The 113,158-nt window shown below is 72.3% G+C and carries 110 protein-coding genes, 1 other RNA gene and 1 pseudogene (2 of these 112 only partly in view); 43 read left to right on the plus strand and 69 right to left on the minus strand.

Annotated elements, in window-relative coordinates:
- A protein-coding gene (gene hppD / locus LQ940_RS16925; protein WP_231244752.1) for a 4-hydroxyphenylpyruvate dioxygenase crosses the window boundary here: on the minus strand, positions 1-78 show its 5' portion. The gene continues 1,116 nt to the left of window position 1, outside the view; the window shows 78 of its 1,194 coding nt (coding positions 1-78); its start codon is at positions 76-78; its stop codon lies off the left edge, out of view.
- An 82-nt stretch (positions 79-160) separates the two neighbouring features.
- On the opposite strand from hppD, the gene LQ940_RS16930 reads away from it, so the two are divergent.
- Positions 161-628: an Lrp/AsnC family transcriptional regulator gene (locus tag LQ940_RS16930; RefSeq protein ID WP_231244751.1), complete on the plus strand. Its 468-nt coding sequence runs from the start codon at positions 161-163 to the stop codon at positions 626-628.
- Positions 629-638: 10 nt separating this feature from the next.
- Here LQ940_RS16930 and LQ940_RS16935 read toward each other — a convergent pair whose 3' ends face one another.
- From LQ940_RS16935 to LQ940_RS16955, 5 genes are all read right to left on the minus strand, one after another.
- Positions 639-1,274, minus strand: coding sequence for an IclR family transcriptional regulator (locus LQ940_RS16935; protein WP_231244750.1), 636 nt, complete (start codon positions 1,272-1,274; stop codon positions 639-641).
- A gap of 39 nt (positions 1,275-1,313) precedes the next feature.
- Positions 1,314-3,104, minus strand: coding sequence for a DEAD/DEAH box helicase (locus LQ940_RS16940; protein WP_269217216.1), 1,791 nt, complete (start codon positions 3,102-3,104; stop codon positions 1,314-1,316).
- On the minus strand, positions 3,101-3,349 hold the full coding sequence (locus tag LQ940_RS16945; protein WP_231244788.1) for a DUF3039 domain-containing protein: 249 nt from the start codon (positions 3,347-3,349) through the stop codon (positions 3,101-3,103). The genes LQ940_RS16940 and LQ940_RS16945 overlap by 4 nt, the downstream gene beginning before the upstream one ends.
- Before the next feature lie 63 nt (positions 3,350-3,412).
- Complete coding sequence (locus tag LQ940_RS16950) at positions 3,413-3,985, minus strand: M23 family metallopeptidase (RefSeq protein WP_231244749.1); 573 nt, start codon at positions 3,983-3,985, stop codon at positions 3,413-3,415.
- A gap of 218 nt (positions 3,986-4,203) precedes the next feature.
- Positions 4,204-4,761 carry a YqgE/AlgH family protein gene (locus LQ940_RS16955; RefSeq protein ID WP_231244748.1) on the minus strand — a complete coding sequence of 186 codons (558 nt, stop codon included), beginning with the start codon at positions 4,759-4,761 and terminating at the stop codon, positions 4,204-4,206.
- Positions 4,762-4,869: 108 nt separating this feature from the next.
- On the opposite strand from LQ940_RS16955, the gene LQ940_RS16960 reads away from it, so the two are divergent.
- Positions 4,870-5,532 (plus strand): TetR/AcrR family transcriptional regulator, encoded by a 663-nt coding sequence (locus LQ940_RS16960; protein WP_231365041.1) that lies wholly within the window; start codon positions 4,870-4,872, stop codon positions 5,530-5,532.
- 4 nt (positions 5,533-5,536) lie between these two features.
- Here LQ940_RS16960 and LQ940_RS16965 read toward each other — a convergent pair whose 3' ends face one another.
- The 3 genes from LQ940_RS16965 to LQ940_RS16975 form a co-directional block, all read right to left on the minus strand.
- Positions 5,537-6,544: a DUF3048 domain-containing protein gene (locus tag LQ940_RS16965; RefSeq protein WP_231244746.1), complete on the minus strand. Its 1,008-nt coding sequence runs from the start codon at positions 6,542-6,544 to the stop codon at positions 5,537-5,539.
- Between the two features lie 87 nt (positions 6,545-6,631).
- A complete protein-coding gene (locus LQ940_RS16970) occupies positions 6,632-7,399 on the minus strand; it encodes an SDR family NAD(P)-dependent oxidoreductase (protein ID WP_231244745.1) in 768 nt (255 codons plus the stop codon).
- A 37-nt stretch (positions 7,400-7,436) separates the two neighbouring features.
- Positions 7,437-7,859 carry an HIT family protein gene (locus tag LQ940_RS16975; protein WP_331275730.1) on the minus strand — a complete coding sequence of 141 codons (423 nt, stop codon included), beginning with the start codon at positions 7,857-7,859 and terminating at the stop codon, positions 7,437-7,439.
- A 75-nt stretch (positions 7,860-7,934) separates the two neighbouring features.
- On the opposite strand from LQ940_RS16975, the gene LQ940_RS16980 reads away from it, so the two are divergent.
- Positions 7,935-9,182: an MFS transporter gene (locus tag LQ940_RS16980; protein ID WP_231244743.1), complete on the plus strand. Its 1,248-nt coding sequence runs from the start codon at positions 7,935-7,937 to the stop codon at positions 9,180-9,182.
- Here LQ940_RS16980 and LQ940_RS16985 read toward each other — a convergent pair.
- The gene (locus LQ940_RS16985; protein WP_231244742.1) at positions 9,155-10,939 is read right to left on the minus strand and encodes an ABC transporter ATP-binding protein; all 1,785 of its coding nucleotides are present in this window, start codon (positions 10,937-10,939) and stop codon (positions 9,155-9,157) included. The genes LQ940_RS16980 and LQ940_RS16985 overlap by 28 nt on opposite strands.
- Positions 10,940-10,973: 34 nt before the next feature.
- A complete protein-coding gene (locus LQ940_RS16990; protein ID WP_231244741.1) occupies positions 10,974-12,356 on the minus strand; it encodes a M15 family metallopeptidase in 1,383 nt (460 codons plus the stop codon).
- A gap of 156 nt (positions 12,357-12,512) precedes the next feature.
- On the opposite strand from LQ940_RS16990, the gene LQ940_RS16995 reads away from it, so the two are divergent.
- On the plus strand, positions 12,513-13,829 hold the full coding sequence (locus LQ940_RS16995) for a phage tail protein (protein ID WP_231244740.1): 1,317 nt from the start codon (positions 12,513-12,515) through the stop codon (positions 13,827-13,829).
- A gap of 49 nt (positions 13,830-13,878) precedes the next feature.
- Here the strand turns inward: LQ940_RS16995 and LQ940_RS17000 are convergent, their stop codons facing one another.
- The 6 genes and pseudogenes from LQ940_RS17000 to LQ940_RS17020 all read right to left on the minus strand — a co-directional run bounded on the left by LQ940_RS17000 (position 13,879) and on the right by LQ940_RS17020 (position 19,202).
- Positions 13,879-14,205 (minus strand): hypothetical protein, encoded by a 327-nt coding sequence (locus tag LQ940_RS17000; protein ID WP_231244739.1) that lies wholly within the window; start codon positions 14,203-14,205, stop codon positions 13,879-13,881.
- 124 nt (positions 14,206-14,329) lie between these two features.
- Positions 14,330-14,575 (minus strand): annotated as a pseudogene (locus LQ940_RS21895) (hypothetical protein); the annotation flags it as partial.
- A complete protein-coding gene (locus LQ940_RS17005; RefSeq protein ID WP_231244738.1) occupies positions 14,535-14,927 on the minus strand; it encodes a VOC family protein in 393 nt (130 codons plus the stop codon). The gene LQ940_RS17005 and the pseudogene LQ940_RS21895, both read right to left, overlap by 41 nt.
- A 364-nt stretch (positions 14,928-15,291) precedes the next feature.
- Complete coding sequence (locus tag LQ940_RS17010) at positions 15,292-16,977, minus strand: ribonuclease J (RefSeq protein ID WP_231244737.1); 1,686 nt, start codon at positions 16,975-16,977, stop codon at positions 15,292-15,294.
- A 40-nt stretch (positions 16,978-17,017) separates the two neighbouring features.
- Positions 17,018-18,592: a peptide chain release factor 3 gene (locus LQ940_RS17015; protein ID WP_231244736.1), complete on the minus strand. Its 1,575-nt coding sequence runs from the start codon at positions 18,590-18,592 to the stop codon at positions 17,018-17,020.
- Positions 18,593-18,641: 49 nt separating this feature from the next.
- Positions 18,642-19,202 carry a protein-L-isoaspartate O-methyltransferase family protein gene (locus tag LQ940_RS17020; RefSeq protein ID WP_231244735.1) on the minus strand — a complete coding sequence of 187 codons (561 nt, stop codon included), beginning with the start codon at positions 19,200-19,202 and terminating at the stop codon, positions 18,642-18,644.
- A gap of 101 nt (positions 19,203-19,303) precedes the next feature.
- On the opposite strand from LQ940_RS17020, the gene LQ940_RS17025 reads away from it, so the two are divergent.
- Both LQ940_RS17025 and LQ940_RS17030 read left to right on the plus strand, forming a co-directional pair.
- Positions 19,304-20,293, plus strand: coding sequence for a hypothetical protein (locus tag LQ940_RS17025; protein WP_231244734.1), 990 nt, complete (start codon positions 19,304-19,306; stop codon positions 20,291-20,293).
- A 58-nt stretch (positions 20,294-20,351) separates the two neighbouring features.
- A complete protein-coding gene (locus LQ940_RS17030) occupies positions 20,352-21,140 on the plus strand; it encodes a DUF5995 family protein (RefSeq protein ID WP_231244733.1) in 789 nt (262 codons plus the stop codon).
- Between the two features lie 9 nt (positions 21,141-21,149).
- Here the strand turns inward: LQ940_RS17030 and LQ940_RS17035 are convergent, their stop codons facing one another.
- Positions 21,150-21,509 carry an ArsR/SmtB family transcription factor gene (locus tag LQ940_RS17035; RefSeq protein ID WP_231244732.1) on the minus strand — a complete coding sequence of 120 codons (360 nt, stop codon included), beginning with the start codon at positions 21,507-21,509 and terminating at the stop codon, positions 21,150-21,152.
- A 92-nt stretch (positions 21,510-21,601) separates the two neighbouring features.
- Here LQ940_RS17035 and arsM point away from each other — a divergent pair, with 92 nt between their 5' ends.
- Positions 21,602-22,429 (plus strand): arsenite methyltransferase, encoded by an 828-nt coding sequence (gene arsM / locus LQ940_RS17040; RefSeq protein ID WP_231244731.1) that lies wholly within the window; start codon positions 21,602-21,604, stop codon positions 22,427-22,429.
- A 62-nt stretch (positions 22,430-22,491) separates the two neighbouring features.
- On the opposite strand, the gene LQ940_RS17045 is transcribed toward arsM, so the two are convergent.
- The 12 genes from LQ940_RS17045 to ftsE all read right to left on the minus strand — a co-directional run bounded on the left by LQ940_RS17045 (position 22,492) and on the right by ftsE (position 33,055).
- A complete protein-coding gene (locus LQ940_RS17045; protein WP_231244730.1) occupies positions 22,492-23,526 on the minus strand; it encodes a hypothetical protein in 1,035 nt (344 codons plus the stop codon).
- A 111-nt stretch (positions 23,527-23,637) separates the two neighbouring features.
- Entirely contained in the window at positions 23,638-24,720 is a 1,083-nt protein-coding gene (locus tag LQ940_RS17050; RefSeq protein WP_231244729.1) for an ABC transporter permease, read from the minus strand.
- Between the two features lie 194 nt (positions 24,721-24,914).
- Entirely contained in the window at positions 24,915-25,379 is a 465-nt protein-coding gene (locus tag LQ940_RS17055; protein WP_231244728.1) for a GNAT family N-acetyltransferase, read from the minus strand.
- An 87-nt stretch (positions 25,380-25,466) separates the two neighbouring features.
- Positions 25,467-25,688 (minus strand): hypothetical protein, encoded by a 222-nt coding sequence (locus tag LQ940_RS17060; protein WP_231244727.1) that lies wholly within the window; start codon positions 25,686-25,688, stop codon positions 25,467-25,469.
- A gap of 181 nt (positions 25,689-25,869) precedes the next feature.
- Positions 25,870-26,240: a transfer-messenger RNA gene (ssrA, locus tag LQ940_RS17065) on the minus strand.
- A gap of 62 nt (positions 26,241-26,302) precedes the next feature.
- Entirely contained in the window at positions 26,303-26,809 is a 507-nt protein-coding gene (locus LQ940_RS17070; RefSeq protein WP_231244726.1) for a hypothetical protein, read from the minus strand.
- Positions 26,810-26,891: 82 nt separating this feature from the next.
- Positions 26,892-28,118: an HNH endonuclease signature motif containing protein gene (locus LQ940_RS17075; protein ID WP_231244725.1), complete on the minus strand. Its 1,227-nt coding sequence runs from the start codon at positions 28,116-28,118 to the stop codon at positions 26,892-26,894.
- Between the two features lie 579 nt (positions 28,119-28,697).
- Positions 28,698-29,591 (minus strand): amidohydrolase family protein, encoded by an 894-nt coding sequence (locus LQ940_RS17080; RefSeq protein ID WP_231244724.1) that lies wholly within the window; start codon positions 29,589-29,591, stop codon positions 28,698-28,700.
- 16 nt (positions 29,592-29,607) lie between these two features.
- On the minus strand, positions 29,608-30,087 hold the full coding sequence (smpB, locus tag LQ940_RS17085; protein WP_231244723.1) for an SsrA-binding protein SmpB: 480 nt from the start codon (positions 30,085-30,087) through the stop codon (positions 29,608-29,610).
- Between the two features lie 37 nt (positions 30,088-30,124).
- On the minus strand, positions 30,125-31,393 hold the full coding sequence (locus tag LQ940_RS17090; protein ID WP_231244722.1) for a peptidoglycan DD-metalloendopeptidase family protein: 1,269 nt from the start codon (positions 31,391-31,393) through the stop codon (positions 30,125-30,127).
- A 55-nt stretch (positions 31,394-31,448) separates the two neighbouring features.
- A complete protein-coding gene (gene ftsX / locus LQ940_RS17095) occupies positions 31,449-32,360 on the minus strand; it encodes a permease-like cell division protein FtsX (RefSeq protein ID WP_231244721.1) in 912 nt (303 codons plus the stop codon).
- Positions 32,361-32,362: 2 nt separating this feature from the next.
- Positions 32,363-33,055: a cell division ATP-binding protein FtsE gene (gene ftsE, locus LQ940_RS17100; protein ID WP_231244720.1), complete on the minus strand. Its 693-nt coding sequence runs from the start codon at positions 33,053-33,055 to the stop codon at positions 32,363-32,365.
- A gap of 114 nt (positions 33,056-33,169) precedes the next feature.
- On the opposite strand from ftsE, the gene LQ940_RS17105 reads away from it, so the two are divergent.
- Positions 33,170-33,802 (plus strand): hypothetical protein, encoded by a 633-nt coding sequence (locus LQ940_RS17105; protein ID WP_231244719.1) that lies wholly within the window; start codon positions 33,170-33,172, stop codon positions 33,800-33,802.
- Here the strand turns inward: LQ940_RS17105 and prfB are convergent.
- Complete coding sequence (prfB, locus tag LQ940_RS17110) at positions 33,799-34,917, minus strand: peptide chain release factor 2 (protein WP_231244718.1); 1,119 nt, start codon at positions 34,915-34,917, stop codon at positions 33,799-33,801. The genes LQ940_RS17105 and prfB overlap by 4 nt on opposite strands.
- A gap of 139 nt (positions 34,918-35,056) precedes the next feature.
- Between prfB and LQ940_RS17115 the strand changes: the two genes are divergently transcribed.
- The 4 genes from LQ940_RS17115 to LQ940_RS17130 all read left to right on the plus strand — a co-directional run bounded on the left by LQ940_RS17115 (position 35,057) and on the right by LQ940_RS17130 (position 41,544).
- Complete coding sequence (locus LQ940_RS17115) at positions 35,057-38,443, plus strand: pyruvate carboxylase (protein ID WP_231244717.1); 3,387 nt, start codon at positions 35,057-35,059, stop codon at positions 38,441-38,443.
- A 72-nt stretch (positions 38,444-38,515) separates the two neighbouring features.
- Positions 38,516-38,956 carry a hypothetical protein gene (locus LQ940_RS17120; protein WP_231244716.1) on the plus strand — a complete coding sequence of 147 codons (441 nt, stop codon included), beginning with the start codon at positions 38,516-38,518 and terminating at the stop codon, positions 38,954-38,956.
- 40 nt (positions 38,957-38,996) lie between these two features.
- The gene (locus LQ940_RS17125; RefSeq protein ID WP_231244715.1) at positions 38,997-39,944 is read left to right on the plus strand and encodes a hypothetical protein; all 948 of its coding nucleotides are present in this window, start codon (positions 38,997-38,999) and stop codon (positions 39,942-39,944) included.
- Between the two features lie 49 nt (positions 39,945-39,993).
- A complete protein-coding gene (locus tag LQ940_RS17130) occupies positions 39,994-41,544 on the plus strand; it encodes a hypothetical protein (protein WP_231244714.1) in 1,551 nt (516 codons plus the stop codon).
- Between the two features lie 15 nt (positions 41,545-41,559).
- Here the strand turns inward: LQ940_RS17130 and LQ940_RS17135 are convergent, their stop codons facing one another.
- On the minus strand, positions 41,560-42,738 hold the full coding sequence (locus LQ940_RS17135; RefSeq protein WP_231244713.1) for a SpoIID/LytB domain-containing protein: 1,179 nt from the start codon (positions 42,736-42,738) through the stop codon (positions 41,560-41,562).
- 121 nt (positions 42,739-42,859) lie between these two features.
- Positions 42,860-44,044 (minus strand): SpoIID/LytB domain-containing protein, encoded by a 1,185-nt coding sequence (locus LQ940_RS17140; protein WP_231244712.1) that lies wholly within the window; start codon positions 44,042-44,044, stop codon positions 42,860-42,862.
- A 54-nt stretch (positions 44,045-44,098) separates the two neighbouring features.
- Between LQ940_RS17140 and LQ940_RS17145 the strand changes: the two genes are divergently transcribed.
- Entirely contained in the window at positions 44,099-44,770 is a 672-nt protein-coding gene (locus LQ940_RS17145; protein ID WP_231244711.1) for a hypothetical protein, read from the plus strand.
- On the opposite strand, the gene LQ940_RS17150 is transcribed toward LQ940_RS17145, so the two are convergent.
- The 3 genes from LQ940_RS17150 to lpdA are packed head-to-tail and all read right to left on the minus strand — an operon-like array spanning position 44,767 to position 49,112.
- Positions 44,767-46,320, minus strand: a complete 1,554-nt coding sequence (locus tag LQ940_RS17150) for a glycosyltransferase family 61 protein (RefSeq protein WP_231244710.1) — start codon at positions 46,318-46,320, stop codon at positions 44,767-44,769. The genes LQ940_RS17145 and LQ940_RS17150 overlap by 4 nt on opposite strands.
- A 16-nt stretch (positions 46,321-46,336) precedes the next feature.
- The gene (locus LQ940_RS17155; RefSeq protein ID WP_231244709.1) at positions 46,337-47,719 is read right to left on the minus strand and encodes an NAD(P)H-quinone dehydrogenase; all 1,383 of its coding nucleotides are present in this window, start codon (positions 47,717-47,719) and stop codon (positions 46,337-46,339) included.
- A 1-nt stretch (position 47,720) separates the two neighbouring features.
- Entirely contained in the window at positions 47,721-49,112 is a 1,392-nt protein-coding gene (gene lpdA / locus LQ940_RS17160) for a dihydrolipoyl dehydrogenase (protein WP_231244708.1), read from the minus strand.
- A 37-nt stretch (positions 49,113-49,149) separates the two neighbouring features.
- On the opposite strand from lpdA, the gene LQ940_RS17165 reads away from it, so the two are divergent.
- The 11 genes from LQ940_RS17165 (at position 49,150) to LQ940_RS17215 (ending at position 60,713) form a co-directional block, all read left to right on the plus strand.
- The gene (locus LQ940_RS17165) at positions 49,150-49,602 is read left to right on the plus strand and encodes a gamma-glutamylcyclotransferase (protein ID WP_231244707.1); all 453 of its coding nucleotides are present in this window, start codon (positions 49,150-49,152) and stop codon (positions 49,600-49,602) included.
- A gap of 114 nt (positions 49,603-49,716) precedes the next feature.
- Positions 49,717-50,535, plus strand: a complete 819-nt coding sequence (locus LQ940_RS17170; RefSeq protein WP_231244706.1) for a purine-nucleoside phosphorylase — start codon at positions 49,717-49,719, stop codon at positions 50,533-50,535.
- 118 nt (positions 50,536-50,653) lie between these two features.
- A complete protein-coding gene (locus tag LQ940_RS17175; protein WP_231244705.1) occupies positions 50,654-51,748 on the plus strand; it encodes a heme/hemin ABC transporter substrate-binding protein in 1,095 nt (364 codons plus the stop codon).
- Positions 51,749-51,755: 7 nt separating this feature from the next.
- Positions 51,756-52,862: a FecCD family ABC transporter permease gene (locus LQ940_RS17180; RefSeq protein ID WP_231244704.1), complete on the plus strand. Its 1,107-nt coding sequence runs from the start codon at positions 51,756-51,758 to the stop codon at positions 52,860-52,862.
- The gene (locus LQ940_RS17185; protein WP_231244703.1) at positions 52,859-53,662 is read left to right on the plus strand and encodes a heme ABC transporter ATP-binding protein; all 804 of its coding nucleotides are present in this window, start codon (positions 52,859-52,861) and stop codon (positions 53,660-53,662) included. The genes LQ940_RS17180 and LQ940_RS17185 overlap by 4 nt, the downstream gene beginning before the upstream one ends.
- Positions 53,659-54,795, plus strand: a complete 1,137-nt coding sequence (locus LQ940_RS17190; RefSeq protein ID WP_231244702.1) for a hypothetical protein — start codon at positions 53,659-53,661, stop codon at positions 54,793-54,795. Before LQ940_RS17185 ends, LQ940_RS17190 begins: the two co-directional genes overlap by 4 nt.
- Positions 54,792-56,168, plus strand: coding sequence for a hypothetical protein (locus LQ940_RS17195; protein WP_231244701.1), 1,377 nt, complete (start codon positions 54,792-54,794; stop codon positions 56,166-56,168). The genes LQ940_RS17190 and LQ940_RS17195 overlap by 4 nt, the downstream gene beginning before the upstream one ends.
- A complete protein-coding gene (locus LQ940_RS17200) occupies positions 56,165-58,393 on the plus strand; it encodes an Ig-like domain repeat protein (RefSeq protein WP_231244700.1) in 2,229 nt (742 codons plus the stop codon). The genes LQ940_RS17195 and LQ940_RS17200 overlap by 4 nt, the downstream gene beginning before the upstream one ends.
- Before the next feature lie 109 nt (positions 58,394-58,502).
- Positions 58,503-59,069, plus strand: a complete 567-nt coding sequence (locus LQ940_RS17205) for a TetR/AcrR family transcriptional regulator (RefSeq protein ID WP_231244699.1) — start codon at positions 58,503-58,505, stop codon at positions 59,067-59,069.
- A gap of 126 nt (positions 59,070-59,195) precedes the next feature.
- A complete protein-coding gene (locus LQ940_RS17210) occupies positions 59,196-59,861 on the plus strand; it encodes a biliverdin-producing heme oxygenase (protein ID WP_231244698.1) in 666 nt (221 codons plus the stop codon).
- 42 nt (positions 59,862-59,903) lie between these two features.
- On the plus strand, positions 59,904-60,713 hold the full coding sequence (locus LQ940_RS17215; protein WP_231244697.1) for an NAD-dependent epimerase/dehydratase family protein: 810 nt from the start codon (positions 59,904-59,906) through the stop codon (positions 60,711-60,713).
- Between the two features lie 13 nt (positions 60,714-60,726).
- Here the strand turns inward: LQ940_RS17215 and LQ940_RS17220 are convergent, their stop codons facing one another.
- The gene (locus LQ940_RS17220; protein WP_231244696.1) at positions 60,727-61,161 is read right to left on the minus strand and encodes an SRPBCC family protein; all 435 of its coding nucleotides are present in this window, start codon (positions 61,159-61,161) and stop codon (positions 60,727-60,729) included.
- 72 nt (positions 61,162-61,233) lie between these two features.
- Between LQ940_RS17220 and LQ940_RS17225 the strand changes: the two genes are divergently transcribed.
- On the plus strand, positions 61,234-62,880 hold the full coding sequence (locus LQ940_RS17225; RefSeq protein WP_231244695.1) for a phospho-sugar mutase: 1,647 nt from the start codon (positions 61,234-61,236) through the stop codon (positions 62,878-62,880).
- A 25-nt stretch (positions 62,881-62,905) separates the two neighbouring features.
- On the opposite strand, the gene LQ940_RS17230 is transcribed toward LQ940_RS17225, so the two are convergent.
- Positions 62,906-63,478 (minus strand): hypothetical protein, encoded by a 573-nt coding sequence (locus LQ940_RS17230; RefSeq protein ID WP_231244694.1) that lies wholly within the window; start codon positions 63,476-63,478, stop codon positions 62,906-62,908.
- A gap of 61 nt (positions 63,479-63,539) precedes the next feature.
- On the opposite strand from LQ940_RS17230, the gene deoC reads away from it, so the two are divergent.
- Genes deoC through LQ940_RS17250 form a run of 4 tightly spaced genes read left to right on the plus strand, consistent with a single transcriptional unit; the run spans position 63,540 to position 67,522 of the window.
- On the plus strand, positions 63,540-64,514 hold the full coding sequence (gene deoC, locus LQ940_RS17235; protein ID WP_231244693.1) for a deoxyribose-phosphate aldolase: 975 nt from the start codon (positions 63,540-63,542) through the stop codon (positions 64,512-64,514).
- Positions 64,515-64,518: 4 nt separating this feature from the next.
- On the plus strand, positions 64,519-65,970 hold the full coding sequence (locus LQ940_RS17240; RefSeq protein WP_231244692.1) for an aldehyde dehydrogenase family protein: 1,452 nt from the start codon (positions 64,519-64,521) through the stop codon (positions 65,968-65,970).
- Between the two features lies 1 nt (position 65,971).
- A complete protein-coding gene (locus LQ940_RS17245; protein WP_231244691.1) occupies positions 65,972-66,841 on the plus strand; it encodes an aldehyde dehydrogenase family protein in 870 nt (289 codons plus the stop codon).
- A 9-nt stretch (positions 66,842-66,850) separates the two neighbouring features.
- Positions 66,851-67,522, plus strand: coding sequence for a pentapeptide repeat-containing protein (locus LQ940_RS17250; protein WP_231244690.1), 672 nt, complete (start codon positions 66,851-66,853; stop codon positions 67,520-67,522).
- A 75-nt stretch (positions 67,523-67,597) separates the two neighbouring features.
- On the opposite strand, the gene LQ940_RS17255 is transcribed toward LQ940_RS17250, so the two are convergent.
- From LQ940_RS17255 to LQ940_RS17265, 3 genes are all read right to left on the minus strand, one after another.
- Complete coding sequence (locus LQ940_RS17255; RefSeq protein ID WP_231244689.1) at positions 67,598-68,911, minus strand: HNH endonuclease signature motif containing protein; 1,314 nt, start codon at positions 68,909-68,911, stop codon at positions 67,598-67,600.
- A gap of 989 nt (positions 68,912-69,900) precedes the next feature.
- On the minus strand, positions 69,901-74,763 hold the full coding sequence (locus LQ940_RS17260; RefSeq protein WP_231244135.1) for an NAD-glutamate dehydrogenase: 4,863 nt from the start codon (positions 74,761-74,763) through the stop codon (positions 69,901-69,903).
- A 55-nt stretch (positions 74,764-74,818) separates the two neighbouring features.
- A complete protein-coding gene (locus tag LQ940_RS17265; RefSeq protein ID WP_231244136.1) occupies positions 74,819-75,631 on the minus strand; it encodes a tryptophan 2,3-dioxygenase in 813 nt (270 codons plus the stop codon).
- A 19-nt stretch (positions 75,632-75,650) separates the two neighbouring features.
- Between LQ940_RS17265 and LQ940_RS17270 the strand changes: the two genes are divergently transcribed.
- The gene (locus LQ940_RS17270; RefSeq protein WP_231244137.1) at positions 75,651-76,133 is read left to right on the plus strand and encodes a DUF2505 domain-containing protein; all 483 of its coding nucleotides are present in this window, start codon (positions 75,651-75,653) and stop codon (positions 76,131-76,133) included.
- The gene (locus tag LQ940_RS17275; RefSeq protein WP_231244138.1) at positions 76,130-76,618 is read left to right on the plus strand and encodes a DUF2505 domain-containing protein; all 489 of its coding nucleotides are present in this window, start codon (positions 76,130-76,132) and stop codon (positions 76,616-76,618) included. Before LQ940_RS17270 ends, LQ940_RS17275 begins: the two co-directional genes overlap by 4 nt.
- On the opposite strand, the gene LQ940_RS17280 is transcribed toward LQ940_RS17275, so the two are convergent.
- From LQ940_RS17280 to LQ940_RS17295, 4 genes are all read right to left on the minus strand, one after another.
- On the minus strand, positions 76,603-76,794 hold the full coding sequence (locus tag LQ940_RS17280) for a hypothetical protein (protein ID WP_231244139.1): 192 nt from the start codon (positions 76,792-76,794) through the stop codon (positions 76,603-76,605). The two genes, LQ940_RS17275 and LQ940_RS17280, sit on opposite strands and share 16 nt — an antisense overlap.
- Before the next feature lie 687 nt (positions 76,795-77,481).
- The gene (pruA, locus tag LQ940_RS17285; RefSeq protein ID WP_231244140.1) at positions 77,482-79,110 is read right to left on the minus strand and encodes an L-glutamate gamma-semialdehyde dehydrogenase; all 1,629 of its coding nucleotides are present in this window, start codon (positions 79,108-79,110) and stop codon (positions 77,482-77,484) included.
- A 44-nt stretch (positions 79,111-79,154) separates the two neighbouring features.
- The gene (locus LQ940_RS17290) at positions 79,155-79,487 is read right to left on the minus strand and encodes a DUF6912 family protein (protein WP_231244141.1); all 333 of its coding nucleotides are present in this window, start codon (positions 79,485-79,487) and stop codon (positions 79,155-79,157) included.
- Positions 79,488-79,489: 2 nt separating this feature from the next.
- The gene (locus tag LQ940_RS17295) at positions 79,490-80,959 is read right to left on the minus strand and encodes a WS/DGAT/MGAT family O-acyltransferase (RefSeq protein WP_231244142.1); all 1,470 of its coding nucleotides are present in this window, start codon (positions 80,957-80,959) and stop codon (positions 79,490-79,492) included.
- Between the two features lie 128 nt (positions 80,960-81,087).
- On the opposite strand from LQ940_RS17295, the gene LQ940_RS17300 reads away from it, so the two are divergent.
- The gene (locus LQ940_RS17300) at positions 81,088-81,447 is read left to right on the plus strand and encodes a hypothetical protein (RefSeq protein ID WP_231244143.1); all 360 of its coding nucleotides are present in this window, start codon (positions 81,088-81,090) and stop codon (positions 81,445-81,447) included.
- 10 nt (positions 81,448-81,457) lie between these two features.
- Positions 81,458-82,789: a hypothetical protein gene (locus LQ940_RS17305; protein WP_231244144.1), complete on the plus strand. Its 1,332-nt coding sequence runs from the start codon at positions 81,458-81,460 to the stop codon at positions 82,787-82,789.
- Positions 82,790-82,812: 23 nt separating this feature from the next.
- On the opposite strand, the gene LQ940_RS17310 is transcribed toward LQ940_RS17305, so the two are convergent.
- Together LQ940_RS17310 and LQ940_RS17315 are read right to left on the minus strand one after the other, a co-directional pair.
- Entirely contained in the window at positions 82,813-83,991 is a 1,179-nt protein-coding gene (locus LQ940_RS17310; protein WP_231244145.1) for an AAA family ATPase, read from the minus strand.
- Positions 83,991-84,668 (minus strand): hypothetical protein, encoded by a 678-nt coding sequence (locus LQ940_RS17315; RefSeq protein WP_231244146.1) that lies wholly within the window; start codon positions 84,666-84,668, stop codon positions 83,991-83,993. Before LQ940_RS17315 ends, LQ940_RS17310 begins: the two co-directional genes overlap by 1 nt.
- A gap of 101 nt (positions 84,669-84,769) precedes the next feature.
- On the opposite strand from LQ940_RS17315, the gene LQ940_RS17320 reads away from it, so the two are divergent.
- Positions 84,770-85,006, plus strand: coding sequence for a helix-turn-helix domain-containing protein (locus LQ940_RS17320; RefSeq protein ID WP_231244147.1), 237 nt, complete (start codon positions 84,770-84,772; stop codon positions 85,004-85,006).
- A 3-nt stretch (positions 85,007-85,009) separates the two neighbouring features.
- Here the strand turns inward: LQ940_RS17320 and LQ940_RS17325 are convergent, their stop codons facing one another.
- Genes LQ940_RS17325 through sigE form a run of 3 tightly spaced genes read right to left on the minus strand, consistent with a single transcriptional unit; the run spans position 85,010 to position 87,414 of the window.
- The gene (locus LQ940_RS17325; RefSeq protein ID WP_231244148.1) at positions 85,010-86,338 is read right to left on the minus strand and encodes a S1C family serine protease; all 1,329 of its coding nucleotides are present in this window, start codon (positions 86,336-86,338) and stop codon (positions 85,010-85,012) included.
- A gap of 33 nt (positions 86,339-86,371) precedes the next feature.
- On the minus strand, positions 86,372-86,824 hold the full coding sequence (locus LQ940_RS17330; protein WP_231244149.1) for an anti-sigma factor family protein: 453 nt from the start codon (positions 86,822-86,824) through the stop codon (positions 86,372-86,374).
- Positions 86,821-87,414 carry an RNA polymerase sigma factor SigE gene (gene sigE, locus LQ940_RS17335; RefSeq protein WP_231244150.1) on the minus strand — a complete coding sequence of 198 codons (594 nt, stop codon included), beginning with the start codon at positions 87,412-87,414 and terminating at the stop codon, positions 86,821-86,823. The genes LQ940_RS17330 and sigE overlap by 4 nt, the downstream gene beginning before the upstream one ends.
- 253 nt (positions 87,415-87,667) lie before the next feature.
- Between sigE and LQ940_RS17340 the strand changes: the two genes are divergently transcribed.
- Positions 87,668-88,273, plus strand: a complete 606-nt coding sequence (locus tag LQ940_RS17340) for an O-methyltransferase (RefSeq protein ID WP_231244151.1) — start codon at positions 87,668-87,670, stop codon at positions 88,271-88,273.
- Positions 88,274-88,485: 212 nt separating this feature from the next.
- Here the strand turns inward: LQ940_RS17340 and LQ940_RS17345 are convergent, their stop codons facing one another.
- From LQ940_RS17345 to LQ940_RS17355, 3 genes are read right to left on the minus strand one after another with little or no spacing between them, the layout of a single operon-like run.
- Positions 88,486-88,824, minus strand: coding sequence for a hypothetical protein (locus LQ940_RS17345; RefSeq protein WP_231244152.1), 339 nt, complete (start codon positions 88,822-88,824; stop codon positions 88,486-88,488).
- Positions 88,821-90,386: a leucyl aminopeptidase gene (locus LQ940_RS17350; RefSeq protein WP_231244153.1), complete on the minus strand. Its 1,566-nt coding sequence runs from the start codon at positions 90,384-90,386 to the stop codon at positions 88,821-88,823. The genes LQ940_RS17345 and LQ940_RS17350 overlap by 4 nt, the downstream gene beginning before the upstream one ends.
- Positions 90,383-90,550 (minus strand): DUF3117 domain-containing protein, encoded by a 168-nt coding sequence (locus LQ940_RS17355; RefSeq protein ID WP_136594384.1) that lies wholly within the window; start codon positions 90,548-90,550, stop codon positions 90,383-90,385. Before LQ940_RS17355 ends, LQ940_RS17350 begins: the two co-directional genes overlap by 4 nt.
- Positions 90,551-90,670: 120 nt before the next feature.
- Here LQ940_RS17355 and LQ940_RS17360 point away from each other — a divergent pair, with 120 nt between their 5' ends.
- Together LQ940_RS17360 and LQ940_RS17365 are read left to right on the plus strand one after the other, a co-directional pair.
- A complete protein-coding gene (locus tag LQ940_RS17360; RefSeq protein WP_231244154.1) occupies positions 90,671-91,450 on the plus strand; it encodes a PaaX family transcriptional regulator in 780 nt (259 codons plus the stop codon).
- A 13-nt stretch (positions 91,451-91,463) separates the two neighbouring features.
- Positions 91,464-92,267 (plus strand): enoyl-CoA hydratase/isomerase family protein, encoded by an 804-nt coding sequence (locus tag LQ940_RS17365; protein WP_231244155.1) that lies wholly within the window; start codon positions 91,464-91,466, stop codon positions 92,265-92,267.
- On the opposite strand, the gene LQ940_RS17370 is transcribed toward LQ940_RS17365, so the two are convergent.
- From LQ940_RS17370 to dapE, 5 genes are read right to left on the minus strand one after another with little or no spacing between them, the layout of a single operon-like run.
- On the minus strand, positions 92,264-93,097 hold the full coding sequence (locus LQ940_RS17370) for a M14 family zinc carboxypeptidase (protein WP_231244156.1): 834 nt from the start codon (positions 93,095-93,097) through the stop codon (positions 92,264-92,266). The two genes, LQ940_RS17365 and LQ940_RS17370, sit on opposite strands and share 4 nt — an antisense overlap.
- Position 93,098: 1 nt before the next feature.
- The gene (locus LQ940_RS17375; RefSeq protein ID WP_231244157.1) at positions 93,099-93,527 is read right to left on the minus strand and encodes a hypothetical protein; all 429 of its coding nucleotides are present in this window, start codon (positions 93,525-93,527) and stop codon (positions 93,099-93,101) included.
- A 15-nt stretch (positions 93,528-93,542) separates the two neighbouring features.
- Positions 93,543-93,824 carry a DivIVA domain-containing protein gene (locus LQ940_RS17380; protein WP_231244158.1) on the minus strand — a complete coding sequence of 94 codons (282 nt, stop codon included), beginning with the start codon at positions 93,822-93,824 and terminating at the stop codon, positions 93,543-93,545.
- On the minus strand, positions 93,821-94,534 hold the full coding sequence (locus tag LQ940_RS17385) for a TIGR00730 family Rossman fold protein (protein WP_231244264.1): 714 nt from the start codon (positions 94,532-94,534) through the stop codon (positions 93,821-93,823). Before LQ940_RS17385 ends, LQ940_RS17380 begins: the two co-directional genes overlap by 4 nt.
- An 8-nt stretch (positions 94,535-94,542) precedes the next feature.
- A complete protein-coding gene (gene dapE, locus LQ940_RS17390; protein ID WP_231244159.1) occupies positions 94,543-95,622 on the minus strand; it encodes a succinyl-diaminopimelate desuccinylase in 1,080 nt (359 codons plus the stop codon).
- A gap of 61 nt (positions 95,623-95,683) precedes the next feature.
- On the opposite strand from dapE, the gene LQ940_RS17395 reads away from it, so the two are divergent.
- Positions 95,684-96,529, plus strand: a complete 846-nt coding sequence (locus tag LQ940_RS17395; RefSeq protein WP_231244160.1) for an LLM class F420-dependent oxidoreductase — start codon at positions 95,684-95,686, stop codon at positions 96,527-96,529.
- Positions 96,530-96,540: 11 nt separating this feature from the next.
- Here LQ940_RS17395 and ileS read toward each other — a convergent pair whose 3' ends face one another.
- A complete protein-coding gene (ileS, locus tag LQ940_RS17400; protein WP_231244161.1) occupies positions 96,541-99,738 on the minus strand; it encodes an isoleucine--tRNA ligase in 3,198 nt (1,065 codons plus the stop codon).
- A gap of 325 nt (positions 99,739-100,063) precedes the next feature.
- On the opposite strand from ileS, the gene LQ940_RS17405 reads away from it, so the two are divergent.
- Complete coding sequence (locus LQ940_RS17405; RefSeq protein ID WP_231244162.1) at positions 100,064-100,744, plus strand: PepSY domain-containing protein; 681 nt, start codon at positions 100,064-100,066, stop codon at positions 100,742-100,744.
- Positions 100,745-100,795: 51 nt separating this feature from the next.
- Here the strand turns inward: LQ940_RS17405 and LQ940_RS17410 are convergent, their stop codons facing one another.
- Entirely contained in the window at positions 100,796-101,386 is a 591-nt protein-coding gene (locus LQ940_RS17410) for a hypothetical protein (protein WP_231244163.1), read from the minus strand.
- Between the two features lie 137 nt (positions 101,387-101,523).
- Here LQ940_RS17410 and LQ940_RS17415 point away from each other — a divergent pair, with 137 nt between their 5' ends.
- Complete coding sequence (locus tag LQ940_RS17415) at positions 101,524-101,937, plus strand: hypothetical protein (RefSeq protein WP_231244164.1); 414 nt, start codon at positions 101,524-101,526, stop codon at positions 101,935-101,937.
- On the plus strand, positions 101,937-102,140 hold the full coding sequence (locus LQ940_RS17420; protein ID WP_231244165.1) for a helix-turn-helix transcriptional regulator: 204 nt from the start codon (positions 101,937-101,939) through the stop codon (positions 102,138-102,140). The genes LQ940_RS17415 and LQ940_RS17420 overlap by 1 nt, the downstream gene beginning before the upstream one ends.
- On the opposite strand, the gene LQ940_RS17425 is transcribed toward LQ940_RS17420, so the two are convergent.
- Positions 102,115-102,468, minus strand: coding sequence for a DNA polymerase ligase N-terminal domain-containing protein (locus LQ940_RS17425; RefSeq protein WP_231244166.1), 354 nt, complete (start codon positions 102,466-102,468; stop codon positions 102,115-102,117). The genes LQ940_RS17420 and LQ940_RS17425 overlap by 26 nt on opposite strands.
- Before the next feature lie 35 nt (positions 102,469-102,503).
- Here LQ940_RS17425 and LQ940_RS17430 point away from each other — a divergent pair, with 35 nt between their 5' ends.
- On the plus strand, positions 102,504-103,244 hold the full coding sequence (locus LQ940_RS17430) for a hypothetical protein (RefSeq protein WP_231244167.1): 741 nt from the start codon (positions 102,504-102,506) through the stop codon (positions 103,242-103,244).
- Between the two features lie 20 nt (positions 103,245-103,264).
- Complete coding sequence (gene dapD, locus LQ940_RS17435; RefSeq protein WP_231244168.1) at positions 103,265-104,209, plus strand: 2,3,4,5-tetrahydropyridine-2,6-dicarboxylate N-succinyltransferase; 945 nt, start codon at positions 103,265-103,267, stop codon at positions 104,207-104,209.
- A gap of 126 nt (positions 104,210-104,335) precedes the next feature.
- Here dapD and LQ940_RS17440 read toward each other — a convergent pair whose 3' ends face one another.
- The 8 genes from LQ940_RS17440 to LQ940_RS17475 all read right to left on the minus strand — a co-directional run.
- A complete protein-coding gene (locus LQ940_RS17440) occupies positions 104,336-105,097 on the minus strand; it encodes an SRPBCC family protein (RefSeq protein WP_231244169.1) in 762 nt (253 codons plus the stop codon).
- A 4-nt stretch (positions 105,098-105,101) separates the two neighbouring features.
- The gene (locus LQ940_RS17445; RefSeq protein ID WP_231244170.1) at positions 105,102-105,956 is read right to left on the minus strand and encodes an FAD binding domain-containing protein; all 855 of its coding nucleotides are present in this window, start codon (positions 105,954-105,956) and stop codon (positions 105,102-105,104) included.
- The gene (locus LQ940_RS17450) at positions 105,953-108,484 is read right to left on the minus strand and encodes a xanthine dehydrogenase family protein molybdopterin-binding subunit (RefSeq protein ID WP_231244171.1); all 2,532 of its coding nucleotides are present in this window, start codon (positions 108,482-108,484) and stop codon (positions 105,953-105,955) included. Before LQ940_RS17450 ends, LQ940_RS17445 begins: the two co-directional genes overlap by 4 nt.
- Entirely contained in the window at positions 108,481-108,954 is a 474-nt protein-coding gene (locus tag LQ940_RS17455) for a (2Fe-2S)-binding protein (RefSeq protein ID WP_231244172.1), read from the minus strand. The genes LQ940_RS17450 and LQ940_RS17455 overlap by 4 nt, the downstream gene beginning before the upstream one ends.
- A 144-nt stretch (positions 108,955-109,098) precedes the next feature.
- Positions 109,099-110,334, minus strand: coding sequence for a helix-turn-helix domain-containing protein (locus tag LQ940_RS17460; protein WP_231244173.1), 1,236 nt, complete (start codon positions 110,332-110,334; stop codon positions 109,099-109,101).
- An 87-nt stretch (positions 110,335-110,421) separates the two neighbouring features.
- Positions 110,422-111,477, minus strand: coding sequence for an alpha/beta hydrolase family protein (locus tag LQ940_RS17465; RefSeq protein WP_231244266.1), 1,056 nt, complete (start codon positions 111,475-111,477; stop codon positions 110,422-110,424).
- Positions 111,477-112,625, minus strand: coding sequence for an XdhC family protein (locus LQ940_RS17470; RefSeq protein ID WP_231244174.1), 1,149 nt, complete (start codon positions 112,623-112,625; stop codon positions 111,477-111,479). The genes LQ940_RS17465 and LQ940_RS17470 overlap by 1 nt, the downstream gene beginning before the upstream one ends.
- Positions 112,618-113,158, minus strand: the end of a protein-coding gene (locus LQ940_RS17475) for a vWA domain-containing protein (RefSeq protein WP_231244175.1). Its footprint extends 581 nt past the window's final position; the window shows 541 of its 1,122 coding nt (coding positions 582-1,122); its start codon lies off the right edge, out of view; its stop codon occupies positions 112,618-112,620. The genes LQ940_RS17470 and LQ940_RS17475 overlap by 8 nt, the downstream gene beginning before the upstream one ends.

Here is a 113,158-nt window from a genome sequence, read left to right on the forward strand (position 1 = left end):
GTACTCGACCAGGCCCACCAGCTCCTTGAGCTGCTCGAGGGTGAGGTCGGCCTTGAGCTCGTCCGGGGTGAGAGTCATGGCCACAGCGTGTGGGCTCGCACACAATCTGTGCAACAGTACGTCACAGAGTTGAGCAATCTGACCAGTTCTGGAGGTCCACGTGGACGATCTCGACCGCAACCTGATCGAGCTGTTCGCCGCCGAGCCGCGCGTCGGCGTGCTCGAGGCCTCGCGCCGGCTCGGCGTGGCGCGCGGCACCGTCCAGGCCCGCCTCGACAAGCTCGAGAGCTCCGGGATCGTCACCGGGTGGGGACCCGACCTGGCCCCGGAGGCCCTGGGCTACCCGGTCACGGCGTTCCTCACGCTGGAGATCAGCCAGTCCGCGGGCCACGAGGCGGTGGCCGAGCAGCTCGCCGCGGTGCCGGAGGTGCTCGAGGCCTACACGATCACCGGGGCCGGCGACCTGTGGTGCCGCGTCGTCGCGCGCACCAACGCCGACCTGCAGCGGGTCATCGACCGGGTGGTCGCGGCCTCCGGCGTCCAGCGCGCCTCGACCGTGATGGCGCTGGCGACCCAGGTGCCCTACCGGGTGCTGCCGCTGGCCGGCCAGGTCGGCCGGGTCGACTGAGCGGTTCCGGTCAGCCCAGTCGCTCGGTGAGCTCCTCGACCGCGGTGACGACCCGGGGGCCCACCTCCCCCGCGTCCAGGGCGCCGAGGGTCACGATGCCCACGCTGGCCTCGAGCCCCTTGATGCCCGGCAGCGGGGCGGCCAGGCCCCGGGCGCCGGCCTGGAGCTCCCCCTCGGTCACGACGTACGGCGCGAGGTCGCCGTCGCGACCGGCGAGGATCGCCTTGCCGGCCGCGCCCTGGTGGAGCGGGTGCCGCGAGCCGACCCGGTAGCTGACGTGGAAGTCGGTCCACGACGGCTCCACGACCGCGAGGGCCAGCCCCTCGTCGCCCTCGGCGACCGTGAGGTGCGCCGTGCAGCCGACGGCCTCCGCCAGCGCGCGCAGGACCGGGACCGCGACGTCGCGCACGAGCGGGTGCACGGCCGAGGCGAGGTGCAGCATGCCGAGCCCGACGTGCAGCCGCCCGCGGGCGCTGCGACGAACGAGCGCGTGCTGCTCGAGGGTGCTCACCAGCCGGTAGACGACCGTGCGGTTGACGTCGAGCTGCAGCGCCAGCTCGGTGATCGTGAGCCCGTCGGGTGCGGACGCGAGCACGGTCAGGACGCGCAGCCCCCGGTCGAGGGTCTGGGAGGTCTCGGCCGGCATGGCGCCGAGCCTACGACCCGGCCGCCGTGGGCCGGGCTGCTAGGACGACTTGCGCGACGCCCACTCCCGCAGCCGGTCGATGCGCAGGTGGAGCTGCTCGGCGTTGGCGACCGCGGCGGCCGGCCCCCCGCACTCCTTGCGGAGCGCGGCGTGGGTGATCCCGTGGGCCTGCCCGGTGCGGTGGTACCACGCCGCGACCAGGCCGTTGAGCTCGCGGCGCAGGACCGCGAGCTGCTCGTGGGTCGAGACCTCGGCCACCGTGTCCGACTCGACCGCGACCCGCTTCTGCTGGCGCGCTCGGTCGCTCTGCCGCTGCTGGAGGAGCTCGCGCATCTGACCGGGCTCGAGCAGGCCGGGGATCCCGAGGAAGTCCATCTCCTCCTCGGAGCCCACGTGCACCTCGCCGGCGTGGCCGAACTCGCCGCCGTCGTAGAGCACCCGGTCGAAACGCGCCTCGGAGCCGAGCGCCTCGAACGGCAGGCCCTCGTCCTCGCCCTCCGTCTGGGTCGCCTCCGCCTGGGCCATCAGCTCCTTCTCGGCCGCGAAGAGGTCGCCCTCGTCGTTGACCCGGCGGCCGAGGACGTGGTCGCGCTCGACCTCCATCTCGGAGGCGAAGCCCAGCAGGGCCGGCACCGACGGGACGAAGATCGACGCCGTCTCGCCGCGGGAGCGGGCGCGCACGAAGCGGCCGACGGCCTGGGCGAAGAACAGCGGCGTGGAGGTCGTCGTGGCGTAGACGCCGACCGCGAGCCGCGGCACGTCGACGCCCTCGGAGACCATCCGGACCGCGACCATCCAGCGGGAGTCGTCGGCGGCGAACTTCGAGATCTTCTTCGAGGCCGCCTTCTCGTCGGACAGCACGAGCGCCGGTGTCTCCCCACTGACCCGCTTGAGGATCTTGGCGTAGGCGCGCGCCGACTCCTGGTCGGTGGCGATCACCAGCCCGCCGGCGTCCGGTACGTGGCGACGTACCTCCGAGAGCCGGGTGTCGGCCGCCTCGAGCACCGACGGGACCCAGGAGCCGGAGGGGTCCAGGGCGGTGCGCAGCGCCTGCGAGGTGAGGTCCTTGGTGAGCGGCTCGCCCAGGCGTACGGCGATCTCGTCACCGGCCCGGGTCCGCCACTGCATCTCCCCGGAGTAGGCCAGGAAGAGCACCGGCCGCACCACGTGGTCGGCCAGCGCCTGCGCGTAGCCGTAGGTGAAGTCCGCGACCGAGCGCGGCACCCCGTCGGGCCCGGGGGCGTAGGTGACGAACGGGATCGGGTTGATGTCCGAGCGGAACGGCGTGCCGGTGAGCGCGAGGCGACGCGACGCGGGCTCGAACGCCTCCCGCACGCCCTCGCCCCACGACAGGGCGTCGCCGGCGTGGTGAACCTCGTCGAGGATCACCAGCGTCTTGAACCGCTCGGTGCGGATGCGCATGGCGAGCGGGTTGACCGCCACGCCGGCGTAGGTCACCGCGACTCCGAGGAAGTCGCTGGAGATCTTGCCCGACCCCGCCGAGTAGGTCGGGTCGATCGGGATGCCGGCGCGGGCTGCCGCCTCCGCCCACTGCAGCTTGAGGTGCTCGGTGGGCGCGACCACGATGATCCGGTCGACGATGCGCCGCCCGATCAGCTCCGAGGCGACCGACAGCGCGAACGTCGTCTTGCCGGCTCCCGGCGTCGCGACCGCGAGGAAGTCCCGCGGCGCGCGCTCGAGGTAGTCGGCCATCGCCGCGGTCTGCCAGGCGCGCAGGGACGGCGCGGTGCCCCAGGCCGCACGGTCCGGCCAGGCCGGGGTGAGTGCGGGGGTGAGGTGGACGGCGGCTTCGGGGTCGCCGCCCGTCACTCGCCCTCGTCCTTGAAGCTCTCCCAGGCGTCCTTGCACTCAGGGCACACGGGGAACTTCTCGGGGGCACGGCTGGGGACCCAGACCTTGCCGCAGAGCGCGACGACCGGGGTGCCCATCACCATGGCCTCGGTGAGCTTGTCCTTGTCGACGTAGTGCGAGAACCGCTCGTGGTCACCCTCGTCCGTCGGGACGGTACGGCGGTCCTGGTCGACGTCGAGGTCCGTCGTGGTGGAGAAGCCGATGGAGGTCACGGCCCCAACTCTAACGCCGGGCCGATGCCCCGAGGCACCGGCTGCACACCGACCTCACACGCGCCGCCCGTGGGCGGCGAGAGCCCGCTCGGGGTCCACCGGGTCGCCGCCTCCGGGGCGGACCTCGAGGTGGAGGTGGGGGCCGGTGGAGTTGCCGGTGCTGCCCACGGTCCCGATCACGTCGCCGGCGGCGACGCCCTGCCCCACGGAGACCCGCTGGGTGTCCTGGTGGCAGTACCAGACCTCGGTGCCGTCGGGCAGGGTCACGACGGTCTTGTTGCCGTAGGCGCCGTCGTAGGCGGTCGAGGTGACCTTGCCGCGCTCGATGGCCCTGACGGGCGTGCCCAGCGGCGCAGCGAAGTCCAGGCCGGTGTGGGTGCTGGACCACATCGAGCCGGCGTTGCCGAAGCGGCCGGTGAGGCGGTAGCCGGTCACCGGCAGGTGCCAGCGCTTGATCTTGGGCTTGGGGGTGAACGTGTGCCCCTCGCGCACGACGTACGGCGGCAGGGCCGGCGCGGGTGAGGCGGCCGGCGCGCTCGCGGCGGCGGCGGGCTGGGCGAACGTGGTGCCGAGCAGACCGACCGCGACGGTCGAGCCCAGGAGGAGATGGATGACGCTGAGTCGCAACGAACTGGCTTTCTCGTGGAACCTGCCGCCGACGTGGGTCGGCGGCCTTTCACTACGAGTGAGCCAGGCTCCCGCACTCGCCTCAAATCCCCCAGGGGGGTTGTCGTGACGCCGATCACGGGGTCGCGGCGGCTACCCCGCTCAGCCAGGGTCGAAACAGCGACGAAGGTCACGTCCCCAATCGGCGCGCCTATCCCGGCACCAGGGGCACGAGTGGGCTAGTTGAGGTCGGGGTCGACAGGGCGCGTCGAGTGCCAGGCGAGGTCGCCGGGCTGGCGGCGCAGCACGTCGCGCCACAGGTCCGAGGGATCCTCGCGGAACACGTCGTCGGCCTGCGCCGGCACGACGTACCAGCTGCCGGTGGCGATCTCGCCGTCCAGCTGACCGGCCCCCCAGCCGGCGTACCCGGCGAAGATCCGCAGCGCGTCCAGGCTGTCGCCGAGCAGCTCCACCGGCGTGTCCAGGTCGATCAGGCCGAGCTGGCCGGTGACCTCGCGGAAGCCCACCGGGGGCTCGTGCGAGCCGTGGAGCAGCGCCACCGCCAGGGCACCCTCGGCCATCACGGGGCCACCTTGGAACAGCACGTCCGGCTCGGTCACCACGTCGCGCCACGCGTCGAGGACCTCGGCCACCGGCAGGCCGGAGGGGCGGTTGAGCACGACCCCCAGGACGCCGCTGTCATCGGCGTCGAGGACGAGGACCACGCTGTCGGCGAAGTTCGGGTCGTTCAGGGCAGGCGTCGCGACCAGGAGCACCCCCGCCTCGACGCCGGTCATGCTCCCATCATGCAGCACGTCACGCCCCCCTCACCTCGACGGGTGATCCCGGCCACCAGAGACCGGGGTCACACGTAGGGTCGAGGGGTGAGCAGATCCGTCTCCAAAATGGTGCCCCAGGTCCCCTCGGTCGGGGCCGGCCGCCGGGCGGCGTACTCCGCCTCCACCAAGCGGGCCCTGATCGACGCCGCCGAGACGCTCTTCACCGACCACGGCTACGCCGCGGCGTCGCTGGACCAGATCGTCGCCGGCGCCCGGGTCACCAAGGGGGCGCTCTACCACCACTTCAGCGGCAAGCAGGCGCTGTTCGAGGCGGTCTTCGAGCGGGTCGAGAGCGACGCCGCGACCTCGGTGCGCCACGCGCTGCGCGGGCACGAGGACCCCTGGGACAAGGCTCGTGCGGGACTGCGCGCGCACCTCGAGGTCGTGCGGGAGCCGCGCTACCGGCGCATCGTGATCCAGGAGGGACCGGCCGTCCTGGGCTACGAGCGCTACCGCGAGCAGGAGGAGCGCTCCACCTTCGCCAACGTCCTCGACATCGTGCAGTCGGTCCTCGCGGCCGGCAACTGGGAGCTCGACGAGGACATGCAGCAGACCTTCGCGCGGATCTTCTTCGGCGCCATGTCCGCGGCCGGCGAGGCCGTCTCCGGCGACGAGGACCCCGTCGCCGCCGCCGTGCGCGTCGAGACCGCGATCGGCTTCATCCTCTCGGGCTTCCAGATCCTCGTCGAGAACGACGTCCGGCTCCCCAACGCCCTCGCCGAGGACTGAGGCCCTACTCGAAGCTGACGTCGCCGCCGTTGCCCTCGGGGACCAGCTCGATGAAGGTGCGCCCGGCGGGGACCACCAGCTCGCCGGCCTTGGTCGAGAGCTCCAGCGGGGCCTCGAGGGACTTCTTGGACCAGGTCCCGCGGACCAGGCGGCCCTGGTGGAAGAGCAGCGCGGCGCCCTTGCCCTCGAACTTGGTCTCCGGCACCGGGTTGCCCGCCGGGTCGCGGTAGCCGGCGTCGCCGACCTTGACCCGGAGCACCAGCACCGTGTCGGCCGGGAACTCGTCGCCCTCGGCGGCATAGCTGTTCTCGTTGACGTAGCCCTTGTCGCGGAAGACCCAGTTGGTGGTGTGCCCACCGGAGAAGCTCGCCGCGATCCGGGTGGCCGGCTGGCCCTTCGGCAGGTCGGCGGCCTTGCCCCACGGCAGGTAGTCGTCGGGGCGGGCGGCGTCCTGCTTCACGAGGGTCGCGGTCTTCTTCATGTCCGTGAAGAGGTTGTACGGCGCGCTGCGGCCGCCCTCACGGTAGAAGCCCTTGGCCCCCTCGGCGAAGAAGTCGATCCCGGCGTCCTTGATGCGCGCGATGGTCACCGGGGCGGCGCCGCTGGTGACCATGGCCGCGTCGACCGGGGCGACGATGCCGATGTCGCTGGCCCGCATGGAGCGCACCGGGCCGACCTCGCCGGGGATCGTGGAGTAGTAGAACGCCGCCAGGCGGGTGACCCCGCCCTCGACGAGCTCCTCGACCACGAGGTCGGCCTTGCCGAGCCCGACCTGGGGCGCGCTGGAGGGGGTGTTGTCCATCTTCAGCACCATCACCGGGTGCTCCTGCTCGGCCTGCTGCCCCTTCGGCACCTGCAGGCCCGTCAGGGGCCAGGTGTCCGGCGCCTCGGGGGAGCTCGACCCCTGGGCCTCCGGCTCGTCCTTGCCGCCGCCCTTGTCGTCTCCCCCACAGCCGGCGAGCAGCAGGGAACCGGCGACGACGATGCTGGCGAGCAGGCGGGCAGAGCGCATAGGTGACTCCAAACGTGTAGTGAACGACTCGACTTCAGTCTTGCGTGCGGCGGGCCCCGACCTGGGAGGCGCGCCCGGGTGTTGCGGTCAGCCGAGCTTGGCGCCGCCGTCGACGTACAGCGTCTGGCCGGTGATGTAGGACGCCTCGTCGCTGCACAGGAACGCGGCGGCGGCCGCGATGTCCTCGGGGTAGCCGACGCGGCGCACCGGGTTGGCCTCGGCGTTGAGGCGACGGAACTCCTCGACGTCCATCTTCAGGCGGGCCGCGGTGGCGTCGGTCATCTCGGTGGCGATGAAGCCGGGCGCGATCGCGTTGGCGTTGATGCCGAACGGGCCGAGCTCGATGCCGAGGGTCCGGGTGAAGCCCTGGATGCCCATCTTCGCCGCGGAGTAGTTGGCCTGGCCGCGGTTGCCCAGCGCCGAGACGCTGGAGAGGTTGAGGATCTTGCCGTACTTCTGCTCGACGAAGTGCTTCTGGGCCGCCTTGGTCATCAGGAACGCGCCCTTGAGGTGCACCCCCATGACCAGGTCCCAGTCGTCCTCGGTCATCTTGAACAGCAGGTTGTCGCGGGTGATCCCGGCGTTGTTGACGAGGATGTGGATGCCGCCGAGCTCCTCGACGACGCGCGCCACCGCGGCGTCGACCGAGGCCGCGTCGCTGACGTCGGCGCCGATGCCCACGGCCTTGGCGCCCTCGGTGAGCGGCAGGCGGCCGGCCGCGTCGGCGGCGGCGGTCTCGTCGAGGTCGACGATCGCGACCGACGCGCCCTCCTCGGCGAAGCGAGTGGCGGTCCCGAAGCCGATGCCGCGCGCGGCCCCCGTGATGACCGCGATGCGTCCGTCGAACCGACCCATGGTGAGACTCCTCGTGTCGCTGGTGGGGGAACGCTCGTCACTCTAGAGAAGCCCGCAACCGCGCCGCGTACTGGCCCGACTCGCCCTCGGCGTACCTGGTGCGGGGCCAGAAGAAGCCGCGCAGGCCGTCGCCCTTGGTGCGGGGCACGACGTGCAGGTGCAGGTGGGGCACCGACTGGCTCACGACGTTGTTCATCGCGACGAAGCTGCCCTGCGCGCCGAGCCCTTCGACCATGGCGGTCGCCAGGCGCTGGGAGGCGGCCAGGAACCCGCCGCCGAGCTCGGCCGGGAGGTCCGGGAGGGTGGCGACGTGGCGGCGCGGCACCAGCAGGACGTGGCCCTTGAAGACCGGGCGCCGGTCGAGGAACGCCACGAAGTCGTCGGTGTCGAGCACGACGTCGGCCGCGCCCTCGCCGGCCACGATCGCGCAGAAGACGCACTCGGCCATGTCGCCCAGTATCCTTGACGTGCTCAGGGTTTCGCGCGTCTTGGAGGTGGGTTCGGCGCGCTGTCTCGCATACCCAGAGGAACCTCGTTGTCACCGCTCGCCTCCTACCGCCGTCTGCTCCACCTGGCCGGTCCCCTCTACGTGCTCGTCGCCTTCCTGGGCAGACTGCCGCTGAGCATGAGCCAGATCGGCACCCTGCTCCTGGTCTCCGACGCCACCGGGAGCTACGGCTCCGGCGGCCTCGCGGCCGGCGCGCTGGCCGTGGCGAACGCCGTGGGCTCCCCCCTGGCCGGGGAGCTCGCCGACCGGGTCGGGCAGCGCTCCGTGGTGCTCGTGCAGTCGCTGCTGGGCTCCGCCGGTCTGGTGCTGCTCGTGGCTCTCACCCGCGCGGACGCCTCGGCCGGTGTGCTCACCCTCACGGCGGCGGCGGCCGGCCTGGTGCTGCCGCAGGTGGGACCCATGGCGCGGGTCCGGTGGCGGCCGATCACCCGGCACGAGACCGGGCGCCAGCAGCGGCTCATGGACGCGGCGTTCTCCTACGAGGGCGCCGCCGACGAGGCGTCGTTCATGTTCGGCCCCGCCCTCATCGGCCTCCTGGTCGCCGCCGTGTCGCCCTCCGCGGCGATGCTCGTGGCGGCGGGGCTGCTGGCCGTCTTCGGCTGTGCCTTCGCCGTCCACCCGACCGCGCGCCTGACCGGCCGGGCTGCCGGACCGCTGGTCGGCCACGGACCGCTGCTCAGCGTGGTCTTCGTCGGCCTGCTGGGCGCGCAGCTGTGCATCGGCCTGCTGTTCGGCTCGATCCAGACCGGCACCACCGCCCTCACCACCGACGCCGGCCAGCCGGGGCTGGCCGGCATCGTGCACGCGTGCCTCGGCGTCGGCAGCGTCCTGGCGGGACTGGCCACCGTCGCCCTCCCACCCTGGGTCGGGCACGAGCGCCGGGTGCTGATGTCCGCCGCCCTGCTGCTTCCCCTCGCGATCCCGCTGCTCTGGGTCGGCTCCGTCACGGCGCTGGTCGTCGTCGTCCTGCTGCTCGGCTTCGGCGTGGCGCCGTACATGATCGGGGTCTTCAGCATCGGCGAGCGCGCGGTGCCGCCGGCGCGCGTCGGCCTGGCGATGACGCTGCTCGCCGGGGCGACCGGGATCGGGTACGCCGTCGGGTCGACCCTGGCGGGGCGCCTGGCCGACGCCGAGGGCCACACCGCGGCGTTCGCCGTGACGGTCGGCGCCACCGCCGTCGCGCTGCTGATCGCCGCGGCCGGTCAGCGTCCGGCGCACCGGATGCTGACCGCACGCGCTCAGGAGACTCAGGCGAGCGCGGCCTCGCCGGTCTGAACCCGCCACAGGGCGGCGTACGCGCCGTCGAGGGCCACCAGCTCGTCGTGGGTGCCGCTCTCGGCGATGCGGCCGGCGTCCATCACCCAGATGCGGTCGGCGTGACGCACCGTGGAGAGGCGGTGTGCCACCACGAGCGCCGTCCGCTGCGCGCCGACCTCGGCCAGCGAGCGCTGGATGGCCGCCTCGGTCTCGTTGTCCACGGCGCTCGTGGCCTCGTCGAGCACGAGCACGGCCGGGTCGCGCAGCAGCGCGCGCGCGAGCGCGAGGCGCTGTCGCTGGCCGCCCGAGAGGGTCACGCCGCGCTCGCCCACGGGGGTGTCCAGGCCGGCGGGCAGCGCATCGACCACGTCGAGGGCGGCCGCCTGCGCCGCCGCCCGGCGGATCTCCTCGCGTGAGGCGTGCGGGGCGCCGTAGGCGATGTTGTCGGCGATCGTCCCCGCGAACAGGAACACGTCCTGGGCGACGTAGCCCATCGAGCCGCGCAGCGAGTCCCAGTCGAGCTCGCGCATGTCCTGCCCGTCGAGCAGCACGGCGCCGGCACGCGGGTCGTCGAAGCGCAGCACCAGGCGCAGCAGCGTCGACTTCCCCGCTCCGGTCGGCCCCACCACGGCGTGGGTCTCCCCCGCCGGGACCACCAGGTCGATGCCGTGCAGGACGTCGGGGCCGTCGGCGTAGCCGGCCCGCACGCCGCGCAGCTCGATGCGTCCCGACACCGGCCGGGCCAGGACGGTGCTGCCCGCGGGGACCGTCACGGGGACGGCGAGCAGGGCCAGGATCCGGCCGGCCGAGGCCCGCCCGCGCTGGTAGAGGTCGAGGACGGTGGCGACCTCGGTCAGGGGCCACAGCAGCCGCTGGGTCATGAAGACCAGGACCGAGTAGAGCCCCACCTGCAGGTCGCCGCGCAGGGTGGCCCAGCCACCGAGGAGCAGGGTGCAGGTGAAGCCCGCGAGGATCGCCACCCGCACGAGCGGCACGAAGGCGGCCGAGGAGCGGATGGCGCGTTCGTTGGCGTCGCGGTAGGCGGCCGAGACGGCGGTGATCCGGTCGCGCTCGCGATCCTCGGCGGTGAAGGCCTTGATCGTGGCGATGCCGCCGAGGTTGGCCGACAGCGCGGCCGACAGGTCCGACACGGTCTCGCGCACGCGGTCGTAGAGCGGCTCCAGGCGGCGTTGGAAGACCAGCGAGCCGACGACGATGGCGGGGATGGGCAGGAACGCCAGCACCAGCAGGGTCCATGACGACGCGGCGAACACCGCGCCCACCAGGAGCACGTTGAGCACGGTCTGCAGGATGGCGGGCGCACCGACGTCGAGGAACCGCTCCAGCTGGTTGACGTCGTCGTTGAGCGTGGCCAGCGTCGAGCCGGCCGGCCGGGCCTCGTGCCAGCCGAGGTCGAGGTGCTGGGCGTGGTCGTAGGCCTCGACCCTCAGGTCGTGCTCGACGCCCTGCGCGAGCCCGCGCCACAGCACGTTGGCGACGTACTCGGTGACGGACTCGACGATCCAGATGACGGCGTTGATCGCGGCCAGCCAGGCGAGCTGCGCGTAGCGCGACTCCACCCCCAACAGCTCGCCGGCGAGCGAGTCGGACCCGCGGACCACGACGTCGACGGCCGCGCCGATGAGCAGCTCGGGGACGACGTCGGCGACCTTGTTGACCGCCGACATGGCGACCGCCCAGGCGAAGCGGGCGCGATAGCGACGGTAGCGGCGCCACAGCTCACGCAGTGGGGCGGCGGGCAGGGCGGTCTCCACCCGGTAAGGCTAGCCTTACCGCGGGACTGGTCGGTCAGTGGCAGACCACGGCGAGACAGACCCGGGGCAGCAGGACCCGGCCGTGGTGGGCGGCGTCGAAGTGCTGGCTGTCGCCGGTGCCGTAGGTCCAGCGCAGCCCGTGCGAGCGCATGAGCCGGACGACGGGGTGGCCCCCGGAGCGCCAGGCCACCAGCGGGTGCGAGCGCGACTGCCACCAGGTGTTGGGCACCAGGCCGGTCGCCGAGCGGTAGGGGTTCTCCCAGGTGTTGACGTCCAGGGAGCGGCCGTAGGAGTGCGGCGAGCGCACGCCGGGCCGGTTGACGACGTGGCGGCAGTTGAACGCCGAGGTGTTGCCGGCCGCCATCGACTTGTAGTCGTTGCCGCCCTGCAGGCGGCGGGAGTAGCCGAAGCGGTCGATGCGGTACATCGCTCGGATCGGGAACCCGCGCCGGTACATCTGCGCAAGAGCGCCGCCGATCTTTCCGGCGGCGTCCGCGGCGGTCACGACCTCGCCGCGCCGGCGGTAGCCCTCGTAGTCCCAGTAGTTGACCCGCACGAGGCGCAGGCCGTCGCGGCCCACGGGACAGCCGCGGTGCCAGCTCACGCCGACCATTTGGCGCCACACCGCGTCCGGGATGCGGCCGACCGTCACGTTCGCGCCCTCGCCGACGGCGCGGGGCTGCGGCGGCAGGGTGATCCGCGGACGAGGTGCGCCCTTCGGCAGGGCGACCGGGGGCCGCGGCGGCACGTTGTCGATCACCAGCACCGGGCTCCGGTCGCCGTAGACCCACTCGACCCCCTGGGCCCGCACCCGGTAGCGGGTGTCGACGCGCGGGCCGACCCGGGCCTGGGTGCGCCCGTCGGCGCGGGTGCGCAGCGTCGCCACCCGTCGCCAGCCGCCGCCGGCCACGCGCTGCTGCAGGTGGACGGTCCCGGCGACGGGCGCCCCGGAGCGCGTGCGCCACCGCACCGTGAGCGCCACCGACCTCTCGTCGACCACGCGCCCCGGCCCCGAGAGGGTCACGACGCTCTCGCGGCGCCGCAGAGGAGCCAGCACGTCCGCGGACACCGCCGCGGCGTACGTCGCGTCGCCGGCGTACGTCGCCCGCCACACGTTGTCCTCGCCCACCCGGCTCAGCTCCTGGCTCAGCGCGGCGCTGCCGTCGTCGCCGGTGGTGACCGTGCCCGCGGCCTGCCAGGCGCCGGAGACCCGGCGCTCGACGACCACCTGCACGCCCGGCAGCGGGGTCCCGCCGCTGTGGGTCAGCACGACCGCGACCGAGGTCGTGTCGTCGGCGTACCCCCCGGGCGCGGAGAGCGTGAGCTCCGTGGGGGCCGACGCCGCGGCGTACGCAGGCGCCACCGTCACCACCAACATGAGCGAGACCACCGCGACCATCCACCGCCCGAAAGACATGGGGAGGAGTCTGCCCAACCTCCCGGCGGTTGCGGCGCCCCCCTCGCTCGGGCGTGTCGAAAACGGGCACGGGCGAGGCGTGCGGCCATTAGGCTCGGCCGGCCCGGAGCCCCTTGAGGAGTCGGCCGCCCGCACCCGACCCGGAGGCATCCGCCCATGAACCGTCCCACGTCCCTGCTCCTGACGCTCGCCCTGCTGGCGGTGGCGTCCTCCTGCAGTCACGAGGGCACCGGCCCGGGTGGCGCCGCGGGCGGTCCGAGCACCTCCGGGGAGACCGGCACGGTCGTCACCGAGGCCGCCGTGACGGACACCCTGCCCTCGGACGTCAGCCTGCTGTTCGCCCTGCAGGCCGAGTCCGGCGAGCTCGAGGCCGTGGCGGGTGGACCCGAGGGCACCTTCACGCTGACCCTCGAGCACACCACGCGCCAGACCACCTGGTTCACCGACCGTCCCGCGCGCGACGGCGGCACCGTGTCGACGGAGTCGTTCGTGGCGGACTGGGCCGCCCTCGGCTTCGACGACGTGCCCCCGAACGCCGTGCTGACGCTCAGCGGGCGGGACTCCGCGGACCCCCTGATCGTCGAGCTGGGCGCGCCGGCGTACGAGCCCCACGACCGGACCCTGCGGGTCGAGGTCGAGGTCCTGGGCCGCCCCGTGCTCCACGACGTCCCCGGACCCTTCGGCGCGGCCTCGCTGTTCATCGACAACGCCACGATCGGCACCGGCTGCGGCTTCACCGGCGAGATCGACTACTTCGCACAGTCCCTCACGCCCGCCGGATACGTGCCGGCCGACGGCCGTCAGGTGCGCACCGCCGCGATGCCCGAGCTCTACGCCGTGCTGGGCAACCGGTTCGGCGGCGACGCCGCGACCTTCCGGGTGCCGACGGTCGCTGCGCCCGGCGCGGGCCTGCACGCCCTGGTCTGCGCCCGCGGGGGCGCGGACCCCGCCGAGGCCGACCCCGACGAGCAGCGCGAGCACACCTGCCTGACCGGCCAGGTGCAGCTCTTCGCCCAGGAGACCCCGGTCTACGGCTTCCTGCTCGCCGACGGACGACAGCTCCCCGTCACCAAGCACTCCTGGCTCTTCGGCTACGCGGGCAACCAGTTCGGCGGCGACGGCGTGACCACGTTCGGGCTGCCGAGCGTCGCGTCACCGCCCGGGACCAGCGCCCAGGTCTGCTCCTCGAACGTCGTCCAGTGGACCAACCAGCACTCCGCCGGCAACTGCTACCAGTCGGAGGTGGGGTTCTGGGCGGTCCGAGGACCGATGCCGCGGAACTGGGTGAGGCCGCAGGCGGGCAACAGCGGCGCCCTCATGCCGATCAGGCAGCAAACCGCGATGTTCGAGCTGATCGGGACGTCGTTCGGGGGCGACGGGAAGACCACCTTCCAGCTGCCCTTCCTGGATCTCCCCGACCCCCGCCTGACCCCAGCGATCTGCCTGAACGGCGTCTTCCCCCCGCGCGAGTGACCCGTCGCCCACTGTGCCCACTAGGCGACGGGGCGTTGGCGGGTCGCCCCTACCGCTCGCCCTTGGGGTACTCCGAACCTTGAAGCACCTCGTCAACCGAGACGTCCCACCTGAGCGTGGTCTCCGAGATCTTCCGCACGATGCAGCAGGAGTTCAGGAACGCCGGCTGATGGGACAGGCCGATGGTAGGGGGGTGCGGAACCCTCGAGCGCACCGAGGCGGGCTCGCCATGTTCGGCCGCGACGATCTCGAAGCCAGTCTGTGGGTTGAATAGCGTTTGCCAGGCGTGCTTGGAAAACCGGAAGAAGTCCCACGGCGCATCGTGCACCGGCCAGGTAGTGCCGATGGCCGGCCCGCCGTAGTGCTCCAACTGCACGGGCCATCGCCCCAATCCGAACGCCGTGACCGCTCCCGCATCTCACTGGGTGTGTCCCTATTCGGGACCCACCGGCTGTGCTGCGGGTGTGTAGCGGGCGAGGTTCACTGCCGCCGTTCACGTCCCGGGCCAGGGTGAGCCCACAGGCCGCGCACTCGTAGACCCGGTCCGCGAGCGTCAGGTCAGGCTTGACCTCACCGCAGCCCGAGCAGGTCTGTATCGATCGACGCGGGACGGCTTGCGGGTCGAGGACCGGGGATGCGGCCACCGAAGAGGACAACTCCCACATCCGCCGCCGGCGGCTTCGGATGGGAGGTAACCCTCGCTCGTCAGGCCCCTGGCGTGTAACGGGTGAGAACGCAGAACTCATTGCCCTCTGGGTCTGCGAGCACCGCCCACCCCTTGTCAGGTCCGTCGCGCCGATCGTCGACGAGAGTTGCGCCCAGCGCGATGATTCGGTCGATCTCCTCCTCGCGGGTGCGGTCGGTCGGGCGAACGCAGAGGTGCATACGGTTCTTCACCGTCTTCGTCTCGGGCACCCGGGCGAAGATGATCTCGCGGTCATCGGGTCCCACCAGCCAGCACTCCTCCTCGTCGGGCCCCATCTCCGCTTCGTCGAGGAGTCGGAAGTCGTCCAACACCTCTGACCACCACCTGACCTGGGAGTACGGATCGATCGCGTCGATACAGAAGTTCGATGTGCGAGACACCATGGTCGTCATGATCGATGATTTCGCTTCTCGGTGGTAGAGGCGGAGCCGCAACTGCAGGCGATCACCGCCGACCATCCGCGCCGGTGCGCGCTCCGCGTGACCATCCTCTGTCGGGGCTCCAACGGCCTACTCCCGGCTCATCAACTCCCGCTCCTGCCAGTTCAGTGCGGTACGGCATGCCCCGCACGGCGACGACCTCGCTCGCCCGTGCAATAGGGACACACCCAGTCAGTGTGAGGCTGGCTCCACGACCGGCGGCTGGCTGCGACTGAGTCGGCGCGACCCGCAACTGTCCCCGCCCCCCGCTGACCCGTCAGAAAGTTTGTGACGGGTCAGCGGGGACGGGGACAGTAGGCGACGGGTCGGAGGTGGCTCAGGCGTCGATCACGATGGGGATGATCAACGGGCTGCGGCGGAAGGTCTTGTGGGACCACCGGCCGATGTCGCGCGCCAGCATCTGCTCGAGCTGACGGGCGTCGCCGATGCCCTCGCGGGCCGCGTGCGCGAGCGTCTTCTCGATGACCTGGACGGCCGGGTCGAAGGCCTTGGGCTCGTGCACGAAGCCGCGCACCAGGAAGTCGGGCGGGTCGGCGAGCTGACCGCTGTCGGCGTCGACGATCGCGAGCACCGTGACCACCCCCTCCTCGGCGAGGGTACGGCGGTCCTTGAGCGTCGCCTCGGTGACGCCGCCGACGGTCTGGGCGTCGACGTAGACGTTGCCCGCCTGGACCTTGCCGGTGATCGTCGCCTTGCCCTGGTGCAGGTCCACCACGACGCCGTCCTCCGCGAGGACGACGTTCTTGGGGTCCAGGCCGGTGCTGATCGCGAGGTCGGCGTTGGCGCGCAGGTGGCGGTACTCGCCGTGCACCGGCATCACGTTCTTCGGCTGCACGATGTTGTAGCAGTAGACGAGCTCGCCGGCGCTGGCGTGACCGGAGACGTGCACCTTCGCGTTGCCCTTGTGGACGACGTTGGCGCCCCAGCGGGTCAGGCCGTTGATGACGTTGGAGATCGCGTTCTCGTTGCCGGGGATGACCGAGCTGGCCATGAGGATCGTGTCGCCCTCGCCGATGCGGATCTTGTGGTCCCGGCTCGCCATGCGCGACAGCGCCGCGAGCGGCTCGCCCTGCGAGCCGGTGCAGATCAGCGTCGCCTTGTTGGCCGGCATCTTCTCCAGCTGGGCCAGCGGCACGATCAGGTCCTTGGGCACCTTGAGGTAGCCGAGATCCTGGGCGACGCCCATGTTGCGCACCATCGAGCGGCCCACGAAGGAGACCTTGCGGCCGTGCTCGTGGGAGGTGTCGAGCACCTGCTGGATGCGGTGCACGTGGCTGGCGAAGCTGGAGACGATCACCCGGCGCGGCGCCGTACGGAAGACCTGCTCGATCGCGGGGGTCAGCTCGCGCTCGGAGGTGGTGAAGCCCGGCACCTCGGCGTTGGTGGAGTCGGTGAGGAAGAGGTCCACGCCCTCCTCGCCGAGGCGGGCGAAGCCGCGCAGGTCGGTGATGCGCTTGTCGAGCGGGAACTGGTCCATCTTGAAGTCGCCCGTGTGCAGCACCGTGCCGCCCGGGGTGCGGATGGCGACCGCGAGCCCGTCAGGGATGGAGTGGTTGACCGCGAGGAACTCCAGGTCGAACGGCCCGAACGACTTGCGGTCGCCCTCGACGACCTCGTCGCGGACCGGGCGGATCTGGTGCTCCTTGAGCTTCTCGGTGATCAGCGCCAGCGTGAGCTTGGAGGCGATGACCGGGATGTCGCGGCGCTCGCGCAGCAGGTAGGGGACTCCGCCGATGTGGTCCTCGTGGCCGTGCGTCAGCACGATCCCCACGATCGACTCGAGGCGGTCGCGGATCCAGCTGAAGTCGGGCAGGATCACGTCGACGCCGGGCTGGTGCTCCTCGGGGAAGAGCACGCCGCAGTCGACGATGAGCAGCTTGCCGTCGAACTCGAAGACGGTCATGTTGCGGCCGATCTCGCCGAGGCCGCCGAGTGCGACCACGCGCAGCGCGCCCTGGGCCAGCTTCGGCGGCTTCTGCAGCTCGGGATGGGGGTGGCTCACGTAGAGCTCCGTTCTAGTGTCGTGGAGCAGGGCTCCATGGTCAGCCGCCACTCGCGGGCAGCTGTTCGAGCAAGATGTCGGGGTTGTCGCGCTTGGCGGTGTGCGCGCGCCACTTGTCCGGGAAGAGGGCGAGGTAGGCGCCGTCGGAGCGGCGCATCACCTCGACGCCGCGTACGGCGCTCAGGGCCTCGACGCCGTCGGCGTCGGTGAGCATCGCCAGCTGGTAGTCCAGGCGCTCGAGCCGGATGGCGGCGCCGTACTCGGACTCCATCCGCGCGCTCACGACCTCGAACTGCATGGGGCCGACCGCCGCCAGCACCGGCGCCTGGTCACCGCGCAGGTCGGAGCGCAGCACCTGCACGACGCCCTCCTGGTCCATCTGCTCGATGCCCCGGCGGAACTGCTTGTAGCGCCCGGTGTCCGCGGCCCGCGCCGACATGAAGTGCTCGGGCGCGAAGCTGGCGATCGGCGGGTAGCGGACGGCGCGGCCCTCGTAGATCGTGTCGCCCACCCGCAGTGCGGAGGCGTTGACCAGGCCGACGATGTCACCGGGCAGCGCGGTCTCGACGACCGACCGCTCGCGACCGAAGACCGCCTGCGCGTACTTGGTGGCGAACGGCTTGCCGGTCTCGCCGTGGTTGACGACCATGCCGCGCTGGAACACCCCGGAGCAGACCCGGGCGTAGGCGAGCCGGTCGCGGTGGTTGGTGTCCATGCCGGACTGCACCTTGAAGACGAACGCGCTGAAGTCGTCGTCGACCTCGCGCCGGGTGCCGTCGACGGCCTCCGTCGCCGAGGGCGGCGGCGCCAGCTCGAGCAGGACCTCGAGGAGCTGGGCCACGCCGAAGTTCTGCAGCGCCGAGGCGAACAGCACCGGCGTGGTCCGGCCGGCGAGGAAGCGCTCCTGGTCGTGGTCGGCGCCGTCCATCTCGAGCAGCTCGTGACCCTCGAGCGCGGCGTCCCATGCCGCGCCGGCCACGGCGCCGGCCTCGTCGGCGGCCACGTGGAGCTCGGGGGCGCGCGTCGCACCGCCCGCCGTACGCGTGAACTGGATGAAGTGGCCGCGACGGCGGTCCAGGACGCCCTGGAACTCGCCGGACTGCCCCACCGGCCAGGTGAGCGGGGTCGGCTTGAGCCCGATCTCCTTCTCGATCTCGTCCATCAGCTCCAGCGGGTCGAGGCCGGGGCGGTCCCACTTGTTGATCACGGTGATGACCGGGATGCCGCGGTGCGCGCACACCTGGAACAGCTTGAGCGTCTGCGGCTCCAGGCCCTTGGCGGCGTCGACCAGCATCACCGCGGAGTCGACGGCCGAGAGCACCCGGTAGGTGTCCTCGGAGAAGTCGGAGTGGCCCGGGGTGTCGACCAGGTTGACCACGTGGTCGCGGTAGTCGAACTGCAGCGCGGCCGAGGTGATCGAGATGCCGCGCGAGCGCTCCATCTCCATCCAGTCCGACACCGTGCCCCGCCGACCGGACTTGCCGTGCACCGCGCCGGCCTCATTGATCACGCGGGCGTGCAGCGCGAGGGCCTCGGTGAGGGTCGACTTTCCGGCGTCGGGGTGGCTGATCACCGCGAACGTACGGCGCGGGCGGGTGTCGGTGGAGCTGGTCATCGGGGTCAACTCTCCCAGGTGCGGGCCGAAAACCCCCAACGGGCGCCGCTCAGACCAGCGGCACGAACCGGTAGCCGCCGTGCCGGGTGACCCGCGGCCGCCCCTCCGCCTGCTCCACGAGCAGCATGGTCCCGCTCACCGGCAGCACCATCCGGCCGCCGGAGGCGAGCTGCGCGACCAGCTCGTCGGGCAGCCGCCGCGCCTCGGCCGACACCAGGATCCGGTCGTACGGCGCCCGGTCCGGCACCCCGAGGACGCCGGGCTCCGCGGGCCGGATGCTCGCCCAGGGAAGGTCCTGGCCGGCGAGGTTCGCGCGTCCGAACGCGACCAGCTCGGGCACGACCTCCACCCCGACCACCTCCCCGGCGGCCCCGGTCAGATGCCCCAGCAGCGCCGTGGTCCACCCCGAGCCGGACCCGACGTCGAGGACCCGGTCGCCGGGGCGCACGGCGAGCAGCCGCAGCATCGCCTCGACGGTCCGCGGCTGCGAGCTGGTCTGGCCGTGGCCGATCTCGAGCGGACCGTCGTACGACGCGCGACGGCGCAGCCGCCTCGGCAGGAAGCCCTCGCGCGGGGCGGCCTCGAACGCGGCGTCGACCGGGTCGGGCACGCGTTCGATTCAAGCACGGCCCGTCGCGTGCTCCGCCGTCCGAGCCTCGAGACATCGGCCCGCCTGGGATTGCGAGTCCGGCCGCGGGGTACCAAGGCCCTATGACCCGGCACTCCCTCGCGGCCACGGCCCTCGTCGCCTTCACGACGCTCGCGTCCTTGCTCACGGGCCTCCCCGCTCAGGCGGCCTCTCCGGCGGATGGCTCCTCGAGCGAGCGCGTCGCGCCGATCCCACGGGCGATCAGCCTGGTCGGACGGGACCTGCACCTCTCCGGCGGCACGGTGATGCGCCTCCCCCGGGCCGCAGGCGCCACGCCGGTGCTGCTCGGCACGGTGGGCAACGGCTGGATCGTGGCGTCGGGCGGGTCCTTCCGCCTGGTGCGCCCCGACGGCGGCGTACGGGGGATCGCGGGCCGCAACCGCACGGAGCTGTACGTGACCGAGGCCCTCTCCGACGACGGCAACCGGATCCTCTCGGCCTCGACCGACCAGGCCGACGCGCTCTACCTCCGCGTGGTCGACCTGCGGGGACGCGAGCTGCTCGACACCTGGTACCAGAGCCTCTTCGGCGAGATCTCCGACGTCGCCGACGGCAGGGTGTACGTCGTCGGGTTCAGCGGCACCCGTGCGATCGACGACAGGGACGGCACCGTCACCCGGGTGGTGCAGCGACCGACCGCCCTGGTCGCCGCCGAGCACGACGTCGTCTTCGTAGGCACCCGCAAGCGCCCGGGCCTGGTCGGCCCGACCAGCCTCTCCGGGCCCGGCACGCCGGCCTGGCGGGCGCGCTTCGACCCGGTCGCGGTCTCCCCCGACGGACGCTACGTGGTGGGCCGCGAGGGCACCGTCCGCTCGATGAGGGACGGACGCGTCGTACGCCGGGTGCCGGTGCCGAAGCCGCGCGCGGACGAGGCGTTCCGCTTCCTCGGCTGGGGCGCGACGGGCCGCGTCCTCATCGAGAGGTCGGTCGGCCAGCGGCGCCTGCTGACCTCCTGCGCGGTGCCGCGCGGCGCCTGCCGGCAGGTCGGCTCGACCACCGGCTACGTCTCGCTGCCCACGAGCCACGCGGGCCCCTACCTGCAGCCTTCCTAGGAGCAGCCGCTTTTCGCATACGCGCGTGGCGAGACACGGGATCTGCGAGAGTCGCCCGATGCAGGCACAGACCATCGACGACGTGATCCTCCGCCTCGAGGCGATCATCAAGGACGCCGAGGCACGCGACGACCGGATCGGCTACTTCGCCGCGCTGTACAACCGGGTCACGATCGCCGTACGCGAGGGCGTGCGCGCCGGGGAGTTCGACGACGGGCCGCGGATGGAGCGTCTGGACGTGGCGTTCGCCAACCGCTTCCTCGACGCCTACGACGCATGGCGCGCCGGCCAGCTGCCGAGCCGCGCCTGGCTCAAGGCCTTCGAGGTGGCGTCGAGCTCACGGCCCGTGGTCCTGCAGCACCTCCTGGTCGGCATGAACGCCCACATCGCCCTCGACCTGGGGGTCGCGGCCGCGCAGACCTGCCCCGGGGCCGACCTGCCGGCGCTGAAGGACGACTTCGGCCGCATCAACGACGTCCTGGCCGGCCTCACCCCGGTCGTGGAGGCCGAGCTCGGCGAGGACAGCCCGGAGTTCGCGCTGCTGACGCACATCATGCCCGCGCGCGAGCAGCGGATCTTCGGCTTCGGCATGGACCGGGCCCGCGAGCTGGCATGGGGCTTCGCCTGCACCCTCGCGCCGCTCCCCCTGCACGAGCAGCCGGCCCTCATGGCGCACCGCGACCACGAGGTGTCGCTGGTCGCGGACGTCATCCTCGGCAACGGGGTCCTCGCGCACGTGCTGCGCCACGGCGAGAGCACCGATGTGGCCGCCAACATCAGAGCCCTGGCGGCCGGCGAGTTCACCCAGACCGTGACCGCGGCACACCTCGCGGGCGCCGCGTCCTAGCTGGACCCGTCAGGGCTTGAGCGCGTCGCTGAGGGCGCTCAGGGTGTCCTCGACGAGGCGGTAGAACGCCCAGCGTCCGCGCTGCTCACGCACGACCAGCCCGGCATCGACCAGCTGCTTCATGTGGTGGGACACGGTCGGCTGCGACAGCCCCACCGGCTCGGTGAGATCGCAGATGCAGGCCTCGAGATCAGGCTGGGCCGCGATCAGCGACAACAGGCGGACCCGCGTCGGGTCACCCAGTGCCTTGAACATGCGCGCCAGCCGCTGCGACTCCGCCGCGTCCAGCACGCCTCCGGTGACCATCGAGCAGCATGCCGCCGCCGCGGTCGTCGCGTCCAGGACGGGCGGAGCTGTGCGCGTGGCCATGGCCCCATCCTGCCAGACATATTGACAACCGTCGATTGATAGACAACTCTCGATACATCGAAGCCTATCGATGCCCAACGAGGAGCGACACCATGACCACCAGCAGCCCGCAGACCGCCGGACAGACCCCCGACCAGGTGCGTGAGGAGGTCCGCAGTCGCTACGCCCAAGCCGCCACCGCGGTCGTCGGCGGCGCCGGCAATGCTGCCCTCAACGACCAGCTGCAGACCGTAGACGACAGCTGCGGGACCTCCTCGTGCTGCGGTGGCGAGGGGACCGTCGACGATGCGTTCGGAGCGGAGCTGTACGGCAGCGACGACCAGGCTGCACTGCCGGCCGAGGCGGTCGCGGCCAGCCTCGGCTGTGGCAACCCGACCGCCGTCGCGGACCTGCGCGCCGGCGAGCGCGTGCTCGACCTCGGCTCCGGCGGCGGCATCGACGTGCTGCTCTCCGCGCGCCGCGTCGGGCCGACCGGCTTCGCCTACGGCGTCGACATGACCGAGGAGATGCTCGACCTGGCTCGCGCCAACGCCACCAAGGCCGGAGCGACGAACGTGGAGTTCCTCAAGGGCACCATCGAGGACGTCCCACTGCCCGACGCGTCGGTCGACGTGGTCATCTCCAACTGCGTCATCAACCTCTCGGTCGACAAGCCGAAGGTCATCTCCGAGATCTACCGCGTCCTGACCCCCGGCGGGCGGATCGGCATCTCCGACGTCGTCGCCGAGGACCACCTCACCCCCGAGGACCGGGCCGAGCGGGGCTCCTACGTCGGCTGCATCGCCGGCGCCCTCTCCCGCGCCGAGTACCTCGCGGGTCTGAGCGCCGCCGGGTTCGTCGACGCCGAGGTCGAGTTCACCCACGAGGCCGTCCCCGGCATGCACGGTGCGATCATCCGCGCCAGCAAGCCGTCGGCATGACGTCATCCAGCTGAGCTCCGCGGATATCGCGCCTCAGCCGACGACCGACGGACCCCGGCGCCTCACGGCGCGGACGGGTCGACGCCGAGGTTGACCTCGCGCTCGTCGTCGATGGTCCGCTCGCACCTCCCGTCGAGGTCGCAGCGGACGACCGTCGAGACGAAGACCGGCTCGCCGCGGGCGTCGTCGGCCACACCCACGCTCACCTCGGCGAGCACGTGCCGATCGTCCTCGAAGTAGGGCGCGGACTCCATGTCGACCCAGGCGGTGCACCGCCGTGGACGGCCGGTGCACCGCGAGAAGATCTCCTGGAAGTCGGCGAGCTCGGGAGCGAGCGCGAAGGGGACCCGGGCCACGACCCGCCTGTCCGCCACGGTCCTGACCTCCAGGACGGAGCGGTCGCTATCGCCCGCGCTGCCCTCGAAGCCGATCGAGACCCGATGCAGGCCGTCCGGGGAGAGTGCACCGGGGTCGGCCGGCAGCTCGGACCTGCCGTAGAGCACGTCGAGCACTGCCTGGTCGGCGGGCTCGAGGCCGGCCGGCTCCTCCTCCGACGTCAGCTCCCGCAGCTCCTCCCCGGTGCGCGCGTCGATCTCCCAGACGACTCCCCGCCCGGTCCCGCGGTCGGAGAAGGTGACCCAGAGGTGACCGGTCTGCTCGACCAGGATCGGTGAGTAGTCGTAGGACTCGTACCCGCCCCTGCCCAGCCGCTGCGCGCGTCCGGACTCGTCGACGGCCCAGAAGTGGGTGCCGACCTCGTCGGGGACGCCGCCGGCCACCACGACCCGGCCGTCGACGGTGCCCATGATCTGCACGCTCGTCCCCGGTAGGTCCGTCTGGAGCGGGCGGCCGTCCAGGACGAGGGTGGTGCCGATGGCGTGGTCGATCGCCGGCGGCTCACCCAGTGGCAGCACGAACGGATCGATGACGCCGTCGGGCAGCGGAGCGGACTCCGGCGTGAACGCCGTCTTCGAGGGGGGCGCGGACGGGTCGTCGTTGGAGGCGCCGCCCTCCCCGCAGGCCGCGAGGACACCCGCGAGGGCGGTGACCGTGACGATGACGAGGGCCGGCCGCCGCGGATGCGTGGTGTGCGACATGGGCTCTCCTCGCGACAGGGGAAGGTGAGCGACGACGGCCTGCCTCATCTTCAGACGCGCCACAGCGCCCCGAGGTTGCCTCCAGCGCGAGATGCGTTGCCGACGTACCGACTAGGCGCTCATCAGGAGCTCCGGGCGCCGGCCCCGCCCGGAGACGAGCAGCGTGAGGACGATGCCCGCCACCGCGTACGCCGCGAGGACCAGGAGCGGCCGGGTCATCGCATCGGAGTCGAAGTAGACGATCTGGCGAACCCCGTCCACGCCGGCGCCGGTCGGGATCCAGTCGCCGACCACCCGCCAGAAGGTGGGCATCACCCCCGCCTGGAACGCCCCGCCCGCGCTCGGGTTGCCGATGATCACGATCAGCAGCAGCGTCACCCCGATCCCGATCACCCCGAAGAGCGCCTCGAGCCCGATCGCCAGCGCGGCGATGGAGAACGACACCGCGGTCCCGAGCAGGCCGAGCTGCCAGAGGTGGCCGGTCTGGGCGTCCAGCAGCGGGCCGACGATCAGCGCGCCACCGAACCCGGAGGCCAGGGCGTACGGCACCAGCGCGGCCAGCCGGAGCGCCGCCATGCGTATCGACCGGGGCCGGTCCCCGCGCGCCAGCGCGACCACCGTGGGGAACAGATAGGCGCCGACCGCCCAGCCGACCACGAGGTAGAAGCCGGTGAGCCCGCGGGCGTCGCCGCTCTGCAGCGGCACCAGGTCCTCCTTCTCCAGCGTCCGCTGCTGCTCCCCGACCACCTTGGTGAGGACCTCCGTCGCGGCCTCCTCCAACGAGGTACCGCCGCCGGAGGCGACCAGCAGCAGGTCGCTGCTCTGGTCCGGGCGCAGCACCAGGGCCGCGACCTCGTCCCCGTCGCGGACGTCCTCGCGGGCATCCGACTCCGAGTCGGCGAGCGAGGCGTCCAGGGGGTCCCCGGAGAGCCGGTTGAGCTCGTCGACCAGCTGCTGGGCCTGGCTGCCGCCCCCCGGGGGCGCGACCACCTTCACCTCGAGCTGGTGCGGCGTGGGGTCATGGAACGCGGCGACGTAGCTGAAGATGAACGCGAACTGCAGGAACAGCACGCCCAGGACCCAGGCCACGGCCCGGATCATCGAGCCCCGTGGGTCGATCGCCAGGGACGGCGGAGCCGCACCGGTGGCGGGACCGGGCCGCTCGGGGTCCTGCGAGGTCCGTTGGGCTGTCATGGCGTCTCCCTTGCCGTTGCGCGGGCTGCGCGACCGTGGCGCGGATGCCGTACGGCGAAAGCAGCTGCCGGTGCCCGAGCGCCCTTGCCGTCGACTGTAGGGCGGCTCCCGCCGCGTGACACCTGTCCAAAGACCCGGGCAAAGTGCCCGGATTCGCAGCACCGTCAGGTATGGCTAGCCCGGCCGATCCCGGCTCAGAGCTCCTTGCGGAAGTGCACGTCGGAAGCCCCCGGGACCGGCACGTCCTCCCAACGGAAGATCTCGCGGTACCCCTGTCGCTCGTAGAAGCCCGGCGCCTGGAACGTGAACGAGGTGACGAAGACGTGGGTGCATCCCCGTGCGCGAGCCGCGGCCTCGAACTCGGCCAGCAGCCTGGCGCCGAGACCCTCACCACGGGTGCCGTCACGCACCCAGGTCATCGCGATACCGGCAGCGACGCCCCAGGTCCAGCCGCTCATGCCCGCTGCCAGCTCGCCGGCTTCGTCCTCGATGCGGACCGTCAGCTCCTGCGCCGGAGCAGTTCCACGGGTCGCCTCCGCATTCACCTTGTCCAGCTCGTCCGACAGCGTCTGGTCGAGCTCGGCGTCGGCCCCGCCGACCCTCGAGCGGTACCGGCGATCGGCACCCATCGGGCTGGTCGTCCCCTCTGTCTCCGTCATGACGCGGATCGTGCCACAAACACCCGCCACGGCGTTCGCGCCGGCCAAGTGCGCGAGCGAGGGCAGCGGAGGTCGCAACACGGCCGTTCAGCGCCTGTTGCGGGGATGCTGGCGAGCCACCCGCTCGTTGCCGTGCCGGTAGTTCCCGGTCCACCGGGCCATGGCCAGCTGGGGATCGTCCTCGACCTCGGCGAGGAACTCCGCGGCGCGGCCGCCTCGCAGCTTCGCCGCCACTCGGCCGTGGTGCGTGATGACCACGCTTCCGTCGGCGCGGCGGACGTACTCGAATCCCTCCGGAGAACCACCCACGCGCTGGATGCTAGTCCTTCGCCGGGTCGTTTCTCACAGGCGTAAGGACAGTCATGACGAGAGCCGGCCTGACAATGTCAGGCCGGCTCTCGCTCAAGAGGGCTGGCTCTCGATGGGGTGACCCACCGGGACCGGCAATTCTGCGAAGTCTTCGCCCTTATTCTGCGAAGACCCCTGTGTTGTGTGGAGCTGGCGGGAATCGAACCCGCGTCCTCGAGCGTCGAACCAGGTCTTCTCCGGGTGCAGTTCGTGATGTCGCTTTTCTCGGCCCCGGGGCTCGCACGAACACGTCCCCGACAGGCTCAGTCACGGAAAAGTCCCGCTCAACCTCCGCGACGCGGATTGAGCAGCAAGCCTCCTAGATGACGCCAGTACCCGGGACGGAGGCAGGTGCCCGGACTGACGCTTCGATCACTGCTCAGGCAGCGAGAGCGAAGGAACTGCGATTGGTGTTGGCAGTTATAGGTTTCCAACGATCGTTTACGAGATGACGTTGGCTCCTCGACCCGCTTCCCCTGGAACTAACGTCCCAAGTCGAAACCGATCAGCCCCTCTTGAGTTGTCTGTCCAGACTACCGGGTGCAACGCCGTGTCCGCAGCCGGGATTCCCGGTCTCATCCCACTCGAGCCCCGTGCGCCTGCACCGCGGCCAGGAACTGTGCGGCGTAGCCCGACTGGCGGAAGTCCTTCAAGGTGTTTGCCGACCAGCGGTTGATGTGCTCGCGGCTGACGTTGCACGCGACCTCACCCATCGGGCCGTGCAGGCGCACGCTCGCGACGGTGAACGGTCCGACCCCCTGGCGGCGTACCCACAGCTCGCGGCAGGAGACGCGCCACTGCGGCTCCGCGGCGCCGTCCGGGGTGAACGCCAGCCACCCCGCGTCGAGGGCCAGGGTGCCGTACGTCGAGCCGAGCGCGCCGCCCATGGCGCCGATCACCCCCGACCCGAGCACCTGCGCGTTCCAGGTGCTCGGCACCGGCGCGAAGCCGCCGCCCGGGGCGGGCGCCAGGACCGGGGCGGCGGGGCGAGATCGGGAGCGCGTGAGGACCACCACGAGGATCACGGCGAAGACGCCCGTGACGAGCAGCGGCAGGAGCGTGAGCAGGGCAAGCACCGACATGGCGCGATCCTGCCCTGCGGGCGGTTGGTCAACCCTCGGCGGTCGGTGCCGGGCGGGTTAGTCGTGACGCACGCGCCGTGGCTCACTCTCGCTTGGTGAAGGCGACCTTCCCGCCGGACAGGTGGGTCATCGAGTAGTTGGGGTGGTGGGCCAGGGTGTGGTGGCGTCGGCAGAGCAGGACGCCGTCGGTGACGGTGGTGTCACCGCCCTTGGACCAGGGGGTGAGGTGATGTGCCTGGCACCATGCCGAGGGGCGTTCGCAGCCCTGGGCGTAGCAGCCGCCGTGCTGCACGGCGAGCGCGATGCGTTGGGCCTTGGTGTGGAAGCGGGCCTTGCGTCCCAGGTCGAGGACCTGGGACCGGGTGCCGAGGACGGCGGGGATGACCCCGGCCTGGCAGGCCAGGGTCCGGGCCAGGGCGGGGCTGATCCGAGTCCCGGTGTCGAGCTGGGCCGCCTTCAGCCCACCCATCAGGGTCTCCAGGGTCATGGTGACCACCACGGTGGCGTCCAGGCCGCCGGAGTCCGGGAGCCGGTCGACCGGGTAGCGCTGCACGTACTCGATCAGGGCGAGCCCCATCCCGTGCGGGCCGGCCCCTTGACCCCCGACCTTCGGGTTGGCGATCGCGCCGAGCTGCTTGCGGAACCGGTCCGCGACATGGGTGGGGATCTGGAAGCGGCCGTAGGTGGTGCCATGGCCGTCGTCGTGCATCGTGAGCCGGGCCCTCTGCTCGGCCCGGCGTTCTTCGGCTTCGAGGGCCTTGGCCTCCTGGGCTTCGCCGACCTCGGGCGCGACGACGTCGAGGATCCGTCTGCCCAGGACCCGCAACGCTCTCGCGTCGTGGTGCTCGGCCTGGCCCAGCAGGTGGCCACGGGCCTCCGCACGGACCTCGGGCTGCACGTCCTCGGGCAGGGCATCGACGGCCTCGACGATGACCTGGGCCTGGTCGGTGAGGATCACCCCTGCCGCGAGCGCGGCGGCGACGCTGTCGTGGCGCTCCAACGCTTTGGCGAGCTTCATCGCTGCGGCGGTGGCGCGTTGGGTCTGGTGGGTGGTGTGGGCCCAGTAGACCGCGGTCGAGGTCGCGCCGGTCTCGACGCCGGCCTGGGTGGTGTCGGCGTGTGCGGCCAGGCGCAGCGTGAGCTCGTCGGCCTGGGCGCGCAGCCGGGTCGCGTCAGCCAGCGCCTGGGCGGTCTCGGTGGGGGTCATCGACCACACCGGGGTCTGGTTGAGGTCGGCGACTTGGGTGCGCAGCCGTGCCACTCCGGCGGCCACGGGGTGGCTCGCGGTGGGGGCGGCGGGGCTGCTCATAGGACTACTCAAGCAGGTGCCACCGACAGTGGGTGGGTTGAGAATCCCCTTTATCCACAGGGCATTCTCGCTCCTCGGTGGTCGAGGTGCGAAGGCGTGCAACGCCTGAGCCTCGAGACCCGGTGACGTGACTGGCGACCTGACCGCCGTACCCCAAGGCTGCTTCTCGGCTCACCGGGTCTCGAGGCTCGTCGCTGGCGCTCCTCGCACCTCGACCACCGAAAGCCCTCGGTGGTCGAGGTGCGAAGGCGTGCAACGCCTGAGCCTCGAGACCTGGTGACGTGACTGGCGACCGCTGGCGCTCCTCACACCTCGACCACCGAGACGGCGCGGGCTCCTCGGTGGTCGAGGCGTGAAGGCGCGCAACGCCTAGCCTCGAGACCCGAGGCTGCTTGTCCACTCACCGGGTCTCGAGGCTCGTCGCTGACGCTCCTCGCACCTCGACCACCGAAAGCCCTCGGTGGTCGAGGTGCGAAGGCGCCCTGGCGCCTGAGCCTCGAGACCCCCGCGACCTGACCGCCGTACCCCGAGGCTGCTCCTCGGCACACCGGGTCTCGCACCTCGACCGCCGGAGCTGGGTCAGCGGGCGAAGAGGCGGGTGGCGTTGTGCCAGCAGACGTCGCGGAGCCAGGCGTCGCCGAGGTCGAGGCGGGCGAGGCCGGCGAGCTGCTCGGCGTAGGGGTAGGGGATGGTCGGGAAGTCGGTGCCGAGCAGGACCTTGGGCTGGGCGTCGCGCAGGCGTGGGACGAGGTCGGGTGGGTAGGCGCCGAAGAACTCGGTGAAGACCATGGTGGTGTCCAGGTGGACGCGCTCGTAGGTCTCGGCGAGGACCAGGAACTCCGCGCACTCCGGAGCGCCCATGTGCGCCACGATCGCGGTCAGGCGAGGGAAGCGCTCGAGCACCCGGCGCAGGGGGTCGGGGCCGGTGAAGGCGTTGCCGACCGGGCCGGAGCCGGCGTGGATGACGACCGGCGTGCCGGCGTCCTCGAGGGTGCCCCACACCGGGTCGAGGAGCGGGTCGTCGAGGTGGAACTCCCCCACCTGGACGTGCACCTTGAAGACCTCGACGCCGTCCGCGACCAGGTCGGCGACGTACGACGGCGCCTCGGGCTCGGGGTAGAACGTCGCCGAGCGCAGGACCTCCGGCACCCCGGCGGCGAAGTCGCGTGACCAGTCGTTGAGGTAGCCCGCGACGCCCGGCTTGTGGGCGTAGGGCAGCGTCGAGAAGCGGCGTACGCCGAAGCCGCGCAGGATCTCGACCCGCTCCTCGTGCGAGACGCGGTAGCGGATCGGCCACTCGCGGCCGATCTTGTCGCCGGCGGCGTCGAAGACGGCGTAGACCGCGCGCTGGATGTTGGGCGGCAGGAAGTGGACGTGGACGTCGAACAGGCCCGGGAGGCCCAGCCCCTCCCAGAAGGCGCGTACGGCGGTCGTGTCGCGGTGGGGTGGTTTCGAGGCTCGCTCCGCTCGCACCTCGACCACCGCGGGCTCAGTCCTGCATGCCCTTGAGCCGGCGGCCGACGGCCTGCTCGACCTCGCGGGTGGCCTGGCGCTCGGCGAGGGAGTGCCGCTTGTCCCAGGTCTTCTTGCCCTTGGCCAGGCCGATCTCGATCTTGGCGCGGCCGTCGACGAAGTACAGCGACAGCGGGATGACCGTGAGGCCCTTCTCGTTGACGCGGCGCTCGATCTTGTCGATCTCGACCCGGTTGAGCAGCAGCTTGCGCTTGCGGCGGGCGGCGTGGTTGGTCCAGGTCCCCTGGGTGTACTCCGGGATGTGGACGCCGTGCAGCCACGCCTCGCGGTTGTCGATGTCCACGAACCCGTCGACCAGCGAGGCGCGACCCATCCGCAGCGACTTCACCTCGGTGCCCTGGAGGACCATGCCGGCCTCGAAGGTGTCCTCGATGTGGTAGTCGTGGCGCGCCTTCTTGTTCTGCGCGACGATCTTGCGCCCCTGCTCCTTCGGCATCTGGTCAGTCTCTCAGGGCCGGTCAATCCGATTGACGTCAGAGGTACTTCATCGGGTCGACCGGGTCGCCGTTGACCAGGATCGTGAAGTGCAGGTGGCAGCCGGTCGACCAGCCGGTGGAGCCGGCGTACCCGACGACCTCGCCGCTCCTGACCCGCTGACCCTCGGAGGCGCGGTAGCCGGACAGGTGGTTGTAGACGGCGGTGAGGTTCTTGCCGTTGTAGTTGCCCAGGTTGAGGTAGAGCCGGTTGCCGTAGACCGAGGAGTAGTAGGTGTCCATCACGGTGCCGCCGGCGACGGCGAGCATGGACTGGCCGCAGGCGACGCCGAAGTCGGTGCCGTCGTGCAGGCCGTAGTAGCCGTAGATCGGGTGGGTGCGGTAGCCGAACGGCGAGGTGACGTAGCCGCTGCTGGTGGGGGGCCGCAGCACGCCGTCGGTCGCCCCGCTGTAGCCGCCCTTTCCGCCGCTCTGGGCGGCCGCGGCGAGGATCTGCTGCTTGATGCGGGCCTCGCGCTTGCGCAGCTCGCGCAGCACCTGGCGGTCGTGGGCGCGAGCGCTCAGGGCCTCGTCGCGCGCCTTGCGGTTGCTCCTCAGCAGGCCGAGGACGCTGGCCCGGGCGACGCGCGCCTGCTCCGCCAGCTGACCGACGGCGGCGAGGTTGGCGGCGGCGTCGGCGCGCTTGGTCTCCATGTCCAGCTTGGCCGCCTCGACCCGGTCCTCGCGGGCCTGCAGGACGATCTCGGCCGCGTGCAGGCCGGCGTACGCGCGGTCCTGTCGACCGACGATCGCGTCGGTGGCGCCCATCTGGCGCACGACGTCCTCGGGGGTCTTGGCGGCCATCAGCGAGGCGAAGGCGAGCAGGCGCGGGTCGCCGCTCTCGTAGATGTCGTTGACGGTGTTGACGACCTCGACCCGCTGGGCCGCGAGCGCCTCCCGGCCGTCCCGTAGGTCCTGGCGGGCCTGCGCGAGCGCCTCCTGGGCCGCGACCAGCTTGAGCTGCATCTCGGCGTCCTTGGCGCGCGCCTCGGCCAGGCGGACGCGGACCCCGTCCAGGTGGCTCTTGGCCGCGGTCAGGCGCACGCGTACGGCGTTGAGCCGTGCGGTGGTCCGCTGGACCTGCTTGCTGGTCTCGCCGAGATCGTCGTGGGCCTGCTCGATCTGCTGCTCGACGTGCTTCTTTTTGTCCTTGAGCGGGTCGTGGGCGGAGGCGTTGGCCAGAGGAACCGCCGTCCCGCCCAGGGCGACGGCGGCGGCCACGGAGGCCACGACGACGCGCTGACGAGAGGCGCTGGGGAAGAAGCGCACAGGTATTGCCTTTGATGTTCGGGGAAGTGAACGATTCAACCGTAGGCGGCCGAGGTCAGACTTTGATGTATTTCCGGGTCAGTAGGAGTGTCGGCAGCACCGTGAGGACCGGGCCCAGGATCGCGATCACCGCGACGGCCACGCCGTACTCCGGCCAGCCGATCCACGGAATGAACGCCAGGTCGCCGCTGAGGCCGCCGATGATGCCCCACTTCACCAGCGCCGCGAGGGCTCCGGCGGCCAGCGCCACGCCCAGGAACGCCGTCACCAGCGCCTCCATGAGGAACGGCAGCGCGATGTAGAGCGTCGAGGCACCCACCAGGCGCATGATCCCGATCTCCTTGCGCCGCGCGAGCGCGGCGAGCCGGATCGTGTTGGCGACCAGCAGGAGCGCGGCGAACACCAGGAACCCGGCGATCGCCCACGAGGCGAACTTGATCCAGTCGATGGTGCTGAGGATCGGGCCCACGACCTCACGCAGGTCCTGCACGCCGGCGACCCCGGGCAGGCCGATGACCTGGCTCGTGATGCCCTCGTACTCGTCGGGGTCCTTCAGCGTGATCCAGATCGACTCGGCCATGTCGTCGGCCGTCAGCGCGGCGTCGGGTCCCTCGAACCGCTCGTCGCCGTAGAGGTCCTTGACCTTCTCGAAGGCCTCCTCCTTGGACTCGAGGTACCAGCTGTCGACCTCGGGGCTCTCCTCGACCACGTCCTCGATCGCCTGCTTCTGCGGGTCGGTGACCTCGGAGACGCAGGCGGGGTTGTCGTCGCCGTCGCGACACAGGTAGACGGTGATCTGGAGCTCGCTGCCCCACTGGTCCGCGGCGGCGACGGCCTGCTGGTTGAGCAGGGCGCCGAAGCCGACCAGGGTCAGTGACACGAAGAGGGTGAGGACGACCGCGATGTGCATGGAGACGTTGCGGCGCAGGCTCTGGCGGAGCTCGGTGAACGTGTGGCGCAGCTGCATGCTCAGACCGCCTCGGTGCCGTAGGAGCCGGTGGCCTCGTCCCGGGTGACCCGGCCGTGGTCGAGCTCGATGACGCGCTTCTGCATCTGGTCCACGACGGAGTTGTCGTGCGTGGCCATGAGCACGGTGGTGCCCGTGGCGTTGATGCGGTCGAGCAGGCTCATGATTCCGGCGGACGTGGTGGGGTCCAGGTTGCCGGTGGGCTCGTCGGCGATGAGGATCATCGGCCGGTTGACAAAGGCGCGGGCGATCGCGACGCGCTGCTGCTCGCCTCCCGACAGCTCGTCGGGGAGCCGGTCGCCCTTGTCCTGCAGGCCGACCAGCTCGAGGGTGCGCGGCACCACGTCGCGGATCTCGTCCCGGGGCTTGCCGATCACCTGCAGCGCGAAGGCGACGTTCTCAGCGACGGTCTTGCCGGAGAGCAGCCGGAAGTCCTGGAACACGGTCCCGATCTGACGGCGCAGCCGCGGCACCTTCCAGCTGGCGAGGCGGTTGACCTCCTTGCCGGCGACGTGGACGCGACCGGCGGTGGGGCGGGTCTCGCGGAGCACCAGCCGCAGGGCCGTCGACTTGCCGGACCCGGAGGCCCCCACGAGGAAGACGAACTCGCCCTTCTCGATGTTGATCGACACGTTGTCGAGGGCAGGCTTTCCCGGACCGGGATAGGTCTTGGTGACCTTCTCGAAGCGAATCACTGAATCGACAGTAGCCGAGCCGACGTGGGGTTTCCCGGACCCCCGCGCCCGGCCTCCGAGGGGTGTGGCGGAGGTCGCTCCCGCGGCGCGCGCCCCGATCCGTATCGTGGGCGCGTGTCCGTCCCCCGCGTCCTCGCGCTCGCACTCGGCGCGACGGCCCTCACCGTCGCGGTCGGCGTGGTCGTGGTCGGGGCTCCGGCGCAGGACGACGACGCCCCGACGACCGCGCCCAGCGTGCCGCTCACGGACTTCGACACCACGGGCCTGACCGCCGAGCGTGGGACGTTCTGCGACCGGGTGTCCGAGGAGGCCGTGCGCGAGGCCCTCGGCGCCGAGCCGGCCGACGAGACCTCGTACGGCAACGGCGAGCGCACCGACCTGACCGCCGGCGTCCGCGACGTGGCCCATGAGTACGGCTGCACCTGGAGCGCCGAGGACGGCACGGTGGCCCGGGCCTGGGTCTTCGCTCCCCCGGTCACGGCCGAGACCGCAGCCACGCTGGTCGCCGCCGCCCGCAAGACCAAGGGCTGCCGGGCCATCCCCGACGCCCCGGCGTACGGCGTGCCGTCGCTCGCCCTGCAGTGCGAGCGGGACGGCACGCGGCAGCAGTCCTACCGCGGGCTGTTCGGCGACGCCTGGCTCACCTGCGAGCTCTCGGCGCCGGCGGCCGTGGCGGCCGCCGCGCTGCAGGAGCGGACCGACCGCTGGTGCGTCGCCGTCGCGAGCGCGGCCGAGCGCCGCTCCTAGTTGGCCTCGGCCTTGTCGGTGCCGCGGCGCCAGCGGATGCCGGCCTCGAGGAAGCCGTCCAGGTCGCCGTCGAAGACCGCGGTCGGGTTGCCGACCTCGTAGCCGGTGCGCAGGTCCTTGACCACCTGGTAGGGGTTGAGCACGTAGTTGCGCATCTGGTCGCCCCAGCTGGCCTGCACGTCGCCGCGCAGCCCGTCGAGGTGGGCCTTCTCCTCGGCCTTCTTGAGGGCGAGCAGCTTGGCCTTCAGCACCACCATGGCGCTGGCCTTGTTCTGCAGCTGGCTCTTCTCGTTCTGGCAGGAGACCACCGTGCCGGTGGGGATGTGGGTCAGGCGCACCGCGGAGTCGGTGGTGTTGACCGACTGGCCGCCCGGGCCTCCGGAGCGGTAGACGTCGACGCGGATCTCCTCGTCGGGCACGTCGATCTCGTCGGTCTGCTCCAGCACGGGGACCACCTCGACCGCGGCGAAGCTGGTCTGGCGTCGGCCCTGGTTGTCGAAGGGGCTGATCCGCACGAGCCGGTGGGTGCCGGCCTCGACGCTGAGCGTGCCGTAGGCGTACGGCGCATGGATCGCGAAGGTGGCCGACTTCAGGCCGGCCTCCTCGGCGTAGGAGGTCTCGTAGACCTCCACCGGGTAGTCGTGCTGCTCGGCCCAGCGGACGTACATGCGCATGAGGGTCTCGGCGAAGTCGGCCGCGTCGACGCCGCCGGCGCCCGCGCGGATGCTCACCAGCGCCTCGCGGGGGTCGTACTCGCCGTTGAGCAGCGTGCGGACCTCGAGCCGCTCGACGGCCTGCTTGATCCGGCCGAGCTCCCGCTCGGCGTCGGCGAGCGAGTCGTCGTCGCCCTCCTCGGTGGCCAGCTCGACCATGATCTCGAGGTCCTCGATCCGGCTCTGGAGCGCCGCGAAGCGGTCGACCTCGCCCTGCAGCGCGGAGAGCCGCCCGGTCACGCGGGTCGCGTTGGCCTGGTCGTCCCAGAGGTCCGGGGCGGCCACCTGCTCGCCCAGGTCGGCGATCTCGGTGCGCATGTTGTCGATGTCGAGCACCTGCTCGATGGTGTGCATCGTCGCCTGGAGCTGCTTGATCTCGGAGTCGTAATCGGGTCCTGCCACGATGAGCAACATTACGTCACGGGTGCGCAGGGTCTCGACACGCTCGCTCCGGCCGCGGCTCGGCCCTCGTGGGCCTCGGGCTGTCCACGGGTGACGCGCGGCACAACGGCGACGGAGCGGGCCTCATAGGGTGATCCCCATGTTCTCCAAGGTGCTGGTCGCCAACCGTGGCGAGATCGCCATCCGGGCCTTCCGGGCCGCCTACGAGCTCGGCGCCCGGACGGTCGCCGTCTTCCCCTACGAGGACCGCTGGTCCGAGCACCGGCTCAAGGCCGACGAGGCCTATGAGATCGGTGAGCGGGGGCACCCGGTGCGGGCCTACCTCGACCCCGAGACGATCGTCGCGACCGCCGTGAAGGCCGGCGCCGACGCGGTCTACCCCGGCTACGGCTTCCTGAGCGAGAACCCCGCGCTGGCCGAGGCCTGCGCCAACGCCGGCATCACGTTCATCGGCCCGACCTCCGACGTGCTGACGCTGACCGGCAACAAGGCCCGCGCCATCGCCGCGGCCAAGGCCGCCGGCGTGCCGACGCTGGCCAGCGTGGAGCCGTCGACCGACGTGGATGCGCTGGTCGAGTCGGCCAAGGCGCTGCCCTACCCGCTGTTCGTGAAGGCCGTCGCCGGTGGCGGCGGGCGCGGCATGCGGCGCGTCGACGACCCCGCGCACCTGCGCGAGGCGGTCGAGACCTGCATGCGCGAGGGCGAGGGCGCCTTCGGCGACCCGACCGTCTTCATCGAGCAGGCCGTGGTCGAGCCCCGCCACATCGAGGTGCAGATCCTCGCCGACGGCGAGGGGAACGTGATCCACCTCTTCGAGCGCGACTGCTCGGTGCAGCGACGCCACCAGAAGGTCGTCGAGATCGCCCCCGCGCCCAACCTGGACCCCGAGCTGCGCCAGCGGATGTGCGACGACGCGGTGCGCTTCGCCCGCGAGATCGGCTACCGCAACGCCGGCACCGTGGAGTTCCTGCTCGACCCGCACGGCAACTACGTCTTCATCGAGATGAACCCGCGCATCCAGGTCGAGCACACGGTCACCGAGGAGGTCACCGACGTCGACCTGGTGCAGTCGCAGCTGCGGATCGCCGCGGGCGAGACCCTGGCCGACCTCGGCCTGTCGCAGGACTCCATCCAGCTGCGCGGCGCCGCCCTGCAGTGCCGGATCACCACGGAGGACCCGGCCAACAACTTCCGTCCCGACACCGGGGTCATCACCACCTACCGCTCCCCCGGCGGCGGCGGCGTCCGCCTCGACGGCGGTACGACGTACACCGGCGCGGAGGTCTCCGCGCACTTCGACTCGATGCTGGCCAAGCTCACCTGCCGCGGCCGGACCTTCGACATCGCCGTGCAGAAGGCGCGCCGCGCGGTGGCGGAGTTCCGCATCCGCGGCGTCTCCACCAACATCGCGTTCCTGCAGGCGGTGCTGGCCGACCCCGACTTCTCCAGCGGCCACATCACCACCTCGTTCATCGAGACCCACCCGCAGCTGCTCCAGGCCCGCGCGAGCGGCGACCGCGGCACCAAGCTGCTCACCTACCTCGCCGACGTCACCGTCAACCAGCCGCACGGGCCGGCGCCGGTGACCCTGGACCCGGCCAGCAAGCTGCCCGAGGTCAACCTCGAGGTCCCGGCTCCCGACGGCACCCGCCAGCTGCTGCTCGAGGTCGGCCCGGACGAGTTCGCGCGCCGGCTGCGCGAGCAGAACACGGTCGCGGTGACCGACACGACCTTCCGGGACGCGCACCAGTCGCTGCTCGCCACCCGCGTGCGCACCCGCGACCTGACCGCGGTCGCCGGGCACGTGGCACGCACGACGCCGCAGCTGTGGTCGGTGGAGGCCTGGGGCGGCGCGACGTACGACGTGGCGCTGCGCTTCCTGCAGGAGGACCCGTGGGAGCGGCTCGACAAGCTGCGGCAGTCGATCCCCAACATCTGCCTGCAGATGCTGCTGCGCGGGCGCAACACGGTCGGCTACACGCCGTACCCCACCGCGGTCACCGACGCGTTCGTGCACGAGGCGGCCGCCACGGGCATCGACGTCTTCCGGATCTTCGACGCGCTCAACGACGTCGAGCAGATGCGCCCCGCGATCGAGGCGGTGCGCGCCACGGGCACCACCGTCGCCGAGGTCGCGCTCTGCTACACCGGCGACCTCTCCGACCCGGCCGAGAAGCTGTACACCCTGGACTACTACCTCAAGCTGGCCGAGCGGATCGTCGACGCCGGCGCCCACGTGCTCGCGATCAAGGACATGGCCGGCCTGCTCCGCGCGCCGGCCGCGCGCACGCTGGTCACCGCGCTGCGCCGCGAGTTCGACCTGCCGGTGCACCTGCACACCCACGACACCCCGGGCGGCCAGCTGGGCACGCTGCTGGCCGCCATCGACTCCGGGGTCGACGCGGTCGACGCCGCCAGCGCCTCGATGGCCGGTACGACGTCGCAGCCACCGCTCTCGGCGCTGGTCTCGGCCACCGACCACTCCGCGCGCGAGACCGGGCTGTCGCTGTCGGCGGTCAATGCGCTGGAGCCCTACTGGGAGGCGATGCGCCGCGTCTACGCGCCGTTCGAGTCGGGACTGCCCGCGCCGACCGGGCGCGTCTACCGCCACGAGATCCCCGGCGGCCAGCTCTCCAACCTGCGTCAGCAGGCCATCGCGCTCGGCCTGGGCGAGAAGTTCGAGCAGGTCGAGGACATGTACGCCGCGGCCAACGACATCCTGGGCAACGTCGTGAAGGTGACGCCGTCGTCCAAGGTCGTCGGGGACCTGGCGCTCGCGCTCGTGGGCCTCGGCGCCGACCCGCAGGAGTTCGCCGACGACCCCGCGAGGTTCGACATCCCGGACTCGGTCATCGGCTTCCTCAACGGCGAGCTCGGCGACCCGCCGGGCGGCTGGCCCGAGCCGTTCCGCACCAAGGCCCTCGAAGGCCGCTCCTACACGCCTCCGGCCGAGGAGCTGGGCGAGCAGCAGGCCGCCGGCCTGGCCGGCGCCCAGCCGACCCGGCGGCAGACGCTCAACGAGCTGCTCTTCCCCGGCCCCACGAAGACCTTCGCCGAGGGTCGTCAGACCTACGGCGACGTGTCGGTCCTGCCCACGCTGGACTACCTCTACGGGCTGCGGCGCGGCGAGGAGCACGAGGTGGAGCTCGAGGAGGGCGTCACCCTGCTGCTCGGGCTGCAGGCGATCGGCGAGCCGGACGAGCGCGGCTACCGCAGCGTGATGGCCACGATCAACGGCCAGATGCGCCCGATCAGCATCCGCGACAAGTCGGTCGCCTCCGAGGTGGCCGCGGCCGAGAAGGCCGACCCGGCCAAGCCCGGTCACGTCGCGGCGCCGTTCCAGGGCGCGGTCACGATCGCGGTCTCCGAGGGCGACGCCGTCAAGGCCGGCGACACGGTCGCGACGATCGAGGCCATGAAGATGGAGGCCTCGATCACCGCCCCCGTGGACGGCACGGTCCAGCGGGTCGCCCTGTCCGGCACCCAGTCCGTCGACGGCGGCGACCTGGTGCTGGTCCTCGGCTGAGCGTGTTCGGGCTTGTTCGGGAAGGGCTCGTACGGCGCAGGCGCGCCCTCGCGCGTCCCTACGATCCTGGCCATGAAACGCATTCTCATCGGGCTCCTGCTCGCCCTCGTCACCACGGCTCTGCTGCCGGCCGCCTCCTCCGCCGCGCCGGTCACCCCGGCCCCCGGCTACTACTGGTGGAACACCGTGCACTCTGGCGGAGGGCTCAAGGAGGCCGCCAACTTCGAGGTCAGGGGCGACAAGGCGCACTTCTCCCTGCTGCGCCGGGTGTGTCGCGGCGACCGGATCCTCTACTACGAGTTCAGCGGCAAGGACAAGGCCAAGGGCCGGGTCCCGATCCGCAACGGCGTGGCCAGCAAGACCCAGTCCTTCCGCCTCGACGGGGTGAAGTACACGCTGGCGGTGCGGGTCACCTTCACCAAGGCGCGCAAGGCCGCCGGCTGGCTGCGCCTCACGGGCGGCAACTGCACCGGCACCAAGCAGAAGTTCAGCTTCAGGCACTCCGGCGCCTGACGCCCCGGAGGCGGCCCGGGGCCGGACGTGAGGACCGCCGGTGACGGCGGAGGCACCCCGGCCCGGCCCCGGCTCCGTCGGCCCCGCCGGCGCCTGGGACGGGCTGGCCGCCGAGCTGCGGTCGCTGCGCCAGCGCGCCGGCGACCCGTCGTACGCCGAGATCGCGCGGCTGGTCGCCCAGCGGCGGCGGGCCGACGGCATGAGCGAGGAGGCGTCCCGGGTCGCCCGCACCACCGTCTACGACGTCTTCCGACCGGGTCGCACCCGGGTCAACCTGGCCCTGGTGCGGGAGGTCGCCGCCGCACTGGGGGGCGACGACCAGGACGTGGACGCCTGGGTGGCGCGCTGCCGTGACGTCCCGCCGGCGCTGCCTCCCTCCCCCGAGCCTCCGCCCCCGCCTGCGCGAGCGCCGCGACGGCAGCAGGTGGTGCTCCTGATGCTCGCCTGCGTCGTCGTCAACCTCGCCGGCCGGGCCCTCGTGGACCTGCTGGACCTCCCGGTCTACCTCGACATGACCGGGACCGCGATCGCGGCGGTCGTGCTGGGCCCGTGGCGCGGCGCCACCGTCGGCGTGGCCACCAACCTCGTGGGCGTGGCCAGCAGCGGCCTGGTCTCGGTGCCCTTCGCCCTGGTCAACGTGGCGGGCGCGCTGGTCTGGGGCTACGGCGTGCGTCGGTGGGGCATGGGCGGCTCGCTGCCGCGCTTCTTCTCCCTCAACCTGCTGGTGGCGCTGGCCTGCACCCTGGTCGCCGTGCCGATCCTGGTCCTGGTCTACGGCGGCTCCAACGGTCACGGCCAGGACACGCTCACCGCCACCTTCGTCCAGCTCACCGACGCCCTGGCGGTGTCGGTCGGGCTGTCCAACGTCCTCACCTCGGCCGGCGACAAGATGATCACCGGCTTCGTCGCACTCGTGGTGATCTCCGCCCTCCCGTCGGCCTTGACCCGCGGGCTCCGCGTCGTGGACAGCCGCTCGCCCAGGGGGTGAGCGGTGTCTTATCCTGCACGCCCCGTCGATGTCTGGAGGACGAGTGCGCGTGCCACTGACGACCCTGACCACCCTGGTGCTGATGGGAGGGCTGCTGGCCGCCTCGCCCGCCGGGGCCGACCCGTCCCGGGTCCGTGTGGGATCGGACGACGCCGCCGAGCGTCGTGCGCCCGGCGCCGGTCGGGCGGCGACCTCGGCCCGCAGCGACTACGCCGATGGGGCCGTACGACGCGTGGCCCAGCTGACCGACGTACGCGCGGCCGGCGCCGACCCGGCCACCAACATCGCGCGCGCCACGGTGGTGCAGGATCTCCGGGCGAGCCGCATCACCGCGACCGTGACGCTCGGCGCGACGCCCGGCGCCAACTCCGTCGTCTACGTGCACCTGGGCGAGTGGAGCGGTGACACCTGCCAGTCGCGGGCGGCGGTCGCCGGTGCCACGACCACCGCCGACACCGCAGGCCTGATCGGCTCGGCGAGCCTGGCGGTCAGCAGCAGCCGCGCCGGCGCCGTGCTCACCCTCACCTCCGCCGCAGCGTCGGCCGTGCGCACCGCGGAGTGGGACTGCGCCTTCGCCTTCAGCACCGACGTCGGTGGCACCGAGACCTCCGGCCTCTACGCCGACGACCTCGAGACCGTCTGGACCCCACGGCTGGCGATCGCCCGCGGCGCACCGGTGCAGGGCAGCTATCGCGGCCGGTGGACGACCGTCGAGGTGGACCTGCTCAACTCCGGCCGCGCCGACGCGCGCGGCACCACCGTGCGGCTCAGCGGAGCGGGACTCGCGTTCAAGCCCGCCACGCGCTCCTACGGGACGCTGGGGCCGCGGAGCACGGAGTACTTCGAGAAGTTCCGGGTGCGGCTCAAGGGCAGCAAGCCCCGGACCCTGCGGATGACCCTGACCGCGCAGGGCGGCCACCGGGCCGTCGCCACCGTGCGGATCGTCGAGAAGCCTCGGCCCCGCACGCTGCCCTCCCTGGTCGGCCGCTACTACTGGGGCCACAAGCCGGTCCAGGTCGACCGCGGCTGGGACAACGTGGCGGTGCGGTTCGTGAGCCCCCGCTTCGCCCACGTGGGCTTCGACAAGGTAGGAGCTCCCCGCTGCGCGAAGGCCAGCCGGACCTGTCGCCCCTACCAGTACAACGCGCGCACGGGGGTCGTGCGCGTCGCCGGTCTCGGCAAGGGCCGGGCCACCACCGAGGGCATCCGCCTCGGCAAGCAGGACTACTTCCCGCTGAGCACCCCCAAGCCGGGCGCCAAGCTCGCCCTCCGGCTGATCCACCAGAACTTCGAGGGCACCTGCGGCATCTACTGCTCGACATGGACCGAGTGGCTCACGATGGACCAGCGCGGCCGCTTCGTCCGCTCCCGCCAGACCCTCGGCTCGATCGGTGCCCCGGGTGTCGGAACGGTCTGGGCCGTCGTGCCCGCCGACGAGCGCGGCACCTACCGCGTGCTGTCCCGCGGCCGGATCCGGCTCAGTTACGCCAATGGCACGAGCCAGGTGCACACGATCGGCATCGGGCACGACGTCCGCGGCAAGCCGTCGCCGGCCGGCGAGGGGATCCTCCTCGACGACGTCAACTTCTACCTGGACTGAGCGCCACCCGCCCGCTCAGCGGGGCGACACCGCGAAGGTCAGCCACGTCGAGCGCAAGCCGAGCGCGGAGCGGAAGGCGTCGCCGGAGACGACGACCGAGCCCTTCGTGCCGGTGAGGGTCAGCGAGCGGACGCGCCCGCCCCACTCGCCGTTGCCATCGCGGCGCGTGACCGTCAGACCGGTGAGGTCGCCGATGCGCGGCCAGACCCGCTCGACGACGGTGTCGTTCAGGCGCGTGGTCCAGTCGTGGACGGGGTTGCCTGCCCAGCCGTCGTAGGGGTCCTCGACGGCGGCGAGGTAGGGCACCGACCCCGCGGAGGTCCAGCCGCCGCTGCTCGACGCGAACTGCGTGAACGCCGGGGCGCCGTCGTAGGTGAGGACCTGGCCGGCCGTGGCCCTGATGGCGGCGTCGGACGCGGGGTGCTCCGCCGCCTGACCGCCGTACGCCTGGCAGGAGGTGGTGTCGCACAGGAGGCCGCCGGAGCGGTGCGCCCGCTCGTAGGTCGCATAGGTGCGCGCCGCGACGGCCTGCGCGCGGACCGCCTCGGGGCTCCACGAGGCGGGGATCTCGAGAGGGACCACGCCCCGGAGGTACTGGTCGAGGGCGAGGTCGTTGACGGTGTCGCGGGCGAGCGACGCCCGGCTCGGAGCCACGGCCCGCAGGCGGCCCCGGTAGGGACGGTTGCCCGAGGGGGTGACCAGCGTGATGGGCCGCCCGCCGGCGGAGAACTCGCCCTCGCCCCGCAGGTCGCCCCAGCGCCGCCACCGGCCGGCCTTGTAGGAGACCCGGTTGCGCCCCTGCGGCGTCACGGTCACGCGCCAGCGGGTCGCGCCGTTCTCGGGCAGCCGCACCGCCGGGCCTCCGGCGGTGTCGCGCAGCATCAGCCCGGGGCGGCTGAGCACCACGAGGTCGTCGCTGGTGTCCGCGCTGATGGCTACCCGGATGCGGCCGCCGGCGCTCCCCCACGCCGTGCCCGGGTAGTAGAAGCCGGCGATCTGGCGGTAGGTCAGCCCCTGCCGGGCCGCACCCTCGGCGCCGTACTGCGACATCCCGTGGCCGTGGCCGTAGCCGTGGCCCGACACTGTCAGCCACGCCCGGGTCGGCACCCGCCACGAGTCCGCGGCGGCCGCGTCGGCGGGGGTCGCGAACGCGAGCAGCGCGAGCGCCAGCAGGCCGGCGAGACGGGTGCGCATGGGGTGCTCCGGGGGGTGACAACTGGGACGGGAGAGCACTCGTGTGACCCCGTGTGACCCCATATGGCACCACGCGCCCCAGGGGTGCGCCAGGGCTTCGCGCGAACTACAGATCCGTAGTTCAGGAGACGCGGACGGTGAACCAGGTGGAGTACAGGCCGAGCAGGTAGCGGAAGTCGTCGCCCGACACGGTGACGGTGCCGCCCGAGCCGCGCAGGACGACCGTGCCGACCCGCCCGCCCCACTCGCCGTTGCCGTCGCGGTCGGTGGCGTCGATCGACGCCAGGTCGCCGACCGCGGGCCAGGTCTGCTCGATCTTCGCGTCCGTCGTCGACACGGTCCAGTCGTGGTAGTCGTTGCCCCGGAAGTCGTCGTACTGGTCCGGCTTGGCGGGCAGGTAGGAGAACGCGCCGCGCGCGGTCCAGCCGCCGCTGCTGGCGGAGAACTGCGAGAAGATCGGCCCCCCTCCGTGGGTCAGCACCTGGCCCCGCGTCGCGTCGATGGCCTTCGACGTGGCCTGCTGCTCGTCGGTGGCGCCGCCGTAGACCTGGCACCGGTCGGTGTCGCAGAGCTGGTAGTGCCGTCGCGTGGAGTGCTTGCGCTCGTAGGCGGCGTAGGTGCGCGCCGCGACCGCCTGGGCGCGCAGCGCCTGCGGGTGCCAGTACGACGGCACCTCGCGCGGCACGACTCCCTTGAGGTAGGCGTCGAGCGACACGACGTTGACCGTGTCGCGGTCGAGACCCTGGCCGGGTGCGGCCGAGCGCAGGGCTCCCCGGTAGGAGCGGCTGCCGCCGCCCATGAAGAGCCGGATGGGCCGCCCACCGGCGACGAACTCGGCGTCCCCCTTCAGCGTCTTGAGGCGGCGCCAGGACGACCGCATCTTGAAGTCCACAGCGCTGCGGCGACCGCCGGCCACCGGGACGATCCGCCAGCGCGTCGCGCGCGGGCGGACCGCGTCCAGGCGCGTGGGGCGCCCGCCGACGGAGCGGACCACCAGGCCGCGGCGGGCGGCCACCACGACGTCGCGGGAGGTGTCGGCGCTGATCAGCACGCGCACGGGCCCGCCGGCCTTCCCCGGCCGCGTGCCGGGGTAGTAGTAGCGCAGGATCTTGCGGTACCCCACGCCCTTGGTGGCCGCGTTCTGCGCGCCGTACTGCGAGAGGCCGTGGCCGTGCCCGTAGCCGTGACCGACGATCCGGACCGTCGCGCCGTCGGGCACGTCCTGCACGGCGGCCGACGCGCTGCCGGCCGGCAGCAGGGTCGTCAGGAGAGCCAGGGCGGCGAGGAGCGAGGTCCGAGAGAGCACCGGTCCACGGTACACAATCGCGGCATCCGCCTCCCGGCCGTGCGAACATGCCACATGGGACTCCTCCAGTGGTGGCGACGTCGTCGCGGCACTGACACCGACACCCTTGTAGAGCGCGAGCTCGCCCGGGTGCGGTGGCGGATCGTCGACGAGGACATCACGCTGTTCGGCGAGCAGCTCGCCGAGCTGCACGTGGACACGCTGACCACCGAGCTCGACGACGACATGCGCGCCGACTACCAGAGGGCGCTCGACCGCTACGAGTCGGCCAAGCAGCGGTTCACCCGCGAGTCCACCGACGACGACCTCCTCGAGATCGGCGCCGTGCTGGAGGAGGGCCGCTACCACCGCGCCTGCGTCCTGTCGCGGCGCGACGGCACGCCGCTGCCCGAGCGGCTCCCGCCCTGCTTCTTCAACCCCCAGCACGGCCCCTCGGTGGCGGAGCTCCCGTGGGCGCCGCCGGGCGGTGTGAAGCGCGCCGTGCCGATGTGCCGCGAGGACCTGAACCGGATCGAGCACTCCCAGCTCCCGGTCATGCGCGTCGTGCGGGTCGCCGATCAGTACCTGCCCTGGTTCGCCGCCGGCAGCGCCTACGAGGCGCTCGCCGGCACCATCGACGTCAAGGCGGTCCTCAACGGCAAGCGGGCCGCGCAGGGCAAGTGGGCCCTGTACGTCGGGCAGACCCAGAACTCCGGCGTGGGGATCTACGGCTCGCCGTTCCCCTAGTCGCCGGCCAGCGCCTCGCGGAGCGCGACGCCTTCGCGGGCGAAGTCGATCGCGAAGTCGGAGTGGAAGGCCCGCAACGAGAACCCGGACGGCGGCGCCGGGACGTCGGGGGTCCCGGCGACGTGGGTCAGCGAGTGCCCCATGAGCGCCGACATCATGAACTCGTTGTGGGCGGGGTAGGACGCCGAGCCGACCAGGACGACGCGCTTGGGCTCACCCGCGAACGCGATCTGGAAGATGTTGCTCCCGGCCAGGCCGGCGATGACGTCCGCCTCCCGCACGAGCCGCACCTGCTCGGGCAGGGGCAGCGTCTCCGGCACGACGATGGTGTAGCCGAGGCGCTCGGCCTCCGCCTCCACCTGGTCGAGGTTGTGGCAGCCGCGGCGTCCACGCCGGGTCAAGAAGATCCGCTCGTGGCTCTCGACGGACGGCGTCGCCGCAGCCGCGAGGGCGGCCCCGATCCGGTCGTAGGTCGAGCGGAGCTCGGGGTGCAGGTGCGCGGGCCGGGAGAACATCGGGGACGCGGCGAGCAGCCGCTCGACGACGACCGGCCCCCGGACCAGGTGCACTCTGTCCCGGTCGACGCCGCCCGCCTCGAGCAGCTGCAGTTCCCACTCGGCCACCGTGTCGTTGCCACGGTTGTCGAAGACCAGGGCGCGCGCGTCCGGGTGCTCCTCGAGCACCCGGGGCCACGCCCAGAGCAGCGAGACCTGCTCGCTGAGGGCATGCCCGAAGTGCCCGCGGAACTGGTTGTCGAGGTGGAACCACGCCCCCTCCAGTCGCTCCCGCGGGACCGGCGGGCGCTCGACGAAACGCGGGGAGAGGTCGGTGAACGACGGGTTGTGCAACCGGCCGGCGCCCAGGCGCTGGGAGCTCTCGGGCGCGACGAACCGGGCGGTCACGACCCCCTGGCGCGGCCAGCACTGCGCCTCGGGGTACGCGCGCAGGCTGAGGGGCGGCGCCTGGTAGGACGTCGGGACCGGCCAGTCCTCGGCGGTCGAGGCCGCGGGAGCGGCGACGTCCCAGTCGAACCCCTCGCGCTCGAAGAGGCTCGTCACCTCGCCGCTCAGCCGGCGCCGCAGCCGGTGCACCTGGCGGTGGGTCAGCTTGGGCAGCGCGTCCGCGGCGGTGCGCACGTGCACCACGTCCTCACAGCGCTCGACGCCCACGATGGAAGCCGCCAGCGCGTCGGCGTCGCGCTCCGCGGGGGTCCCCCCGCCGCCGGGGTGCCGCACCCGCAGCGCCTCGAGGTGGGACAGGAACGGCCCCGCGTCCTGTGGCACCCGCGCGGCCCAGACGCCTCCGGGGCGCACGTGGAAGAGCAGCTGCGAGAGCCGCTCCGCGAGCCCCGGGCCACCGCCCAGGTCGACCACCAGGTCGTAGGGACCGTCCACGGTCAGGGCGGCATGCAGGGCCGGCAGCGTCTGGGTCGCGTCGACGACGCGGACCCCGTCGCCGACGGGGATGTCCTCGGCCGGCCCGGCCAGGACCGCGACCCGGTCGGCGAGCGCACCGGCGGGCAGCTGCCGGCGTACCTGGTCCAGGGTCATGGCGCGCCGGCGCCGGTCAGACTCGGTGCAGACGCCGGGCGGCCTCCGCCACGGAGCCGCTCATCGAGGGGTAGACGGTGAACGCCTGGGCGAGCTGGTCGGCCGTCAGCGACTCGGCCACCGCGACCGACACGGGGTGGATCAGCTCGCTGGCGCGCGGACCGACCACGACCCCGCCGACGATGATGCCCGTGCCCGGACGGCAGAACAGTTTGACGAAGCCGTCGTGGACGCCCTGCATCTTCGCGCGAGCGTTGCCCGACAGCGGCAGCATGACGACCTCGGCGGCGATCTCGCCCGCGTCGACGGCCTTCTGGCTCCAGCCGACGGTGGCGATCTCGGGCGCTGTGAACACGTTCGAGGAGACCTGCTTGAGGTCCAGGGGGCTGACCTTGTCGCCGAGGAAGTGCCACATCGCGATGCGCCCCTGCATCGCCGCGACCGAGGCGAGCATGAGCACCCCGGTGCAGTCGCCGGCGGCGTAGACGCCGCGGGCCGACGTACGCGAGACCCGGTCGACGTTGACGAAGCCGCCGTCGGTGAGGATGACGCCGGCCTCCTCGAGACCGAGGTCGGCGGTGTTGGGCACCGAGCCCAGCGCGAGGATGCAGTGCGAGCCCTGGATGCGACGCCCGTCGGTGAGGGCGACCGTGACGACGTCGCCGTCGCGCGTGACCGACTCCATGCGGGACTGCGAGAGCACCTTCATGCCGCGGCGCTTGGAGACCTCCTCCAGGACCAGGGACGCGTCGGCGTCCTCGCCGGGAAGCACGCGGTCGCGCGAGGACACCAGCGTGACCGGGATCCCCAGCGCCAGGTAGGCGCTGGCGAACTCCGCGCCGGTAACCCCGGAGCCGACCACGATCAGCTCGGTCGGCACCTCGGTCAGGTCGTAGACCTGCTCCCACGTGAGGATCCGCTCGCCGTCGGGCTGCGCCGTGGGCAGGGTGCGCGGCGCGGCCCCGGTGGCGACCAGGACGGCGTCGGCCTCCAGCGTGCGGTCGCCGTCGACGACGACCCGACCGGGACCGTCGAGGCGCCCGCGACCCTGCACGACGGTGACGTCCTCCTTGGCGAGGCGGCGCGTGATGTCGGCGGACTGGTCGGCGGCGAGCTGCATGACGCGCTGGTTGACCCGGGCGAGGTCCACGGTGATCGCGGTCGCCGCGTCGCCCTCGTGGTCGCGGAAGTTGACGCCGAGCTCGGCCGCCCCGGCCACGTCGGTCATCAGCTCCGCGGTCGCGATCAGGGTCTTGCTGGGCACGCAGTCGGTGAGCACCGCCGAGCCGCCGATGCCGTCGGTGTCGACCACGGTCACCTCGGCACCGAGCTGAGCCGCGACCAGCGCCGCCTCGTAGCCGCCAGGCCCGCCTCCGATGATGACGACCTTGTCGGTCATGTCAGAAGTTGATCATGTGGCCGGCGATGCCGTGGATGGCTTCCTTGACGGCCTCGCCGAGCGTCGGGTGGGCGAAGATGTTGCGGGCCACCTCGTCGGCGGTCAGGTCCCAGGTCTGGGCCAGGGTCAGCACGGGCAGCAGCTCGGTGACGTCGGGGCCGATCAGGTGGCCGCCGATGATCTCGTTGTGCTCGGCGTCGGCCACGATCTTGACGAAGCCGGCGGTGTCGCCGAGCCCCTGGGCCTTGCCGTTGGCCGAGAACGGGAACGTCGCGGTCTTGACGTCGTACCCCTTCTCCTTGGCCTGCTCCTCGGAGTAGCCGAACGAGCCGATCTGGGGCTGGCAGTACGTCGCCCGCGGGATCATGTCGAAGTTGATCTCCTGCGTCTCCGCCCCGGCGATCGTCTCGGCGGCGACGATGCCCATCGCCTCCGCGGCGTGGGCCAGCATCATCTTGCCGGTGACGTCGCCGATGGCGTAGACGCCGTCGACGTTGGTGCGCCCACGGGCGTCGACCGCGATGGCGCCGCGCTCGGTCAGCTCGACGCCGGCCGCCTCGAGGCCGTAGCCCTCGACGCGCGGCTGGAAGCCGATGGCCTGGAGGACCTTGTCGGCCTCGAGCACCTCGCTGTTGCCGTCCTTGGAGACGGTGACCTTGACCTTGTCGCCGGAGTCGTCGATGCCCTCGACCTTGGTGCCGAGCAGCACCTTCACGCCGAGCTTCTTGTAGTGCTTGGCCAGCTCCTTGGACACGTCGGCGTCCTCGGTCGGCACCATGCGGTCCAGGAACTCCACGATCGTGACGTCGACGCCGAAGTTCTTCATCACGTAGGCGAACTCGACGCCGATCGCACCGGAGCCGGCGATGATGACCGAGCCGGGCAGCTCGGAGTCGAGGATCTGCTCCTCGTAGGTCACGACGCGCTCGCTCAGCGACGTGCCCGGGATCAGCCGGGTCTTGGCGCCGGTGGCGATGATCAGGTCGTCGCACGTGTAGGACGTGACGTTGCCGTCCTTGTCCTTCACGTCCACGGCCTTGGGGCCGGTCAGGGTGCCCCAGCCGTCGATCTCGGTGATCTTGTTCTTCTTCATCAGGAAGTGGACGCCCTTGACGATCCCGGCGCTCACCTGACGGGAGCGCTTGTGGGTCGGCCCGTAGGACATCGTGGCGTCGCCCTCGATGCCGAACTTGTCCTTCTCGTGCGTGAGCACGTGGGCGAGCTCGGCGTTCTTGAGCAGCGCCTTGGAGGGGATGCAGCCCACGTTGAGGCACACCCCGCCCCAGTACTTCTCCTCGATGACCGCCACGGACTTGCCGAGCTGGGCCGCACGGATGGCGGCGACGTAGCCACCGGGGCCCGCGCCGAGGACGAGAACGTCGAAGTGAGTCACACGCTCAGCCTAGTGCCGCGACCGATAACCTTCAGCCGTGACCCTGTACGCCGCCTACGGGACCAACCTGGACCCCGCCCGCATGGGCGAGCGCTGTCCTCACTCGCCGCTGCACACCACCGGCTGGCTGCAGGGGTGGCGCCTCACGTTCGGCGGCGAGGAGCACGGCTGGGACGGCTCGCTCTCCACGATCGTGCAGGACCCCTTCGAGCAGGTCTTCGTCGCGGTCTACGACATCACCGAGGCCGACGAGGCCGACCTGGACGGGTGGGAGGCGGCCGACTCCGGTCTCTACCGCAAGACCAAGGTGCGGGTGTCCACCCTGAGCGGGGAGATCGTGGTGTGGACCTACGTCCTGGATGCCTACGAGGGCGGACTGCCCTCCGCGTCATACCTCGGCATGCTCGCCGACGCCGCTGAGGCCGCCTCCGCCCCCGACGACTACGTCGAGGCCCTCCGTCGCCGCCCCTGCCGCACCAACGGCAGCTGACCCACCGCTGACCCGTCAGAAACTTTCTGACGGGTCAGCGGCAAGACGCGTGAGTTTGTGACGGGTCAGCCGAAGCCGGGAGCGGGGCGGGGCCCGCCTAGAGTGCTGCCCGTGATGTCGACGACGCCTGACCTGCCGGACCACTCGCCGTACGACCTGGCCGACGAGGCCGCCGCCCGCTTGGCCGAGCTGACCGGGGTCGCGTCGCACGACGTGGCGCTGGTGCTGGGCTCGGGCTGGCTGCCGGCGGTCGACGCGCTGGGCGAGGCGACGGCCGAGATCGACGCCACCGACCTGCCCGGCTTCTCGGCCGCCGCGGTGGCCGGGCACTCGGGGAGGATCCGCTCCATCCGGGCCGGCGAGCGCAACCTGCTGGTCTTCCTCAGCCGCACCCACTACTACGAGGGCAAGGGCGTCGCGGCGGTCGTGCACGGCGTGCGCACGGCGGCGGCCGCGGGGTGCCGGACCATCGTCCTCACCAACGGCTGCGGCGGCCTCAAGGAGACCTGGACGCCGGGCACCCCGGTCCTGATCAGCGACCACGTGAACCTCACCGGCCGCTCCCCCATCGTGGGCCCCCGCTTCGTCGACCTCACCGACCTCTACTCCGCCCGGCTGCGCGGGCTCTGCCGGGAGGTGGACCCGAGCCTCGACGAGGGCGTCTACGTGCAGTTCCCCGGCCCCCACTACGAGACCCCGGCCGAGATCGCCATGGTGCGCGCCATCGGCGGCGACCTGGTCGGCATGAGCACGACGCTCGAGGCCATCGCCGCCCGCGAGGCCGGGATGGAGGTCCTCGGGATCAGCCTGGTCACCAACCTCGCCGCGGGCATCACCGGCGAGCCGCTCAACCACGAGGAGGTCCTCGAGGCGGGTCGGGCGGCGGCGTCGCGGATGGGCGAGCTGCTGGGGCGCGTCGTCCCGACCCTCTGACCGGCTGACCCTCGGCCGGCCAGGACGGTCATCTGCGGGGATATGAGGTAAGGCAGACCTTAGTAAGGTTATGCTTCGTCCGTCGTCTCGGACCCTCTCGCAGAATTGACCTCCCGCCATGTCCCGCCCCATGATCGCGGCCCTGCTCGCCGCCTTCACCCTGAGCGCCTGCGGCCCCGTCCTCGACTCGCCCGGCGACGAGGCCGGCACCACGACCGCGGCGGCACCGGCGCCGCCGCTGAGCGACGTCACCCCGATCGACGACCCGCGCGCGTGGCAGGGCGAGGTCTCGATCAACCTGCCCGACCCGGTCATCGCGCCGGCCCAGACCGACCCCGAGCCGCGGCTGCCCGTCACCGTGACCGACGCCCAGGGCACCAAGGTCACCGTGACGGACACCAGCCGGATCCTCGCCCTCGACGTCTACGGGACCCTGGCCCACACCGTCTTCGAGCTCGGCCTGGGCGACCGCGTCGTCGGGCGGGACGTCTCGTCGTCGTTCCCGGAGATCGCCGACCGTCCGGTGGTCACCCAGAACGGCCATGAGCTCAGCGCCGAGGCGATCCTCGACCTAGACCCGACCGTGGTCCTCTCCGACACCTCCCTCGGACCGTTCGACGTGCTGCTGCAGCTGCGCGACGCCGGGATCCCGGTCGTCATCACCGACTCCAACCGCAGCCTGGACAACCTCTCCTCGCTGACCCAGGAGGTGGCCGACGCCCTCGGCGTTCCCGCCGCGGGACGCGAGCTCGGCCAGCGGCTCGAGCGCGACGCGGACCGGATCACCCGGCAGGTCGCCGAGGTGGCCCCGCAGGACGTCACCGGGCAGCTGCGCACCATCTTCCTCTACGTACGGGGCCAGGCGGGCGTCTACTACATGTTCGGCGAGGGATCGGGGGCCGACTCCCTGATCACCGCGGCCGGCGGCTACAACGTGGCCGCCGAGATCGGCTGGAGCGGCATGAAGCCGGTCAACGACGAGGGCCTGATCGCCGCCGCCCCCGACGCGATCCTAATGATGAACGAGGGCCTGGAGTCCGTCGGCGGCGTGGACGGGCTGCTGAAGCAGTTCCCGGCGCTGACGAGCACGCCGGCCGGCGAGAACCGCCGGATCATCGCCATGGACGACGACCAGGTGCTCAGCTTCGGCCCGCGCGCCGCCGACGTCATCAACGCGCTGGCCGTGGCGTTCTACGCACCGGACGACCTGTGAGCCGCGCGTGACCCTCCGCCAGGCCCGGCCCGCGTCCGACGTCGCGGCCCCCGACTCGCCCACCGCCCGCAGCGACCGTCGTACGACGCGCGGCACGCTGCTGTGCGTCGCACTGCTGCTCGCGCTGGCCGTCTCGGGAGTCGCCGCCGCCGGGTCGGGACAGCTGGCGATCCCGTTCGACGAGGTGGCGGGCTCCTTCCTGCACCGTCTCGGCCTCGACCTCGGGCCGATGCCGACCCACCCGCGCGGCGACGACACCCTGTGGACCGTCCGGTTCCCGCGGGTGGCCATGGCGATGGTCGTCGGCGCGGCCCTGGCCGTGGCCGGCACGGTGATGCAGGGCGTGTTCGGCAACCCCCTCGCCGAGCCGAGCGTGGTCGGCGTCTCCTCTGGCGCCGCGGTCGCCGCGGCGATCTCGATCGTCTTCGGCCTCACCTTCGCCGGCACCTGGACGATCGCCGTGTGCGCCTTCGCGGGTGGCCTGCTCACGACGCTCACCGTCTACGCCCTCTCGCGCGCCGACGGGCGCACCGAGGTGGTGACCCTCGTGCTCACCGGAATCGCCGTGAACGCGGTGGCCGGAGCCGGCCTCGCGCTGCTGATGTTCCTGGGCGACACCCAGGCGCGCGAGCAGATCGTCTTCTGGCAGCTCGGCAGCCTCAACGGCAGCCGCTGGTCCTACATCTGGGTGGTCGGCCCGATCGCCGCGATCGGCATCCTCGCCTCGTTCGCGGGCGCCCGCAGCCTCGACCTGCTCGCGCTCGGGGAGCGACAGGCCCGCCACCTCGGCGTCCACGTGGAGCGGCTGCGGGTCCTGATGATCGTGGTCGTCGCCCTGCTGACCGCCGCGGCCGTGAGCTTCTGCGGGATCGTCGCGTTCGTGGGGCTGGTCGTGCCCCACCTCCTGCGCATGGTGACGGGCCCCGGTCACCGCGTGCTGCTGCCGGCCTCGATGCTGGCCGGCGCGCTGGTCCTGGTCGTCGCCGACATGGGCGCCCGGACGCTCGTCGCGCACGCCGACCTGCCGCTCGGCATGCTGACCTCGCTGGTGGGCGGGCCCTTCTTCTTCTGGCTGCTGCGCCGCACGCGCCGTACGGCGGGGGGCTGGTCGTGATCGCCCTCGGGGCCCGCGGCGTCGTGGTCCGCTTCGGATCCACGACCGTCCTCGACGGCGTCGACCTCGACGTCCGCCACGGGGAGGTGCTCGCGCTGGTCGGTCCGAACGGGGCCGGGAAGTCGACGCTCCTGGGCGTGCTCGCCGGCGACCTCGCCCCGCAGGAGGGCAAGGTCGAGGTGCTGGGCCGCCCGCTCGAGGACTGGCGGCTGCGCGAGCTCGCGCGGGAGCGCGCCGTCCTCACCCAGGAGCACCGCATCTCCTTCCCGTTCCCCGTGGCCGAGGTGGTCCGCATGGGCCGCGCGCCGTGGCGCAACCGGCCCGAGGAGGACGACGACGACCGGGTCGTCGCCGACGCGATGGCCGCCACCGACGTCACCCACCTCGCCGGCCGGTCCTTCGGGATCCTGTCCGGGGGCGAGAAAGGGCGGACCTCGTTCGCCCGCATCCTGGCCCAGCGGGCGGGGATCCTGATGCTCGACGAGCCGACCGCAGCCCTCGACATCGGCCACCAGGAGACGGTGCTCGGACGGGCCCGCGTCGAGGCGGACGCCGGGGCCGCCGTCGTCGTCGTGCTCCACGACCTCACCCTCGCCGCCGCCTGGTCCGACCGGGTGGTGCTGCTCCAGGCCGGCCGGGTCGCCGGCGAGGGCGCACCCGCCGAGGTCATGCGGGCCGGTCTGCTCAGCGAGGTCTACGGACACCCCATCGAGGTCGTGCCCCACCCCACCACCGGCGAGCCCCTGGTGCTCGCCGACCGACGGCCCGTCGGCTCGCCCGGCGCCCAGGAGACCCCATGACCGTCCGCGTCCGTGCCACCGTCGTCGCCGCCCTGCTCGCCGCGGCCCTGCTCGTGCTGCCGGCCGCACCCGCCTCGGCCCAGGGCCGGGTCACCGTCACCAACGACCGCGGGACGGCGCAGGCCGACCTGCGCTACCAGACCGAGCTCACCATCGACGGCTCCGGCTTCCAGGTCGTCCGAGGCGGCTTCGGCGGGGTCTACCTCATGTTCGGGTGGGTGCGCGACCCGTCCGGCGGCACGTGGCGCCCCTCGCGGGGCGGCATGAGCGGCAAGGACTACAGCTACATCCCGGACGCCGAGAACGCCGCCGCCAACCGCGGCTACCTCAAGTTCATCGCGTTCCCCGGCAGCTCGACCTCCTCCGAGGCCGCCGCCGTGCTGTCCGGCTCCGGCTCCTTCCAGCTGAGGCTGACGGTGCCGGGACCGGTGTTCCAGGCCACCGACCGCGACGGCGACGTGGTCGACGTCGACTGCCGCAAGGTGACCTGTGGCGTGATCACCGTCGGCGCGCACGGCGTGAAGAACGCCAACAACGAGACGTTCACCCCGGTCACCTTCGCCAACCTCCCCGACGCGGCCCCGCAGTCGCCCGCCGAGCCGACCCCGACCGGCTCCACCTCCCCCTCGGCCGGGCCTGCCGACACTCCCTCCGCCGGGACCGCGGCCCCTCCAGCCGCTCCGGCCGCCCGCGGCCGACGCGTGCTCACCGTCGACCGCACCACCGCCGTCGCCGGCCACGCCCTGGCCTTCTCCGCCCAGGGCTTCCGGCCCGGCGAGCAGGTGGTGGCGGTCCTGGACGACGGCGTGGCCGGGCTCGGCCCCCTGTCCGCCGGGTCGTCCGGGGAGGTCGCCGGGGTCCTCCAGCTGCCGCTGGACCTGACGCCCGGCACCCACGAGCTGCGGCTGCGCGGCGCCGCCTCCGGCACCGAGGTGCTCGAGCGGTTCCCCGTCTCGCGGGGAGACGAGCCCGCTCCCGCGGCCGCTGAGGCCGAGGTATCCGAGGACACCGAGGGTCAGGCCGGCCCCATCTTCCTGGCCGTCGCCGCCGGCCTCTTCCTGGTCGCGCTCTTCGCGTACGCCGTCACGACGCTGCGCCGGCGCCGTACTCGCACCACGGTGGAGACCCCGTGAGGGCGCGCACCCACGGCGCCCTCGCCGCCGTCCTGGTCGTGCTGCTGGGCCTGGGTCTGGCCGGCGCCGTCCTCTCCGCGACGACCGCGAGCGCCTCGGTCGTGCGCCTCCCCGCCGTCTCCGCCGAGGAGACCGAGCCCACGGAAACCCCCACCGAGACTCCCAGCGAGACTGCCACCGAGACGGCGGAGCCCGAGTCGGGCGCCTTCACCATCTCCGACGCCCAGCTGCGCTGGGGCATCAACAACGAGACCAACAACAAGGCGTTCGCGCCGGGCACCTTCAACTTCCTCTCGGCCGGCACGGTGCCCAACCCCGGCGCGGGCGGCCAGACGATCACCAACGCCACCTGGCGCGGGACCGGGACCCGGGCCTGGTGGGCCGAGCGCGGTGCCGTGCGGATCGAGAAACGCCGTCCCGACGGCAGCTACGGGGCGGCCACCTTCGCGGGGCTGTCGACCGACGTCGACGGCAACCCGCTCACCAGCACCAACGGTCCGTTCTCGGGCCACCAGGTCGTCCTCGACGGCGGCACCGGCGAGGTCGACACCGACGCCCGCACCGCGACGATCCGGTGGCGCGGCTCGTTCTCGGTCGTCTACTACTCCGGCATGTCCTTCTTCACCGTCACCGACCCGGTGCTGACGGTCACCCGGTCCTCGGCCACGCTGCGCGCGACCTTGAGCGGCTACGCCAGCTCGGTGGACGACCAGAGCCTGTGGTCGCCGGTCCCGCCCGAGGTCGTGACCATCGCCGACCTGCCGGTCCCCGACCTGACGGCCGCGGGCGGCTTCGCCGTCCAGCCCCGCTACCTGAACGTCCGCTACCAGGCGCCCTCGTCGGGCGCGGCCCAGGTCCGCACCGGCAGCGCGTGGGGCGCCTTCCCCTCCTCGTTCCTGGCCTACATGGACAAGGTCGGCTCCGCGGCGTTCTGGTACTCCAGCGGCGGCGCCGCCGACGCGCACAAGGTCCCCTCGCCCGTGGCGATCAGCTACGTGGCCGACGACCCCATCGAGCCGCCCGTCGCGCCGACCACCGGACCCGGCCCCACCGCTCCCGAGGGGCCCCAGCCGTCGACTCCGGTCAACCCCACCCGGCCGCCCGTCCAGCCCGCCCCGCCGGCACTGCCCGCGCCGCCGGCCGCGCCCGCCCCGGCCCTCCCCTCGACACCCGCCGCACCCGCCCCGGGCGAGGTCGGCCTGGCCTCGGCACCGCTGCCCGCGGCGCCCACCGTCTACGCCCTCGCCTCCTCGGAGCCCGCTTCGCGCGAGGACGCCGCCGACCACCGCTGGACGTGGTGGCTCGGGTCCCTGCTGTTGCTCGGCACCGCCGGCCTCAGCGTGCTCACCCACCAACGAAAGGCATCGTCATGAACCCCACCACAGCCCGGCCGCGCGCTCGCGCGGCCAGGCGCGGAGTCGCGGCCACGGTCGCGGGCGCCCTCGCGTCCGCCGGCATCGTCGCCCTGGGCGTCGCGACCGCGAGTCCGGCCGCAGCCGCCCCGATCTCGGTCAGGAACGCCACGTTCGCGTGGGACATCAACAACGAGGTCCAGGCCGGCGCGTACGCGCCGGGCACCTGGAACCTGATGTCGGCCGGCAAGATCGGCAACCCGGGCGCCGGTGGTCAGATGCTGCGGGCCGCCGACAACGGCGCCACCTGGAGCAACGGCGTCGCGGCGGGGTGGGCCAACGTCGCCGGCAACGTGACGATCGAGGACAAGGGCGCCGACGGCAGCTACGCGCCGACGACCTTCGACGGCACCCGCCGCAACAGCGCCGGTGAGACGACCTCCGGTACCTCCACGACGATCCTGTCCGAGAACCGGCTGGTGGTCCGCAACGGCGTCGGCACGCTCGACCCCGAGACGGAGAGCGCCACGATCACCTGGGACGGCGACGCGACCGTCCTCTTCTACTCGGGCCTGACCTACTTCCACCTCTCCGACCCCGAGCTGGTGGTCACCAACGGCACCGGCACGCTGAGCGCGACGGTCGGCGGCTACGCCGCGTCCATGGACGACCCGGACGAGTGGACCCCCGTCCCCGACACCAAGGTCGCGCTCGCCACGCTGTCCGGCGTCGACGTGACCCCCACGGGGATCGCGGCCACGCCGCAGTACCGCGAGGTCGCCTACGAGGCCCCCGCCGACACCAGCCCACAGGTCCGGACCGGAGCCAGCTGGGGCACGTTCCCGTCGGCCTTCGTCGACCTGCAGCAGACGCTGGGCCAGGGGCCGTACTGGTACTCCACCGGCGGTAGCGCCGACATCCGCAAGGTCGCCAACCCGCTCTCGGTCGCCTACACCGACGGCGCCTCGGTGGCGGTCAGCAAGACCACGCTCCTGCCCAACGGCGCCCACCAGGTCACCGTCGAGGGCAGCGGCTTCGACCCGGCGCTCGCGACGGGCGCCCGCCCGCCGCTGGCCGGCAAGCCGGCCGGCACGTACGTCGTGTTCGGCAAGTTCCCCGAGGCGTGGCGGCCCTCGCTCGGTGCTCCGTCGAGCAACCGCAAGCCCACCTCGCCGCAGCAGTGGGCGGTCCTCGCCGAGGACATGGCCACGATCGGCGGCGCCCGGGCCGGCGCCATCGAGCTGCGTCGCGACGGCACCTTCACCGCCACGCTGACCGTCGACCGGGCCGCCGCCGACACCGCCGCCGCCGCGGTGGCCTCCGCGACCAACTACGGCATCTACACCTACGCCGGCAGCGGAGCCACCAGCGCGAAGTACGAGACCTACACGCCGATCACGTTCGCGAAGGCCACCCCGGTGGTCACGCTCACCGCGCCCAAGGTGGCGCCCGGTGCACCAGCCAGCGCCACCGTCACCGTCGCCAGCGAAGGCGGCACCGACGGCTCGGTCACCCTCACCGAGGGCGAGACCGTCCTCGGCACCGCGGACCTCACCGACGGCACCGCCACCTTCGACCTCGGTCACGCGCTCACCGAGGGCGAGCACGCGCTGACCGCGACCTTCGCGGGCAACGCCAACACCGAGGCCGGCACCGCCACCGCCACCCTGGTGGTCGAGAAGTCGACCTCCTCGCTCTCGCTCTCGATCCCGTCCCGCGCCTACGGGCAGGTCAGCACCGCCACGGTCAAGGCCACCGGCGCCGGTGCCGACGGAGCGGTCACCCTGAGGCGAGGCACCACCGTGGTGGGCACCGCGGACCTCGTGGCCGGCAAGGCGAGCTTCAGCCTCGGCAAGCTGAAGGCCGGCCGCCACTCGCTCACGGCGACGTACGAGGGCGACGCCGACGTCGCAGGATCCACCGCCACCGCGACGGCGACGGTCTCGAAGGCCGTCAGCAAGGCCGCCGTGAAGGTGGTCAAGAAGCCGACGCGCACCAAGGCCGGCAAGGTCCAGGCCCGCGTCACGACGACGACGGCCGGCGCCGCCACGGGCAAGGCGACCGTGGTCGTGCGGACCGCCAAGGGCAAGCTCGTCAAGCGGGCGCGGGTCGCGCTCAACGCTCGGGGCATCGCCCGGATCACCGTGCCGAGGCTCGCCAAGGGCTCCTACAAGGTGGTCGTGACCTACGCCGGCAACGGCAACGTGAAGGCCTCCTCGAAGAGGGTCACCTTCCGGGTCGCCTGAGCCTCTCCCGGCAGCACAGCCGCAGCACGCCAGGACGCTCCTCCCCGCTCGGGGAGGGGCGTCCTGCCGGCTCCGGGGGCGGAACCGGGTCGGTACTACAGTGCCGGACGTGCCGAAGATCAGTGCCGAGACCCTCGCCGAGCACCGCGACCTGGTGCAGCGGCGGGTCTTCGACGCGTTCGCAGCCCTGATGGTCGAGCGCAGCTTCGACGCCATCTCCATGGCGCAGATCGCGGCCGCCGCCGGCCTGGGCCGCACCGCGATCTACCACCACTTCCCCGACAAGGAGGCCGTGGTGGTCGCGTTCGCGTCGCACGAGACCGACCGCTACCTCGCCGGCCTGCGCGCCGAGCTGGACTCCGTGGCCGACCCGGTCGCGCGGATGCGGGTCTACGTGCGCCACCAGCTGACCGCCGGCGAGCAGTTCCACATGGGGCTGGGGATGCAGCTCGTCGGCGTGCTCTCCCGCCAGGCCGGCCAGGAGATCCGCGAGCACGTGGTCGCGGTGGAGGACGTGCTGCGCGACCTGCTGGTCTCCGGGGTGGAGTCGGGCGCCTTCGACATCCCCGACATCCCGGCCGCCATGTCCCTGATCCACGCCTGCCTCGCGCCCCGCGACGTCCCCGCCGAGCAGGTCGAGCGCTTCATCCTGCGCGCGCTCGTCACCGTCGACTGAAAGCCTCCCCGAAGGCCTATTTTTTAGGTTAACCTAACTTTGTGGTCGAAACTTCTTGACAAGTCGTCAGAATCTTGTCGACAATGTGTCTAGAAAAGCTCGTCCACCACCAGCGCTGGGGATCTCATGACCGTCACCGACCTGCCCGCCACCCCGACAGTGAGCCTCTCGGCCGCGATGCGCGAGGGCTCCATGGCCGAGCACCAGGAGGCGGAGGACTCGCGCTTCATGACCGAGCTTCTCGGCGGCCGGGTCAACGAGACCGGCTACGCCGAGTACCTGCTCCGGCTGCGCGGGGTCTATGAGGTCATGGAGACGACGCTGGGCGCCCGGCTCGACGACCCGATGGTGGCCGCGGTCCACGACTCCGCGCTCGAGCGGCTGGACGCCATCGACGCCGACCTCGCGCACTGGGCGCCCGGTGGCACGCGCACCGTCGACTCCCCGGCGGCGACCGCCTACCGCGAGCGGGTCAGCGCTGCGGGCGAGTGGGGCGGCCTGCTGGTGGCCCACCACTACACGCGCTACCTCGGCGACCTCTCCGGCGGTCAGGCGATCGGCCGCATCATCGACCGGACCTTCGAGCTGGACGGCGCCGGCACGGCGTTCTACACCTTCCCCGAGATCCCCAAGCCCAAGACCTACAAGGACGCCTACCGCGCCCGGCTCGACGGGCTCGGCCTGTCGCCTGAGGAGGTAGGACGCGTGGTGGACGAGGTGAAGGTAGCCTTCCGGCTCAACCAGGCCCTCTTCACCGAGTTGGGACAGAACATCGATGGGTACCGCCGCTGACCTGAGGTCGCTCCCCGCCCCCGGCACGCCGCAGGGGCGCCCGTGAGGGTCCTGGTCACCGGCGCCGCCGGCTCGATCGGTCAGGTCCTCACCGTCGGGCTGGCCGACCGCGGTCACGAGGTCGTCGGCCTGGACCGGGTCCCGCGGCCCGACGCCGCCGACGTCCCCTGGCACGTCGCCGACTGCGCCGACCCCGACGCCGTGCACGCGGTGTTCGAGGAGCAGCCGATCGACGCGGTGGTCCACGCCGCCGGGCTTCCCGACGAGGCCTCGCTGCCCGACTCGCTGACCTCCCATGTGATCACCACGGCCGCCCTGCTCGACGCCGCCGTGACCCACGACGTACGCCGCTTCGTCTACGCCGGCTCCAACCACGCGGTCGGCCGGACTCCCCGCGCCGAGGCACCGATGCTCGCGACCGACGCCCGCCCCCGACCCGACACGTTCTACGGCGTGGCGAAGGTGGCCGCGGAGGCGCTGCTGTCGCTCTACGTGGACCGGCACGGGATCGACGCGATCTCGTGCCGGATCGGGTCCTTCCACCTGCGTCCCGAGTCGGTGCGCCAGCTCGCCACCTGGCTCTCGCCCGACGACTGCGTGCGGATGGTGGACGCGTGTCTCACCGCGCCCGCCCCGGGCTTCGCCGTCCTCTACGGGGTCTCGGGCAACACCCGTGGCTGGTGGGACCTGGAGCCGGGTCGCGCCTTGGGCTACGAGCCCCTGGACGACGCCGAGGAGTTCGCCGGCACCATCGCCGAGAGCGCCGCGGACCAGGCCGAGAGCGCCCACGTCGGCGGCCCGTTCGCCGGCGAGGAGTTCTACCGGCCGGCGCTCGACCTTCTGGGCCCCTGACCGGGACGGGGGCTCAGCCGGCTCCGAGCCGCCGGCGCAGGCCCTCGAGACAGCCGGCCAGCATCCGGTCGTGGTTCCAGCGCAGCACCGGCCGTGCGACGTACGACGCCAGCGCGAGCGCCCCCGAGACGGCGACCGACTGCTCGAAGAGCATCCGGGTGCCGTCCGCGACCGGATCCAGCCGCCAGCGCACGGTTCCGTCGAGGTCGCCGGCCACGGCCACCTCCACGACCGGGGCGGACCGGGAGACCGCGTGCAGGAGCAGGTCGAGCCGGTAGGGCAGCACCGAGCGGCAGATCACCCGGGCGTCGTCCGGGCCAAGCTTGGCGACCGCGAGGATCTGCGGCCACCACTCGGGGTAGTGCTCCAGGTCGACCACCACCTCGCGCACCGCCTCGACCGGCGCGGCCACGGTCCACTCGGCGCGGAACTCGTAGGTCGCCCTCATCACGAGTGGTCCGTGGCGGGGGCAGGGGGGCTCACGGTGGGAACGCTACGGGGCCGACGCTACGGTGCCGTCATGACGCCCGACCTCTCTCAGCTTCTGGACCGTGCGCGCGAGTGGGCCAGGCAGGACCCCGACGACGTGACCCGCGCCGAGCTCGAGGGCGCGGTCGCCGCGGTCGAGGGCGGCGCGGACCCGGCCGACCTGCAGGACCGCTTCGACGGCACGCTGGAGTTCGGCACCGCCGGGCTGCGTGGCGCGCTCGGAGCCGGGCCCAACCGGATGAACCGGGTGGTCGTGCTCCGCGCCGCTGCCGGCCTGGCGGCGTACCTGCGCGAGCAGGGGACGGTGGGCCCGGTCGTCATCGGCTACGACGCCCGGCACAACTCCGACATCTTCGCCCGGGACACCGCCGAGGTGATGAACGGCGCCGGGATGACCGCCTGGATCCTGCCCCGGCCGCTGCCCACGCCGATCCTGGCGTTCGCGATCCGCGAGCTGGGCTGCGTGGCCGGCGTGATGGTCACCGCCAGTCACAACCCGCCGCAGGACAACGGCTACAAGGTCTACCTCGGCGACGGCACCCAGATCGTGCCGCCCGCCGACGTCGAGATCGCGCGTCACATCGCGGCCGTGGGGCCGGTGGCCGAGATCGTGCGCGGCCGCGCGGGCAAGGTGCTGACCGAGGACGTGGTCGACCGCTACCTCGACACCGTCGCCGGCCTCGCCGTCGACGGGCCGCGCGACCTCAACGTGGTCTACACGCCGCTGCACGGCGTAGGCGCCACCTCGGTCGTCCAGGTGCTCGAGACCGCCGGCTTCGCCCAGCCGCGTGTGGTCGCGGAGCAGGAGGAGCCCGACCCGGACTTCCCGACCGTCGCGTTCCCCAACCCCGAGGAGCCGGGTGCGATGGACCTGGCCATGGCCCTGGCCGCGCGCCACGGCGCGGACCTCGTCGTGGCCAACGACCCGGACGCCGATCGCTGCGCCGCCGCGGTGCCGGGCCTGCACGGCTGGCGGATGCTGCGCGGCGACGAGGTCGGCGCCCTGCTGGCCTCCCACCTGCTGTCCTCGGGAAAGCAGGGCACCTACGCCGCCTCGATCGTCTCCTCGTCGCTGCTGGGGAAGATGGCCGGGGCCGCCGGCCAGCCGTACGTCGAGACGCTCACCGGGTTCAAGTGGATCGGGCGGGTCGACGGGCTGGCGTTCGGCTACGAGGAGGCGCTGGGCTACTGCGTCGACCCCGAGCACGTCCGCGACAAGGACGGCGTCTCCGCGCTGCTGCTGCTGTGCGAGATCGCCGCCGGCGCCAAGGCCGAGGGCCGCTCCCTGACCGACCTGCTCGACGACATCGCGGTCGAGCACGGCCTGCACGCCACCGACCAGGTCTCCGCGCGCGTCGACGACCTGGCCGAGATCGGCGCCGCCATGGCGCGCCTGCGCGCGACCGCGCCGGCGAGCCTGGGCGGCCTGGCCGTCCTCGGGGTCGACGACCTGTCGCTGGGCTCCCCCGCCCTGCCGCCCACCGAGGGCCTGCGCTACCGGCTGGCCGAGAGGGCGCGGGTGATCGTGCGCCCGAGCGGCACCGAGCCCAAGATCAAGTGCTACCTCGAGGTCGTCGTGCCGGTCGACCCCGCCGACGGCGTGGAGGCCGCGCGGATCTCGGCCGCCGGCCGACTCGACGCGCTCGGCCGCGACATCCGGGCCGCGGCCGGGATCTAGCCGAGAGCCGGGAGCGCCGGGGTCCTCAGAGCACGAGGGAGACGACCAGCGCGACCGAGAGCAGCACCACCCCGACCAGCTCGGGCCAGGCGGGAGAGCGGCGTACCTCCTGGCCGAGGGCGACCTGCTCGGGCGAGCCGAGGCGGATCCCCGCGACCGCGCGGGCGTCCTCCATGCGCTGGCGGATCCGGCCTTCGACGAAGTCGGCGTACTCCACATCGGTGGCGGGCCCCGAGGGCTGCCGGCGCAGCTGCCGGCGGGACTTGCCGACGGCGGGCGAGACGTAGCGCCGGTCTCCCGCGCGCACAGCGAGCAGCTGGCGGACCGCGAGCTCCTCGATCGCGGCGAGCGGGATGCTCACCGTCTCCAGCATGTTGCGCAGCTCCAGCCGGTCGCCGACCACCGAGACCCGGGGTCGGAGCATGGCCGCCCAGCACAGCAGCCCGATGAGGGCGGCGAGCACGATGGTCCAGGTGGGGATGTCGGCGTCCCGGTCGATCACGCCGATGCCGACGACGAGCACCGCGAGCGCCAGTCCGACTCCCCCCATGATCCGTCCGCCGGTCGGCGCGAATCGCTCCCGCTGGTCCTCGCTCACATCACTCCTCACGCCGTCCTCCGGTTGCTGCACGTCTGCGCGTCAACCCTATGCTGGGGGGATGCCTTCCTCACCCACCACCGCGACCGACGAGGGCGCCGCAGCGCGCTTCTCGGACGTCACGAGGTCCGACGCTTCGCTGCGGAGCTTCCTGCACGGACTGCCGGGTGTCGACCAGGTCGGCGCCGACGCCCGGGCCGCCTCGCTCGGCACGCGGTCGATCAAGACGACCGCCAAGGCCTACGCCCTGGACCTGGCCATCCGCATGGTCGACCTGACGACGCTGGAGGGCCAGGACACCCACGGCAAGGTCCGCGCCCTCGCGGCCAAGGCGATGCGACCGGACCCCTCCGACCCCACTTGTCCGGCCACCGCCGCCGTCTGCGTCTACCCCGACATGGTGGCCACCGCGAAGGCCGTCCTGGGCGACAGCGGGGTCAACGTCGCGGCGGTCGCGACGGCCTTCCCGAGCGGCCGCGCGGCCCTCGACATCAAGCTCGCCGACACCCGCGACGCCGTCGAGGCCGGGGCCGACGAGATCGACATGGTGATCGACCGCGGTGCGTTCCTCTCCGGGCGCTACCTGCAGGTGTTCGAGGAGATCGTCGCCGTGCGCGAGGCCTGCGGCAGCGCGCACCTGAAGGTGATCTTCGAGACCGGCGAGCTGCAGACCTACGACAACGTCCGGCGCGCCTCCTGGCTGGCGATGATGGCGGGCGCCCACTTCATCAAGACCTCCACCGGGAAGGTGCAGCCCGCCGCGACGCTGCCGGTGACGATGATCATGCTCGAGGCGGTCCGCGACTTCCGCGAGACCACCGGACAGATGGTCGGGGTCAAGCCGGCCGGCGGCATCCGCACGGCCAAGGACGCGATCAAGTACCTGGTGATGGTCAACGAGGTCGCGGGTCCGGACTGGCTCGACCCGGACTGGTTCCGGTTCGGCGCCTCGACGCTGCTCAACGAGCTGCTCATGCAGCGCACCAAGATGACGACCGGGCGCTACTCCGGTCCCGACTACTTCACGTTGGACTGAGGACATGGCCCAGATCTTCGAGTACGCCCCCGCCCCCGAGTCGCGCGCAATCGTCGACATCAAGCCGTCGTACGGCCTGTTCGTCAACGGCGAGTTCGTCGACGGCCACGGCGCGCCGTTCAAGACCATCAGCCCGGCCACCGAGGAGGTCCTCTCCGAGGTCGCCGAGGCAGACGAGGCCGACGTCGACCTCGCGGTCCGCGCCGCGCGCCGGGCGCACACCCGCGTCTGGGGCCGGATGCCCGGACGCGAGCGCGCCAAGTACCTCTACCGGATCGCGCGGATCATCCAGGAGCGCGGCCGCGAGCTGGCCGTCCTGGAGACGATCGACAACGGCAAGCCGATCAAGGAGTCCCGCGACGTCGACGTCCCGGTGGCCGCCGCCTTCTTCTTCTACTACGCCGGCTGGGCCGACAAGCTGGAGTACTCCCTGCCAGGAAATGTGGGTGGCAGTCCCCGCTCGCTGGGCGTCGCCGCCCAGATCATCCCGTGGAACTTCCCGCTGCTGATGCTGGCCTGGAAGATCGCGCCCGCGCTGGCCGCCGGCAACACGGTCGTGCTCAAGCCGGCCGAGACCACGCCGCTGACGGCGCTGCTCTTCGCGGAGATCTGCCAGCAGGCGGACCTGCCGCCGGGCGTCGTCAACATCATCACCGGCGCGGGCGGCACCGGTCAGGCGCTCGTCGCGCACCCGGACGTCGACAAGGTCGCCTTCACCGGCTCGACCGAGGTCGGCAAGGCGATCGCGCGCACGGTCGCCGGGACCGAGAAGAGGGTCACCCTCGAGCTGGGCGGCAAGGCGGCCAACATCGTCTTCGACGACGCCCCGCTCGACCAGGCCGTCGAGGGCATCGTCAACGGCATCTTCTTCAACCAGGGCCACGTCTGCTGCGCCGGCTCCCGGCTGCTCGTCCAGGAGTCCGTCGCCGAGGACCTGCTCGCCCGCCTCAAGCGCCGCATGGGCACCCTGCGGCTCGGCGACCCGCTTGACAAGAACACCGACATCGGGGCCATCAACTCCGCCGAGCAGCTGGCGCGCATCCGCGAGCTGTCCGACATCGGCGAGTCCGAGGGCGCCGGGCGCTGGTCGCCGGAGTGCGAGCTGCCGAGCAACGGCTTCTGGTTCCCGCCGACGATCTTCACCGGTGTCACCCAGGCCCACCGGATCGCTCGCGAGGAGATCTTCGGCCCGGTGCTGTCGGTGCTGACCTTCCGCACGCCCTCGGAGGCCATCGAGAAGGCCAACAACACGCCGTACGGCCTCTCGGCCGGGGTGTGGACCGACAAGGGGTCCCTGATCCTGAAGATGGCGAGCGCGCTGCGCGCCGGGGTGGTCTGGGCCAACACGTTCAACAAGTTCGACCCGACCAGCCCGTTCGGCGGCTACCAGGAGTCGGGCTACGGCCGCGAGGGTGGCCGCCACGGCCTCGCGGGTTACCTGAAGGGGGGCGAGTGACATGTCACGCGTCGACGTCCGCAAGACCTACAAGCTCTTCATCGGCGGGCAGTTCCCGCGCTCGGAGTCGGGCTACTCCTACGTCGTGCATGACTCGAAGGGAGCCTTCGTGGCCAACGCCGCGCTCGCCTCGCGCAAGGACGCCCGCGACGCCGTCGTGGCCGCACGCAAGGCCTTCGGCGGGTGGTCGGGCAAGACCGCGTACAACCGCGCGCAGATCCTCTACCGGATCGCCGAGATCATGGAGGACCGCCGGCCCCAGCTCGTCCAGGCCGTGCGTCAGTCCGAGGGCCTGACCGGCTCGCGCGCCGAGAAGGTGCTCGACGAGTCGATCGACCGCCTGGTCTGGTACGCCGGGTGGGCCGACAAGCTCACCCAGGTGATCGGCAACGCCAACCCGGTCGCCGGGCCGTTCTTCAACCTGTCGACGCCCGAACCGAGCGGGGTCATCGCCGTACTCGCGCCCCAGGAGTCCTCGCTCCTCGGTCTGGTCAGCGCCGTCGCGCCGGTCATCGTCACCGGCAACACCGCGGTCGTGATGTCGTCCTACGAAAGGCCGCTGCCCGCCGTCACGTTCGCGGAGTGCCTGGCCACCTCCGACGTCCCCGGCGGCGTGGTCAACATCCTCACCGGCGAGGCCGCGACCCTCGCGCCGTGGCTGGCCTCGCACATGGACGTCAACGGCATCGACCTGCTCGGCGCCGCCGGCGATCCCGAGCTCGCGACCTCGCTCGAGGTCGCGGCGGCCGACAACCTCAAGCGGGTGCGCCGCGCGCCGGCCGCCGAGCCGGACTTCGGCGTCGACCCGGGACTGGACGCGATGACCTCCTTCGTGGAGATCAAGACCGTCTGGCACCCGATCGGGGTCTGACCGCCCCCCATGGCGAAGACCGCTCGTCCCTCCACCCACCCTCCCCACCTCGACCCGGTGGTCCACCGCGCGCTCGGCGCGGGGTCGTCCGACCTGCTCGTCGCCGACGCCGACCTGCACGGGCTGTCGTTCGACGACCTCGCCCTGCCCGAGCTCGCACTCGGCGGCGCGTCGGTCGACGGCTGCCGGTTCGCCGGCGTCGCGGCCCGGGAGGCGGACTGGCGCTCCACGCGGCTGCGCGAGACGACCTTCGACCGGCTCGACGTGCCCGTCGTACGCGCGCCTCGCGGGGTGTGGCGCGACGTCCTCTTCTCCGGCGCGCGGCTGGGCTCCGTCGAGGCCTACGAGACCGACTGGCACTCGGTGCACTTCGTCGGCTGCAAGCTGAGCTTCGTCAACCTGCGCGGCGCCGAGCTGCTCGACGTCGCCTTCACCGACTGCGTCGTCGAGGAGCTCGACCTGCTGAGCACCACCGCCCGCCGGGTCGCCTTCCGCGGCACCCGGCTCGGTCGTCTCAACGCCCAGCAGGCCCGGCTGGAGCACGTCGACCTCCGCGGCTGCGAGCTGGAGGCCGTGGACGGCCTGGACGGCCTGCGCGGCGCCACCATCAGCCCCGCTCAGCTCGACCTCCTCGCGCCGTTGTTCGCGCAGGACAAGGGGCTCAAGGTCGAGGAGCGCTGAGAGCCCCCGGGCGTCAGCCAGCACAGCCTGCTCCGGACGTGCCGGCGGCCCCGCCGGTGGCGGGGTGTGGGGCGATCAGGGTCTCTGGCGCACGACCGGCTCGGTGCCGGTGTGGTCGCGGCGGTAGGTGTGGCCGTGGGGTGAGTGCCACAGGTAGTTGCCGCGGTCCAGGACGTCGTAGGACCAGCGGCCGTGGGTCTTCAGGCGATGGTGCCCGCGACACAGTGGAGCGGAGTTGCAGGAGCAGGTCGGTCCGCCCTTGTTGTAGGGGGTGACGTGGTCGTGGTCGCACCTCTCGGCGGGCCGGGTGCACCACGGGAACACGCAGTGGTGGTCGACCAGGTCGTCCTGCTCGATGAGCCGGGCCGGGTGCTCGTAGGCCGCGACGTGGACGTGATCGGCGAGGTCGCGCACGGGCTTGAGGTTGATGACGGTGGTGCCCGGTGCGCCGCACCACTCGCGGATGGTCTCGACGAGCACGGGTCTGCGGCCGCATCTGCCGACTGTGGCGTTCGGGTCGCCGAACACGCCGGCCTCGTGGACGTGCAGGTCGATCACCCGGGTCACCTTGATGACGGCCGGCGCCTCGGTGGTTGAGGAAGGACGAAGTCCTGTCTCGAAACCACCCTCACCGTCCTCATCATCACCGAAGGGCAGCATGTTCTGCCCCCGAGCCAGATCACCGGCGGCCTGCGCCCGACGTACGTCCAGCGGCTCGCTCGACCCCGCCGCCTTCCGGTCGGCCGCGAGCCGGTTGATCGCGGCGTCGAAGTCGAGCGCGTCCTGCGCATCCAAGGTCCCGGACACCTCGATCGTGCCCTCGAGGGATAGGTCGTCCTTGTGCACGTCGAGCTTGCGCCCGTCCGCGGCCTGGCGGCGCAGCTTCTCGGCCTGCTCGGGGTCGAACCTGGCCATCGCGGTCGCGATCTGGCGCTCGACCTCGGCGTAGGAGACCTTGTGCGCGCAGTAGGCGACCTGCTGGTCCACGTAGGCGGCACCCGCCATAGGCAGGCACTTGGTGTGCTCGGCGATCCAGCGTGCCTTCCAAAACCCCAGCTCCCCGGTCTCCACGCGGGCCCAGATCCTGGGGAGGCGGAACCTGATCTCGAGCACGGCGCCGACGTAGCGCTTGGCGGAGTCGGTCGACATGGCCAGCGCGGCGCCGAGCTCCATGACCGCGAACTCACTGACCATCGGCGCGCCGGGTCCGGCCAGGGGGATGCCGTGGTCGCTGAAGACCGCGGCGTCGTCCTCGTCGTGGGTCTCGTGGAGGTGACACCAGTCAAGCGTCAGATGGAGGCGGCCGAGCTCGGCGTCGATCGCGGCCTGGGTGTGCGCGCGGACACCGTCGAGCAGTTGTCTGCTCTGGTCGGGTCCGGGGGTGCTCATGGGTCTACTCAAGCACCCGCCACCGACAGTCGAGGGACGAGAATCCCCTTTGTCCACAGGGCTCTGAGAACTTCTCGCGTCTCGGTGGTCGAGGTGCGAAGGCGTGCAACGCCTGAGCCTCGAGACCCCCCGCGGCCTGACCGCCGTACCCCGGGGCTGCTTCCCGGCTCACTGGGTCTCGAGGCTCGTCGCTGGCGCTCCTCGCACCTCGACCACCGGAAGGCCTCGTTCGGTGGTCGAGGTGCGAAGGCGTGCAACGCCTGAGCCTCGAGACCCCCCGCGGCCTGACCGCCGTACCCCGGGGCTGCTTGTCGGCTCACCGGGTCTCGAGGCTCGTCGCTGGCGCTCCTCGCACCTCGACCACCGGAAGGCCTCGTTCGGTGGTCGAGGTGCGAAGGCGTGCAACGCCTGAGCCTCGAGACCCCCCGCGGCCTGACCGCCGTACCCCGGGGCTGCTTGTCGGCTCACCGGGTCTCGAGGCTCGTCGCTGACGCTCCTCGCACCTCGACCACCGAAAGGCCCCGGTGGTCGAGGTGTGAAGGCGTGCAGCGCCTGCGCCTCGAGACCCCGGTGACCTGACCGCCGTACCCCGGGGCTGCTTGTCGGCTCACCGGGTCTCGAGGCTCGTCGCTGGCGCTCCTCACACCTCGACCACCGAAAGGCCTCGTTCGGTGGTCGAGGTGCGAAGGCGTGCAACGCCTGAGCCTCGAGACCCCCCGCGGCCCGACCGCCGTACCCCGGGGCTGCTTGTCGGCTCACCGGGTCTCGAGGCTCGTCGCTGGCGCTCCTCACACCTCGACCACCGAAAGGCCTCGTTCGGTGGTCGAGGTGCGAAGGCGTGCAACGCCTGAGCCTCGAGACCCCCCGCGGCCCGACCGCCGTACCCCGGGGCTGCTTCCCGACTCACCGGGTCTCGAGGCTCGTCGCTGACGCTCCTCACACCTCCACCGAGATAGCCGCCGCGATCCTCGCGCGTCGACCACCGGGGGCTAGGACAGGAGGCCGCGGACGACGCGGAGGCCGACGGACATGCGGGCCAGGTCGGCGGTGTCGTCGGTGGTGATCTCCTGGAGGGTGTCGGCGGCGCGGTTGACGACGACGGCGTCGGCCTCCTCCCACTGCGCGATGCGCGCCGGGGCGGGGTCGTCGGGCGAGGTCGTCGTGAGCACCTGGTGGGTGAGCGAGGCGTGGACGGCGTGCAGGTCGTCGCGAAACGCGGCGCGGGCCATGGTCTGCCAGCGGTCCTCGCGGGGCAGCCCGAGGATGCGCTGCACCAGCGACGGCAGCCCCAGCCGCTCGCCCAGGGCGAAGTGCACCCGCGCGACGTCGGCGGGGTCGATGGACTCGCGGTGCGCGATCTCGATGATGTTGAGCAGCATGTACGCCGGCGGCAGCACCGCCACGCGCGAGGCCAGCCCCTCGGGCACCTCCTTCGCCACGAGCGCGTCGCGCCGCTCCTCGTACGCCGTGAGCTCGCGGCCGGTCATCAGGTCCGGGAGCTGCGCCAACGTCTCCTGCACCGGCGCGGAGAAGAAGTCCACGGTCGCCTGGCTGTCCAGCGGCGGGCGACGGTTGCTGACCAGCCACCTCGAGGCGCGCTCGACCAGCGTGCGCATCTCGATCCGCATCCGGGTCTGCACGGCGGCGTCCAGCTCGTTGTCGAGCGCCTTCACGTCGTTGCGCAGCGGCAGCGACGCGAAGATCTCGCGGGCCACGAAGTTGGCGCGCACCAGGTCCGCGGCGTCGGCCCCGGTCTCTCCTGCCAGGCGCGGCCAGTAGGTCATGCCGGCGCCGTTGACCAGGTCGTTGACCACCTGGGTCACGATGATCTCGCGGCGCAGCGGGTGCTCGGTGACGGGAGTCTCGAAGCCCTCGCGCACCTGCCGCGGGAAGTACGCGCGCAGGTCCAGGTCCAGATAGGGGTCGTCGGGCAGCGCCGACTCCAGCAGCTCGTCGGCGAGGACGATCTTGGTCCAGGCCAGCAGGACCGAGAGCTCCGGCGCGGTCAGGCCCTCACGACGCTCCAGCCGGCGGCGTACCTCGCGGCTCGACGGCAGCCCCTCGATCTCGCGGTTGAGGATCCCGTCGCTCTCGAGCCGCTTCATCCAGAACTCGTGGACGTGCAGCAGCGGCCTGGCGTTGAACGCGGCGTTGGCGAGGGCGAGGTTCTGCTCGTAGTTGTCCTGCAGGACCAGGTCGGCGACCTCGTCGGTCATCTCGACGAGGAGCCGGTTGCGCTGCTTCTCAGTCAGGTCTCCGGCGGCCACGACCCGGTCGAGCAGGATCTTGATGTTGACCTCGTGGTCGGAGGTGTCGACGCCGGCGGAGTTGTCGATGAAGTCGGTGTTGATCCGGCCGCCGGCCATCGCGTACTCGATCCGGCCGGCCTGGGTGAACCCCAGGTTGCCGCCCTCGCCGACGCAGCGGGCGCGCAGGTCCCCGCCGTCGACCCGGATGGCGTCGTTGGCCTTGTCGCCGACGTCGGAGGAGGTCTCGTCGGCGCCCTTGACGTAGGTGCCGATGCCGCCGTTCCACAGCAGGTCCACGGGCGCGAGCAGGATGGCGCGCATCAGCTCGGTGGGCGTCATGGAGTCCACCTCGCCGTCGATGCCGAGGGCGGACCGGATGTGGCCGTTGAGCCTGATCGACTTCGCCGAGCGGGAGAACACGCCGCCGCCCTCGGAGATCAGGGAGGCGTCGTAGTCCTGCCACGACGAGCGCGGGAGCTCGAAGAGCCGGCGCCGCTCGGCGTACGACGTGGCGGCGTCGGGGTCGGGGTCGAGGAAGATGTCGCGGTGGTCGAAGGCCGCCACCAGGCGGGTGTGCTCCGAGCACAGCAGCCCGTTGCCGAAGACGTCGCCGGACATGTCGCCGACGCCCACGCAGGTGTGGTCCTCGCTCTGGCAGTCCACGCCCAGCTCGCGGAAGTGCCGACGCACGGACACCCAGGCGCCACGGGCGGTGATGCCCATGGCCTTGTGGTCGTAGCCCACCGAGCCGCCGCTGGCGAAGGCGTCGCCGAGCCAGAAGCCGTAGTCCCTCGCCACCTGGTTGGCGATGTCGGAGAACGTCGCGGTGCCCTTGTCCGCGGCGACGACCAGGTAGGAGTCGTCGCCGTCGTGGCGCACGACCCGGCGTGGCGGGACGGTCTCGCCGTCGACCAGGTTGTCGGTGACGTCGAGCAGCCCTGAGATGAAGGTCCGGTAGCAGGCCACGCCCTCGGCCATCCAGGCGTCGCGGTCGGAGGAGTCGGGCAGCTGCTTGCAGAAGAAGCCGCCCTTCGCACCGACCGGCACGATCACGGTGTTCTTCACCATCTGGGCCTTCACCAGGCCGAGGGCCTCGGTGCGGAAGTCGTCGCGCCGGTCCGACCAGCGCAGTCCCCCGCGCGCCACCGCGCCGAAGCGCAGATGGACCCCCTCGACACGCGGCGAGTACACGAAGATCTCGAAGCGCGGCCGCGGCTCCGGCAGCTCGGGGATCGCCGACGGGTCGAGCTTGAAGGACATGTACGGGTGCGGCCGGCCGTCCTCGGCGCCCTGGAAGTAGCTGGTGCGCAGGGTCGCGAGGACGTGGGTGAGGTAGGAGCGCAGGATCCGGTCGTCGTCGAGGCTGACCACCTCGTCGAGCGCCGCCAGGATGCGCTGGCGCAACTCGTCGACCCGCGCCGTGCGCGCCTCGTCGTCCGCGGTCAGGCCGTCGGCGCCGGGGTCGAAGCGCGCCTCGAAGAGGCGCACCAGCAGCCGCGTGATGTCGACGTTGCCGGACAGCGCGTCCTCGATGTAGTCGAGGGCGAACGGCGAGCCGCCCTGCCTCATGTACTTCGCGTAGGCCCGCAGCACGGTGGCCTGACGCCAGGTGAGGCCGGCGCCGAGGACCAGCGAGTTGAAGCCGTCGATCTCGTTGAACCCCTCCCACACCGCCCGCAGCGCGTCCTGAAAGGGCTCGCGCGCGCCGGCGGGCAGGGACCGGCCGTAGCGCAGCCCGAACTCGTAGATGTACGACGGGCGCGGCAGTCCGGCCAGCGCGTAGGGCCGCTCGTCCACGACCTCGACGCCCATCGACGACAGCATCGGCAGGATCTCCGACAGCGAGAGGGGCTCGCCGATGCGGAACACCTTGAGCCGGGCCTCGCCGCGGCCCGCGTCCAGCTCCTCGTAGAGCGACAGGTCGATGCCGACGTCGCCCGGGATCGCCTCGAGCCGGCCCAGGTCCACCGCGGCCGTGCGGGCCGGGAAGTCCTCCTTGTAGGCCTCCGGGAAGCAGTCGAGGTAGCGCCGGCCGAGGGTCGCGCCCACCTCCTCGCCGTACTCGGCCATCACCGCGGCCATGAAGTCGTCGCGCCACGAGCGGGAGGCGTCGCCCAGGCGGCGCTCCAGCTCCTGGGTGTCGACCTCGGGGATCTCCTCGCCCTTGGGCAGGCGCACCACGAAGTGGACGCGCGCGGTGGTCGACTCGTTGATGCGCACCGTGAACTCGACGGAGTCGCCGCCGAAGCGGTCCTTGAGGATCTGTGCGAACCGCTCCCGGACGCTGGTGTTGTAGCGGTCGCGCGGCAGGTACACGAGCACGGACACGTAGCGCCCGTAGGTGTCGCGGCGCACGAAGAGCCGCAGGGCCCGGCGCTCGCGGGCCACCATCGCGGCCTCCGCCATGGGTGCCAGCTCATCGACGGGGGTGTGGAACAGCTCGTCGCGCGGGTAGGTCTCCAGGGTGTCCATCAGCGCCTTGCCGGCGTGGCTGCGCGGGTCGAAGCCGCTGCGGCGCAGGACGGCCTCCGCCTTGTCGCGCAGCAGCGGGATCCGCAGCAGCGACTCGGTGTAGGCGGCGCTGGAGAAGAGCCCCAGGAAGCGACGCTCGCCCGACACCTCGCCGTTGGCGTCGAAGGTCTTGACCCCCACGTAGTCGAGGTACGCCGGACGGTGCACCGTCGCGCGGGAGTTGGCCTTGGCCAGCACCAGCAGCGTCTTCTCGCGGGCCTTGGCCTTGACCTTCTCGGGCAGCCGGCCGAACGACTCGGCCATCTCCTGGTCGGCGCGCAGGATGCCCAGGCCGGTGCCGGGCACGGCCCGCAGGAAGTCGTCGTCGCCCTGGCGCTCCAGGGAGTACTCGCGGTAGCCGAGGAACGTGAAGTGCTCGTCGGAGAGCCAGGCCAGCAGGTCGGCGGCCTGGCGCACCTCCTCGGGGTCCAGCGGGGGCGGGTCGGACTCCAGGCCGCTCACGATGGCGCGGATCTGGGCGTGCATCTTCTCCCAGTCCTCGACCGACTCACGGACGTCGCGCAGCACCCGCTGCACGTCCTCGACGATCGCGGCCGGGTCGTCGTCCTCGCGCAGCCGGTCGATCTCGACGTGCATCCACGACTCGCGCACGGCGTCGTCGTCCGGGGCGCTGGAGCCGTCGTCGACGGGGCGGACCTCCTGCAGCGCGCCGGTGATGTCGCGCACGACGTCGTAGTTGGGGTGGATGACCAGGTGCACGTCGCGCAGCTGGCGGGAGAGCTCCATCGTCAGCGAGTCGACCAGGAACGGCATGTCGTCGACGACGACCTCGACGACCGAGTGGCCGCCCGCCGACCAGCCGTACTCGCTCAGCGTCGGCGTGAGGACCCGGACCCGGGCCGTGCCCTGCGGGCGCTCGGCGGCCAGCTTGTGGTGCGACGCCAGGGCGCCGTAGACGTCGACGGCGGAGCGCCCGAGCAGGTCCTCCGGCGCGATGTGGCGGTAGTAGGCGCGCAGCAGCGCGTCCACCCGGTCGGGCGGCGGTGCGCCGCTCCCCTTCCGTTGCCGGGCCAGGTCGATGGCCTGGTCGAGGAGCTCCGCCTTGTCCACATCCTGCGTCGTCGTTGACACCCTCCCGACCCTAGGTCGTGGCGTGCGCAGTGTCACAACGGGGCCTCGGGTGGCCCTACAGCTCGCTGCGCAGGTCCCACAGGAGCGGGAAGTACTGCAGGGGCAGCCGGCTGCGCAGGTACGTCGAGCCGCTCGAGCCGCCCGTGCCGGACTTGGACCCGATCATCCGCTCGACCATCACGACGTGGCGCGCCCGCCAGCTCGCGGCCAGCTCGTCGTGCTGCAGCAGTGCCTCGCCGAGCGCCCACACGGCGGCGTACCGGGACCGGTCGTGCGCGACCGTCCGCATCGACGCGGACACCTCCGCGTCGTTGGCGGCGGGGAGCCCCTGGGCGCGCAGGACGTCGAGGAAGGCGTCCCACAGCGTCGGCTCCTCGAGGCGGCGCCCCAGCCGCTGCCGCTCCTCGTCGGTGAGACCGCGGAAGCGCTCGACGTACGCCGCGTCCTTGGCACCCGAGAGGAACTCCAGCTCACGGAACTGCACCGACTGGAACCCACTGGCCGGCGCCAGCTGCTGGCGGAACTGCAGGAAGTCCTGGGGGGTCATGGTCTCGAGGACGTCGACCTGCTGCACGAGCACCCGCTCGATCACGTGCACCCGCTGGAGCAGGTGCTGGGCCCACCAGAGGTCGCCGGACGTCATGGCGTCGCGCGCCGCGGTCACCTCGTGCAGGAGCTGCTTGAACCACAGCTCGTAGACCTGGTGGATGGTGATGAACAGCAGCTCGTCGTGGGCGGGTGGATCGGACTCCAGGTGCTGGGAGTCGAGCAGCTGGGACAGCCGAAGGTAGCTGCCGTAGGTCAGCTGCGCGCCCTGCTCGCCGAAGGACACGAAGCTCTCGCCGGGGTGCTCCTCTTGAGTGCTCACAAGGTGCATGATGTCGCACATGCTGATGCGCACCGAGCTCTCCTACGACGCTCCCCCGGCCGACGTGTTCGCGATGCTCTCCGACCCGGCCTTCCGGGAGCGAGTCTGCGAGGCCCAGCACGCGGCGTCGTACGACGTGAGCGTCGACGTCGCCGGCGCGGGCCTCACGGTCCGGGTCGAGACCGAGCAGAACACCTCGGGGCTGCCGTCGATCGCGAAGAGGTTCGTGGGCGAGACCACGACCGCGATCATGACCGAGACCTGGAAGGACGGCTCCGGGGGCGCCGTCGACATCAGCGCCCCGGGCAAGCCGACCAAGGTCACCGGCACCGTCGCGCTGCGCGAGGCCGGCACCGGGACGATCCAGACCGTCGAGCTGGACGCCAAGGTCAAGGTGCCGCTGGTCGGCGGCAAGCTCGAGCAGCTCCTCGTCGACACCCTCCAGAGCGCCTACGCCAAGGAGCAACAGGTCGGCACGGCCTGGCTGGCAGGTGAGCGGTGAGCCGCGAGGTCCTCCACCGGCTCACCTACAACGCGCCGCCCGAGCGGGTCGCCGCGATGCTGCGCGACGCCGACTTCCGGCGTGAGGTCTGCGCCGCCATCGGCATGAGCCGGGCCGAGGTGTCGGTGTCGGTGGCGGAGGACAGCGACTCCGCCGAGATCGTCCTCGACCAGTGGCAGCCCACCTCCGACCTGCCGGCGTTCGTGAGGAAGCTCGTGGGCGAGGAGACCCACATCGTCCAGACCGAGTCGTGGGCCGGGGCCACCCGGGGCGACATCGTGGTCACGATCCCCGGCAAGCCCGGCGACATGAGCGGCACGGCCGTGCTCACCGATGAGGCCGGCGTGACCACCGAGACCGTCGCGCTGACGATCACGGTGGGGGTCCCGCTGGTGGGCGGCAAGATCGAGGCCCTGATCGGCGACATGCTGCTGGACGCCCTCAAGACCGAGAACCGCCTGGGGCGCGACTACCTCTCGCGCTGACCCTCGGCCTCGTCCTCGGCGGCCCCGTCCTCCGAGGCCGCGTCCTCCGCGGCCTCCTGTCGCCGCCGTACGGCGATCACGATCCCCAGCACCACGAACGGCCCGAAGGCCAGCGCGATCGTCAGCGCCTGCTCCACCGGGTGGAGGGCGCCGAGGTGCAGCGGGACGAGGTTCATCGGAACCATTCTCCCCTACCGGTCCCAGGCGAGCCCCCTCGGTGGTCGAGGTCCGAAGGCGCCCCCGCCCCTCGGTGGTCGAGGTCCGAAGGCACCTCCGCCCCTCGGTGGTCGAGGTGCGAAGGCGCCCCGCGCCTGAGCCTCGAGACCCCGTGAGACACGCAGGGCGGCGACCAACCGGGTCACCGCCCTGCCCCACTCACCGGGTCTCGAGGCTCGTCGCTGACGCTCCTCGCACCTCGACCACCGAACCACCACACGCCCCTCGGTGGTCGAGGCGCGAAGGCGCCCCCGCCCCTCGGTGGTCGAGGTCCGAAGGCACCTCCGCCCCTCGGTGGTCGAGGTGCGAAGGCGCCCCGCGCCTGAGCCTCGAGACCCCGTGAGACACGCAGGGCGGCGACCAACCGGGTCACCGCCCTGCCCCACTCACCGGGTCTCGAGGCTCGTCGCTGACGCTCCTCGCACCTCGACCACCGAACCACCACACGCCCCTCGGTGGTCGAGGCGCGAAGGCGCCCCCGCCCCTCGGTGGTCGAGGTGCGAAGGCGCCCCGCGCCTGAGCCTCGAGACCCCGCGAGACACGCAGGGCGGCGACCAACCGGGTCACCGCCCTGCCCCACTCACCGGGTCTCGAGGCTCGTCGCTGGCGCTCCTCGTACCTCGACCAGCGAACCACCGCGCCGTGCCCTACCCCATGTACGGGTAGCGGTAGTCGGTGGGAGGCACGAAGGTCTCCTTGATGGACCTCGGGCTGGTCCAGCGCAGGAGGTTGAGGGCGGCGCCGGCCTTGTCGTTGGTGCCGGAGGCGCGGCCGCCGCCGAAGGGCTGCTGGCCGACGACGGCGCCGGTGGGCTTGTCGTTGACGTAGAAGTTGCCGGCGGCGAAGCGCAGGGTGTCGGTGGCCCAGGCGACGGCGGCCCGGTCGCGGGCGATGATCGCGCCGGTGAGCGCGTACGGCGCGAAGGACTCCATCTGGGCGACGACCTTCTCGAAGTCACCGTCCTCGTAGACGTGCACCGCGAGGATCGGGCCGAAGTACTCGGTCGAGAACATCTCGTCGGTCGGGTCGCCGCCCTCCACGACGGTGGGTCGGACGAAGTAGCCCACCGAGTCGTCGACCTGGCCGCCGGCGAGGACGGTCAGGCTCCGCGAGCGCTTGGCGCGGGCGATGGCCGCCTGGTGCTTGGCGAACGCACGGTCGTCGATGACCGCGCCCATGAAGTGCGACAGGTCGGTGACGTCACCCATCGAGATCGCCTCCACCTCGGCGATGAGGTCGTCCTTCATCTTGTTCCACACCGAGCGGGCGACGTAGGCACGCGAGGCGGCGGAGCACTTCTGGCCCTGGAACTCGAACGCACCGCGGATCATCGCCACCCGCAGCGCGTCCGGGTCGGCGGAGGGGTGCGCGACGATGAAGTCCTTGCCGCCCGTCTCGCCCACGATGCGGGGGTAGGCGCGGTAGCCCGAGATGTTCTCCCCCACCGTGCGCCACAGCGCCTGGAACGTCGGGGTCGAGCCGGTGAAGTGGATGCCGGCCAGGTCGGGGTGCGCGAGGGCGACCTTCGAGACCTCGAGGCCGTCGCCGGGGAGCATGTTGATCACGCCCGGCGGCATGCCGGCCTCCTCGAGCAGCTCCATGGTCAGCGACGCGGCGAGCTGCTGGGTCGGCGAGGGCTTCCAGATGACCGTGTTGCCCATCAGCGCCGGCGCGGTCGGCAGGTTGCCCGCGATCGCGGTGAAGTTGAACGGCGTGATCGCGTAGACGAAGCCCTCGAGCGGGCGGTGGTCGGTGCGGTTCCAGATGCCCGGGCTGTTGGCGATCGGCTGGTCGGTGAGGATCTGCTTGGCGTAGTGGACGTTGAACCGCCAGAAGTCGATCAGCTCGCACGCCGAGTCGATCTCGGCCTGGAAGGCCGTCTTCGACTGGCCCAGCATCGTCGCGGCGTTGATCCGCTGGCGCCACGGGCCGGCGAGCAGGTCGGCGGCCTTCAGCAGCACCGCGCACCGGTCGTCCATGCTCATCGCCGCCCAGTCCGGGGCGGCCTTCGCGGCCGCCTTCACCGCCGCCTGGGCGTCGGCCTGGGTGGAGTTCTTCATGACCCCGAGGACGTGCTGGTGGTCGTGCGGCTGCACGACCTTGATCTCGGCGCCGCCGCCCGCTCGCTTGCGGCCGCCGATGTGGGCGCGCAGCGTGACCTGCTTGCGCTCCTGCCGCTCCAGCTCCGCGAGCAGCTCGGCCCGCTCGGTGCTGCCGGGGGCGTAGGTCAGGTTGGGCTCGTTGGTCGGGGTCGGCGGGAAGGAGATCGCGTCCATGCTTCGGATGTTGTCACCCGCCGGTCGGGTTGTCGAAGCCGCCGTCAGGCGCCGCCGACCAGCTCCGGGAGCTCCTGGGTGGCGAACCAGGCCAGGTCGTCGTCGGGGTCGGTGAAGTCCTCGACGTCGGCGTGCGCCGCCACCACCCGTCGCAGGGCGATCGGCCGGCCCTCCGAGGCGACCTCGGCGACCACGACCACCCGGCGCCCCGCGCCGCCGATCAGCTCGGCCGACTCGTCAGCGGCGGTCATGAGGGCGGCGTACTCCGACTCCTCGTCGTCGTCCGGCGGCGAGATCGGCTCGGCCGGCCAGGGGACCTCGCCGGCCGAGAGCCAGTCCGCGAGCAGCTCCAGCGAGGCGGGCACGTAGACGCGCATCCTCAGCCCTTCTTCTTCTTCGGCTGTTTCTTCGCGTCGGGGCGGGCGGTCTGCCGCCGGCCGCGCGGCGCCCGCGATCCCGAGCCGGTCGACGCCTCGACCAGCTCGTCGAGCGCCTCCTGGATGCACGTGCCGAGGAGGTCGGCGTCCGGGATCTGCACCCGGTCGGCGGTGAGGCCGTAGAACACCCGCCCGTGGTACGACGTCACGCCGATCGCCAGCGGGTGCCCGGTGAGCAGCGGCGGCACGGGGTAGCTGCTGACCATGCGCGCGCCGGCGGCGTACAGCGGGGACTGCGGCCCCGGGACGTTGGTGACGTTGAGCCGGTAGCTGCGGCGCTCGTCGGACGCGACCCGCGAGCCGATGGCGTGGAACGTGGTGGGAGCGAAGCCCGCGATCCCGGCCAGACGGTTGGCCGCCACGCCGCGACCGGTCTCCTTGTGGGCCTGGAAGGAGTAGCTCACCTGGTGCAGTCGGACGAGCGGGCTCGACTCCCCCACCGGCAGGTCGACGAAGTGGGCCGCGATCTGGCTGCCGAGCGAGGTGGCCTCGAGCTCGGAGTCGATGACCGACACCGGCACCACCGCACGGATCTGGCGGACCCCCTTGAGCGACTCCCCCCGCGTCATCAGCCACGCGCGCAGCCCGCCGGCCACGGTGGCCAGAATGACGTCGTTGACCGTGCCCCCGTGGGCCTGGCGAATGGTGCGGTAGTCCTCCAGCGGGGTGTCCAGGGTGACGATGCGCCGCTGCTGGGACAGCCGGCCGGTGATGGGCGACTCCCGGGGAGGGCGCCGCCCACTGAGCGCGTACGCGACCGCGCGGGTGCGCTGGGCCGTGGCCGACGCCGTGCGCATGGCCGCCCCGGAGTGACCACGCACGGTGTCGACCAGGGTGTCGGGCTCGGTCAGCGAGTCCCGGAAGGCACCGGTCATCAGCCCCAGCTGCGACGGCCCCCGGCGCGGCGTCCAGCCGTCGCCGCCCAGCTGCTTGGGCGTGTCGCTGACGTCGAGCAGCACCTGCCCCAGGTCGACGGTGTGCACTCCGTCGACGAGGACCTGGTGGGTCTTGGACAGCAGGGCGATGCGCCCCTCTTCGAGCCCCTCGACGAAGTAGACCTCCCACAGCGGCCGGGCGCGGTCGAGGGGACGCGAGACGATCCGCGCCACCAGGTCGCGCAGCTGGTCGATCGTGCCAGGGCGCGGCAGGGCCGAGCGGCGGACGTGGTAGCTCATGTCGAAGTGGTCGTCGTCGACCCAGACCGGGTTGGCCAGCCGCCCGGGGACCGACTGGACCTTCTGCCGGTAGCGGGGCACGAACGAGATGCGGTCCTCGATCAGCTCGAGCAGCCGGTCGTGGTCGAAGCCCGAGTCACCCGGCTCGAAGATCTCGATGGTGGCGTTGTGCATCGGGGTCTGAGGAGTCTCCTCCGCCAGGAACGCGAGGTCTCGCGGCCGCAGTCGCTCGCTCATGTGGCGCTCCTCTCCCCGTGGGTGGACCCCACGTGGACCCCGCTGATCCGCGCTTGTCTCCCATGGGATTCTGGCAGAGGCGTGCCACCGTCGCGCCACCCCCTCCGTCAACGATAAGGAATCTCACCATGCGCCGAACCTTGGCGAGCATGGCCGTGCTCGTGTCGACCCTGGCCACCGTCACCGCGTGCGGCGACGACGAGTCTTCGAACGGCGACGGCGCTGGGACCGAGACCATCGAGATCACCTTCGAGGGCGACACCGTGACCCCCAACGCCGAGCGCGTGGAGGTCGGCGTGGACCAGCCCGTGGACCTGGTGGTGACCGCCGACGAGCCCGGCGAGATCCACGTGCACTCCGACCCGGAGCAGGAGTTCGCGTACGACGCGGGCGAGACCACCTTCGAGCTCGCGATCGACCGGCCGGGCGTGGTCGAGGTCGAGTCGCACGACCTCGACGTCGTGATCGTCCAGCTCGAGGTCAGCTGACCGCCACGCCGTGACCGCCTCCGACAACCCGCTCGCCCACGGCATCGGCGGCTCCGCCGACCTGCCGATCTCACCCTCCCTGGCCATCGCCGGGGCCGTCGCCGCCCTGGTCGTGTCCTTCACGGTCCTGGCCCTCGCCTGGCGCACCCCGCGCTACGACTCGAGCAGCAGCGGACGCCCGGCGTGGCCGTGGCTCGACCGCCTGGTGCACTCGTCGGCCTGGCGGGTCGGCCTGCGGGTGGTCGGGTTCGTCGTGTTCGCCTACGCGGTCATGGTCGCCGTCCTCGGCGAGGACCAGCTCACCAACCCGATCTTCGGGATCTTCTACGTGTGGTGGTGGGTGGGGCTGGTCCCGCTCTCGCTCCTGTTCGGACCGGTGTGGAGGGCGATCAGCCCGGTCCGCACCATCAACCTCGCCTTCGCCAGGATCTCGGGCAGCGACCCCGAGGTCGGCATGCTCGAGTACCCGCGGCGGCTGGGCTACTGGCCCGCCGCCCTCGGCCTGTTCGCGTTCGTCTGGCTGGAGCTGGTCTACCCGTTCAGCACCGAGCTGGGACCGGTGCGGCTGTGGTGCGCGGCCTACGTGGCGATCATGCTGATCGGGGGTGCGCTGTTCGGCAACTCCTTCTACGAGCGCGCCGACCCGTTCGAGGTCTACTCCACGCTGGTCTCCAAGATGTCGGTCTGGGGCAGCAGCCGCGAGGGCCGGCTCCTGGTCCGCAGCCCGCTGGCCAACCTGGCCACGGTCGTCGCGCAGCCCGGACTCGTGGCCGTCGTGGCCGTGCTGTTCGGCAGCACCGCCTTCGACTCCTTCCGCGAGTCCTCGGTCTGGGTGCGCTACGTCCAGTCGACCGACACCTCGTCATTCCTGCTGAACAACCTGGCGCTCGTGGTCTTCTGCGTCGGCGTCGGCCTGATCTTCGCCGCCGGCTGCATGCTCACCGGCGTCGCGCCCGGCACCGACCGCCGTACCCTGCCGGACCTGTTCGCCCACTCGGTGATCCCGATCGTCGTCGGCTACATCGTGGCCCACTACCTGAGCTACCTGGTGCACGCCGGGCAGAACACCCTCATCCAGGCCAGCGACCCGTTCGGCAACGGCTCGGACATCCTCGGCACCGGCGACTGGTCGGTGAACTACTGGCTCTCCTACCACCCCACCCTGCTCGCCAACATCAAGGTCCTCGCCGTCGTCCTCGGCCACGTCCTCGGCGTCATCGCCGCGCACGATCGCGCCCTCAAGCTGCTCCCCCGCCGCCACCAGCTCACCGGCCAGCTGCCCCTGCTGTTCGCGATGATCGCCTTCACCGTCGGCGGCCTCTACCTGCTGTTCGCGTCCTGACCTGACCGAGGAACGAGGTCGGGTCAGACGACGATCGCGTCGGCCAGCGACGAGACCGCCCGCAGCAGCGGCGAGTCGCCCGACTCGACGAGCGTGCGGCCGGTGACGAGCGCCCGGTCGACGGCGCTGCGGTCGTCGGGCAGGAAGTGCAGCCCGGAGAGCCGGGTGAAGCCGCCCACCATCCCGGCGATGTCCTTCTCCGACCAGCCCAGGCTGGGACGCATCCGGTTGACGACGACGCGCACGGCCGCACCGCCGGTGTGCTCGCGTACCTCGACCAGGGCCCGGGCCAGCCGCGAGAGCCCGACCGGGTCGGCGGTCCCCACGACGAGCACCTCGTCGGCCGCCTCCAACGCACCGCGGGTCAGCTGGTTGCGACCCGGCCGGGTGCCGTAGTCCTGGCCGGGCTCGTCCTCCAGGCTGAACCCGGTGTCGATGACGACGTCGCCGCGCTCGCGGGCCACCTCCAGCAGGGCCTCCACGGTCCCGGCGCGCACCTCGACCCATCGGTCCGCGCGCGGCAGGCCGGTCACGACCGAGAGGTGCGGTCCGACCGCGCGCTGCACGGAGGCGAGACGCTCGGCGAGCAGCCCGCTGGTGGCGAGGCGCGCCGCGGAGAGCAGGCCGGACACCTCGTCCAGGATGCCGAGCTGCTGGGCGACGCTGCCGCCGTAGGGGTCGGCGTCCACGAGGATCGTGCGCCGCCTGCGGCGCGCCAGCTCCGCGGCCAGCCCGGCGGCGACCGTCGTACGGCCCGGGGCGCCGGCGGGCCCCCAGACGGCCAGGACCCGCCCGCCGGGGCCGGGAGGCGCGCCGGCGTCGGCCGGCTCGGGCAGCATCGGTGGCGCGGGCTCGTCGGCGCCGAGGACTGCGTCGGGCAGCGTGTCGAGGCCGTCGTCGGGGACCAGCGTCGCGATGCCGATGCGCGAGGCCCGGACCCGGCCGCCCTCCCACGCCTCGGCCGGCACCACCGCGACCGGGCGAACGTCGTAGCGGCGCAGGTGGTCGACCGCCGCCACGTCCAGGCCGGGGGTGTCCAGGCCGAGCACCGCCACGTCGGCCTGCCCGGCGGAGGCGGATGCGAGCAGGTCGTCGACGTCCACGCACCGCTTGAGGACGACGATGTCGCGGTGGCCGCCGAGCAGGGTCAGGGCGGGAGACTCCCAGGCGGCGCCGGAGGCGACGACCAGGACGACGATCATCAGCCGCGCCGCACCACGGTGAGCACAGGGCTGTCGAAAGAGTTGAGCAGCTCGAAGAATGCCTGCGCGTCGCGCTCCGGCACCGCGAGGTCGAGCTGGCGCTCCCCGCTGGCGCCGAAGGTGTCGTCGAGCCCGGGGGCGGCGACCACCGTCACCGCCTGGAGGGCCGGCTCCCCCGGCCCGCCGGGGCCCGGGGCCTGCGGGTCGGTCGAGCGCGCGACGATGAAGACGTCGACGACCGAGCCGGCGCCGACCGAGGCCGGCACCCGCTCCGCTGAGACGGAGATCGGCACCTGGAGGGTGTCGGTCTGCTCGGCCGGGCCGACCGCGCCCCGCGGCAGCAGCTCGCCCTCCCCGACGCCGCGCAGCAGCTCCAGGTCGGCGGGCAGGGCGTCGTCGCTGGTGAAGTAGCGGTCCAGCTGCGCGTCGTCGGCGAAGCGCACCCGGTGGGCGACCAGGTCGTCCTCGGTGACCAGGTCGCCGGCGCCCATGTCGGTCGCGACGCCCCACACCGAGACCGTGTCGTCGGCGGCGGCGAGCAGGCGCGCGCCCCCGACGACCGAGGCCGCGACGATCGCGACGCCGATCCACAGGCGCGGGTCGCGCCAGCCCGGCGTGGCCGCACGCACCGCGGGCGGTGGTGGCGCCGCGCCCGGGCTCCCGAGGTTCCTGGACACGAGCACATCATGCCTCCGTCGGCCGCCCCGGTCACCCGCTCCTCCACAGGGGTACGGCGGTCAGGTGTCACGGCTGGGGCGCAAGGTGCGACCATGGGCCCATGCCCGACACGCCCCGCTTCCTGACGCTGGCCGACGTGGCCGAGGTTCTCAACACCTCCAGCGCCCAGGTCTACGCGCTGGTCCGCCGCGGCGACCTGCCCGCGATCAAGATCGGCGGGCGTGGGCAGTGGCGCGTGGAGTCCAGCATGCTGGAGGACTACATCGCCCGGATGTACCAGCAGGCCGAGGACTACGTGGCCAAGCACCCGTTCGTGGAGTCCGAGGCGCCGGAGTAGGGCTCAGCCGGTCTCGCCGTCGAGCGTGACCTCGGCGGTGCGCTCGTCACCCTCGCGCAGGTAGGTGAACCGGATCGTCTCGCCGGGCTGGTGCGTCCGGATGGCCACGATCAGCGCGATCCCGTCGGTGACCCGGTCCCCCTCGACCGAGGTGATGACGTCGCCCTTCTCCAGGCCGGCGTCCTCGGCCGGGCTGTCCCCGACGACCTCGTCGATCGTCGCGCCCCTGCCGTCGCTCAGGCCGGTCTGCACCTTGGCACCGATCACGGGGTAGCTGGACTCGCCCGTCTTGAGGATCTGGTCGGCGGTGATGGCCACCTGCTCGACTGGGATCGCGAAGCCGACCCCGATGTTGCCGGCCTGGCCGCTGAACGTCCCGCCGCCGTTGGTGGCGATGGCGGAGTTGACACCCACCACCTGGCCGCGCAGGTCGACCAGCGGACCGCCCGAGTTTCCGGGGTTGATCGCGGCGTCGGTCTGCACCGCGTTGATGTAGGAGGAGTCGTCGGAGGACTCCCCGGTGGTGACCGGACGGTTGAGCGAGCTCACGATGCCGGCGGTGACGGTCGAGCTGAGGCCGAGCGGGGAGCCGATCGCGACGACGCCCTCGCCGACGCGCAGGCGCTTCGAGCGGCCCAACGAGGCCGGCGGCAGGGCGCTGGCGTCCTCGGCGTACAGCACGGCCAGGTCGTAGACCGGGCTGCGCCCGACCACGGTGGCGTCGTAGCGGTTGCCGTCCTGGTCGACGATCTCGATCTCGCCGTCCTCCTCCGCGGCCGACTCAACGACGTGGTTGTTGGTGATGATGTGGCCCTGCTTGTCCAGCACGAACCCGGAGCCGGTGGCCCCGCCCTTCTCCTCGTCGAGCTGGGCGACGATCTGGACGGTGCTCGGGAGGACCGCCTCGGCCACCGCGGCGACCGAGCCCTCCTGCTCCGCCGAGAGCGGCGGCAGCGAGGCCGTGTCGACCTCGTCCAGGCCGCCGCCGACGGCGCCCGGGATGTCGGGGGTGTCGTCGTCGAGCGCCTCGTAGCCGACGCTTCCGGCCACCCCGCCGATGACGCCGACGACCAGCGCGACGGCCGCCACGGCCGGCCAGACCCAACCGCCGACCCGCTGGGTGGCGGCGTGCCGTGCCGGCTGCTCCGCCGGCAGGGGCTGCGTCCCGGGCGGCGGGAACCACGGCTCGCGCCCGCTGCCGCCAGGAGGCGGCGAAGGGGGCTGCCAGGAGGCGTGCGCGGGGGGCTCGGCGGGGCCGAGGGACAGCGGCTGCGTCAGCTCGTCGTCCTGGGACCCCTCGACCGAGTTCGAGGGCTGCTCCGGCTCGTTCACCTGTTCATCATCCCCCGGCGCCCGAAACCCGGGTCACGGCAGGGGGCGACGCGGCTGTCCGCCGACCGGCGACGGGGACGGGGACGGGGTGGTGACCTGCATCGACGGAGCACGGCGGTCGATCGTCGGGGCGTCGGCGGGGGCGGCCCCCAGGGCCAGCACGCCCATCACCGCCGCGCCGACGGCTCCGCCGCCGATCGCGGCGATCCCGAGGTTGCGTCTCGTGCGGTGGGCGTCCTCGCCAGGTCCGAACGCGAAGCACAGCCCCCCGGGCGCGGCCTCGAGCAACGATCCCTTGAGGTGGTCCGGCGCGGGACCGGAGTCGAACGACAGCCCGGCCAGCCGGGTCTTGACCCAGCCCTCGTGCTCGACCCGGTCGCGGCAGGTGTGACAGGTGTGGACGTGTGCCCAGGCGCGCTCGGTCTCCTCCGCGGAGAGCTGGCCGTCGAGGAGGGCGCTGACGCGGTTGCCGAGGTGACCGATCACGAAGCGCTCCAGGCGACCGACTGGTCCGCGGCCGGGCCGGAGTAGCGCTCTCGCCCGATGCCCGGGGCGCGGTGGGCGAGCGCCGTACGCAGCATCGCGCGGCCGCGGTGGATGCGCGAGCGCACCGTGCCCAGCTTGGCGCCGAGGATCTCCGCGATCTCCTCGTAGGCCAGGCCCTCGACGTCGCACAGCACCACCGCGGCGCGGAAGTCCGGAGGCAGGGTCGCCAGCGCGCGCTCGACGTCGTCGTCGAAGGTCTGGTCGGCGTAGGCGGTGTCCGGGGCGGGCGAGGCGCTGGTCAGTCGGTCCGCGCGCTCGTCGGAGAGGGCGTCGAAGCGGATCCGCTGCTTGCGGCGCGCGCCGTCCAGGAAGAGGTTGGTGGTGATCCGGTGCAGCCAGCCCTCGAAGGTCCCGGGCGTGTAGGTCGACAGCGAGCGGAAGACCCGCACGAAGACCTCCTGGGTGAGGTCCTCGGCATCGTGGCGGTTCCCGGTGAGGCGGTAGGCCAGGCGGTAGACGCGGTCGGAGTGACGCTCGACGATCTCGTCCCACGTCGGGACGCCCTCGGTCTGCTGCGGCGCCTGTGACATGGTCGCTCCTCGCGTCGGCACTCGTGCTCCTGGCAGCACGCTAGACGTCCTGCCTGAACGTTCCCTGTGAAGTGCCATCACCTCCCGCAACGATCCGGGTCCGCCTCGTGTTCCCGCGGGGGCGACCTGCTGGCGCCTTCCCTCCTGCCGCGGCGCGGTGGCGATACGGTGGTGCCCTCCGAGACCCGCCCACCAGGAGGCTGTCATTCCCACCCCGATCAAGCCCGCGAGCTGGACCTATGCCGAGACGTTCGTGCCCGAGGACGAGGTCCTCGCCGCCGCCCGGTCGCGCTCCGAGGAGGTCGGCGTGACGCCGATCGGCTCCGGCGGCGGGGCCGCGCTGCGCTTCCTGGCCTCCGCGATCGACGCCCGCGCCGTCGTCGAGATCGGCACCGGCACCGGCGTCTCGGGCCTGTGGCTGATCCGCGGCATGCGCTCCGACGGCATCCTCACCACCGTCGACATCGAGGCCGAACACCAGCGGCTGGCCCGCGAGTCCTTCGCCGAGGCCAAGATCCCCAGCCAACGCGTGCGGACCATCGCCGGCGCCGCGCTCGACGTGCTCCCCCGCCTCACCGACGGCCACTACGACCTGGTGTTCTGCGACGGCGACAAGACCGAGTACGCCGCCTACCTCACCGAGGCGCTGCGCCTGCTCCGCCCCGGCGGCGTCGTGGTCTTCGACAACGCCCTGTGGCACGACCGCGTGGCCGACCCGGCCCAGCGCGACGAGGAGACCGTCACCATCCGCGACCTCGGCCGTGCCGTCATCGAGCACGAGGGCCTGGTCTCGGTCCTGCTCCCCGTCGGCGACGGCCTGCTCGTCGCCAAGAAGGAGTGGCTCGGCGAGAGGGAGTGACCGAGGAACGAGTCACTCCCTCTGATGGTGGTCGAGCAGCGACCGCGGGTGAGGAACGAACCCGCGACGGAGCGTGTCGAGACCCGGTGAGGTAAGCAGGCCACGACCCCGACGGCCGAGGAGCCGAGGTGCGGCGGTTTCGAGGCTCGCTTCGCTCGCACCTCAACCACCGTTCGAGGCTCGCTTCGCTCGCACCTCAACCACCGAGGTGGTCAGCCGCGCGCGGTAGCCGAGAACCCGTCCCAGCCCTCGGCGATCGCGACGATGTCGCACTCCTCGATCAGCACCGGCGGGCTGCCGATGATCTGCGATCCGGGGGCCTGCTCGGCAGTGGCGGCGAAGCTCTCCTGGAAGTCCGCACGCGCCTGGTCGGAGGCGAACACGTAGGTGCCCTCGAACCACTCGCCCTCGCGCAGGCGCCAGGTCTTGAACCGCAGGCCGGACATGCCGGTGAAGCGGGCGTGGGAGGTCTCGGCGATGTAGTCGCGCAGACCCGCGACGGTGCCCTCGGGGGCGTCGGCCAGCGACCAGCGGATGGTGAGTCCGTTCACCGCACGCCCGCCAGCGGCTCCTCGCGGCCCAGCCAGGCCAACAGGGCCCGAGCGCCGAAGCCGGTGGGGCCCTTGGTCCACTCGTAGCGGTCCTCCGGGGCGTCCCCGACCGAGGCGATGTCGAGGTGGGCCCACGGCACGTCGCCCACGAAGTGCTGCAGGAACAGCGCGGCGGTGATCGCACCCGCCCCGCCGGGGGCGTTGTCGGCGTCGGCCACCGTCGAGGACAGCTTGTCCTCGTAGCCGGCGTACAGCGGGAAGCGCCACAGCGGCTCCCCCGCCTGGTCACCGGCCTGGGCCAGCGTGGCGGCGAGGGCCTCGTCGTTGGCGAAGTAGCCGCCGACCGTCTGCCCCAGCGCCACCTTCATCGCGCCGGTGAGGGTCGCGACGTCGACGATGGCGTCGGGCTTCACCTGCTCCACGGCGTAGGCCAGGGCGTCGGCGAGCACCAGGCGACCCTCGGCGTCGGTGTTGGTGACCTCGCTGGTGCGGCCGCCGTAGTGGCGCACGACGTCGCCGGGACGCATGGCGTTGCCGGAGACGGCGTTCTCCGCCGCCGCCACCAGGCCGACGACCCGCACCGGGCAGCCGACGTCGGCGAGCGCGGCCATCGTGGCCAGCACGACGGCGCCGCCGGTCATGTCGCGCTTCATGTTGACCATGGCCTCGCCCGGCTTGATCGAGAGCCCGCCGGTGTCGAAGGTGATCCCCTTGCCCACCAGGACGACGGTCGGGGTACGGCGGTTGCTCTTGCGGGGCGCGTAGTCCAGCCGGATCAGGCGCGGCGGGGTGGCCGACGCCTTGCCGACGCCCACGATGCCCCCGAAGCCGTCGGCCTCGAGCTCGCGCTCGTCCCAGACCCGGATGTCCAGGCCGGCCGAGCCGGCGATCTCGCGCGCCTGGTCGGCGAGCCACTCGGGGTTCTTCAGGTTCGAGGGGACTGACGCGAGGGTGCGCGAGCGCCATCCGGCGCCGCCGGCGGCGAGCGCTCGGCGCAGGGTGGCGCGCTGCCCGGCGCTGTCGTCGAGGTCGGCGAGGACCACGCGCGGCACCGGCAGGGACTCCGGCGGCGTCGAGCGCCAGTGAAACGCGAACGAGCCGAGCATCAGCCCGACCACGAACGCCTCCAGCCCCGCCTCGGGGTCGAGCGCCGCGACGGTGGTCGCGACGGCGTCCCGGTCGTGGGCGGCGCGCGCCAGGGCGGCACCCGCCCGCCGGAAGTCGACGGGGCGCTGCTGCCCCACGCCGACCAGCAGCACGAGGCGCAGCCCGCTGTTGTCGGGGGCTCCCTGGGGAACCGGGACCGTGACGACCTCGCCTGCGGCTCCGGTGGCCCGGCTCGCCTCCAGGATCCCGACCAGGTCGAGCTCCAGCGCGTCACCCAGCTCGGCGGCGCCGGGTCCGAGCAGCACCGTCGCGAGCGGCCCCTCGTCGTCGGCCGGGAGCACCGGCAGGGCGACGACGTCGACCCCGAGGATCACGTGCGGCCGCAGCCCGCTGAGCGCGAACTCCGGAGGCGACACCTGAGCGGGGAAGGACAGTGCTGGGGACGTGCCGGTCACCCGACGACGTTCTTGAGGGCCTCGCCCAAGGCTCCGGCCTCCTCGGCGTTGAGCTCGACGACGAGCCGGCCTCCGCCTTCGAGGGGGACGCGCATGACGATGCCGCGTCCTTCCTTGGTCACCTCGAGCGGACCGTCACCCGTCCGCGGCTTCATTGCCGCCATGCGGCACCTCGTTCCTGTTCCCGATCCAAGAGCAGTAGGGGACCCCCGTGCTCGCTGCACAGGGACCATTATCCCCTATCCCGCGCGTGATCGGGACCACAGCCCTGGCAGACTCGCGTCATGCATGCCCGGTCGGCCCTCTTCGACCTCTACGGCGGCCACCTGCGGACCCGGGACGGGCAGGCGCGCGTCGCGGCCCTCGTACGCCTCCTCGACCCCGTGGGGATCGCCGCCCCAGCCGTGCGCACCGCCGTCTCGCGCATGGTGGCGCAGGGCTGGCTGGAGGCGATCAGCCTCGACGGCGGGCGGGGCTACCGCGCGACGGAGCAGGCCAGCCGGCGCCTGGACGAGGCCTCCGCCCGGGTCTACCGCCGAGGCCAGGACCCCTGGGACGGCTCCTGGCATCTCGTGGTCGTCGCGGCACCGGCCGGGCGCCCTGCGCGCACCCGGCTCCGGGCAGACCTCAGCTTCCTCGGCTACGCGGAGGTCGGCGAGCAGGTGTGGATGAGCCCCTACGCCCGCCGCGAGCTCGCGGCCGTGCTCGAGCGCAACGGGGCCACCGCCCGCACGGCCCGCGCGCTCGACGTCGACCCGCCCCCGACCTCCGCCTGGGACCTGGACTCCCTCCGGGCGGCGTACGACGAGTGGCTGGCCGTCACCCCCGAGCTGGTGCGCCGGCACCTGGCGTCCCACGCGGACGCGGAGGAGGCGGCGTTCGCGGCGCGCTTCCACCTGGTCCACGAGTGGCGCAAGTTCCTCTTCGCCGACCCGGGTCTGCCCGACGAGCTGCTCCCGGCGGACTGGCCGGGGCGCCAGGCGGCCGAGGTCTTCGCCGCCGAGGCCGACCGGCTGTGGCCGGCGGCCGACCGGTTCGCCGCCCGCTGCCTCGCCCCGGGCTGACAGACTGCCGCCCATGACCACACCCACGTCCGCGCCGGTGCGCCTCGACCTGGTCGACGGCGTCGCGACCATCACCCTCGACCGACCCGACGCGATGAACAGCCTCGACGTCGCCACCAAGGTGCTGCTGCTCGAGACCGTGCGCACCGTCGCCGAGGACCCGGCCGCCCGCTGCGTCGTCCTCACCGGCACCGGCCGCGCGTTCTGCACCGGCCAGGACCTCAAGGAGCACATCCAGCTGCTCCACAACGGCGGCAGCGCGCAGCTGTTCAGCACCGTCGACGACCACTACAACCCGATCGTCTCCGCGCTGGCGGGGATGGCCAAGCCCGTCATCGCCGCGGTCAACGGGGTCGCCGCCGGCGCCGGTGCCAGCCTGGCGCTGGCCTGCGACCTGCGGATCGTCGCGGACACGGCCGGCTTCAACCTCGCCTTCGCCAACGTCGCGCTGTCCTGCGACACCGGCGCGAGCTACCACCTGCCGCGACTGGTCGGCCCCGCCAAGGCCATCGAGCTCCTGTACTTCCCGCGCACGCTCAAGGCCGACGAGGCGCTCGAGCTGGGCCTCGCGACCCGGGTGGTGCCGGCCGCCGACCTGACCGCCGAGGTGACCGCCCTCGCCACGCGCCTCGCCGCCGGGCCGACCGTCGCGCTCGGGGCGATGCGGCGCTCGGTCGCCTACGCGTCCGGCCACACGTTCGAGGAGTCCGTGGCCTTCGAGAGCGCGATGATGCAGCAGACCGGTGCCACCGCCGACCACGAGGCCGCCGTCGCGGCGTTCGTCGCGAAGCAGAAGCCGGTCTTCGAGGGGCGCTAGGGGTCCTCGGGCTCGAGGCTGCGCGGGCCGCGGAAGGCTCCGAAGACCGACAGCACCTGCACGGGGGCGATCGTGGTCATCCGGCGCCGTGACGGGCGGGCGCCGTACTCCACCGTGAGGGCGGCGCCGGCGAGCTCGTGGTTGAACCAGCCGGTCATGGTGCCGTGGCAGACCCCGCCGCAGGTGAGGCTGCGTCGCGGGAGGTGCAGCGCCTTGGCGACCCGGCGGGCGAAGCCCGGCAGCTTGGTGTCGGTGTCGACGCCGTTGAGCGGCTGGTGGAAGCTGAGCACCCGGTCGGGCCGCACGGCGCGCAGGAAGCGCATCACCGCGCGGGTCTCCGGCTCCGAGCGAGGCCTCGGGCCGGACTCGTAGTTGCCGTCCAGGTCGGCCCAGCCGTGCGGGAAGTTGCGGTTGAGGTCGACCCCGCGGGCGTTCTTGCGGGTGCCGCGGGCCAGGCCGTCGGGGTTGTACGTCGGCAGGACCCACAGGTCGACCCCGTGCACCGGAGCCCCGTCACGCAGGGACTCCAGGATCCGACGGGTGGCCGGCTCGTTGCCGTGCATCGTCGAGATCAGTACGACGGTCTGCACCCGGGGGGCGTCGGGCTCGCCGAGGTGCCAGGCGATGATCGGGCGCCCGCGGACCGACCTGCCGATCACCCGCCGCTCCAGCACGGCCGGGCGCGCCTTCGCGACCGGAGCGGCGGGAGCGGCGGAAGCGGCCGGCGCAGCCGGTGCGGCCGAGGTGGCCGACACCCCGGACAGCAGGCCGGCGGCGAGGCCGACGACGGCCACGAGGCTGGCAAGGAGTCGCGCGAGACGGCGGCTCACGTCACACGACGCTGGTGACGTAGGCCCAGGTGAAGACGCAGACGCCGACGAGCATGCCGACGTGGGCGAGGACCGAGAGCCCGGGCCCCTCCGACCAGGTGTCCTCCTTGCCTCCGGAGGCGTGCCGGCCACTGCTGGGCAGCCAGCGGACCAGGATCAGCAGTCCCGAGACGACGACGACCCACCAGAGCGCGAGCGCGGCGATGCCGATCAGGCCCTCGGTGTTGTCGCTGAGCGAGTCGCCGGCGAGGAGGAAGACCAGCCACGCGGCGAGCGCCAGCACGCCCGAGCCGGTATGGACGTTGAGCAGCGTGCGACCGACGTACACCCGTCCGGCGCCCTGGTCGCGCCCGAGACGCAGCCGCGTCAGGACCACGACCAAGGCCGCCAGGGCGGTCAGGACGTAGACGATGCTCACCTCGGTCGACACGCTGGGCAGTGTGCCCTACTCCGCCGGGTCACCGCCACGAGCCTCGCGGTCGGCGCGGCCTTCCCGCTCGGCGGCCAGGCGGTCGAGCAGCGCGTCGACCTCGGACATCCGGTAGCCGCGGAAGGCCAGCGAGAAGCGCACCGTGCGCAGGTCGTTCGGTCCGACCGGGCGGTCCTCCGGTGGCAGCACGCCGGGCCGGTCGTGCTCGGCCTCGGCCATCGGCGTGCCCTTGCCGGCGGCCAGCATCGCGACACCGCCCATGGCGAGCACGATCAGGATCGCGAAGAACCACATCATCGCGACGACCTCGCGGCGCTCATCAGGGCGACCGCCTCCTCGACGTCGTCGGTGAGCACGAGCCGGTCCAGGTCGGCCTCGAGGATCATGCCGCCGGCGAGCACGGTCTCGCGCAGCCAGGCCAGCAGCCCCGACCAGTACTCGGTCCCGATCAGGACCACGGGGAACGCGGTCACCTTCTGGGTCTGGGCCAGCGTCAGCGCCTCGAACATCTCGTCGAGGGTGCCGAGGCCGCCCGGGAGCACGATGAAGCCCTGGGAGTACTTGACGAACATCGTCTTGCGGACGAAGAAGTAGCGGAAGTTGATGCCGACGTCGACCCACTCGTTGAGGCCCGCCTCGAAGGGCAGCTCGATGCCGAGGCCGACGCTGGTGCCGCCGGCCTGGCAGGCGCCCTTGTTGGCCGCCTCCATCGCGCCCGGCCCGCCGCCGGTCATCACCGCGAAGCCCTCCTCGACCAGCCGGCGTCCGACCTGCTCCCCCACGGCGTACGACGGGTCGCCGACCGGAATGCGGGCGGAGCCGAACACGCACACCGTCGGGCCGAGCTCGGCGAGCGAGCCGAAGCCCTCGACGAACTCGGCCTGGATGCGCAGCACCCGCCATGGATCCGTGTGCACCCAGTCGCTGGGACCGCGGGAGTCGAGCAGTCGCTGGTCGGTGGTGGTGCCGTCGACCTGGCCGCGGCGCTGCATCACCGGGCCCTTCATCTTGAACTTCACCTCGGGCCTCCCAGCCAGGCGGTCAGGGCGCGCTCGCAGCTGCGGATCTGCTCCACGGGCACGTACTCCTCCTGCTTGTGCGCGAGCATCGGGTCGCCGGGGCCGAAGTTGACGGCCGGCACGCCGAGGGCGGTGAAGCGCGCGACGTCGGTCCAGCCGAACTTGGGGTTGACCATGCCGTCGGGCCCGCCGACCGCCTCGATGAACGCCTTGGCCGCGGGCCGGTCCAGCCCCGGCAGGGCTCCCGGCGCGATGTCGGTCAGCGTCACGTCGAAGCCGTCGAAGAACTCGCGCACGAACGCCTCCGCCTCGGCCTCGCTGCGGTCCGGGGCGAAGCGGAAGTTGACCTCGACCACGCACTCGTCGGGCAGCACGTTGCCGGCCACTCCCCCGCGGACGAAGACCGCGTTGAGCCCCTCGCGGTACTCCAGCCCGTCGATCACCGGCCGGCGCGCCTCGTAGGCGTTGAGTCGAGCGAGGACCTCGGCGGCCTTGTGGATGGCGTTGACGCCCTTCCAGCTGCGCGCGGAGTGCGCGCGCTCGCCCGTCGTACGCACCTCGACGCGCAGGGTGCCCTGGCAGCCGGCCTCGACCACGGCGTTGGACGGCTCCATGAGGATCGCGAAGTCGGCGGCGAGCAGCTCGGGGTGGCTCTGGCTGAGCAGGTGGAGGCCGTTGAACTCCGCGTCGATCTCCTCGCACTCGTAGAGCACGAGCGTCAGGTCGCGGACCGGCTCGGTGAGGCCCGCGGCGAGCTTGAGGATGACCGCGTCGCCGCCCTTCATGTCGCACGTGCCCAGACCGTGCAGCAGGCCGGTCGCGTCGTCGAGCCGGCTCGGCAGGTTGTCGTTGAGCGGGACCGTGTCGAGGTGCCCCGCGATCACGACCCGCTCGTCGCGGCCGAGGTCGGTGCGGGCGACCACCGTGTTGCCGTGCCGGCTGACGGTGAGGTGGGTCAGCGGCGTCAGCGCCGCCTCCACGGCGTCGGCGATCGCGCCCTCGTCCTTGCTCACCGACTCGATGTCGACGAGCTGCTGGGTCAGGGTCACGACGTCCGCGGTCAGGTCGAGCTGCATGGCGTCAGTCAACCAGCCGCACCTCTACCGCCGAAACTGAAACCTGTTCTAGTGTTCGGCCATGCGCAACGGCCTTGTCCTGTTCACCTCCGATCGCGGCATCCGGCCGGCCACACTGGGAGCGGCCGCGGAGGAGCGCGGGTTCGACACGTTCTACGTGCCCGAGCACACCCACATCCCCGTGAAGCGCGAGGCCGCGCACCCCGGGACCGGGGACGAGACGCTGCCCGACGACCGCTACCTGCGCACCCTCGACCCCTGGGTCTCGCTGGCGACCGTCGCGCAGGCCACCTCGCGGATCCGGCTCGCCACCGCGGTGGCGCTGCCGGTCGAGTCCGACCCGATCACGCTGGCCAAGCAGATCGCCACGCTCGACCACCTCTCCCGAGGCCGGGTCGACATCGGCGCCGGCTTCGGCTGGAACACCGACGAGCTGGCCGACCACCACGTGCCGGCAGACAGGCGCCGGACCGTCCTGCGCGAGTACGTCGAGGCGATGCGCGCGCTCTGGACGCAGGAGGAGGCGTCCTACGACGGCGAGTTCGTGTCGTTCGGGCCGTCGTGGGCCTTCCCCAAGCCGGCCGAGCACATCCCGCTCATCATCGGCGCGGGCGGCGGACCCAAGACGTTCGCGTGGATCGCCGCCCATGCCGACGGCTGGATGACCACCCCCGCCCAGCAGGACATCTCGGGCCAGATCGCGGCCCTCCAGAAAGCCTGGGCCGATGCTGGCCGCACGGGCGCCCCCGAGATCCGGATCCTGATCGCCTTCAAGCCCGACCCCCAGGACCTTGCGGCCTGGGCGGAGCAGGGCGCGACCGAGCTCATCTGGGGGGTCCCGGACAAGGCCGAGGACGAGGTGCTCGCCTCGCTCGACCGGCTGGCCGGCAGGCTGGGCCTCGGCTGAGCCGGCGCGTCTCAGGCCTTGGTCACCGTCACGACCGGCTCGCCGTCGGGGCCGTCGCCGACCTCGTACGACGTCGCGAGGGTCTCGCTGGTGATCAGCCGCTCGTGGGTGCGAGCCGCCTCCTGGACCGCGGCCGGTCCGGAGATCACCAGGGAGATCCGGTCGGAGACGTCGAGGCCGGCGTCGCGCCGGGCCTGCTGCACCTGACGGACCAGGTCGCGCGCCAGCCCTTCGGCGGCGAGCTCCGGGGTGACCGCGGTGTCGAGCACCACGAAGCCACCACCCGGCAGCACGCCGGTGGCCGAGTCGGGGTCGGCCGAGCCGGCGACGGTGTCGAGCGTGTACTCCCCCTCGACCAGCTCCAGCCCGCCCGCCGTGACGGTGCCGTCGTCGGCCACCGACCAGTCGCCGGACTTGGACCCCTTGATCGCGCGCTGCACGTCCTTGCCCAGGCGCGGGCCCGCCGCCCGGGCGTTGACGCTCAGCCGCTGCTCGACGCCGTACGACGCCGCCTCGTCGGAGTCGGCGGCCAGCAGGCGCACCTGCTTGACGTTGACCTCGTCGGCGACGATGCCCTCGAAGCCCGCGAGGGCCCCGGGGTCGGCGACCACGACGGTCAGCGTCGCCAACGGCAGCCGGTTGCGCAGGCTGCCGGCCTTGCGCAGCGCCGACGTGGCCGAGCAGACCTCGCGCACCTGGTCCATCGCGGCGACGAGCGCGTCGTCGGCCGGGAGCTCGTCGGCCGACGGCCAGTCGGCGAGGTGCACCGAGCGGCCGCCCGTGAGCCCGCGCCAGACCTCCTCGGTCGTCAGCGGGAGCAGCGGCGCGGTGACCCGGCAGACGACCTCGAGGACCGTGTAGAGCGTGTCGAACGCGTCGGTGTTGTCACCCCAGAAGCGGTCGCGGGACCGACGGATGTACCAGTTGGTCAGCACGTCGAGGAACGAGCGCGTCGAGTCACACGCGTCCGCCACGGCGTAGGCGTCCATCTGCCGCGTCATCTGCTCGACGTACTGGCGACACTTGGCCAGCAGGTAGCGGTCGAGCGGGTCGGTCGACGCCGTCGACCACCGCGCCTCGTAGCCCGCACCGTCGCGCGCGGCGTTGGCGTAGAGCTGGAAGAAGTACCAGCTGTTCCACAGCGGGATCATCACCTGGCGCACCGAGTCGCGGATGCCCTGCTCGGTGACGATCAGGTTGCCTCCGCGCAGGATCGGGGAGGACATCAGGAACCAGCGCATCGCATCGGCGCCGTCACGGTCGAAGACCTCGCTGACGTCGGGGTAGTTGCGCAGCGACTTCGACATCTTGTTGCCGTCGGAGCCCAGCACGATGCCGTGGCTGATGCACGAGCTGAACGCCGGCCGGTCGAAGATCGCGGTCGCCAGCACGTGCAGCGTGTAGAACCAGCCGCGGGTCTGGCCGATGTACTCGACGATGAAGTCGCCCGGGAAGTGGTGCTCGAACCAGTCGGCGTTCTCGAAGGGGTAGTGCACCTGCGCGAAGCTCATCGAGCCGGAGTCGAACCACACGTCGAGCACGTCGGGCACGCGGCGCATCATCGACCTGCCCGTGGGGTCGTCGGGGTTGGGGCGCACCAGGTCGTCGACGTAGGGCCGGTGCAGGTCGGGCACCCCGTCCCCCTTGCCCGGCAGCCGACCGAAGTCGCGCTCGATCTCCTCGAAGCTGCCGTATACGTCGATGCGCGGGTACGTCGGGTCGTCGCTCTTCCAGACCGGGACCGGGGAGCCCCAGAAGCGGTTGCGGGTGATCGACCAGTCGCGGGCGTTCTCCAGCCACTTGCCGAACTGACCGTCCTTGATGTGCTCGGGGACCCAGCGGATCTCCTGGTTGAGCTCGAGCATCCGCTGCTTGACCGCGGTCACCTCCACGAACCACGACGAGACCCCCTTGTAGATCAGGGGCTCACGGCAGCGCCAGCAGTGCGGGTAGGAGTGGTCGTAGGTCTCGCGCCGCAGCAGCACGGTGCCGGGCGAGACCGAGCCGGTCTCCCCCGAGCCGGCGGTGGCGGCCTTGAGGTGGTCGATGATCTGCAGGTTGGCGTCGAAGACCAGCAGGCCCTCGTAGTCGACGACGGGGAACGTGAACTTCCCGTCCTTGCCGACCGGCATCACGGCCTCGATGCCCTCGCGGTCCGTCACGACCTTGTCGTCCTCACCGAAGGCGCCCGCGGTGTGGACGAGCCCGGTGCCGTCGGTGGTGGTGACGAACTCCGCCGGCACCAGCCGGAACGCGTTGTCGTGCCCGGCGTAGTAGGAGAACGGCGGGGTGTAGGTGAGGCCGACGAGCTCGCTGCCCTTGCCCCGCCACGTGACCTCGGGGCTCTCCCCCAGCTCACGCGCGTACGACGCCACGCGGGCCTCGGCGAGCAGGTAGCGCGTCCCCTCCACCTCGACGACGACGTAGTCGATGTCCTCGCCGACCATCACCGCGAGGTTGGACGGCAGCGTCCACGGCGTCGTCGTCCAGACCAGCACCTTGACGCCCTGGAAGTCACCAGGCGTCGTGACGTCGTACCCCACGGTGACCGCCGGGTCCTGGCGCATCTGGTAGACGTCGTCGTCCATGCGCAGCTCGTGGTTGGACAGCGGCGTCTCGTCGTTCCAGCAGTACGGCAGCACCCGGAAGCCCTCGTAGACCAGGCCCTTCTCGTGCAGCTGCTTGAACGCCCAGATGACCGACTCCATGTAGTCGGGGTTCATGGTGCGGTAGTCGTGGTCGAAGTCCACCCAGCGCGCCTGGCGGGTGACGTACTCGCGCCACTCGCCGGTGTACTTCATCACCGACTCGCGGCAGGCCTCGTTGAACTTGTCGATGCCCATCTCGACGATCTCGTCGGTGGTCTTGATGCCGTTGAGGCGCATCGCCTCGAGCTCGGCGGGCAGGCCGTGGGTGTCCCAGCCGAAGCGGCGCTCGACCTTGCGCCCGCGCATGGTCTGGTAGCGCGGGATCAGGTCCTTGACGTAGCCGGTCAGCAGGTGGCCGTAGTGCGGCAGCCCGTTGGCGAACGGCGGGCCGTCGTAGAAGACGAACTCGTTGGCGCCGTCCTCGCCCGCGTCCCGCTGGTCGATGCTGGCCTGGAAGGTGCCATCGGCGTCCCAGTAGTCGAGCACCCGCTCCTCGATCTCGGGGAACCTCGGGCTGGACGGGACACCGTCGCCGGTGGTGGAGACCTTCGGATAGGCCATGGCTGCGCTCCTGCTGGTACGTCGGTCGACTCGGGCTTCTGCCACGAGGACGACGCCCTGACTGCTGGGCCGCGGTACCACCTCGCTTGCCGCCCCGTCTCCGGGACGACCGCTCGTTCACGGCTGTGACGGGCCTACCCGTCCGGGTCTAGTGAGCACTCGCGTGCCGTTCTTCCGGAGGCTCGCCGCTGATGACGGCTCAGACGCCTGTGGGCCCAGCGTAACGGACACAGCGATGGTTCTCCGCCTCACGGGGGCGTACAGTCGGTACCGCGTTTCAGGAGATTTGGGGGGTCCGTCACCGAACCCACCTGAGGAGCCCCCGATGTCCACTCTCCAGCACACCCGGCGCACCCGACCCGGCCGACGCAGTTGGCGCAGCCGGGTCCTCGCTTCCCTCGCCGCCGGCTCCCTCGCTCTCGCACTGGCCTCCTGTGGCGACGACGACTCGGACTCCGACCCGGACTCCGACTCGAGCTCTGACTCGAGCTCCGACTCGAGCCCCAGCGAGACCGCGTCGGCTCCGAGCTCGTCCGGGGCGGCGTCGGAGAGCCCCAGCCCCCCCGCCGCAGCGGACGACGCCGCCCTGCTGGCCGCCGGCGGGACCGCCCTGGACGCGGTGAACGGCGGCACCGTCTTCTCGGTCGACCAGGAGGCCGGCTCCTGGGACGTGGAGGTGGTGACCCCGGACGGCACCGAGAACAAGCTGCGGGTCTCTGCCGACGGCAGCACGGTGGAGCGCGGCCCGACCGCCGAGCGCGGCGACGACGCCGACGACCGCGCCGAGCGCCGCAAGCTGCTCAACGACACCACGGTCGACTTCGCCAACGCGATCCGCTCGGCTCGCGGCACCGCACCGGCCGGCACCGTCACCGGGGTGGACCTGGAGCTGGACCGCGGCGCTCCCACGTGGGATGTCCATCTCGACGAGGACACCCCCGAGGAGCAGACGGTCACGGTCGACGGCGTGACCGGCAAGGTGATGGGCACCCAGCCCGACGACTGAGTGCGACGACTGGGCGCGACGACTGGGCGCGAGGACTGGCGCGGGCGCGGTTCAGCCGCGGTCCAGCCACTCCAGGACCCGGCGGGCGACCTCCGCGGGGCTGAGCTCGCTGTTGTCCAGGCGCAGGTGGGGCAGCTCGCGCAGCACGTCGTCGGCGGGCGAAGGGGCGTCCGGATCGGTGTTGGTGCGGTGCGCCCGCTCCATCTCGCGCAGGTGCGCGTCGGACCAGGCCAGGTCCCGCTTGGAGCGCTTGGCCTCGAGCCGGTCGGCGCCGGTGTTGCGGACCAGCCGCGTGGGCAGGTCGGCGATCAGCTCGAGGACGGAGATCCGCAGCCCGCGATCGGCGTACGGCGCCACGAGCCGTCGCACCTCGGCGGCGTCGGCCTCGGAGTCGACGTCCCAGACGAGGGTGAAGACCAGCCGGGTCCCCGAGGCCGCGGCCTCCTCGATGACGCGCAGCCGGAACTCCGCGTTGAGCGTCTCGAACGGCGGCGTCCCGTAGCCGAAGATCTCCAGCAGCGGCTCGATCGTGTGGTGGTTGTGGAAGAGCCGGAAGTCCGAGGCCGCGCAGATCGCCCGACCCACCGTCATCTTGCCCACGGCCTGCGGGCCGATGATCAGCAGCAGCTCCCCCTCGCTCATGGGCCGGACGGTAGCCGGGGCCGCCCGGGCACGGCGAGCGGTTTGCGCCCTCGAACGTGGCGATCTGTCTGAGAAACTTGACAACGCGACGCCCACCGCTCAGAGTGGTGTCAAAGAACTCATACATCGGAGGTGCCATGAACGCCACTCGGACCGACCTGCCCACCGCCACCCGTTGGGCCACCGCCGTCGGCTGCGGCCTCGGCGCTGCCGCCGCGGTGGGGAGCCTCGCTGCCTGGGCGCGGGACGACGCGTCGGACGGCATCACGTTCGCGGTGTTCGCGCTGCTGACGCTGCCGTTCGTGACGGCGCTGGCGGCGCTCCTGCTGGACCGCACGCCGCGGCCCGAGCGGGACGAGGACTCCATCGAGTCCCAGTGGGCCACCCGCGCCAGCAGCGGCGCCTTCTACGACACGATCGCGGCGATGGGGCTGGCCACGGTCGCCTCCTCCGTCCTCGACACCGACTCCGTGCCGATCTGGGTCTTCCTCGTCCTGGGGCTGCTGGACATGTGCGCGCGCCTGGTGCTGCTCGGGCGCCGGGAGGGCTGATGCACAACCGGCTGCGGGCGCTGCGCGAGCAGGCGGGGCTGTCCCAGGGCGAGTGCGCCAAGGCGCTCGGGGTGTCGCGGCAGACCGTGATCTCGATCGAGAAGGGTCACTTCGACCCGCGGCTGTCGCTGGCCTTCCGGATCGGCCGGCTCTTCGAGGTCCCGCTCGATGAGGTCTTCATCCCCGACCCGACTGATCCTTGACCAGGTGCAGCAGCCAGTCGCGCCCGGTGTGGATGAGCGCGTAGCGGCGTACCCCGCCGGTGCCGTGCAGGTCGAACACGAACCGCCGGTCGTTGCGGTCCACCAGCTCCCACCAGCCGTGGTCGGCGATCGACTTGTGTTCGTCGGTGTACGTCGCATGGTCCAGGTCGTGGTCGGCGACGGCCACCGCGAGCCGGTCGTGGGCGCTGTCGGTGGGCAGACCCTTGGGCACTGCCCAGGACCGCAGCGTGCCGCCCTCCTCCAGGCGCAGGTCGAAGTGGTGACGTGGCTGCTCGTGCTCGTGGAGCACCCACACCGGACGGGTCACGCCGACCATTGTGCCTAGCGCAATACGGTGAGCGCGTGACCTCCCGCGGCCTCCGGCTCCTGCGCTGGCTGATGTGGCTGGTCTGCCTGCTCGTCGCCTGCTACGCCCTGTGGCTCCTGGCGAAGTCGGACTACGACGAGACCTTCGACCGGCCGATCTTCGTCCTGCTCGCCGCCGACACCGCGCTCGGGGTCGTCCTCTACCTCGGGCCCGGCTGCCTGGACCCCCGCCGGTTCCCGGCCCGGATGTCGGCGGTGCTCGTCCCGGGCACGAGCGCGCTGCTGGTCCAGCTCCTCGTGGGTTTCCTGTTGTTCCCGGCGACGCTGGTGGAGGGCGAGAGCCCCGACCGCTCGTGGTACGGCGTGGTCGCCCTGCTCGTCCTCGCCCTCGGCCTCGGCGCGGTCCTGCTCGCGGTCGTCACGTTCGCCCTGGTGATCGGTCCGGTCGCCACGATCGCCACGAGGTCCCGGGTCGCGCTGCGCGGCGACCCGGACGCCCGCTACGCGGTGGCCTGCAGTGCGGTGCTGCTGCTGACCGTCGTCGTAGCGGTCTGCGTGGCGGCGATCGACCCGGTCGGCGGGCGCAGCGGCCTGCTCTTGCGCGGCGTTCTGCTGCTCCTGGGCGTCAGCGAGGCCGCCGGCGGACGCGACGCCGTCGCCTGGCTGGGCCGCGCCGCCCTCCTCGCCCTGGTCCTCGCCCTGGTCCTCATGGCCCGCGCCCGGCGCCGGCTCGCGGCGACGGGCGTCGACCCGGACAGGCCGTCGGCCAGCGTCTGAGAGCCCCTAGGCTGGTCCGCGTGAGTGACGCGACGACTGCCCACGGCTTCGGCCTCGCCACCCTCGACGCGGCCGGCGCCGTGCTCGACGTGTGGTTCCCCGCCCCCGCGCTCGGCGCGAGCGACGGCACCGAGGCCCCCGCCTCGCTGAGGGCCCTCGAGGGCGACGACGACGCGCGCGGCGTACGCCGCGAGGTCCGCCTGGTCGAGATCGCCGACCTCGCGACGGCTCCGGCGTCCACGGAGGACGTCTGGCTGCGCCTGCACCTGCTGTCCGCGCGCCTGGTCACGCCGCACTCGATCAGCCTCGACGGCATCTTCGGCCTGCTGGCCAACGTGGTGTGGACCTCCGCCGGCCCGTGCGCGGTCGCGGGCTTCGAGGAGACCCGCGGCCGGCTGCGGGCGGCAGGCCAGCACGTGACGGTCTACGGCGTCGACAAGTTCCCCCGCATGGTCGACTACGTGCTGCCGTCCGGCGTCCGCATCGCCGACGCCGACCGCGTCCGCCTCGGCGCCCACCTCGCCGAGGGCACCACCGTCATGCACGAGGGCTTCGTGAACTACAACGCCGGCACGCTCGGCGCCTCGATGGTCGAGGGGCGCATCTCGGCCGGGGTGCTCGTCGGCGACGGCTCCGACGTGGGCGGCGGCGCGTCGATCATGGGCACGCTGTCCGGCGGCGGCAAGCAGGTCATCTCCATCGGCCGCCGCTGCCTGCTCGGCGCCAACTCGGGCCTGGGCATCTCCCTCGGCGACGACTGCGTGGTCGAGGCTGGCTGCTACGTCACCGCCGGCACCAAGGTCACGATGAAGGACGCCGACGGTACGACGAAGGTGGTCAAGGCGCTCGAGCTCTCCGGCGCCAGCAACGTCCTCTTCCGCCGCAACTCCGTCACCGGCGCCATCGAGGCCGTCCCGTGGCACGGCGAGGGCATCGTGCTCAACGAGGACCTGCACGCCAACTGACGCCGCCGCGTCCGTCGGCGAGTTTCACCGGGCACCCGGTGAAACTCGCGCTTCCGGTGCGAAGCTTCATGCAGGAAGCGCGAGTTTTACGACCTCCCTGTGATCGGTGGGGCTGGGCGCAGCGCCTCAGCCGCGCAGCCGGCGCAGCAGGCGCCTGAGCAGCACCAGGACGACCGCGCCGCCCAGCGCCTGCCTCCAGTACGTCTTGAGCAGGATCGGGACGACGGTGGCCCCGAGGTCGAGGGCGTCGTCGTGCTCCTGGTCCGCCGGCTGCGGGCGCGGCGGGCGGGCCGTCGGCTCCGGAGGGGACACAGGGGACGGCTGAGACGCCGCGGCGGCCGCCGCGTCGGCCAGGGGTGTCGGCTCGGGCTCGGGCTCGGCCTCGCCGGCGACCTCAGCCTCGGCCGCGGCCTCGACCTCGGGCGCGGCAGCCGCGGGCGAGAGCCGCTGTTCGAGGCAGTCGACGAACTGCCCGAGGAGCTTGTCCGAGACGTCCTGCATCACCCCGCGCCCGAACTGCGCCGGCTTGCCGGTGATGTGGAGGTCGGTGACGACCTCCACCTCGGTGGCGCCCGCGGGGTCCGTCGGCGATGCCGTCATCGTGCAGGTGACGACGGCTCCTGCCGTACCGTTGCCGCGCCGGTCCTTGCCCTTGGCGTCCACGACGAAGCGGTGGGCGGCCTCGTCGCGCTCCACGAAGGTGCCGGAGCCGTTGTATACCAGGGCGATCGGGCCCAGCTTGACCTTGCACGAGCCCTGGAAGGTGTCGCTCTCGACCGACGACACGGTGGCGCCGGGGAAGCACTCGGCGACCGACGCGATGTCCTGGAACTGCGCCCAGGTCTGCTCGACGCCGGTCGGGACGGTGAAGCGGTGGGTGAGGTCCACGCGCTCACCTGCCCGCTGCCGAGAGCACGGCACGGCGTACGAGCACCGTGGCCAGGTGCCGGCGGTAGGCCGCATCGCCGTTGAGGTCCGAGGGCGGGTTGGTGCCGTCGGCGGCATGCGCCGCGGCTGAGGCCACCGCGTCCTCGGTCACCGGCTGGCCCACCAGCGCCTCCTCCACCGAGCGTGCCCGCAACGGCGTCGAGCCCATGTTGGTCAGCCCGATCCGCGCGTCGGCGATCGCGTCGCCCTCGATCCGCACCGTCGCCGCGACGGCCACGATCGGCCACTGGTGCGCGACCCGCACGAACTTCTCGTACGTCGCACCCCAGCCGGTGTGCTTGGGCACCCGGACCTCGGTGAGGATCTCGTCCTCGCCGATGGCGGTCTCGAAGAGGTCGACGAAGAAGTCGTCGGCCTGGACCGTGCGCGTCCCGCCGGGGCCCGCGATCACGAACTGCGCGCCGAGCGCGAGCGCGGGCGCGCCGAGGTCCCCGGCCGGGTCGGCGTGGGCGAGCGCCCCGCCGAACGTGCCCCGGTGCCGGATCTGGTGGTCGGCCAGGTGCTCGACGGCCTGGGAGATCAGCGCGGCGTGCTCGGCGACGAGCGGGTCGTGCTCCACCACCGAGTGCGGGGTCATCGCGCCGATGACGAGCGCGTCGCCGTCGTCGCGGATGCCGCGCAGCCCGTCGATCCGCCCGAGGTCGATCACGACCTCGGGCGCGTTGAGCCGCATCCGCAGCACCGGCAGCAGGCTCTGGCCGCCGGCCAGGATCTTGGCGTCGTCGCCGTGCCGGCCGAGCGCGGCGAGCGCCTCCTCGACCGTGGTCGGGGCCAGGTAGTCGAACTGTGCGGGGATCATGCGTCGCTCCCTCCGGTCGTGCGGTCCACGGTGCCCTCCATGCCGGTCGACTCGTCGAAGTGCGGTGCCGCGGCGCCGACGGTCTCGGCCTGCCCACCGCCTCCGGCAGCGCCACCACGGGCTTGCGCGATGGCCTTCCACACCCGCTCCGGCGTGCAGGGCATGCGGATGTCGTTGACGCCCAGGTGCCGTACGGCGTCCACCACCGCGTTGACGACCGCCGGGGTGGAGGCGATCGTCCCGGCCTCCCCCACGCCCTTGGTGCCCAGGCTGTTGGTCGTTGCCGGCGACGTCGTGTGGTCGAGGTCGAAGCTGATCGTGTCGGCCGAGGTGGGCAGCAGGTAGTCGACGAACGAGCCCGTCACCAGCGTGCCGGAGTCGTCGTACACGGCCTCCTCCCACAGCGCCTGCGAGATGCCCTGCACCAGGCCGCCGTGCAGCTGCCCGGAGACGATGAGCGGGTTGATGATGTTGCCGACGTCGTCGCAGGCGGCGTACTTGCGCATCGTCACCTGCCCGGTCTCGGTGTCGACCTCCATCGCGCACAGGTGGGTGCCGTGCGGGTAGTTGAAGTTCACCGGGTCGAAGGTCGCGTCGGAGTCCAGCGAGGCCTCGACGCCGTCGGGCAGGTTGTGGGCGGCGAACGTCGCCAGCGCGACCTCGGCCATCGCCATCCCCTGGTCGGTGCCCTTCACGGAGAACCGGCCGGCCTTGAACTCCAGGTCGTCGGCCGCGGCCTCGAGCAGGTGCGCGGCGATCGGCCTGGCCTTCTCGATGACCTTGTCCGCGGCCCGCACGATCGCCTCGCCGCCGACGACCAGCGACCGGGAGCCGTAGGTGTCGAGGCCCTTGTGGCTCACCATGGTGTCGCCGTGGAGGACCTCCACGTCCTCGAAGGCGACCCCGAGCCGATCGGCGACGATCTGGCTGAACGCCGTCTCGTGGCCCTGGCCGTGCGCCGAGGCCCCGGTGAGGACCTCCACCTTGCCGGTCGGCAGCATCCGCACGCTCGCGTGCTCCCACCCGCCCGCGCCGTAGTCGAGCGAGCCCAGCACCCGCGAGGGCGCCAGTCCGCACATCTCGGTGAACGTCGAGACGCCGATCCCGAGCTGGACCCGGTCCCCCGCCTCGCGGCGGGCGCGCTGCTCGGCGCGCAGCTCGTCGTAGCCGAAGAGCTCCTTGGCCCGCGCGGTCGCGGCCTCGTAGTTGCCGGAGTCGTACTCCAGGCCCGCCACCGTCGTGAACGGGAACTCCTCGTGGGTGATCCAGTTGCGCTCACGGATCTCGAGCGGGTCCACGCCCACCTCGGCGGCGAGCTCGTCCATGATCCGCTCGACGGCGTACGTCGCCTCGGGCCGGCCGGCGCCGCGGTAGGCGTCGGTCCAGGTCTTGTTGGTCAGGACCGTCTGGACGTTGAACTGGTAGGCCGGGAACTTGTAGATCGCGTTGAACATGAAGGCGCCGAGCACCGGCACCCCGCCGCCGACGAGGGAGACGTGTGAGCCGAGATCGGCCAGCAGCTCGACCTTGAAGCCCGTGACCCGCCCGTTCTTCTCGGCCGAGAGCGTGAGCCTCTGCCACTGGTCGCGCCCGTGGTGGGCGGCCATGAGGGACTCCGAGCGGGTCTCGGTGTACTTCACCGGCTTGCCGAGCCGACGCGCCAGGAGGAAGGTGATGAACTCCTCCGGGGTGGTCTGCAGCTTGCCACCGAAGCCGCCACCCACGTCCGGGGCGATGACCCGGATCTTGGACTCGGAGACGCCGGTGACCGCCGCGAGCAGGAACTTCAGGATGTGCGGGATCTGGGTCGCCGACCACATGGTGATCTGCTCGCCGGTCGGGTCCACCACCGTGGAGCGCGGCTCCATGAACGCCGGGATCAGGCGCTGCTGGCGGTACTCGCGCTCGATCACGATGCCGTCGGTGCGGGCACGGGCGATCGCCTCGTCCACGTTGCCGCCGGTGCCGGCCTCGGCCGAGTCGAAGGTCCAGAGCGCCGACCGGTTCGTGCCCAGGTCGGGGTGCGCGAGCGCTCCGCCGTTCTCCGGGGTGGCCGCCGCCGCCTCCTTGAGGTCGAGCGCGGCCGGGAGCTCCTCGTAGTCGATGTCGACGAGCTCGGCCGCGTCGCGCGCCTCGGCCGCCGTACGCGCCGCGACCACGGCGACGATCTCGCCGGCGAACACCACCCGGTCGACCGCGATCGGCGGGTGGTTCGGGGTCACCTGGTCCGGCGTGATCGGCCAGGCGTTGGGCAGCCCTCCCTGCTCGTCGGCGACCTCGGCGCCGGTGATGACGGTGACGACGTTGGGCGCGGCCTTCGCCATGCTGGTGTCGATGTTCGTGATCCTCGCGTGCGCGAAGGGGCTGCGGACCATCGCGAGGTGCAGCATGCCGGGCAGGACCAGGTTGTCGGTCCATCGCGTGCGGCCGGTGATCAGCCGCTGGTCCTCCTTGCGACGCCGGTCCTTGCCGATCTCGAGGCCGGCGTCCGGCTCGGCCTGGGTCATCTCGTCGTCGGTGAGCGTCACTGGGCACCCCCGGTGGCCGCGGCCGCGTGCTGCACGGACCTCACGATGTTGTGGTAGCCGGTGCACCGGCACAGGTTGCCCTCGAGGCCGACTCGGATCTCCTGCTCGGAGGGGTTCGGGTTGGTCTTCAGCAGGTCGACGCTCTGCATGATCATCCCGGGCGTGCAGAAGCCGCACTGCAGCCCGTGGCACTCCCGGAACGACTTCTGGACCTGATGCAGCTCGCCGTCCTGGGCCAGGCCCTCGATCGTGGTGACCTCACCCCCGTCGGCCTGCACCGCCAGCACGTTGCAGGACTTCACGCTGACCCCGTCGAGGTGGACCGTGCACGCCCCGCAGTTGGACGTGTCGCAGCCGATCACGGTCCCGGTCTTGCCGAGCTTCTCGCGCAGGTACTGCACCAGCAGCATCCGCGGTTCGACCTCGTCGGACACCCTCGATCCGTCGACGGTCAGGTTGATTCGGGTCATGGACGACTCCCTCGCACGTGGGTGGGCGTGTGACGCCGATCACGCTAGGAGCCCCCGGTTGGCGGAAGGTAGGTCCCATCGTCCCGCTGACCCGTCAGAAACTTTCTGACGGGTCAGCGGGGATTTGGTGAAGTTGGTGACGGGTCAGCGGGTGGCGACGGCGAGGCGGCCCTTCAGGAGCGGGACCGCGGGGTGGGCGCTGCCGGCGAGGTGGGCGAGGCAGACCTCGAGCACCTGGGTGTCGTACGGCGCGAGCTCGCTGTAGCGGACCACGGCGTCGGGGACCGGGTCGGCCAGCAGCGCCTCGCGGACGGCGACGGCGACGTACTCGGCCAGGTCCCCGAGGGCCGGTGAGTTGGTGCCGGGGAGCAGGTCGCCGCCGTAGGCGTCGACCGCGGCGGCGACGTGGCCGCCGCGCAGCAGGGTCAGCACGTGCTCGACGTCGGTGGCGACGGGCATGAGGAGCCGGTAGGGGCGCGAGGAGAGCTGACCGCCCAGGGCCGCGCGCAGATGGGACACCTCGGCCTTGAGGGTCGAGAACGTCACCGCCTGGTCGCCGTAGACCAGGGCGTGGAGCTGGTCGAGCGAGAGCCCCTCGGGGTGCAGCGCGAGGAGGGCCAGGATCTCGGTCTGACGGCGGTTCAGCAGGAGCCGCTGCCCGTCCAGGCGCACCTCGGCGGTGCCCAGCAGGGTCATCACCAGGCCGGGGTCCTGGGTCGGCTCGTCGGCGCGGGCGGAGGGGTGGTGCGCCGACCTGGGCACCGCGGACTCGATCAGCCGCGCCATGACCCGCGCGGTCGCGAGCCCGATGGGGTGGGTGCGGTCCCAGGTCGTCGAGAGGTCGAGGACCCCGAGCTGGAGGCCGGTGGCCGGGTCGACCACGGGCGCGGCCCAGCAGACCCAGCTGTGCACGATCGAGGCGTAGTGCTCGGCGCTGAACACCATGGCCGGCTCACCCAGCCGGTTGGCGAGGTCCAGTGCGTTGGTGCCCACCGACTCGTCGTCCCAGCGACCGCCGGCCACGAAGTTGACCGTCTCCGCCTTGCGCCGCATCACCCGACCGCCGTACGTCCACAGGATGCGGGTGTCGGCGTCGGTCACGGCGAGGACCAGGTCGCCGTCCTCGGCGGTACGGCGCAGCTCGGCCTCGACGCTTTCGACCGCGACCTGAAGCGGCGAGTCCTTCCAGATCGACGCGGTCTCGTCCTCGTCGGCGAGGGGCGCCTCGGTGACGTCGGGCGTGATCGCGGCGGTCGAGCGGGTCCAGCTGGAGAGGATCTCGGGGCGGACGACGGGCGCGGCCAGGTCGCCGGACTCGACGAAGGTGGTCCAGGCGCGCATGGCCTCGCGCTTGCGGTCCCGCAGCTCGCCGAGCGCCATGGTGATCCCCGATCTGGTCTCCGCGCCAACGTAACACCCAGCAGGTGACCTGCATCACAGTCGCCGAGCGGACCCCGGAGGCGAGCCTCAGCCGAGCCGGCGGCGCAGGAACGTGATCGTGCGGTCCATCGAGCGCTGCCAGTCGAAGGAGAAGGCATGGGCCTCGCCCCGGTAGACCTCCAGCTGGGCGTCGACGCCGGCGCGGCGCAGGGCGCGGTCGGTGGTGACGGCCCACGGGAACGGGCAGGTCTCGTCGGTGTCGGCGTGGTGCGCCAGGACCGGCTCGGTGATGCGGTCGAAGTAGCTCCGTGGCGAGAGGCCGGCGTACACCTCGGGCGCCGACCGCGGCGTGCCGAGCGCGTCGTAGAGCGCCGTGACCTCGTCGGGGCGCTCGGGCTCGACGAAGTGGCGCAGGTTGTCGAGGTAGCGCGAGGACACCGACGCGTAGATCACGGCCGCGTCCACCAGACCGGGCGCGACGACCAGGGCATTGAGCGTCACACCGCCGCCCATCGAGCGCCCGAGCATCGCCATCCGGTCCTCGTCGACGTACGGCTCGCGCTCCAGGGCGAGTACGGCGTGGATGGCGTCGCGGGTGTAGCCCAGGCGCGTCTGCCGGGAGAGCTCGCCCGCGGGGTCGGAGCCGGCGTGGCCGCGGTAGTCGGTGTGCAGCACGGCGAAGCCGGCGTCGGCCAGAGCGATCTGCTCGCGGGCCAGGCCCTGCCCCGGCGCGTAGTAGGCCGGCTCGATGTAGCCGTGGTTGAGGACGATGCCGGGGAACGGGCCGCGACCGCGGGGGCGCAGCAGGATGCCCGAGACCGTCAGGTCGCCGCTGCGGTAGGTGACCTGGTAGCGGGTGTAGCGGTCGGTCTGCTCGATCACCTCGCCGTAGCGGATCCGGCTCGCGCGGAAGTCCTCGCGCATCAGCGCCGGGAGCGAGCGCGGGTCCGGCACCGGCGGCAGGGTCTCGGAGGGCGCGACCGGCGACGGCGTACCCGACGCGCTGGCCGAGGGGCTGGCCGAGGGGCTGGCTGACGAGGTCGGCGCCCGGTCGCCCGGCTGCACCCCGGGCTCCTCGGTGTCGGTGGTGCAGGCCGCGAGCGGCAGCAGCAGCAGGAGCGCGACCCAGCCCGGGGCCCGCATCACGGCGCCCCGTCGACGCGGTCCAGGTCGCGGTGGATGCGCCCCTCGGTGGCCGCCAGGCGCTCCCCGCTGCCGCCCCAGCGGCCGGCGATGATCTCCGCGGCGATGCTGATCGCGGTCTCCTCGGGGGTGCGCGCGCCCAGGTCGAGCCCGATCGGGCTGGAGAGCCGGCCGAGCTCCTCCTCGGTGAGCCCCGCCTCGCGCAGGCGGGTCATCCGGTCGTCGTGGGTACGCCGCGAGCCCATGGCCCCGACGTAGGCCACCTCCGGCAGCCGCAGCGCCACCTCGAGCAGCGGGACGTCGAACTTCGGGTCGTGGGTGAGCACGGTGATGACCGTGCGGCCGTCGAGGCGCCCGGCGGCCTGCTCGGCCCCGAGGTAGCGGTGCGGCCAGTCGACGACCACCTCGTGGGCGTCGGGGAACCGACTGGCGGTGGCGAAGACCGGCCGGGCGTCGCAGACGGTGATCTGGTAGCCGAGGAAGCCGCCGACCCGGGCGACCGCGGCGGCGAAGTCGATCGCACCGAAGACCAGCAGCCGCGGCTTGGGGGCGAAGGCCCACACGAAGACCCGCATGCCCTCACCCCGGCGCTCGCCGTCGGGCCCATAGGTGAGCGTGGCGTTGCTGCCGGCGGCGAGCAGCCCGAGGGCGTCGTCGTGGACGGCGTCGTCGGCGCGCGTGGACCCCAGGCCTCCGGTGCACGCGGCCCGGTCGGCCCGCACCACCAGGCGGCGGCCGACCCGCGTGGGGTCGGGGTGCTCGATGACCGTGGCGAGCGCGACGGGGCGCCCCGCCTCGATGTCGGCGGCCAGCTCCCCGAGGTCCGGGAAGGTCTCGCGCGAGACCTTCTCGACGTACACGTCGAGGATGCCGCCGCAGGTGAGGCCGACCGCGAACGCGTCGTCGTCGCTCACGCCGTAGCGCTCCAGCACGGGCGCGCCGCTCGCGACGACCGACTGGGCCAGGTCGTAGACGGCGCCCTCGACGCAGCCGCCCGAGACCGACCCGACCGCGGCCCCGTCGGGCGTCACCAGCATCGAGGCGCCCGGCGGGCGGGGCGCGGAGCGGAAGGTCGCCACGACGGTGCCGAGGCCGATCTCCTCGCCGGCCTGCCAGCGCGCCATCAGGTCGTCCAGGACGTCACGCACGGGCCACCACCTCCAGGACCTCCGCGAACGTCGCCAGCGAGTGCCCGGCGACGAAGTCGTCGACGTGGGGCAGCGCCGCGAGGACCCCCTGCTGGACCGGCTCGTAGCCCTCCTTGCCGCGGTGCGGGTTGACCCAGACCACGTGGTGCGCGACCCGCTTCAGGCGCGCCATCTGCGCGCCGAGCAGCGCCGTGTCGCCGCGCTCCCAGCCGTCGCTGAAGATCACGACGACCGCCCCGCGGGCCAGACCGCGGCGGCCCCAGCGGTCGAGGAAGACCTGCAGGGTCTCGCCCAGACGGGTGCCGCCGGACCAGTCGGGCACGGCCTCCCCGGCCGCGACCAGCGCCCGCGCGACGTCGCGGTTGTGCAGCGCGCGGGTCAGGTGCGTGAGCCGAGTGCCGACGGTGAACGTCTCGACCGCTCCCGCTCCCTGCGAGATCCGGTGCGCCAGGCGCAGCAGCGCGTCGGCGTAGCCGTTCATCGAGCCCGACACGTCGACCAGCAGCACGATCCGCCGCGGGCGCACCGCACGG

Origin of the sequence: Nocardioides sp. cx-173, assembly GCF_021117365.1 — a bacterium.
Classification (GTDB): domain Bacteria; phylum Actinomycetota; class Actinomycetes; order Propionibacteriales; family Nocardioidaceae; genus Nocardioides.

Bases quoted from the DNA above. Each gene is read 5' to 3' on its own strand.
- LQ940_RS17155 (WP_231244709.1), bottom strand. From the start codon at position 47,719: ATGACCGACAAGGTCGTCATCATCGGAGGCGGGCCTGGCGGCTACGAG.
- LQ940_RS17035 (WP_231244732.1), bottom strand. From the start codon at position 21,509: ATGGCCACGCGCACAGCTCCGCCCGTCCTGGACGCGACGACCGCGGCG.
- LQ940_RS16960 (WP_231365041.1), top strand. From the start codon at position 4,870: ATGGTGCCCCAGGTCCCCTCGGTCGGGGCCGGCCGCCGGGCGGCGTAC.
- LQ940_RS17280 (WP_231244139.1), bottom strand. From the start codon at position 76,794: ATGAACCTCGTCCCGCTGCACCTCGGCGCCCTCCACCCGGTGGAGCAG.
- LQ940_RS17250 (WP_231244690.1), top strand. From the start codon at position 66,851: ATGGCGAAGACCGCTCGTCCCTCCACCCACCCTCCCCACCTCGACCCG.
- LQ940_RS17405 (WP_231244162.1), top strand. From the start codon at position 100,064: ATGTCCACTCTCCAGCACACCCGGCGCACCCGACCCGGCCGACGCAGT.
- LQ940_RS17270 (WP_231244137.1), top strand. From the start codon at position 75,651: ATGCTGATGCGCACCGAGCTCTCCTACGACGCTCCCCCGGCCGACGTG.
- deoC (WP_231244693.1), top strand. From the start codon at position 63,540: ATGCCTTCCTCACCCACCACCGCGACCGACGAGGGCGCCGCAGCGCGC.
- LQ940_RS17445 (WP_231244170.1), bottom strand. From the start codon at position 105,956: ATGATCCCCGCACAGTTCGACTACCTGGCCCCGACCACGGTCGAGGAG.
- LQ940_RS17120 (WP_231244716.1), top strand. From the start codon at position 38,516: ATGAAACGCATTCTCATCGGGCTCCTGCTCGCCCTCGTCACCACGGCT.
- LQ940_RS17030 (WP_231244733.1), top strand. From the start codon at position 20,352: ATGCAGGCACAGACCATCGACGACGTGATCCTCCGCCTCGAGGCGATC.
- LQ940_RS17365 (WP_231244155.1), top strand. From the start codon at position 91,464: ATGACCACACCCACGTCCGCGCCGGTGCGCCTCGACCTGGTCGACGGC.
- ftsX (WP_231244721.1), bottom strand. From the start codon at position 32,360: ATGCAGCTGCGCCACACGTTCACCGAGCTCCGCCAGAGCCTGCGCCGC.
- LQ940_RS17070 (WP_231244726.1), bottom strand. From the start codon at position 26,809: ATGTCGGTGCTTGCCCTGCTCACGCTCCTGCCGCTGCTCGTCACGGGC.
- LQ940_RS17420 (WP_231244165.1), top strand. From the start codon at position 101,937: ATGCACAACCGGCTGCGGGCGCTGCGCGAGCAGGCGGGGCTGTCCCAG.
- LQ940_RS17175 (WP_231244705.1), top strand. From the start codon at position 50,654: ATGTCCCGCCCCATGATCGCGGCCCTGCTCGCCGCCTTCACCCTGAGC.
- smpB (WP_231244723.1), bottom strand. From the start codon at position 30,087: ATGCCGAAGGAGCAGGGGCGCAAGATCGTCGCGCAGAACAAGAAGGCG.
- LQ940_RS17385 (WP_231244264.1), bottom strand. From the start codon at position 94,534: ATGAAGGGCCCGGTGATGCAGCGCCGCGGCCAGGTCGACGGCACCACC.
- LQ940_RS17025 (WP_231244734.1), top strand. From the start codon at position 19,304: ATGACCCGGCACTCCCTCGCGGCCACGGCCCTCGTCGCCTTCACGACG.
- LQ940_RS17225 (WP_231244695.1), top strand. From the start codon at position 61,234: ATGACGCCCGACCTCTCTCAGCTTCTGGACCGTGCGCGCGAGTGGGCC.
- LQ940_RS17395 (WP_231244160.1), top strand. From the start codon at position 95,684: ATGCGCAACGGCCTTGTCCTGTTCACCTCCGATCGCGGCATCCGGCCG.
- LQ940_RS16935 (WP_231244750.1), bottom strand. From the start codon at position 1,274: ATGCCGGCCGAGACCTCCCAGACCCTCGACCGGGGGCTGCGCGTCCTG.
- LQ940_RS17135 (WP_231244713.1), bottom strand. From the start codon at position 42,738: ATGCGCACCCGTCTCGCCGGCCTGCTGGCGCTCGCGCTGCTCGCGTTC.
- LQ940_RS17015 (WP_231244736.1), bottom strand. From the start codon at position 18,592: ATGACCAGCTCCACCGACACCCGCCCGCGCCGTACGTTCGCGGTGATC.
- LQ940_RS16995 (WP_231244740.1), top strand. From the start codon at position 12,513: ATGAACCGTCCCACGTCCCTGCTCCTGACGCTCGCCCTGCTGGCGGTG.
- LQ940_RS17295 (WP_231244142.1), bottom strand. From the start codon at position 80,959: ATGAGCGAGCGACTGCGGCCGCGAGACCTCGCGTTCCTGGCGGAGGAG.
- LQ940_RS17465 (WP_231244266.1), bottom strand. From the start codon at position 111,477: ATGCGGGCCCCGGGCTGGGTCGCGCTCCTGCTGCTGCTGCCGCTCGCG.
- LQ940_RS17455 (WP_231244172.1), bottom strand. From the start codon at position 108,954: ATGACCCGAATCAACCTGACCGTCGACGGATCGAGGGTGTCCGACGAG.
- LQ940_RS17360 (WP_231244154.1), top strand. From the start codon at position 90,671: ATGCATGCCCGGTCGGCCCTCTTCGACCTCTACGGCGGCCACCTGCGG.
- pruA (WP_231244140.1), bottom strand. From the start codon at position 79,110: ATGGACGCGATCTCCTTCCCGCCGACCCCGACCAACGAGCCCAACCTG.
- LQ940_RS17220 (WP_231244696.1), bottom strand. From the start codon at position 61,161: ATGAGGGCGACCTACGAGTTCCGCGCCGAGTGGACCGTGGCCGCGCCG.
- LQ940_RS17245 (WP_231244691.1), top strand. From the start codon at position 65,972: ATGTCACGCGTCGACGTCCGCAAGACCTACAAGCTCTTCATCGGCGGG.
- LQ940_RS17410 (WP_231244163.1), bottom strand. From the start codon at position 101,386: ATGAGCGAGGGGGAGCTGCTGCTGATCATCGGCCCGCAGGCCGTGGGC.
- LQ940_RS17240 (WP_231244692.1), top strand. From the start codon at position 64,519: ATGGCCCAGATCTTCGAGTACGCCCCCGCCCCCGAGTCGCGCGCAATC.
- LQ940_RS16970 (WP_231244745.1), bottom strand. From the start codon at position 7,399: ATGGGTCGGTTCGACGGACGCATCGCGGTCATCACGGGGGCCGCGCGC.
- LQ940_RS17320 (WP_231244147.1), top strand. From the start codon at position 84,770: ATGCCCGACACGCCCCGCTTCCTGACGCTGGCCGACGTGGCCGAGGTT.
- LQ940_RS17290 (WP_231244141.1), bottom strand. From the start codon at position 79,487: ATGCGCGTCTACGTGCCCGCCTCGCTGGAGCTGCTCGCGGACTGGCTC.
- LQ940_RS17050 (WP_231244729.1), bottom strand. From the start codon at position 24,720: ATGACAGCCCAACGGACCTCGCAGGACCCCGAGCGGCCCGGTCCCGCC.
- ileS (WP_231244161.1), bottom strand. From the start codon at position 99,738: ATGGCCTATCCGAAGGTCTCCACCACCGGCGACGGTGTCCCGTCCAGC.
- LQ940_RS16965 (WP_231244746.1), bottom strand. From the start codon at position 6,544: ATGCGCTCTGCCCGCCTGCTCGCCAGCATCGTCGTCGCCGGTTCCCTG.
- LQ940_RS17415 (WP_231244164.1), top strand. From the start codon at position 101,524: ATGAACGCCACTCGGACCGACCTGCCCACCGCCACCCGTTGGGCCACC.
- LQ940_RS17210 (WP_231244698.1), top strand. From the start codon at position 59,196: ATGACCGTCACCGACCTGCCCGCCACCCCGACAGTGAGCCTCTCGGCC.
- LQ940_RS17460 (WP_231244173.1), bottom strand. From the start codon at position 110,334: ATGGCGCTCGGCGAGCTGCGGGACCGCAAGCGCGAGGCCATGCGCGCC.
- LQ940_RS17150 (WP_231244710.1), bottom strand. From the start codon at position 46,320: ATGACCCTGGACCAGGTACGCCGGCAGCTGCCCGCCGGTGCGCTCGCC.
- LQ940_RS17200 (WP_231244700.1), top strand. From the start codon at position 56,165: ATGAACCCCACCACAGCCCGGCCGCGCGCTCGCGCGGCCAGGCGCGGA.
- LQ940_RS17145 (WP_231244711.1), top strand. From the start codon at position 44,099: ATGGGACTCCTCCAGTGGTGGCGACGTCGTCGCGGCACTGACACCGAC.
- LQ940_RS17255 (WP_231244689.1), bottom strand. From the start codon at position 68,911: ATGAGCACCCCCGGACCCGACCAGAGCAGACAACTGCTCGACGGTGTC.
- sigE (WP_231244150.1), bottom strand. From the start codon at position 87,414: ATGTCACAGGCGCCGCAGCAGACCGAGGGCGTCCCGACGTGGGACGAG.
- dapE (WP_231244159.1), bottom strand. From the start codon at position 95,622: ATGCAGCTCGACCTGACCGCGGACGTCGTGACCCTGACCCAGCAGCTC.
- LQ940_RS17170 (WP_231244706.1), top strand. From the start codon at position 49,717: ATGTCGACGACGCCTGACCTGCCGGACCACTCGCCGTACGACCTGGCC.
- LQ940_RS17005 (WP_231244738.1), bottom strand. From the start codon at position 14,927: ATGACGACCATGGTGTCTCGCACATCGAACTTCTGTATCGACGCGATC.
- LQ940_RS17380 (WP_231244158.1), bottom strand. From the start codon at position 93,824: ATGATGTGGTTCTTCGCGATCCTGATCGTGCTCGCCATGGGCGGTGTC.
- arsM (WP_231244731.1), top strand. From the start codon at position 21,602: ATGACCACCAGCAGCCCGCAGACCGCCGGACAGACCCCCGACCAGGTG.
- LQ940_RS17310 (WP_231244145.1), bottom strand. From the start codon at position 83,991: ATGATCGTCGTCCTGGTCGTCGCCTCCGGCGCCGCCTGGGAGTCTCCC.
- LQ940_RS17045 (WP_231244730.1), bottom strand. From the start codon at position 23,526: ATGTCGCACACCACGCATCCGCGGCGGCCGGCCCTCGTCATCGTCACG.
- LQ940_RS16990 (WP_231244741.1), bottom strand. From the start codon at position 12,356: ATGTCTTTCGGGCGGTGGATGGTCGCGGTGGTCTCGCTCATGTTGGTG.
- LQ940_RS17075 (WP_231244725.1), bottom strand. From the start codon at position 28,118: ATGAGCAGCCCCGCCGCCCCCACCGCGAGCCACCCCGTGGCCGCCGGA.
- LQ940_RS17190 (WP_231244702.1), top strand. From the start codon at position 53,659: ATGACCGTCCGCGTCCGTGCCACCGTCGTCGCCGCCCTGCTCGCCGCG.
- LQ940_RS17300 (WP_231244143.1), top strand. From the start codon at position 81,088: ATGCGCCGAACCTTGGCGAGCATGGCCGTGCTCGTGTCGACCCTGGCC.
- LQ940_RS17355 (WP_136594384.1), bottom strand. From the start codon at position 90,550: ATGGCGGCAATGAAGCCGCGGACGGGTGACGGTCCGCTCGAGGTGACC.
- LQ940_RS17055 (WP_231244728.1), bottom strand. From the start codon at position 25,379: ATGACGGAGACAGAGGGGACGACCAGCCCGATGGGTGCCGATCGCCGG.
- LQ940_RS16955 (WP_231244748.1), bottom strand. From the start codon at position 4,761: ATGACCGGCGTCGAGGCGGGGGTGCTCCTGGTCGCGACGCCTGCCCTG.
- LQ940_RS17115 (WP_231244717.1), top strand. From the start codon at position 35,057: ATGTTCTCCAAGGTGCTGGTCGCCAACCGTGGCGAGATCGCCATCCGG.